This is a genomic window from Sphingobacterium faecale, from assembly GCF_016746095.1.
In the GTDB taxonomy this organism is placed as follows: domain Bacteria; phylum Bacteroidota; class Bacteroidia; order Sphingobacteriales; family Sphingobacteriaceae; genus Sphingobacterium; species Sphingobacterium faecale.
The window spans coordinates 1-115,343 of record NZ_JAERTY010000008.1; the positions used below are offsets into that span (position 1 = coordinate 1).

Below are 115,343 nucleotides of genomic sequence, written 5' to 3' on the forward strand. Positions count from 1 at the left end.
ACGTTGATAGGCTATAGGTGTAAAGGTTGAGAGACCAAAGCCGAGTAGTACTAATAGCCCGAAGCTTTCCAGGCAGATAGACCTGTTGTCTTCTCTGACTGTTCTTTTTCTTTCAATAACATGTCAATATAATTGCTGATGATTAACTGTTGGTTATTCAGCATCAGCGATTAAAAAGATATTCAGGTGCCTATATCGGCGGTGTCTACCTCTTCCCATTCCGAACAGAGAAGTCAAGCCCGCCAGAGCCGATGGTATTGCCGTAACAGGTGGGAGAGTAGGTCGGTGCCTTTTTTAATACGAAGCCCCTTCAGGAAACTGGAGGGGCTTTTCTGTTTATTTGAAAATAACTAACCGGTAAATTGCAATTTAAGTCGTTTTTATTCCATCTTTACAGTATAAAAATAATATATGAATGTATACGAACTAATATCTATTGGATTATATATGGCGCTGATGGTAGGAATAGGTATCTATTCTTGGAGAAAATCGACAAGTAATTCGGATGAATTTCTGATAGGTGGACGAAAAATGGGCGCCGCCGTAACGGCTTTGTCTGCTGGTGCTGCTGATATGAGTGGCTGGTTATTGATGGGACTGCCTGGTGCGATGTACCTTTCCGGGCTTTCCAGCGCATGGATAGCTATTGGACTAACTACCGGTGCTTTTTTAAACTATGTGATAGTAGCCCCTCGATTACGCGTGTATACGGAGGTAGCCAAGAATGCGATTACACTACCTGTTTATTTTGAGAACCGTTTTCGTGATAAGACACAGTTATTGAAAATTGTATCTTCTATTCTTATCTTGGTATTTTTCACCTTATATACTTCTGCAGGAATGGTCTCTGGGGGACGACTTTTCGAATCTGCTTTTGGAATAGATTATTATACAGGTTTGTTTGTTACAACCTCAGTGGTGGTTCTATATACTTTTTTAGGTGGTTTTCTAGCGGTGAGCTTAACGGATTTTGTGCAAGGAACAATTATGGTTACCGCATTAGTTATTATTCCTATTGTTGTGGTTTCTCAGATAGGCGGACTAGGAACAACATTAGAGGTTATTGAAACAAAAGGAAGCCATTACCTGGATCTTTTGGAGGGAACTACGGCTGTTTCTGTAGCTTCTTTGTTAGCTTGGGGATTAGGCTATTGTGGTCAGCCGCATATTCTTGTCCGTTTTATGGCGATTGATAATATTAAGGATCTTACTAAGGCAAGACGTATAGGAATCAGCTGGATGATATTCACGGTAGGAGGAGCAATGTTGGTAGGTTTATTTGGTATTGCTTACCTCTATCAGTTTGATCAGAATCGTATGCTTGCATTTGACGGTTCGAAGGAAATGGCCGAGACTATTTTTATACATTTATCTCGGACTCTCTTCCACCCATTGATCGGAGGGTTTTTGTTATCAGCTATTCTAGCAGCCGTGATGAGTACGATCTCTTCCCAACTTTTAGTTACGTCGAGTTCAATGACAGAAGATATCTATAAAGCTTTTTTTAATAAGAATGCTTCAACGAAGAGTATGTTGTTTATGAGCAGACTGTCGGTGCTCATTGTCGCGATAGTAGCTCTGCTATTGTCTTTAAATCCGCAGGATAGTATTTTGAATCTTGTTGGTAACGCTTGGGCTGGTTTTGGAGCAGCATTTGGACCATTGATCGTCTTGTCTTTGGTATGGAAGAGCACTACTGCATTAGGTGGCTTACTAGGTATGTTGGTGGGCGGAGTAGTTGTATTGTTATGGGTGTATGTACCGCATAATTATAAAGAAGTTTATGAAATTATTCCCGGCTTTATTCTTAGCTTTTTGACGATAGTCGCTGTGTCTTTATTAAGTAAGCCAGTATCGAAAGAGGTTCAGGATGAGTTTGATGAAGTGAAGAGAATTGTTCAGTCTTAAAAAAGGGAGCTTATTTCAAGCTCCCTTTTTTTATAAAGTCGAGAATTTAATACGACTTGGTTTTGATTGATCGAAATACAGGCGATGTGTATTCTTGATATAATCCTCTGCTTTGGCCTTGTAGATATCCATGAATTGATTTGGATTGCGATCGGTTAAAGGGAACCAACTATGTTGTATCTGTACCATGATCTTGTGACCTTTTTTAAATGTATGGGCGACATCAGGGAGGTTGACTTTTACATTGGTCACTTGTCCTGGAATGAAGGGTTCAGGAGTACTAAAGCTATTTCTGAACTTACCTCTGAGAATTTCTCCGCGGACAAGCATTTGATAGTTTTGCATCACAGTCTCTTTATTGATGGCAGATATAGCGGTCGAGCTATCGGGGTAAACATCGATTACTTTTACAATAAAATCTGCATCAGTACCTGTCATTGATACATGTAGATCCGCTTGTATTGGACCAGCCATGGTGATATCCGTCGATAGAACTTCGGTCTCAAAAACGATGACATCCGGTCTATTTGCTGCAAAACGTTGATCAGCAATCATATATTCTCGCGTACGATTTGTGATTATGCCCTCTTGTGAAGGAATCGGCTTTAACGGATCGCTTACGTATTCAATGTAGTTATCTTGTCCCTGGTTTGGTTTCGGAGTTAACCTATTGTTTTCGTTTAGATAGAGGAACTGTTCTTTACTTTCCTGTGGTGGCCATTGCGTAAATGTTTTCCACTGGTTGCTTCCGGTGACAAAGATATTAGCTTCCGCAGGATTGAAGGCTCCTTTTCCCTTTAAGTAGTATTCAAAAAACGGTAGTTCGAATGTCTCTTGGTAGTGTGTGCTTGTGTTCTGATCGAATTTAATATCTCCAAATGAATCACCTTTGCTACGGACCCATCCTCCATGAAACCAAGGTCCCATTACTAGAATGCTATTGTTCTTTGGATTTCGTCTTTCAATCTGTTTATAGGTTTCAAAAGCACCATAGGTATCTTCGGCATCAAAGAGGCCGCCGACGACCATGACAGCTGGTTTGACGGTATTTAGATGATGTGTAATGGTACGGTTAGTCCAGAATGTATCTAAGGTACTGTGTTTCGCTAGATTGTCCCAAAACTTGACCGTGTGACTTAGATAGTTTGTCTTTAACTCTCCTAGAGTAGGGTTATCAAGAAAGAACTTATACCAATCTTTGGACTCTAAGTTGAATCCTTTAGGTCCATTTTCATTTGTGATGGGGCGTGGGCGTGGAGCGTCAAACGTGTACATGAAACGGAAAGCGTCAATAAGAAATAAAGCACCTCCATGGTGAAAATCATCCCCAATAAACCAGTCGGTCACAGGAGCCTGTGGTGATACGGCCTTAAGCGCCGGGTGAGAGCCGACTAGTGAAGTAGTAGCGTAAAACCCAGGATAAGAAATACCATACATACCTACTTTTCCATTGTTGTTCTTGATGTTTTTAATCAACCAGTCTATAGTATCATAGGTATCTGTACTCTCATCGATTTGCAGTTTATTTTCCTTTGTTCTGGTAGGTCTAATATCTTCAAATGTACCTTCACTCATCCATTTACCACGTACATCTTGGTATACAAAAATGTAGGAAGCAGTAGCCATTTTTTCGAAGTTACCCAAGCTACTTTTATATTTATCCTGTCCATAAGGAGCTACGGTATAAGGGGTCCTATTCAGTAATATAGGATGTTTTACTGTTTTGTCTTTGGGAATGTAGATTGCTGTGAAGAGTTTGGTTCCATCTCGCATGGGGATGTATTCTTCGATCTTGTCGTAATGTGCTCTGATATAGGCTTCGTTTACTTCTTGGGCACAGAGATGGCCAAGAAGTGGAAATAGTAATAGCAGAAGTAGGATTTTTTTCATGGTAACTTGGTTCAAATGAGAATTCAATATAAGTATTTATACTATTTTTTCTAAATTAGAGAAAACAAAATTTGAAATATTATGAGTTTGAAACAAGGCTTTTTGATTGAATTAGAAAGAGAAACAGAAAATACAAGACGTATTGTTAGCAGACTAAAGGATGAGCATCTTGATTGGAGACCGCATGTCAAATCGATGACCGCGGGAGAGTTGGCTGCCCATGTCGTAGAGCTGCATAACTGGGTACACAAGGCTTTGGGGCAAAGTGTGTTTGACTTTAAGAAACATTATACCCCATTCAAACCAACGAATATGAATGAAATTAGCGAAGTGTTGGATCAAGGCTACGCTAATAATGTAGAGATGATTAATTCATTGACAGACGAAGATTGGTCGTCGATGTGGACGCTATGTGCTGGTGATCACGTTATCGCGGAAATGCCAAAAGTTGGGGCGATGCGTTTTATCATACAGAATCACCTCATCCATCATAGAGGACAATTGTCTCTTTATCTACGGTTATTAGATATTCCTGTACCGGGAATATATGGTCCTTCAGCGGATGATTTGAGCAACGGATAATAAAAAAGGCCTCTTGTATAAAGAGGCCTTTTTCTATATAAAATTACGGGAGCTTATTTTGCTAATTCTTCCGCAATAGCTTTTCCGATTTCTGCTGGAGATTCTACAACACGAATACCACACTCACGCATGATTTTCATTTTAGCTTCTGCAGTATCATCTGCACCACCAACGATAGCACCAGCGTGTCCCATACGGCGTCCCGGAGGCGCTGTTTGACCTGCTATAAAGCCAACAACTGGCTTAGTACCATTTTCTTTGATCCAATGTGCTGCTTCAGCTTCCATTCCACCACCGATTTCACCAATCATAATGATTGCCTCAGTCTCAGGGTCATTCATTAACAACTCAACAGCTTCTTTTGTAGTTGTTCCAATGATTGGGTCACCACCGATTCCGATAGCTGTAGTGATACCTAAACCTGCTTTTACAGTTTGGTCTACCGCTTCATATGTTAAAGTTCCTGATTTAGAAACTACACCCACTTTACCTTTTTTGAAGATAAATCCTGGCATGATACCGATTTTAGCTTCTTCTGCTGTGATGATACCAGGACAGTTAGGTCCGATCAAACGAGAGTTTTTGTCGCTCAAGTATGATTTTACTTGGATCATATCTTTCGTAGGAATACCTTCAGTAATACAAACGATTAAAGCAATTCCTGCCGCCGCTGCTTCCATAATAGCATCTGCTGCAAATGCAGGAGGTACAAAAATGATGGATACATTAGCACCAGTAGCATCTACTGCATCTTGTACGGTATTGAATACAGGACGGTCCAAGTGTGATTGACCACCTTTACCTGGTGTAACACCACCTACTAACTGAGTACCGTACTCAATCATTTGAGAAGCATGGTAAGTACCTTCTGTTCCAGTAAATCCTTGAACGATAACTTTTGAATCTTTATTTACTAATACACTCATTGTTCTATTTTTTTGCAGAGCAAATCTACTATTTTGTAATGACTTCCCGAAATAAAGGGCGTGCTAATCCAATTTTTTATAAGAATATTTCATCTTGGTGAGCAAATCCCAGGATACTACACCAACAGTAACCGATACGTTGAAGGAATGCTTTGTGCCAAACTGGGGAACTTCGATGCATCCATCGACATGGGGCAAGAGCTGTTCGTCCACGCCATGGACTTCGTTTCCAAAAATTAAAGCGTATTTTTCATCTTCAGATACGGTGAAATCTGGAAGTGATATCGAACTGGAAACCTGCTCTATGGCATAAATTTTATAGCCTTCCTCTTTAAGGGATTTTATAGCTTCTAGATTACTATGAAAATGTTTCCACTCTACAGACTGGGTTGCACCAAGTGCTGTTTTTTCAATTTCCCGGTGGGGAGGACAGGCCGTAATACCACAAAGTATGATTTTTTCTAATGCGAAACCGTCTGCTGTTCTGAAGGTTGAACCTACATTATGCATACTGCGCACATTGTCTAGAACCAAGACAATAGGTGTTTTCTCTTGCGCTTTGAAGGCCGTTATATCAGTACGGTTCAATTGATCCATTGATAGTTTTTGCATGGCCAAAATTAAGCAGTAAAATATGAAAAATGAAGTGTTTTGCTATTAATGTCTTACTAGCTGGTGGACAGGTGGAAATAAAACTTTAAAATAGATTTTGAATATTGAATAATACTGGTTATTTTTGCAATCCGAATTTAGTATAAAAAATATAATAAAATATAGCTAAGAGAAATGGCAAATCATAAATCAGCGATTAAAAGAATTAGAGCTAACGCTGCGAAGCGTCTAAGAAACCGTTACCAAGCAAAAACTACACGTAACGCAATTAAAAAATTACGTAATACAACTTCTGCTGAGGAAGCTAAAGCGTTATTACCACGCGTAGTTTCTATGCTAGATCGTTTGGCTAAGAAAAATGTTATTCACAAGAAAAAAGCTTCAAATAACAAATCTAAGTTGACAAAATTTGTTAACAAGCTAGCGTAATTTTTCTTACTAAGAATATAAAAAAAGGATGCTATAAGCATCCTTTTTTATTGTCATAAACCTAGGTTTATTTGCTATCCTTCATTTTAAGGATAGTGTTTGTTATAGTTTCTAGTGCCTTTGGATTGTCTTTGTAGTTTTCCAAGTCATATAGCTCTACTTTTCGAAAATCGATTGGGTGGCTTTCTGATTGCAGATAGATATATCCCGATCTAAGCAATTGTCCATCTTTTTTCAGTGCCTCATCATACGCGCTTACATTTCCGCCTCCGATTTGAGGTTTAGCGTATTCTAGAACAGTTGTTCCTTCCAGCACATGTCTTATTAACGAATCTCCGAGTACAACAAAATCGGCTGTAACCCATTGGTCTCCATGGTAAGTCTTAGATGTCGAACCCACACAGTGTGGAGTATATAACTCATTGTGGTAGAAAACATTTGTTCCAGGAGTACAGAGGTTGGAAGTGGTACGCTCTGAAGTCGGGGTCGTGTCTCCGCCTAAAAGCTGACCTTCGATAGATATTGGGAAATCCTGATTTCTGAGCATGCTCTCAGGGGATTGCCCGTGTAGCATAGCGCCACTATTACGCCAGGCCCATCCTTCCCCCCCTTTCGCTTGGTCTCCTACAAAACGATATTCAACGCGTAATATGTAATAACCAAATGGCTTATTATAGGCCAGATGTCCATATTGTTTGTTGAAGTCTTCGTAGCCATCGTACCGTACTTTCAACAGGCCATCTTCAACACGGAATGTGTTTTTATAGTTTTCACCGACTTCATGAAAGCGGATCTTTGCCGTCCAGTCATTGATGTCTTTCCCATTGAATAATTGTATAGGAGCAGGCACTTTTACAGTCTTATCTGTTTGTTTGTTTTGGGCATTGCAGGAAAGGAGCGCAGCCGAAGCAAATGCTATAGTCACGAAATGTTTTAGGTTCATTTGATTAGGGTTATTTAGAGTAGTGTGTTTTGATGTTTAACATAATCGCTAGGCCTTATCCCAATTACCTTATTGAAGGTATTGCTAAAAGTCGGTAGGCTACTGTAGCCCACTCGGAGTGCTACTTCGTTGACGCTTATCTTTTCATCCAATAATAACCGTAGTGCTGTTAACATTCGCAATATGGTATAGTATTGAATGAAGGACATATTGAGCTCTTTTTGGAAAAGGCGAGCCAATGTTCGTTCACTGATATCGAATCGTTGTGAAAGTTCTTTGAAGCTTATATTTTCAGAGATATTCTTTTCGAGAAAAGAAACGATGTTCTTCAGCTTTTCGTGTTGTGGATAAGGCAATGCTAAAGGTAGTTCTGATTGCGATAATTCCGGTAGAATTAATTTAAACGCTTTGGCTATGGAGTATTTGGGTTCTTCAACGGGAAAAATGTTGCCATTCCAGCGATTGGTAAACATGATTAATTCTATCAAAAGATCGTTGACCGGGTATATATTGATTTTGTCGAAAAAGTCCGTGTCTGTTTCGTATTTAGGGAAATATAGATTTCTCATAACCACATGTGAGGAACTCGGATGTATGCTATGTTTCATTCCAGAAGGAATCCAAATGTAATGACGCGCCGGTAGAAAGTAAGATTTGTCAGAGGTCTTGAGAAATACAACTCCGCCCTCCGTATATAAAAATTGCCCCTTTTTATGCAGGTGTTCTTCGATATGATTATCGCCCATCAATGCGTGATGGCAATAGATACTATCGTCAAATGCGTCCACATCGGTCATGTAATATTTGTTTACATATTCCTTTTCCATAGCTTGTTGATTGAGGTATAAATTTCCAGTTTTTTGCTTACAAAACCAAAAAGTAAGTGTTAGCTTACTCTAGAAATGAAGCTAAAGACTGAAATATGAAATCATAGGTTAATCTTGTTTCTTGTTAATGCTTTGTCAATTAGATTCTTAGGCATTGCGTTTGTTGCTTTTGTAAGTTTTGTATGATCTTTTCTTTATTGATTATTAGTGTTTTATGTGGTTTTGGATAGGAATCAATAATTTACTGGCAGAATGTAATAATTTAGATCGATTTTTAATTTATAATATTGTAAATTGTTTGATTGAGAGAAAGATATAAAAAAATCATATTATTATTATAAATAATGAGTGTTGAAAGAATACGTTTAGAAACTTTACGTCATAAAGTGATGACAGCGGAACAAGCTGCTTCTTTTATCCAAAATGGAATGGTCGTAGGGTCTAGCGGCTTTACAAAAGCAGGGGATAGTAAGGTCGTTTTACCTGCATTTGCTGAGCGTGCGAAGAAGGAAAGTATAAAAATAACCCTAATGACAGGGGCTTCACTAGGGCATGATACCGATGGTAAACTAGCCGAGGCTGGGGCTTTGAGTAAACGTATGCCTTTTCAAGTAGATCGGACATTAAGAAATAAAATAAATGCCGGAGAGGTGTTGTTTATCGATCAACATTTAAGTGAAAGTGCAGAGCTATTACATAACGAAAACCTTCCTCCGGTGGATATTGCTATTATAGAAGTAGCGTACATCGATAGGGATGGAAGTATTGTTCCTACTACTTCAGTGGGTAACTCGGTGACGTTTGCAGGATTGGCAAAGCAGGTCATCTTGGAAATTAATACTGCGGTTCCAGAAGAGGTATATGGGATCCATGATATCTATCAAGCAGAGAATTATCCTCATCGTAACGTCATCCCTATTGTTGCTCCTTGGAACAAAATCGGACGTAAAACAATTCCGTTGGATCCGAGTAAAGTAATCGGTATCGTATTTACTGATATCACAGACAGTCCGGCGGATATTGCAGCTCCGGATGCCAAGACATCCTCAATAGCCCGGCATATTCTTGAGTTTTTTGAAAACGAGGTCAAACTCGGTCACTTAACAGATCGTTTGCTCCCTATTCAAGCTGGAATAGGAAAGGTAGCTAATGCGGTATTGATGGGATTTAAGGATAGCAATTTCTACGATTTGACAATGTTTTCGGAGGTATTGCAGGATAGTACATTCGACCTTATTGATTCCGGAAAGTTGAGTTTTGCTTCAGCTTCTTCTATCACGGTATCGAAAGATTGCTATCATCGTGTTTTTGACAATCTTCAGCGTTATCGGGATAAATTTGTTCTTCGTCCGCAAAATATATCTAATACGCCGGGACTTATCCGAAGACTGGGAGTTATCGCTATAAATACGGCTATTGAGTTTGATATTTATGGAAATGTTAATTCAACGCATGTCTCGGGTACAAAGATAATGAATGGAATAGGAGGTTCGGGAGATTTCGCCCGTAATGCCTACCTGAGTATATTTGTAACGCAAGCAGCTTCCAAGGAGAATGCGATATCACATGTATTGCCAATGGTATCACATGTAGATCATACGGAGCACGATGTTGATATTCTAGTGACCGACATTGGTCTTGCTGATTTGCGCGGACTGGCGCCTCGAGAGCGTGCGCAACAAATCATTAATAACTGTGTGCACCCCGATTATAGGGAAGAACTGCAATCGTACTTTGATAGAGCCTGTGCTCGTGGAGGTCATACACCACACTTGCTCGAAGAAGCGTTTAGTTGGCATTTGAGACTAGGCGAGACTGGAACAATGAAAAAATAAACAAAAAGAGTTAAGAGAGCCAATCTCTTAACTCTTTTTTCTTGTATATCGGCGTTTGCGTAAATAGCCTTGTGATAGACCTATCAGCATCAGAATAATTATTGGTAGGGCAACGTTGATAAACTGCCATTTTAGCTTCTCACTTTTAACCATCGCTTGATCCAAGAGACGAAGCTTGATTTCTCTGTTCCTAAGAGAAATCAGTCGTTCATCATTCATCAAATAGTCCACCGTATTTTCTAAAAATATTTTATTAGCATATTGTTGCTCCGTATAGCGATCCCAACCAAGTGGATAAGGCGATTGGTCTTTACTATTCACCTGGTTGATCAACCAGTCACCATCTGCAATGACCATCATTCGTGCTTCCTCTGATATATTTGATAGGTCAACTGCTTCAGTTACACCTGCTGGAGTAGGGCGATTTTGGTAGATATAAGGAAAATGACCGCTCAGAAGAGCTGCTACTGGCTTCGGTGTTGTTCTGAACTTAGCAGGATCAGGTTGTTCTTCTACCATCTGTAAAGAAATCGGACCAGGCGTATTGATTAGCCGGCTGAAAGGTGAGGAATGTAGCAAAATTTCTTTTTTGATACCTGCGGCAGCGATGGTATCTACCGTTCCTACAAATTCAGCCCGTATTCCGTCTAGGTTTTTTAAAATAGCATTATTCCCCGTAGGCATTAAAATAGGAAAGAAGTACCATGGCACCATTTCTATTTGTGTCTGCCTACCGATGCCACCTATGGAGAGTGGTATTTGTGCACAATTTAGATCCGCCAGTATGTTGTAGTTTAGACGTGCGCCGTACAAAAATAGTTGGTCATCTAGGTTCAGTTCTCGGCCTATTAGGGGCTGTGTGCCGTTTTTCTTAAGGTGGTCCAAACTGGCATCGATTTGGTCTATAGCCCAGATAATTGAGCCCCCATAACGCACAAAATAGTCTAATTTATACTTTTCACTTTCAGAGAATGGCGTTTGGGGTTTAGCTATGATCAGTAAGGAAATCTCTTTTAAATTTTTCAGTGGAATTGAATCGAGATGGAGTCTCCCTACCTGTCCTGACGCACCCAATGTCTGCATGGCATCGTAAAGTTCCAGATCGGAAGGTTCGCCGTGACCTTCGGTAAAGGCGATGTAGGGTATTTTATCAATGTTCAATTTTGAAATAGCAGAAGTGAAGGCATATTCTAGATTTTGAACAGAGTTGTTAAGCACCTGTTCGGGAGTCTGCCCCGTTTTATTTTGTAGCAAGCTGACATTGATTTCATGGTCTCCCCGGCTGATAATGGCGGATGGGAATATTAGTTTTTGCGTAAATCCACTTTCCGTTTTTACACTCAGGTTGGTCGGATAGAGACCTCGAGCGATCAATGCTTCGGTATATTCTTTTTGTTCCTCTTGGCTCCCAGCGCTAGGGTCAATGACATTGACCTTTAATCTGCCCTTTGAATAGGATCTTAAGTCGTACGCCATGTCGATAGCCGCCTGTCTTAATCTTTTAAAGCCAGCAGGTAGTTGTCCATCTAAAAAGATAGTAATGTAGGTATCTTCTTTTAGATTCGATACAATATCTTTTGAGGTTTCTGTAAGGGTAAAACGTCGATCTTCAGTAAGATCTATCCTTCCAAATAGTTGAAGGACCAGAGTTTGGTTCAATAGTGTGATTAGAATCAGGAAGCTGAAGTAGACGGTGAGTGTTTTTTTACGGGGTCTAAACTGACGACCTAGATGTCCAATGGACAAGAGTAGGAATAGCGCTTGTACGCTGAGAAAATAGACTAAATCCGTAGCGGTGACAACACCCCGGCTAATAGAGTCGTAATGCGCTAAGATTCCGATATGCTTAACCAAATCCTCGATAAAAAGGAAAGGGTTTAGTTGACTTAGGGCGTCGAATCCATAAAAGAATAAAAAACAAAGGGAGATAGCCAATAGAAAGGCTATGATAGGGTTACGCGTCAGTGCAGAGCAGAAGATCGATATCGCTACAAAAGTGGTCGCTAAGAACAGTAATCCAATGTAAGATCCTACAGTAGCACCTAAATCCATATTTCCTGTGGGATATGCTAAGTAGTAGATGGTTACAGCGTAGACTACGGTCGGGAGTATAGCCAATGATACGATAGTCAGTCCACCTAAGAATTTGCCTATTACAATCTGAGGTAAGGTAATGGGGCGGCTTTGTAAAAGCTCGAAAGTACCATCTGCCTTTTCGCCTGCTATGCTACGCATGCAAACAGCAGGTGCTAAAAAAAGGAGAAGATAGGGGGTTAAAGCGAAAAAGCTGTCTAACGAAGCATAGCCAGCGTCCAATATAGAGGTTTCGGGGAAAACCCATACTAATAATCCCGTGATCAACAAAAATAGCCCTATCGCTAGGTAGCCAATCAATGAGTTAAAATAGCTCGCTATTTCTTTTATATATATACTTAACAACTTGCTCTCGATTAATTTGTTCCGAAATTAGGAAAATGTATGTTAGAAAGCAAGACAGCACGAGTCAGAGACCCATGCTGTTCATATGTGATAAATACCTTTAAAATTATCTGCTTTTACCGGGCAGATAAATCTGGAATCCTAGACTGACTCCCAAGCCGGTCGCTTTATCTCCGACGTTGACATTCGCTTTGGAATAGTTATAGCCTGCCATAGCTTCTAAAGCTACAGTTTGTGTGATAAAGTGTGCATATCCTGCATTGATGCCAAAAGCAAATGATGTACCTTTACCTCTTGAGCTCCCAGCTAACCCAACATCACCTTGACCGAAGAAACGACCAGTAGCGCTTGCACCACGCGGGAAATAATAACGAACAAAAGGGGCGATACCATAATTCCAGTCCGTTTTTTCATCTTTAGCTGTACCTACACCTAAAGTCGCTTGTGCTCCCAAAGCGAGACCGTCCGCAATAAAATAACCAGCTCTAGGATTCAATTGTATATTGAATGCTTCGGATTCGAAGCTATAGCCTAGATTTCCGACAGATCCACCGACCATCCAATTACCTTCTTTTATTGGGGTAAGACCAACATTTGCCGAATGTTGAGGTACTGTTTTAATTTCTTGCGCGTTGGTATACCCAAAAACGCCAAGCATTAAGGCCGCTGTAAGTAGTTTTTTCTTCATATCCATTAGTTTTTAATTATAACAAATTCCATATATCTACAACAATCAAACAGTAATCTTGTTTTATGGGTTTGTGAGTTTCACAAAAATATCTTCCATATGGAGGCCAGGATATTTATCCTCTCTATCTACAGACAAGAAGTGATCTTTTATTTGTCCTTTATGGATAATGATAATTTCTTGGCACAAGACTTCTACTTCTTGCATAATATGTGTCGATAAGAACACCGTCTTGTTTGTTGACAATTGTTGGATTAAAGTACGAATCTCGATAATCTGATTGGGGTCGAGTCCAGTCGTTGGTTCATCAAGAATCAAGACCTCTGGATCATGTATTATTGCTAGAGCTAGTCCGACGCGCTGCTTGAAGCCTTTGGACAGTTGCGCTATTCTCTTGTGCTGTTCAGCCTGTAAACCTGTCATTGCAATTACTTCCTGCACTCTTTGTGTGCTATTTGGAAGGTTATGGAGGCGAGCTTCAAAGTGTAATATCTCTTGCACATACATGTCACTATAGAGTGGATTACTCTCTGGTAGATAGCCAATCGATCTTTTGGTAGACAAAGGGTTTTCTTGGATATCCAGACCATTGATACTGCAGGATCCCTGTTCGATCGGAATGATGCCCGTAAGGATTTTCATCGTGGTCGATTTCCCAGCTCCATTGGGACCTAAAAATCCGATAATGTGATTACTCCCCGTGGTAAACGAGATGGCATCTAAAGCTTTTTGTTGATTATAGCTTTTTGTGAGTTCCCTGACTTCAATCGACATGATTTAATGACGTATATAAGGCGAAGTGATATTTCGCTTTCGGATATAATAATCTAATGCTTTATGCGCTTCAAAGGGACGGTCAGTACTTAACACATCTGCTCCTTTTTCAATATATTCTGCATAGGTTTGGTAGCCTCGCTGTTCTGCTTGTCGATCAAGGTTACCCAATGTGCCCAATATTGTTTTGATGCCATGTTGGTGTAAGGTCGTTACCAGCTCTTCTTTAGGTTGTTGTATCCCTATAAAAGCGATAATTCTATTGTCGGGAATTCCCTGAGCAGCTAGTCGAGTTAAGTCATCTACCGACTTAATACTGGCAGAAATCATCAGATCGGGGTTGATACGATACAATGCTTTAGCTTGTTTGCTGCTATAGGTAATTACCACGCTGTAAGATTGTGCATCGGTCTTGGTAATTACATCGGAGAGCAGTTGGTAGGGGATGTCATTTTTAGCATCTAGGGTAAAGATAACCTTTCCTCTGCCCCATATCAAAGCTTCTTCTAGAGTCGGGATACGATAGGAGGTGACCTTTCCTTCTGGGTCTTTAAGTTTCAGTTCTTTAAGGTCTGTCAGGTTCAACTTATTGACACGGCCTTTACCTGTTGTCGTTCTTTCTAAAGTCTCATCATGCATGAGTACCAAAATAGAGTCTTTCGAAAGGCGGATATCACATTCAATAATAGCAGGCATCTTGTTGGCGAGGCGGCTGAATGTTTCTATAGCGTTCTCGGGATATCCGGCGCTAGGTCCACCGCGGTGTGCACTGACCAACGGATAGGCCGATTCAGTATACGTCAGAAATTGGTAGAGATCCTCTACTGTATTCAGCTCAAAGGTGCTCTTGCTGAATAAGCTGTTTTCCTGTTCCCTAATCTTCGTCTCTGTTGTGCTGCTATTACGAAAACAACCCGTCGCGAAAATCACGAATGAGAGGGACAAAAGATATAGGGAGTTGAATTTCATCAGTCGGTATAAATTTGGTAATGTTTTAGCTGTTGCACAACCTCCTCTAAGGAGGTTTGTATCTGATCCACGCTGACTTGCGCTTGACTATAGAACGGAATCCGTTCTTCCAACTTCGTCTCTATAAATGTGAGCAGCTCATCTCCATTCAGCCCCTTTAGAACAGGTCTTTTGTTGACATCGGATTTGCTGAGCCGAGACCAGAGCGATTTCGGACTGTGTTGTAAATACAAGGCTATCCCATTTTCGACAATCCATTGCATATTGTCAAAAAAACAAGGTGTCCCTCCTCCAGTAGAAATAATAGCGTTTTTTCCTTTTTGCTTCTTCAGAAATTCACTTTCCAGTACTCTAAAGTGAATTTCACCGTGCATGTTAAAGTACTCGGGGATACTCATGCCTATATGAGCTACAATTTCGTGGTCGAGATCAACAAATGGTCTCCCCATGGCGGCAGCAATCTTTTTTCCTAATGTGGTTTTTCCACTTCCCATGAATCCAACGATGAAAATCGGTCTAACCATTACTGCGTTTTTAAATAGGTTTCTATTAACTTTTCTTTGCTAGGGAAAGCATGCTTAGACCATTTCTTTATAACGGTGCCGTTTTGCAGTAACATAATGCCCGGGTTAGAGCGGACCATACTTTTCAGTGGCACTGCGTCTGCATAGAATGTTTCTAACACCAGGTCGAGTTGATCATCGAGGTAGCTGACGTCATTGGCGGAACTAGCTGTTAATAAGATCGCTCGGATGTTAAAATCAGTAGACAGCGCACGGATAGTCTGATTGATTCTATCTAATGCCACTAGATCCGAGGGCGAAAGCTTGGTAACGTCGACACTTGTTACCACAAAGTTGTAATAGGGGTTGTTGATGACTTCCTGCGTTAAGTCATTTCCTTCAGCATCTGAGATGATCAGATCCGGAATAGGTACTTGGTAACCTTTTTTGATAAGTTTTGATTCGGGTTCACCAATGACTTCCCAATTCTCATCTTCCCAAATTTTTTGATCCATATACTCCTTGTCTGTCATCTTTTTCTCTTCATTCGTCGTCTTGTTCTTAAGTGCGTAGATGTGTTCATATTCATCTTGTTCTGCACCTTCAGGTATTTCCATGAGCTTAGGAATATTATTTCCCTCTTTATAGGGTAAAAAATCAACAAAAGGTAAGTAGCTGATAGTGTATATACCGATGCCAAAAGATAGGATAATAACAAAAAAGCTTAAGAGGTTATTGGTGAAAGAGCTGGCAACCAATGGTTCTATTTTTTTTCGTTTGGCAAAGATTACCAAGATGAAAATAAGTAAGATAAGATCCTTGATAAAGGATTGCCATGGGGTCAGTGGAATAGCATCTCCAAAACAACCACACGAGCTTACCACCTCGAAGAAGGCAGAGTAAAACGTAAGAAAAGTGAAAAATATTATTAATAGGAGTAATCCCCAAGCGACTTTTCTACCGGCAATACCTAATACCAGTAAAGCCCCTAGAATGATTTCAAAAGCACAGATAGCTACGGCAATCCATGTGGCATAATCGTTTAGAAAGTTAAGATAGAGCACATGGAAATACTCTTGTAATTTATAGCCAAATCCCATGGGATCATTGGCTTTTATTAATCCAGAAAATATAAATAGGAACCCAACAAACAACCGCGATATCCATAATAGGAAGTCTGGTGAATATTTGTTGTTTTTTAACGGAGCATAGTAGGATGTATTAGACATTTTATTTGTTTTTATCGGCAAAACCCGTTTTAAAAATAACGTAAATAGCATAATGAGCGCACTTTTATTGTCGCTCTCATGAGCATAATTTTATCATATAATTCTAAGAGCCAATGGTTATGATATATAAATCATGGGCAGTGAAATTATAACTCTTTTTGTTTCTAAAAAGGTCTTTATAGCGTCGCATTAAGATGTTTTTTTCTGTATTTATATTCATTTTCTCTAATTCGTATTATTTTTCGATAAAAAACAAATATAGCTAGAAATCTGCTTGTTTGTTAGTCACAAAACTGTATGTTTTGTTTTTTTCTATCGATAAGTCAAGATTTTTGGATTAGATTAGAGCTATGAATTTTTGTTTTACAAGAGATATACAGCAATGCAAATGGGGACTAATAAAATAGAAATACGTGATGTTAATATCACCCGGTATATACAACCCTTTAGGGAAGGGGGATCATTACCTGGGTTGGTTGATGCAGACGATGGATTTAGTTACGTTATTAAGTTTAGAGGAGCCGGACAAGGTAAGAAAGCGCTAGTGGCCGAGTTTATAGGAGGGGAGCTGGCACGTCTATTGGGACTTCGTATGCCCGAGATGGTATTTGCAGAGTTGGACGAATCATTTGCGCGGATGGAACCGGATGAAGAGATTCAGGACTTGTTACGTTTCTCTGTCGGGAAGAATCTAGGTGTACACTTTCTTAACGGTGCCATTACGTTTGATGCTAATGTTGATGTTGTCAATGAAGAGGAGGCTTCTAAAATTGTTTGGTTGGATGCCTTATTGATGAATGTGGATCGCACTGCGCGTAATACAAACATGTTGATCTGGCATAAGGAACTTTGGTTGATTGATCACGGTGCTTCGCTCTATTTTCACCATTCTTGGGACAATTGGGAAGAGCAGATGACCAGGCCCTTTATACAGATCAAAGATCACGTGCTGTTGAATAGAGCGACACAGGTTAGGGAGGTTGATAGCAAGTATAGGGCGAGTTTTGATGTTGATACAATCACTGCTGTCTTGGATGCTATCCCTGACGAATGGTTGGCAGAAGAAGGAAGAATGCTTGGTCCAGATGAAGTACGTGAGGTCTACAGAAAGTTTTTATTGGGAAGACTAGCACAGTCTGATGTATTTCTTAATCAAATAGAAAATGAGCGAAAGAACAGTATATGAGTATGCCGTAGTACGGGTCGTTCCTCGTGTCGAACGGGAGGAGTTTGTGAATGTGGGAGTAGCGCTCTATTGTAGAAAGCAACGCTATGCTGATGTCAAGATATATGTAGATGAAACGAAAATAAAAGCACTATATGCTGATATAGATATCTCGATGATTAAGGAACATTTAAACTCTTTTCGCCGCATTTGTATTGGGGATAGAGATGCTGGAAGTATCGCCCGGCTAGATCAGCCCGAACGGTTTAGATGGCTTACGGCAAATAGGAGTACACTGATACAATGTTCAGTGACACATCCTGGGATGTGCGTTTCTGCCGAACAGACTCATCAAGAGTTGTTTGATAAATTAATTCTATAATGTTGGTAGTATTAATAGTATATTTGAATGATGAAGGGAAATGAGGTTATAGCGTTTTATCAACAATTGTTTTTAAAGCAACTCGAGGTGCAGGATATGCCTTCGAACGGGCGTATTGCCGCTTGGGCAAGGAATCTATTAGATCTATTGTTTCCTGAACGTAACTCTAGGAGTTTCGGAAGTATAGATGAAATGATGTTGGCATTTGATCAGGCTGAATCTGAACTTTTTGAACTTCTATTAAAAACCAAAGCTTGCTCACATTGTGACAATCAAGCTATAGCCAAACGCTTTTTTACGTTGCTCCCTAGCATTTATGAGGTAATGAATACCGACGCACAGGCCATTATGGATGGAGATCCAGCGGCGCAGAGCCTGCGGGAAGTAATTCGTACCTATCCTGGATTTATGGCTATTAGTATCTATCGATTAGCTCATCAGCTACTTCAATTGGGAATACCCTTGATTCCAAGGATATTGACCGAATATGCGCATTCAAAAACAGGGATTGATATTCACCCTGGCGCACAGATAGGTCCCTACTTGTACATAGACCATGGGACAGGCTTAGTCATAGGCGAGACTTCTATCATAGGGAGTCATGTCAAGCTGTATCAAGGGGTCACTTTGGGAGCGCTTAGTGTGGAGAAATCCTTTGCCAACGTACAGCGACATCCCATCATAGGGAATCATGTTATCATTTATGCTGGAGCTACTATTCTTGGAGGAGAAACCAAGATTGGCGATTACTCCATCATTGGTGGGAATGTGTGGTTAACGAACAGTGTAGAACCCTACACGACGGTATACCATCAGCCCAACTCAAAATTTATAGAAACCAAACCGACTGTATAATGGGAAATATTATCGATACAATAGGAAATACCCCTTTGGTAGAAATTACACAATTCCATACCAATCCAAACGTGAAGATTTATGCCAAGTTGGAGGGGAATAACCCTGCAGGTTCTGTTAAAGACCGACCTGCGTTGAACATGATTCGTTCTGCGATGGAGCGTGGCGATATAAAAAAGGGAGATCGGCTGATTGAAGCTACGAGTGGCAATACAGGTATTGCTTTGGCTATGATTGCCAGTATGTATGGCTTAGACCTCGAATTGGTCATGCCTGCTACCTCTACTAGGGAACGTACGCTTACGATGGAAGCTTTCGGGGCTAGAGTCACCCTGTTGGAGTCTATGGAGATATGTCGAGATTACGCGGAGGAAAAAGCGGCCAAAGAGGGCGTGTTTATTTTGAATCAATTTGCTAACCCTGATAATTATCTCGCTCACGTGAAGACTACGGGCCCCGAGATCTGGCAGGATACAAAGGGAGAGATTACCCATTTTGTGAGTGCTATGGGGACTACAGGTACCATTATGGGCTGTTCGATGTTTCTCAAAGACAAAAATCCAGCTATTCAGATTGTAGGCTGTCAACCTACAGAAGAATCCTCCATTCCCGGTATTCGACGATGGCCAAAGGCCTATCTACCTAAGATTTTCGACCCCTCGCGTGTCAATCGTGTCATTGATGTAGACGAAAAAGATGCCGTTAAGCGCTCTAGAGAGCTGGCACGTCTCGAAGGTGTTTTTGCGGGTATGAGTACCGGTGGTGCGATGCAGGCGGCCTTACAGGTGGCGAGTGAATTGGAGCATGGCGTAATCGTATTTATTGCTTGTGACCGTGGAGATCGCTATTTGAGTTCCAATTTATTTGGATAGGGATGATATTATAACTAAAAGAGCCTGTACCAATACAGGCTCTTTTAGTTATAATAGTTTTATTTCTTTCTGAAACGCATTACGACGATATCATCACTGATAAAGGTCAATATGCCTGCCGATACCGAATAGCGGGTTACCTTTTCTAGATTCTTCACAAAAACAGACTCTCCGTTTCCAGGGCAGAACATACGAGTCATACCTAGAGCACCAAATTTAATACGGTTACCTTCACTCGTTTTGTATTCTCCAAAGAAGTTATTACAGCTGCTGTTGCCATTCACTTTGTTCTCTGCTGTGGTGAATGTGATTGTCGGTTTTTGCTCCGGGTATAGGGCCTGAAAGGTTTCACTAGTGTATAGGACATAATCCATCACCCAGGTTCCTTCTAGGGCTGCGCTTGTAGAGGCCACTGTAGAAGCTTTCATTTTTGCTACTGGGGTAGCACCTTGTTTTAGAGTCAATAAACCTCCGGCTAACTCAAAGTTATCGACTTTACCCAACATCTGGTTGATTCCTTGCTCAACACTCATATCTGGACAAGCCATCATAGTTGACATACCTTGCGAAAATTTTATCTTTTTCGTCGATTTTAATTCGAATGTACCACCAATACCATTACACCCTCCACTTGCGGAGTAGCGATTTTCATTTTTTTCAAAAGACATAAAAGGCTGTTTTCCATTTACCTCATTTGGAACAGGCTTACCATTTAGTTCTGTCAATTGCCATTTCGTGTCGAATAGTGCCGCATTCATATTCTTATCTGCTCCTGATTTTTTTATTGCACAGCTACTTATACCTAAACTGATCACTGTAGCGAGAACGATAAAGCTCCTGTTTATTTTAATAAATGATAATTTCATATGTTTTTAATTTGATTTTCAGCAGCCATATGGAATATCCAAACCGCGTGTAACGAGCTCACGAAATAATTACACTCTTTCGTGTTTGTGCGGTAACTGCTACATGGATATTTCATATGTTTTTAATTATTGTATACTCTTTGTTATCACAACGAACAGAATCCTTTATTTGCTACAGCCCGTCATCGATGTTTTAAGAGAAAAACATAATTTTAGCGAAAATGTTTTGTTGGACAGTACTTTAACAAAAAAAACCTGCTAATATTTATTAGCAGGCTTTTCCTTCTATGAGGTTTAGATTCCCAATTTCGACTTGATTTCTTTTTGAATCCCATCTTTATGTAGTAAGATAGAGATGGTTTTGTAGCGTACATATTCCTTTGTTACATAAAGGTATCCTTTATAGTCATTGGATTCCCCCCAAGAGTTTTTAACAATGTAGTACTCTTTTCCATTTTGGTCTTTTACCATACCTACGATATGCATGCCGTGGTCATCTGTTGTAGAATAATCATCGTATGCGGCTTGGCGTTGGTCTTCCGTAATTTTTGCTTCTGCTTTTGGACCATTGAATAGATCGCCAAGTTCTTCTTTGCTCATCATATCCATGTCTTTTTCAGGAACAAATGCGACACCATTTTTCCAGCTGAAGTATTTTTCAGAAACATCACTTGCCCATGCTACGGTATACCCGTTTTGTAATGCGTTATCAATGATGCTTGTTAGATCATTCATTTTCACATTATAGAAGCTCTCGAACGACCAGTTATCTTGGATCAATAGTACGAATGGCTTGTAATAAGTATGCTCTTTGAATGAACTGATGCCAACATAGTCGTCAGGGTTGATACCGACAACTTGATCAGCCCAAGTGCGTGGTGTGTAAGTCTTACCTTTGTACGGGAATGATTGAGGCGGAACACCCAAATAGGAATCCATTACTCCAGTAATTGCTTTTTGCCAAGTAGGAGTCAGTTTCTTGCTCTTAACGATGTTTTCATTCATGCCCTGGATCAGTGTAGACATTTCAGAGAAATTATTGCGTGTCTGTCCTTCACGTAGGCCAGTGTATACCTCGCGAGGTACCGCGCCATATTTACGGAAAATAGTCAATACATCATGTAGCTGACCTCCTTCACCTTGAGCTTGGTCACCATGCAGTCTTACATAGGTTTTTGCTTTTTCCAAATAGGTATAATACGCTGTGTATATCTGGGAAATCTCTACCGGTTGTTTTCCTTGACGAATCATTTCGGACTCTAAGAATGAGTTACCTGAGTAAGACCAGCACGTGCCTGAAGAACCTTGATCTTTGATAGACGTATTTCCTAAGTTGATTAACTGTGTAAAGACAAATCCATCTTTGCTTTTGTCACTTACATTATTTTTAAGGGCATTGATTAAATTATCTTGAGCAAATGTATGCGTTGTAGCAAACATCGCTGCGGCGATAAATAGAGATTTTCTCCAATTCATATTACGAGTATATTAATTTAATGCTAATATAGATGTTTATTATAAGTGTTGAGAACCCTGTTGTGTAAAAATATTATGATGCTATTGCGGGACTTTGTATAATGGAATTTCGATAAAAAAAGAAGTACCGATATTGATTTCAGTTTGGAAAGTTATTTTCCCTCCCATGCCATCGATGGTTTGCTTTACAAATGCAAGACCTAACCCTGTCCCCGAACTTTTAGTTGTAAAGTTAGGGCTGAATATATTAGGGACAACATCTTGAGATATACCGTCGCCATTATCATGTACAATAATCTGAACCCGATCATCGTCCAATAAATAAGCTTGTATGTTTATTTTGTGTTTCCTGCGACGTGAGGTCGCTTCTATTGCATTTTTTAATAGATTATTGAAAGAGCGCAAGAGTTGATCCCTATCGCCAAGTACAATTATCTTTTGTAACTTAGTGTGATTTTCAAAAACAATCGCGGTATTCTGGTTATTATTGTAGACGTTCAGTGATTTGTTGATTTTGGCAATCAAATCTATTGGTACAAGATTTGTGTCTGGTAGTTTTGCGAAAGCAGAGAACTCCGATGCGATATGTGATAATGCATCGATTTGCTGAATAAAAGAGGTAGATATTTTTTGGAACCGTTCGGTGAGGCGCGGGTCATTTTCATAAAACGACCGGCTCAGCTGCTGGATGCCAAGCTTCATTGGTGTCAATGGGTTTTTAATTTCATGTGCAACCTGTTTAGCCATTTCTCGCCAAGCACTTTCCCGTTCGGCATTACGTAACTGCTTCGCATTTTCTTCCAGTTTTACCAACATGAAGTTATATTCTTTGACCAACACGCCGATCTCATCATTTTTTTCCCAATATAGAGGCTCATTCTGCTTACCACCAAGATTTGTCTGCGATAATTTCTTTCGGATAATCTGTAGAGGTTCCGTAATCTTATTGGAGATGTAAACTGACAGAAAGACAAAAACGATGATGATGATAGTATATACGTTCAATATTGTATTTAGCAGAATGCTCCTGCTTTCGGAATCATTAGCACTAGAGTCGAAGTAAGGAATCCCTAGATAAGCGACAGTATGGTAATTGGAATTACGGATAGTTGCATAAGAAGAAACGTAACTAAAGTCACCGATAGATTCGTTGTTTTGCGTCTCTGTCTTTTTCAATACATTGAGTGTGATGAATGCTTCAGGGTTGATGTATTCGGAAACCAATTTTTGATCATATATCTTGGGCTGTGTTGTGAAGAACAGCTTTCCATTTTTGTCGTAAAGATTAAAATCACTGATTACGACATCTGACATAGAAGTCATCAATGCTTTTAAGTCTGCTGTGGCATCACCCACTGTATCTATCAGCGCCTTGGTTTCCAGTTTCGTGACAAGCTCCGAGATATAATTGAGCCGTTGACTTTCTATATTTTTTTGTGATTGGTAACTGATACTGAAAAAAGTAATCAGACCAGAGATAACAATAGCAATCAAAACCGAAGAAATCACTAGCGTCTGAATCCGTGTACTATACCTTATTCTGGAAAAGATAACCCGTAATTGATAGCTGATATTACGTAATTTAAAATCTTGACGGATATATTTAGGGGCAATTACCAGTAGAAACTTAGAAACAGCCAGAGCTAAATACAGTGTTAGAAAAGCTAATGAAGCTACCGCAATATATTGCCAGTACGAGTGATATGGCTTGCTGACCATTATAGTCGTTTCTCTGTTTGGCTTATAGATAATATGGTAATAACCATTATTGTCATCGAGATAGATAAATTCATGAACGGTTTGCGGATAGTTGCTGTCTGAATTTGGATATGTGTATTTTCCGTTTTGTGTGACTAGAGTGCCATTTTTATAGAGAGCAAAGCTGTCTTTAATCACCCGTTGTGGGCTGAAACCTTCTGCTGATTGAGAGTCTGTCAGTACAGGAAATGGAAAATTAGGGTTGAACGCTTTACTTTTGAAATCTAGAATCAATGAAATACTTTGTTCATAGCCGATAGGAAAGCTAATCACACAGAAGTATTCATACGTTCCAATTTCAGTTTTTACCTTGTAAAATAGATCCGTCTCGTTTACTTTGATCGATTTGTTGATAACCTTTTCTCTATACTCTTCTATTTTATTGCTGTTATATATGCCTAGAGGCACCTCGTTATAATAATAATAACCACGGAATTCATATTTGGAAAGGTAACCTCCGAGATATTTTTGCTTGATGTATTCATTGATCATCTTCGTGTTTGGATTAGGAAGAGATATTTCAATAAGGTGTCTTAGCTGTTGATCATTAGAAAGGTTGTATTCCATGTCAGAAAAACGCGATATCGCTTCCACATCATCATCGGATTCGAGTGTTGTCAGTGTGAATTTCATGTGTTCCTGCTGTGTTTCCTTGACGGCTTCGGCATACTTGATTGTAGATATCAAAGCCAAGGAAACCAGAGATACCACATGTGTTGACAGATTATTGCCCTTGAGCATCGAGTAATCGAATGACCGTACCATAATAAGAATCCCGACCAATACATTAAATAGGCTGAAATCTTGATTTATTGCTCCTAGGATTAAAAACTGTACGATCGTGATGAGTTGAATATTGATATTCAATGTTGCTTTGCCACAGACAGATTTACCAAATGAAAGTACTAGATCTGTCAGATAGATAAGTGAAAGGATACTGAGGCAGTAGATTACAACATGGGTAAATGTTTGAGGATCTAGATAGAAAATCTGCACAAAATCCTTATGTGTAATCGGTGAATGTGTTATCAGTGTGGTCACTTGATTGAACCCCCAATGAAAACATAGGTATAAAGCAGATAACAGTAGGTAGTAAACCAATACTCCTATGTTTTTTTCTTTCAGCTTGGAAGGAGTGCGCCAGTGATCTTTAATATTTTTTGCGAAACAGAGTACCCAGAATATAGCGATATTATTGATTAGGAAAGACCAAAGATTGGGCGAAAGATAACTATATGCATAGTACCTCGGATCAAAAATGTCTAAGCTAGAGTATTGCGTGAACCAATTAGTCTCTATATCTACAATGCGGACTAAAAAAAAAGTAAAAACTAAAATAACGATGGATAGAGAAGGGTATCCTTTTCGTGCCATCTGCAGACAAGTGCCATTTACCCAAATCACAAAACATAGGGTGCCTAGAATCCAGCAGATCAATTGTATTTTAAGAAAGATACTATTGTGTTTTCCTTCCTTGAGTTTGACAGAAAACAAAAAAGTATTATCCTGCGCATATATATTCCGGATATTTTCGGAATCACCAAAGTTGGCCAAGCGGAGATTATCTGTCTTAAGGAAGCTGAAAAATTGGGTAGTCTTTAAATAGCCACTAGAAGCATTAAAGCTTCGCTCTATAGGAATTAGTGCTAACACACTAATATCCTCGCTTATTACCTTTTTTTTGACGACAAAAGAAAAATTTTCTGTCTTAATGAAAGTGATGTTGTTTTTCAGACCGGCCTCAGTTTCTGGTACATACATGTTCGATGACCAGAATACTGGTTTTTTATTCTTGTATAGGTACAGGTAAACATTGTCTTCTTCGTACCGCTTTGATATTTCCTTCAACTGTAGCGGATACCGGTCACTGTTGACAAATGTCTTGAGGTATAAAGAGTCTGCGAAAATTCTATCTATTAGCTTCTCTCGTGACCTTAGGTTTTCGGTAAGGTACTTGGTGTCTAGATCTAAAATGTCGGTTTCAGTTATAGACTTCCGGATCGAAAATGCTGTTGCAATAAACAATAGCGTCAATACCAATAAAAGAATGCGAAGGTTATTCTTCATTACAACGGACAATTTGCAGATTAGCACAAAGCGGGTCTGCCTTTAAATTACTGAGGTTAAAAATAATGTATTAAAGGCTAGTATACAAATGTGGATAGAAGATAAAGATATTACAGTTCGTTAGAATAAAAAAAAGGCCCCTTTTGGGGCCTTTTTATAATCTAATGGATTTTATTTCGATTTTTTTTCATCACCTTCCATTTGCTCTTTTAATTGAGCTAATACATCAAGGTCACCTAAAGTAGATTTCTCGACAGAATCTTTTACTTTTTTAACCGCAGTTGACGCTGCTTTAGCATCTTTTTTACGGCTGTTAGACTCTTCTTTACGAACTTCTTCTTTAGCATCTTCCCAGATACGAGAGTGCGAAATAACTAGACGTTTGTTCTCTTTATTGAATTCAATAATTTTAAACTCTGTTGCGTCATCAACTTTCAAAGCGCTACCGTCCTCTTTTATAGAGTGTTTAGATGGACAGAACCCTTCTACACCGTACTGTAAAGCTACGATATCTCCTTTTTCACCTACTTTGATAACAGTTCCTTCGTGAATTGAACCTTCCGTAAAGATTGTTTCAAAAGTATCCCAAGGATTTTCTTCTAATTGTTTGTGACCTAAAGATAACTTACGGTTTTCTTCGTCCAGTTCTAAAACAACTACGTCTAATGTCTCACCAACTTTAGTGAATTCGTTAGGGTGGTTGATCTTTTTAGACCAAGAAAGATCAGAGATGTGGATTAAACCATCGATACCGTCTTCTAGTTCAACAAACACACCGAAGTTGGTCATGTTTTTAACAACAGCTGATTGTTTAGAACCTACAGGGTAACGCTCTGTAATGTTTTGCCATGGATCTGGAGTCAATTGTTTGATACCTAGGCTCATCTTGCGGTCTTCACGATCTAACGTTAAGATTTGAGCTTCGATTTCATCACCTACTTTTAAGAACTCTTGAGGAGAACGTAGGTTTTGAGACCATGACATTTCAGATACGTGGATCAATCCTTCTACTCCTGGGATGATTTCTAAGAAAGCACCATAGTCAGCAACAGTAACGATTTTACCTTTTACTTTAGAACCGATTTCTAAAGCTGTATCTAAAGATTCCCAAGGGTGTTGAGAAAGTTGTTTCAAACCTAATGCGATACGTTTTTTCTCGTCATCAAAGTCTAATACAACCACGTTGATAGTTTGGTCTAAAGCTAATACCTCTTTTGGATGTTCGATACGACCCCAAGAGATATCAGTAATGTGAAGTAAACCGTCTACACCACCTAAGTCGATGAACACACCGAAATCAGTGATATTTTTAACAGTACCTTCTAATACTTGACCTTTTTCTAATTTAGCAACGATTTCTGATTTTTGGTTCTCTAAATCGTCTTCGATTAATACTTTGTGAGAAACTACTACGTTTTTAAATTCGTGGTTGATTTTTACAACTTTGAACTCCATAGTTTTTCCAACGTATACATCGTAGTCACGGATAGGTTTGATATCGATCTGAGATCCAGGTAAGAAAGCTTCTACACCTTTGATGTCTACGATCAAACCACCTTTTGTACGTGATTTTACGAAACCATCGATGATAGCATCATTTTCCAATGCTTCGTTGATAGCTTCCCATGATTTTTGAGTTTTTGCACGCTTACGTGACAATACTAATTGACCATTTGCATCCTCTTGTGATTCAACAAATACATCAACAGTATCCCCGATTTTTAAATCAGGTAGATCACGAAACTCAGTTTTTGCTACAAGACCATCTGACTTGAAACCGACGTTCAAAACAACATCTTTGTTATTGATAGATACCACGATACCTTCAATGATTTCGCCTTGGTTGATTTGATTGAAAGTGCCAGCGTATTGCTCTTCCAATTTAGCACGTTCAGCTTCGCTGTAATTACCGAAAGCTTTATCGTCTGCATCCCAATCAAAATCTCCAGCTGGAGTAATCCAAGTGTTGGATTTGATTTCGTCGATCAAGTTTGAATCTGCTTCAGACTCGATCTTTTCAGTGTCTTTCACTACTTTAGTGTCAGCACCTTGTAGCTCTGCGTTTTTCGCCGCTAACTCTTTTTCTGCTTCTTGTTTTTTTGCCATTAATTAATTATCTCCTTTTCCCTACTTTGTAGGAAGTGCAAAGATACGAAAAACTTTTATTTACAATATTTTATGTGAAAAAAAATGTTTTTGCATCACCAATGAATTACAGGAAGGGATTTAAGCTTGATTGGACGAGGGTTTAAAGGAATTATAAACTTTAGGCTTCACTGTTTTAATGCTTTGTTTGGACAAGGTGATGCTCGCATTGAGCTCAAAGCCTATCAGTAGAATCAGCGAATTAAGGTACATCCATATCATGATCACGATAATAGTACCGATAGAGCCGTACAGTTTGTTGTAGGCATTGAAATTGTTAATGTAGAATACAAAACCAGAGAACGTAAGGATCGCCAGTATCGTTGCCAAGGTCGCCCCAGGGCTGAAAAGCTTCCACCGTCTTGAAGCTGATGGACCGAATTTATATAACATGCTGACCGTGCTAAAGTAGATGGCAAAAAGTATGATCCATCGTGCAGCTTTAATCACGAATGTCCAGAGCCAAGACATGTCATAGTTGATATGGTTTTTCAGGTAACTGATGATCATGCCTGCACCGGTAAATACAGCAATACCAATGGTAAGCGCTGTAATGATGGCAAATGATAGCCCCAATGCAATAAGCCGCCGGTGCCCCCAGCTTCTCTTTTCCCGGGTCAGAGATGATTTATTGAATGCCATCATCAGATTGGTGACGCCATTGGTAGAAAAAAAAGTAGCCAATAAGAAACCGAAAGAGAGTAAACCTCCATTTTGGTTTTTGATAATATCTTCCAGTGTTGACTCTATGGCTGCAAATGCCTCTAGAGGGATCACAATGGCTAAGAACTCCATCAGACCTTCTTGAAAATTATTGATAGGAATATAAGGAATCAATGTAAATAGGAAAATGATCCCCGGAAATATCGCTAACATAAAATTGTAGGCAAGAGAAGACGCTTTGTTAAGGATTGCTTCCCGTTTTATTTCCTGAAAGAAGAAAACAGCTACAGTATACAGCGGCAGATTGCTAAAACCTGGTAGGACAGCTGTTTTGCTCCATTCGACAAATCGGTCATAAGGTTTTATATGCAGTAAGCTGTCATGTAGTTTTTTCATATCTCCCTGTCTAACTAAAGTAGGGCGCCATTTTCTCCATAAATACCTGAGGCGCCCGGCACGGCCTATTTCTTTTCATGTCTACAAATACCAATTGGGTACCACCTGTATGCAGTAGGGTGCCCTGCTGGTTATATATTTCGTATTCAAAATTGATGCGTACGTTGGGTTTTTCACGGATGATGGTCTTTATAGTAATAAGTTCATCGTATTTCGCCGGCTGTAGATACTTGCTGTGCATCTCCAGAACAGGCATCATAACTCCCATGTCCTCTAATTCTTTATAGGAAATTCCGGTCTGGCGTAACATTTCCGTACGTGCCACCTCATAAAAAGCAGCATAGTTGCCATAATAGACATACCCCATCTGGTCAGTTTCGGCGTAGCGTACACGTAATCGATGTTCGTATATAAACATTTTTAATCTTTCTAACTCCTTTAACCCTTTTTAATCTTATTTTTTAATATTTCTATCGTCCAATGCTTTTTGGAATTTACGAGCATTTACTAGATGTTCAGTTACCGTTGTTGCAAAGGCATGGTAACCCGAAAAATCTTCTTTAGCACACATATAGATATAATCATGTTGCGCAGGATTTAAAACAGCATCTATGGCGACAATAGGGGCCATTGTAATAGGGCCTGGAGGTAGACCTTTATACCGATAGGTATTGTACGGATTGTCGATAGTGAGGTGCTTATTTAGTACACGACGTATAGTGAAATCATTATTGGCAAAGATCACAGTCGGATCCGCTTGTAATAACATTCCTTTTTTTAGCCTATTTAAATATAGCTCGGCAATCTGTGGCATTTCGTCATTGTGTAGTGCCTCACCTCGTACAATAGAAGCTAAGATAGATACTTCTACAGGACTGAGGTTTTGTTGTTTCGCCTTTTCCTTCCTTTCTGCCGTCCAGAATTTTTGATACTCTTCGTGTAATCGTTCGATAACTTTATCCGGAGAGGTGTTCCAATAAATGTTGTAGGTGTTAGGAATGAACATGGCAAAGAAATTATCTTTTGTGAATCCATATTGTTCCGCTACAGCTTCATTGTTTAAGATAGCGTTAAATTGTGCTGAGTCTGCCTCAAAACTCCTGCCAAGCAAACCTGCTAGGTTTTCCTTTAATCTTATGTTGGCAAAACGTAATTTTACTGGATCCTGCAAACCTGCCCTTAGGTTACCGATCAATTTGCGATTGCTCATTCCAGGCGTAAGCTTATAACGGCCAGCCTTTACGCTCCCAGGATAGTCCATAGCCTTAGCCGCAAGATGAAAATATTCAGGGTCTTGGACTATGCTTTCTTGCCTGATGCGGCGGAGCACACTCTCGTAGCTGTCATTGGTATGCACATATAAATATTGTTGCGCATCCGATACAGAGGGACCCCAAAAAACTTGATAGGCTTTCCAACCTATGAAAGATCCAACCAGTAGAATGATGATTAAAATTCCCTTTAACCAATTCGGAAAAGATTTCTTTGCTGTCATATTTAATCGTTCGATAGAGTCAGATTGATAGGTGTACCTATACTGATAAATCGGGAGGTCGAATCTGGGGATTGCCCGATGACGCGAGCTGTCGTTGAATCCGTTATCGTTCCAGAAATAGCGCCAAGGTGAAGACCAAGTCCCTGTAGAGCAAATTTGGCTTCTGAAAGTGTAAGGTTTAATAGCATCGGAACCTCGACTTCGTTAGCGCCTTTACCATTTCCGAGTACGACTGTGATCGAAGAACCTTTTGAAATCATTCTTCCAGGTTTTATTTTCTGGCCAGCAAACTGAATGTCCAGTACCACATCGCGGGCGATGTCATTCACGTAGATCGTATCTCCGATTTTCAAGTTGTGGTTTTGTAGTATAGCTTTTGCTTCAATAAGATTTTTTTCGATCACATCCGGTAATGCGATCTCCGGTGCTACCTGTGTGATGATTGTTAAGTATATGGTTCGACCGCCTTTCACTAGAGCTGAAGCCTCAGGGTCCTGCTCGATTACCAAACCCGGTTTGGCATCCATCTGGTAGACCGAGTCAATCTTATATTCCAGTCCCGCTTTATCCAAAATCTTTTTCGCTTCGGATATCGTCAATCCCTTTAAAACTGGTACTTCTTGGGCATCACCATGCTTCGTGTAAACTTTAAGACCGAAGTATACTACGAGGAATAGAACAACAAGTGTGATCAAAGCATAAATTAAATTTTTTCTGAACACATCAGTTCGTAGATAGAGCAATAGTTTGGACATGAAATAAAATTTTTATAAATCTTTTTAATCTACTATAACGTAGAATCTTTTTTAACATTGTAGTTTTAACTAAGCAAAAATATTCGTTTTTCCCCGTATCACAAATTATTATTTCTGCTAATCGGTTAACTCTACAAGCGAGTGGGCTATGATCATTATATACAAGAGCGAATTCAGACGTCTTCTTACAAGAATCATTCCGATGTTTTAATTCAAATAAGTATTCGTGAATGATGCACTTTTTTTTTAGGTTTGTGGGAGTTAAAACTAACTCATGACAGTCGCGTGACGGATATACATTAAGTGAATACAGATCTGATCAAACCAGTTCTTAAATATTTTCGTTTACATACGTAATACTCATGTTGAGCCAAGCACTCATGAGTATTCCAACCCGACAAGTCGGGGAAAGTTAATGACAGATAAAAAATACATTGATACGCATATGAAAACAAAAGTAGCGTTAATTACCGGTGGATTTACCGGTGAGGCTGAAGTGTCCTATAAGAGTTCAGCTTTTGTCTATAGTCAATTGGATAAAAGCAAATACGATGTATATATCATCGATATAACCAACGACGGCTGGTATGGCAGTTTTGGTGAAGGGGACAAGACTACCGTTGAAAAAGCTGATTTTTCTATTCATATTAATGGTGAAAAGATCTGTTTCGATGTAGCCCTGATCATTTTGCATGGTACCCCTGGAGAGGATGGGCGTCTGCAAGGTTATTTTGATATGATCGGGCTACCCTACACCTCCTGTGGCGCATTGACATCAGCGCTGACGATGAACAAAGGTTACACCAAATCAATTGTTGCCGATATACCAGAGATTAATGTTGCCCGGTCTGTACTGTTGTTTGAAAACCACCGCAAAGACGGTATTCAACTCGTGGAAGAAAAATTGCAGCTGCCTTACTTTGTAAAGCCGAATGCTGGAGGGTCAAGCATTGGGATGACCAAGGTAAAAGAGTCTGCACAGCTGCAAGAAGCACTGGACAAAGCCTTTGATGCCGAAAATACGGGACAACAAGTATTGGTTGAAGAGTTTGTGCAAGGTAGGGAGTTCTCACAGGGGATTTTTAGAAATGCAAAAGGCGAGCTGATCGTTTTGCCTGCTACCGAAGTACGGACGACGCGTGAGTTTTTTGACTTTGAAGCCAAATATGTACCAGGATTGACGGAAGAAATCACACCTGCGGATCTTAATGCCGAACAGCGCGATCGTGCAGCCCGCATTATTAAAGAGATATATGTTCGGTTGGATTGTAAAGGAATGGTGCGTGTCGACTTTTTCATAGAAAACGCTACAGAAAAATTTTATTTTATAGAAATTAATACCATTCCGGGACAAACAGCACAAAGTTTTATACCGCAACAAGTACGTGCTTATGGAATGAAAGAAAGTGATTTCTATTCTGAATTGATAGAGACTGCACTAAAAATAATACCAAAAGGAGCCTAACAGGACTCCTTTTGGTATGGATAAATTATATTTTAAAATCAGCGATATTTTGTGTTAAAACGAAAACCGCTTTAAGTTAGGGCGGGTAGCTTTTGGCCTTTTTAGTTCTTCTTGATAGAGAACTTCTCCCAAATTCTTTAAGAAAGGATAAGTGATCGTTTCATACTCATAGATTCCATCATTGTAGATCCCATTCCGGTTGGATTGGACAACCACAGAAACTAAAAATTCAACGCCTTTGTCAAAATCCACAATATAAGCGTTGTCGATATTATAGCCATAAGAGTCTCCATATTTATTAAAGCTTCGGATATTTTGAAAGGAGCTTAACGATCTGTCTCGTCCAAAGTACACGAATTTACTATAAGTAGGCCAGAATTCCGTGACGTCATATTTGGGGTAGGAGACCTCCTGGGGACCTCTTGACATATAGAAGTATAGAAAACGATAATCGTCTTCCGTAAGGTTGAAGCGTTGTTTCACGGGAAAAGCTTCTGGAAAAAGCAGTTTTCTTAAGATTAATTGCTGATCCTCCTAAGCATAGACATTGAGTCCCTCAAAAGACCAAGGTTCGTGCACTAGCTCGTCCGCAGCATTTATATAGCCAATGCCTTGTACCGTATTTTTGAGCCAGGGCATCTCATAATCCTTAGGGTCATATTGAGCGGACTGTCTGTAGATGACCTGACCATCTCTATAAAAAGTAAAAGGATTGGTGTGTTTCGCCCAGATGCCCTTGTCACCGATAGCCAACCTGTTGACAATACGGCTGTATTGGCTGCCATGCTTTTTGAGCTTGCTGTTGATTTCTGCTCTACCCACAAACTCAAAAAGCCGATTATGTCCATCGTTGTCTGAAGTCAGTAGGACCTTTTTGATATAATGTGCAATGCTTGGAAGAGTATTTTCTGAAGAAGAGTCTCTGTATACTGAAGTCTGTCTGTCATAGGTCGAATCTATTTGCAAAGGAGTATCCCGCCCAAGTCCTCTGATCTTTAGTTCGTTTATCTTTTCCAAGGCAAAGATAGCCGTAGGTAACTTGACCGTACTGGCAGGATAAAAATACCAGGTCGGATCAAGTCGGTAACCGAAAGAGGTAAAGTGAGGGATGTTGTCTTTGTCTCTATCAATTTGAGTGTAAAGTATCTGGACTTCGTTGTATGTTGGGTGATTGAGAATTTGGTCAAATAGATCCGGATTTTTTTGCAGTAATGACGAGAGGTAGGTGCTGTCAATCTGTTGTGCCATACCGATTGAAATACTCATAACCGTAAAGTAGAAAAAAATAAAGATGCGCATTGTAGAAATGTTAACGCATGGAAGTTACGAAAATTTAAAGCATTCACCTTTCTATAGTTCTAAAAGTTAGATTAATCCGCGGTTCGTGTGTTTTTTTTGTTGGGGGCAGGCGGTGCATCCAATGCGTCTGTGTAGTGCCCTTCATCATTAATAAGGAGCCATGCTCCAGTACCAGGTCTACTTTTTCTTTACTCTCCTTATGCTTAAAACAGAACTTTCGTTCCGCTCCAAAAGTCAAAGAGGCTATTGCACCATCTTTCTTTAAATCTTTTTCGCCGTCACTGTGCCAGGCCATGCCCTCTGAACCGTCGTTATACAGGTTCAATAAACAGGAGTTGAATGTCTCATTAGACTGCTTTTCTACCATTTCTTTCAGTTCTAGCAGACAGTCAACCCAAGGGAGAGCTGTTTTTTGAATCCCTGAATAGGTATATTCAAACGGTAGATCGCCATACCAGGCTACCATCCGTTTTGTAAAGATGTGTTTTCCGAAAATTACCGCCTCATCGTGACGCCATGCGATATCGTTGTGCAACACGCGGAAATAATGCTCTGGATTGGAAAGGATAACGCCATAGTAGTTGACCGTACCATCGTAAGGCAACCAGTTTTTGTCCGGTTCATCGAGCGGAAATAATTTCATAGGCAAGGGTTAAGGAATTATTTGTGCATTTTCCCAGCCTATTATAGCTGTTTTTCGGGTAGGTCCCCACATGTATCCTCCTACTATCCCTGAGGCCTGTATTACACGATGGCAGGGAATGAGGTAAGCAATCGGATTGCTGCCAATGGCAGTCCCTACAGCTCTGGAAGCTTTTGGGTTGCCGATATGTTCTGCGATTCTTCCATAGGTCTCTAGCTCACCCAAAGGAATCTGAAGTAGAGCTTCCCAGACTTTTAGCTGAAATGCCGTCCCTTTCACGTGTAGTTTTATCGGTTCCTTGGAATCTTTTTCGCCATTCATAAAGTTGCGGACCTGATGATGAAAAGGAGAGGAGGACTCTTTAAACGAAGCATTAGGAAATCGTCCTTCTAAATTTTTTACCCCATTGTCCCGATCGGTTATGAATGCGATATGGCAAATTCCTTTTTCTGTTGCAGCAATAATGATCTCTCCAAAAGAAGTGTCTGCATAGTCGTATGTTATCACCAAACCTTCGCCTCCATTACGATATTCATGGGGAGTCATGCCCTCTAGTTTGACGAAAAGCTCATGGAGACGACTGCTGCTGCTGAGTCCCGTCTTAAACGTTGTTTCAGAAATTGATTCCGATTTCTGAAGCAACGATTTTGCGTGGCTCAGACTGATGTATTGCAAGAATTTTTTAGGCGTAGTGCCTGCCCATTCGTGAAATAACCGCTGGCAGTGAAATGGGCTTAGATGGATATGTGCTGCGATATCTTGCAAGCTGGGTTGCCTATCGAAATTGTCTTTGATAAAAGCTATTGCTTGCGCTATACGCTCGTAGTTCCAATGTCTCTCTTTCTCATTCATACACAAATTTGACTTTAAAAAATCGGGTGTGCAATCCGAAAATTGCTCAAATGCAATTCACTTTTCTATTTTCTCCGTTCCATTCGAACCAAATATTGATCGTTGTCATCTTCATAGAGGACCTGTACAATCCAATTTTCTTCGTGAGCGATACGTATCAATGTAGTTTGATCCATATAGAGCCATTTGAATGGTGCCCCTTTCTGGCCTTGAAACTCGTATTGATAGCCTATCTCGCCAAAGTAGTATTCCGGTCTTGTGATACGGTATTCTTCATAGAGGTAGGAGATATCCGAACTGTCAAATAAGAGCTGTCCTCGGTCCGTTAATAGTGTTTTTGCATGATGCAGCAAGCGACGAAAGCCATCGAGGTCGCCCGCTAGTCCGATGCCATTCATCAGAAACAGTAGGGTGTCATATTTTCCTTCGGAATAATCCCAAAAGCTATGTTGGGCAATATGCAATACACCCCGCTCACGCATAATGTTGCAGGCTGAAGCGGATATTTCTAAAGCAGTGGTTTCAAAACCTTTTTCCTGTAAGTACAATGCATGCGATCCCACTCCAGCACCAACATCCAATACTGTACCATCACATAGGGACAGTGCGATCAGTTCGAGCTCGGGGAAATCCTCTTCTGTACGGAAGAAGACTTCAACAGGCATTTCTTCAATATCGCCGTAGGTGCTGTGTAACAATAAAGGGTGGCTTAGCTCCCCATTCCGATGGAACTGGTTTAGCGCTTCGCCATAAATATCTCTATGCATGTTCGTCAAGTTGTAGGTACCGTATGGCCATTTCTATTTCGGCTTGGTCTCCGGTGTGTTTTAAAGGTTCGTCAGAAAGTTTTATTACAGGTGTCCATTCGCCATCTTCGGGAAGGCTTTCGGTCATTTTTAATACAATATTCATGCGTTCTAGGCCGACATCGTTGGTGAAGTCTGTGCCTATACCAAAGGAATAGCCTATTCTGCCATTACAGTAATTGGTGATTTTCTCAACCTTATCATAGTCGAGACCATCTGAAAAGATAATGGTTTTTGATAAGGGGTCAATTCCTTTGGATTCGTAATGTTTAATAGTTTTTTTTGCAAATTCAATTGCATCCCCACTGTCATGACGTACCCCGTCAAATAGCTTGGTGAGTTTTTTGTCAAATTGCCTAAAAAATGCTTCAGTCGTATAAGTGTCTGAAAGGGCGATTCCCAAGTCACCCCGATATACGTCCGACCAGTTTTCTAACCCCAAAAGATTGGCCATTTTATAACCGTATTTTGCAGCGTGAAACATAAACCATTCATGGGCATGTGTGCCAATTGGTTTGGTCTTGTATTTCATGGCCAGATGTACATTGCTAGTTCCTATAAAAGTTTTTGAAGGGTGCGCTTTTAGCGTTTTGATGACCAGGTCATGTACCGCATAGGAGTGTCTTCGGCGTGTGCCAAAGTCTGCAATGGTGATTTTTAATTTATCGTACTTGTCCATCTTACGGTCTACGATGTCCATCACCTTTTGATCATCGACCCGTTTTGCATCACTCATTTCATAATACAGTTCACAGATTAGAGACATGATAGGTACCTCCCATAGGATGGTGCGGTACCAGAATCCTTCTATTTTGACAGACAGTTCTCCAGCATGTTGTGTAATGCTGACTTCTTCCGGGTTGTAGCGGTACCCTTGTAGAAAATCAAAGTAGGTGGGGTCGATATAAGGACAGGTGTCCGCAAAGAATTGCTTTTCGGCATTGCTGAGCTTAAGTGTTGCCATCGCTCCGATTGCTTCGGTAAGCCTTTCAGCGAAGCCTTCCGGAAAAACGTGCTTACCCCTATTGATGAATTGATACTTTGCTTTTGCTTTTGGGAAGAGTTTGACAACAGCGTACTGCATTGTGAACTTGTAAAAGTCGTTGTCTAGAAGAGATTCAAGTCTTGCCATATCAGAGTCTGTCTTTTTTTTGATTGCTGCATTGTCTATTGCTGTGTTATGAACCGACGCGGATCATGCTAAGCGTGAACGAAAATACCAAAAATAATTTAGCGTTGGACTGTATTTCAACAGTCATCGAATCCTTTTTGCAAAAAAAGCGAGCAGAATCTCTTCTGCTCGCTCCATATTTATTTCAATTTAATAGCTGCTTTTTTGATTACGATGGACTAGCGTCTACTGCTGCTGCCACGTGTACTGGAAGCGCCTTGTTCCGAACGACTGCTGGACGAACGGGAGGTAGTAGTACCTGCGGAGCTTTCTCTGTTTGAAGCCTGAAATACAGGTTGCGAATCTCTACGTTGTTGTGTGCGACTTTCCGGTTGACGGTTCCTTTGCTCCGTTTGGGGCTGTGCAGGAGACTGTCTGCGGCTTTCTGACGATCCGCGATTTGTTTCGGCTCCACGTTGCGTGCGTGATGTTCCTTCATTACTGCGTTGGACCTCCCTAGAGCGATTGTTTTGTTCCTGTTGTGGTTGACGTTGTGTGTTATTCTCCGTTCCCCTTACAGGTTGTTGATCTCGGGATGTTGCTCTGCGCGAACTATTTTGGCTTTCAGATTGCGACTGGCGTTCTGTGCCCCTTTCTGTACCCCTTGAAGATTGCTGCTCTCTTGATGTTGTAGCACCACCGCGTATGCTGGAATTCCCACTTCTGTCGATACTTGTTCCTCTACTGCTTTCGGTTCTTGATGAGCCGGTTTCTGAACGGCGGCTTCCAGTAGAGCTCGTCGCATTACGGTCGGTTCTGCTGGAAGTACTTTCTCCTCTTGAGTTGCTGCGGTCTGTACGTGCAGATTCGGCCTCCCTGCGAGAGCTAGTCGCTCTACCATCTGGACGGTACATGGATACCGAGTTGCGGTCTGTCTGCGCGGTGCCAGGTCGTGATGACTCTCTGAATTCACGGACTTGTACCCGTCTTCCACTACTGCGTTCCATATCCCGGTGGGATGGTCCACCATAGTAGTGATTATTGTTTACAATATATGTGTTATTAATGATAGTAGTATTGTTATAGATGTTAGGACGGCCATAGTAACTATATCTAGATACATTTCTAGAGTGTATATGTCCCACTGGGGCAAATATCCAAATATCCATAGGCAGGCCGATTGAGACATGTAAGTTTACACGAGGAGACATTGGTGCCCATCCGTAATAACCGTTGCCCGAACGTCACTCCACCCAAGCTGGTCCCCATTCGTAGCCGGGGATCCATCCCCATCCTCTATAGCTGTTATGTACCCATCTCCCATAGTGAAAAGGAGCCCAGCCCCAAGGGTAACCCGAAACCCATGTATTGCCATATTCCGTCATCGCCCAATAGCCATTACTGCCATAAGGTCTGAAATTTCTACCTTGATTAGGATACCAAATGTCACCATAGGAAGGGTCACGGTCCCAATAACCATAGGGAGATAGCTCATCGTAGAATACGTCAAAGGATATTCCTCCATAAAACTGTGCCTGTGCCGTAGATGGCTGTAGAAGGTTTGTGAAGATACAAACCAATGTTACGATCAATACTGTTATACCCCTTTTCATATGTGTTTAATTATTTCATGAGCTCGCAAGCTCGGTTTCTTTTTTAATGGCCATATGGAATATCCAAATTATATTATGCACGTTTTTATTACTGTCGGTGTGCATACTGCTTTGCAGTCATTTGTTTTTTTGCAGTCTGTACTACAATGGATATTTCATATGCTTTCTTTCTTAAAACTTTATTGTTCTGTTCTTTTGATGGTAGGACGCTCGAACGGTGAAGAAGGTTTAATCGGTATATTCTGACTAGATTTAAAATAAAAAAATGGTAGATTTATAACTACATTTTAAGGATCACTATTTTGTGACCGCAATAAAAGTTAAAAAATTGTACCTTTGGCCAGTTTTTTGATAAATACATAGTTGTTTTTTATTTACTTCTAAAAAGATAAATGGGAAGGAAATTTAATAATATACTCCTCGAGTTCGCACGACTACATCGGTTTTTGATGCGCGTGTTGCGTGAGGCAGTAAGCCCACCGTATGAGTTTAAAGAAATTGTTCGACAATGTTACGAAATAGGTTGGAAGTCTTTTCCGCTTATTGGGTTGACAGGGTTTATCGTGGGATTTGTCTTTACCAAACAATCTAGACCTTCATTGGAGGATTTTGGGGCTACTTCGTGGCTGCCTGCATTGATTTCTATCGCCATAGTCCGCGCATTAGCACCCTTAGTTACTGCACTCATTGCATCAGGAAAGGTGGGATCACAGATTGGGGCAGAGTTGAGTTCTATGAATGTTACCGAACAGATTGATGCAATGGAAGTTTCGGGAACGAATCCCTTCAAGTTTTTAGTAGTGAGCCGTATTATTGCAACTACATTTATGATTCCTATTCTGTGTTTTTATATTGCCGGAATCGGTCTTTTTGGAGGCTATTTAAGTATTATCGGTAGCGATCAGTTAAGTCTATTGAGTTTCTTTACACAGGTGTTTGATAAAATCGGTTTCGTAGACGTATTCGCCATGACATTACGTGCTGTTGTATTTGGGTTTACCATCGGATTTGCAAGCTGTTATGTTGGATATTATTCATCTAAGGGTACCGAAGGGGTGGGAAAGGCGGCCAATAGCGCGGTAGTAGCTTCTATGTTTACGGTCTTCATAGAAGAATTGCTCATAGTTCAGGTATTATCCTTAATTTCTTAAAAGATGGCAAAGACAGGAAACGTAATTAACTACGAAGACTGCGTGATCCACGTGGATAATGTCAGTAAGTCTTTTGGGGATCTACATGTCTTACGGAATGTCGATCTCAAGCTATTTAATGGAGAGAATCTCGTTGTTTTGGGGAGATCCGGTACGGGGAAATCAGTACTCATTAAGCTGATATCAGGATTGTTAAAGCCAGATACGGGAGATATAACTGTCCTAGGGCAACGTGTAAACGATTTGACGGAAAAGGAACTGATGCAGCTACGGTTACGTATTGGCTTTTCTTTTCAGAACTCCGCATTGTATGATAGTATGACTGTAAGAGAAAACCTTGAATTCCCCTTGGTGCGTAATAAAAGAAATTTGACTAGAGCAGAGATCAATCGTGAAGTGGAGGATGTGCTGGATGGTGTGGGATTGCTTCAGGCATTGAATCAAATGCCATCAGAATTATCCGGTGGACAAAAAAAGCGTATCGGTATAGCACGGACATTGATTTTACGCCCTGATATTATGTTGTACGATGAACCAACAGCGGGCCTAGATCCCATCACGTGTTTAGATATCAATGGGCTGATTAATGAGGTGCAGGAACGGTATAAAACGTCATCTATCATTATTACACATGATCTTGCTTGTGCAAAAATGGTGGGAGATAGGATGGTCATGTTGTTGGACGGTAGGTTTGAAAGACAGGGGACTTTTGAGGAGATCTTTGATACAGATGATATTCGGGTAAAACCATTTTATGATTATAATTTTATAGTATAATAGATTAATAATGAGCGCAGCAGAAAATAAACGATCGTTAATTGTAGGGCTTTTTGCATTAATAGGTCTGGTGATCTTGATCGCAGGTATCTTGGTGTTAGGTACCCAACAAAATAAGTTTAGTAAAAATCTTGTCGTGAAAACCTATTTTCATGATGTAAAAGGATTGAAAGTAGGTAATAATGTTTGGTTTTCTGGGGTGAAAGTCGGTATCATCAAAGAAATAGCCTTTGAAAATGTAGAGAATGTGCGCGTGGTGATGAGTATACAGGAGAAGGATAGTCAGTTTATCCGTAAAGACGTTGTAGCTACCTTGGGTTCAGATGGTCTGATTGGTAACGCTATTATCAGTTTGGTAGGAGGTACAGCTGCTAATCCGCAGATAGCAGATGGCGACGTTATTAAGTCCGGACCTAGCGCTGGAATGGATCAGATGGTAGGCCTTTTACAGGAAAATGGTGCGAATTTGACTGTTATTACCGATAACTTTGCAAAGCTTTCGCAACAGTTGGTAGAAGGAAAAGGGACCGTCGGAGCCTTGCTCGCTGACGACGGCATTGCGACTAATCTGAAAACTTCGGTCGTTGCATTAAATAAAGTGATGTTAAGTGCTGATAAGGCAGTGCATAATCTCGTTGGACTGACTGAAAAGTTGAATGGAAATCAAGGGTTGATTCATGATCTCACTACAGATACAGAGGTGTTTGCTAGCCTCAGAGAGTCTGCAGCACAGCTTCAGGGCGTGACTCAGACGGCGAATGCATTGATGGAAAACCTGAACAAGACTTCTGCGCGTCTTAATGATAAGGATAATGCCTTGGGTGTACTGACAAATGACCCTGTGGCTGCGGAAGAAATCCGCCAAATACTCAAAAACTTAAATACGAGTACAGAAAAGCTGGATGTGAACATGGAGGCATTACAAAGTAATTTTTTGTTGCGCGGATATTTTAAGAAGAAAGCTAAAGAAGCTGCAGACTCTGCATCGAAATAGGACCGAGTTTAAGGAAATGTAAAATATGGGAGAGATAACAGACAGTGACGTCATTTTTGAAGATAATCACCTGATAGCGGTTAATAAAAGAGGGGGAGATATTGTACAGGTAGACCCTTCGGGAGACAAATCTCTGGAAGAAATGTTGTCTGATTATCTTGCTGAGAAATACAACAAGCCTAATCGTGCATTTGTAGGGGTGATACATCGCTTGGATAGGCCCGTCAGCGGTATGATTCTAATGGCCAAAACCAGTAAAGGATTGGATCGTATGAATAGACTGTTCCACGATAGAGCCGTAGAAAAAACTTATTTGGCTGTAGTCAAGGAGCGTCCCGCTGAGATTAAAGGTAAATTGACTAATTGGTTGCTGAGAGATCGTAAAAAAATGGTTACCAAGGCCTATGATAGAGAGGTCAAGAATGGGAGTTATGCCGAGCTGGATTATGAGGTTGTCGGGCATTTGGATGGATTCTACCTTTTAAAGGTTACCCCTTTGACCGGACGGACCCATCAAATCCGCTGTCAGTTAGCTTATATGGGCTGCCCTATTGTGGGCGATAATAAATACGGTTATCCGAGAGGATCTATACGTCGGACCATCTGTTTGCATTCTCGTTCTTTGGCCTTCAAACACCCCGTAACCGAAGAGGATATGTGTATTGAAGCACCATTGCCGGAAGATGGGTTCTGGGAAAAATTTAATAGACTCCTCCGGAAGTAGAATATTACCTAGGTTTCTGTTTTTAATTCTGTAACTTTGTGACATGAAAGCAGTTCGCTATACATTTGTTTTTGGAATCTTGTTGGGTTTTTCTTTATTTACACCCAAGACAACGTTGTCACAATGTGCTATGTGTTCGTTAAATGCTGAAAATAGTACGCAACATGGAAACTCTCAAGGTAAAGGGTTAAATAACGGAATCTTTTTTCTGTTAGGCGCACCTTTCTTAATAGGGGCCGGGATAGGAATTCTTTGGTATAAAAAATATCGGGTAAAAACTCCTAAACCTGCAGCTTTTTCCCAGCATTAATCGAGACTTGCTCTTATTGTTTCACCGCTTTTTAGAGATATTGCATCACACTATCGAAAATAAATGCTTTTTCGTTATGATGTTTTGCTATATGGGCTTGCAATGATACGATGTGTTCGGACTGAAATTGTTGGATCTGTTCTTCATCGTTTACGATTAGCTGTACACAATACGTATGTCCTTCATGTGGAGTGTTGAGCATTTTTAGAAACTTAATGTCGTTGGGTAAAGTGGGAGTCCAAGACTGTTGGAGCCATGAAAGAAGAGTCTCATGTTGACTTTCTTCGATGATGATAGAAACGTTGTATAGATACATACCGCAAAGGTAAGCAATCTAAATTCCTAACCTGTAAAAAAAAAGTTGCAATATAGGTTTAGTCTAGGAAAATTATAATATTTGATAGAACGAGAAATAGTTGGATGAGATTTTTAACAATAGCTTTTAGCTTTCTATTGGTTATATCTATTCTGGGCGGTTGTAACGGTCAACGAAAGGTCGAGTACATTCCGGTACAGGATTTTTTCAGTAAGCCGGATCGTTTCAATTTCAGGGTGTCACCCAATGGACGATATATCGCCTATCTGGGATTAGAAGACCATTGCCGTAATATTTTTGTGCTGGATATCGAAGAACCGGATTCTTCGAAGCAACTGACTTATCAGGACAATATGAATGTCCAGTATTTTTTTTGGATAAGTCCGGATAGTATTGTTTTTTCTAATACGCAATCCCCAGGAGATAGTTTACGGATCTTCACTATTGATATACATCAGGAAAATCCTCGCCCTTTGTTGATACCCGCTAAACATGAATTAGGTTGGTTGAGCCCTTTACGTTCTAAAGAAGGGAGCCTCCTTGCGGAGATGAACATAAGAGACTCTTCGGTATTCGATTTATACCGTGTGCCTTTGGACGGATCCGGTCCTCAGTTAGTGGAGGTTAACCCAGGGAATATTAGTTCGTGGTACGCTTCTTCGGATGGCAAGGTGAGATTAGCCTTGACAAGTGACAGTGTCGAAGACCAACTTTTGTATCGTAGGCAGGAAGGAGAGCCTTATCAAAAGATAGTGGAGACAGATTTTGCGACGACAGTGTTGCCGCTTGGTCCAGTCAAAGGAGATAATGCTGCGATCTTTGCTCTATCTAATGTTGGCAGAGATAAGCTTGCTATCGTCAAATTGGATCTTAACTCCGGTAAAGAAGAAGTTGTAGCTGAAAATGAAGATGTCGACATGAACCGGGAAGGATATTCTTTCTCAAGGCAGGAGCTGATCTATACTGCAAGAATATCGGATAAAAAAGAAATAAAGTTACTTAATAAAGATTTTAAGAAAATATATTCCAAGATAACCAACAAGTTCAATGGCTATAATGTCGATATACTTGATATGGATAGCGCTTTAAATACGGTGTTATTTAAGACCTATACAGATATTAACCCAGGAGGTGTATATTACTATTCGAAGACAAAAGACAAAATAGTAGAATTATCTCTTATCAACCCAGCACTTGCAGATAAGAGCTTAGCGCCGATGAAAGAAGTTTCTTTCAATTCGAGGGATGGTAAAACAATCAAAGGCTATCTGACTCGTCCGTTAGTAAAAAAAGATGTATATCCAGTCGTTGTACTGATTCATGATGGCCCGAATAGGAGAGATGTTTGGGGTTTCAATTCTGAAGTACAGTTTTTAGCAAATCGGGGATATGCTGTGTTTCAAATCAATTATAGAGGTTCTGTGGGCTATGGTAAAGATTTTTATACGGCAGGATTTAAACAATGGGGAGGAGAGATTCAGAACGACATCAGTGATGGTGTTGCTTGGTTGATCCATCAAGGTATCGCAGATAAAAATCGCATAGCCATAATGGGAACCGGTTTCGGAGGGTATTCCGCTCTATATGCGGCTTGTTTTAACCCAACTTTATATAAATGTGCTATTTCAGCTTCAGGATATACCAATCTATTTACCTATCTCAAGGAAATACCACCATATTACCAACCTTATCTACAGCTTTATTACAATATTATAGGAGACCCTACCAGAGAATATGAACTGTTTAAAGCGATATCACCGTTATTCCATGCGGAAAAGGTAAGAATGCCTATTTTGATGTTTCATGGAGGGAGGGATCGGTTTAATAGTCTGACTGATGTCAATCAATTCGTACAGAAAGTTAAAAACAATAAAGTTGCCGTAAAATATGTTTTTAAAGAAGATGAGGGACGTCGATTCAAGAAGGATGAAAATGTAATTGAATATTACCAGATGATAGAACAATTCCTTAAAGAACAATTATAGTTGATGGGAAACTTTGGTTTACAATATCGCAAGAATTTTGGCCTTTTAATAATATTCTTGGTTCTGGTGACGGTTTTGTTCGTAACATCTGCTTTTTTTGCGCGTACGATGACGACTAATTTCGTGGAGACCGAGTTTAATAATAAAAAAGTAGAGGTTTTTGACGAATTCATTAAACCATTTAATGAGTTTTTTTCGACAAAGGTTCCTGAAATATCGTATTACCAAGGGTACATTGACTCAGCACAGGGAGCAGAGTTTTCGAATACGGTACTGCGCCGATACCCATTTGTCGATAATGTAAATTTTTTTGACGTCGTATTTACCAATAGAGACGAATTGGGAAAGGGATTGCGTTTTAATAATTTAGGAATATCATCACGTAACTCCTATAACTTCAAACTGGATAAAGACAATCGTTTTATCGCCGTGCATCAAAGGTCAGATGATTATAAGAACCACGCCGAGGACTTCAATAATGTGATGATCAAGCTAGCTGGTTTTCTGGATAGGGTATCTGATTCTACACGCTTGACTGATAATGATATCTATAAAGTGTTTTATACGTTACAACCGGGGAAGATATCATACCTGAATATTCCACGGATGTCTGATATCATGGCTTACAAATCGATGATGCGTTTTGAAGATCTGCCAAAGAGTGATTACGAGCAGGATTTGTTTGTCTTTGCTATAGAGCCACGGAAAATGGCTATTACCAACAAGTACCCTAATTTGTATGAAGAGATTACGATCAGGCCGGTCGTAGACCAATATGTGGTGGAGAACACGGCTTATCTAAATACAGAACTTGCTCTTCCTGGTGCTCTATCCGATTATAAGCTACAGTTTGAAGCCTCTAGAGAATTTATTCAGACCGATATTAACCGACGTTTTTTTCCGGTCATGATAGCACTATCTATTATTTATCTGATTTTACTGACAGTAGGTTATCTAATTTACCGTAATGTGATGATCAATAGCCGGCTGTATCAGTTGCAATATGATTTTATCAATAATCTGACTCACGAGTTTAAGACTCCGGTAAGCGTTATTAAAATTGCAGGGAATAACATTAAAAGTGCTGAAAAGATATCTGATGCCGAAAGGAATATGTATGGCCGGATTCTTGATCAGGAAGCCGATAAGTTGAATGCCTTAATGAACAAACTATTGTCCTTTGCACAGATTGAGAATAAATCTATTAAGTTTAATGGAGAGTATATCGAACTTCAGGAATTTTGCCAACATATATTCGATGCGAGTCACCTTAAGTATCCGGATCTACAGCTGAATTATGAAATCGATGTGAAAAATGAGATGTATGCAGATCCTGTTCTTTTGACGAGTGTATTTCAGAATTTGATCGATAATGCCTACAAATATTCGGCGCCGGATCGAAAAGTTTTAGATATCCGTGTCCAACAAAATAAGAAGAATTTTGTTATTTTGTTCAAAGATCAAGGAATAGGTATAGATAAGAAAGAATATAATAGTATTTTTAAAAAATTTTACCGAGTTAAGAACCAATTTAATCAACAAGGAAGCATTGGATTGGGCTTAGCCTTCTGTAAAGAGATTACTGAATTTATGGGGGGAGAGATTAAAGTGGACAGTCAAATAAATGTTGGTACGGTTTTTACACTAAGTTTCCCTGTAGAAGTTAAAAAAGCATAAATTATGGAAAAAGATATTACTGTTGCGGTCGTAGAAGATGATGAAAACCTACGTTTTTTAGTCAGTCATCGTTTGCAGACCGAAAATTATAAAGTTCTTCAGGTCGGGAATGGTTTGGAGGCGGAGAAATTGATTTTGGAGGCTCAACCTGATATCGTTCTGTTGGACTGGATGCTTCCAGGAAAAGAGGGAATAGAGGTTTGCGAGGCAGTTCGTAAAGGGGGCTTTGAAAATACCATCATTATGATGACGGCGAAGTCTCAGGATGTTGATAAAATAGATGCCTATAGCTACGGGATAACAGACTATATCACCAAGCCGTTCAATATGGACGTATTAGTCGCTATGATCGAAAATAAAGTGCGTTTCTTTGTTCCTAAAAATAGCAATAAGGATGTGCATATTTTTGGAAATACGGAGCACCACCCTCAGATTCACTCGTTGGTGAGAGATGGCAAAAAAATAGAACTGACTATTTTAGAAAACCGGATTCTTTTACATTTCTTGCAGAATATGGGGCGCGAAATAACGAGAGAAGAACTGATGGAAGTTGTCTGGGGCTACAGTTCCAATGTAAATACCAGAACTTTGGATATGCATGTTGTCCGACTGCGTAAAAAAATCGAGAACAATCCCGATAAGCCAACCTATCTCCAAACAGTCAGAGGTTTAGGATATAAGTTTGTGGATGAAGAATAAATTGATGGATTTGGATAATTAAATCGTTTTAATTATCTTCGTGAATATCGAGCAAGACCACTCTTTCAAATGGAGAAAGAGTGGTCTTGTTTCTTTTTTATTAAGAATTTAGTGTTTACTATTTAAGTTAATTGAAATAATTATGGCGGAAGTAACTTATTACACAGAAGAAGGGTTAGCGAAGTTAAAAGAAGAACTACAGTACCTAAAAACAGAAGGAAGAACCAAAATAGCAAATGCTATTGCAGAAGCTAGAGATAAAGGGGACTTGTCTGAAAATGCAGAATACGATGCGGCTAAAGAAGCGCAAGGCTTACACGAATCGAAAATAGCTAAGTTGGAAGACGTATTGGCAAGTGCACGATTGATCGATGAATCGAAATTGGATCTATCTAAAGTATTAGCGCTTTCTATCGTAAAGATAAAAAACAAGAAAAATGGTGCAGAAATGACCTACCAATTGGTTTCCGAGACTGAAGCGGATTTAAAAGCAGGCAAAATATCAGTTAAATCTCCGATTGCGCAGGGATTATTAGGTAAGTCTGTTGGTGATATTGCTAAAGTTAGTGTTCCAGCAGGCGAAATTGAGCTTGAAATCTTGGATATTTCTAGATAGTATTTATATAGGTTATGAGCGGATTGCCATAACCGCTCACATAACTTTAATCCCATAAAGAGGGCCATCCAAAGCGGTGACCCTCTTTCTTTTTTATAAAGCAAGCCAACTTTCATGATACTTTATGCAGGTACTTCTCGAAGGTTTTGTTATATTTCCTCTATAAAAAAGATAAAATGGATGAGGAGAACTACAAAATTCACCTGAATATTACAACGCAATTATATTGCGTATAAGGGAGAATTTATGTAGGTTTGTTCATTGATCAACTTGAAGGATAAATGTCTACAATATTTTCAAAGATTATTTCGGGAGAAATACCTGCTTATAAAGTTGCTGAGAGCAATGATTATTTAGCTTTTTTAGATATTTCACCGCTTACTCCAGGACATGTGTTGGTAATCCCAAAAAAGGAAACAGATTATATATTTAACATTCATGATGATGAATATATGGGGATGTGGGTTTTTGCAAAAATCGTAGCGCAGGGTATAAAAAAGGTATTCCCTTGCCGTAAAGTTGGTGTCGCAGTAGTGGGGTTGGAAGTTGAGCACGCTCATATACACCTTATGCCGCTTAATGAAGTAGGCGATATGAACTTTGAAAAAGAAAAACTGTCTTTACCTGCCGAGGAAATGACGAAAATAGCGGATGAAATCCGTCACGCAGTGGTCTCTATCACCAATGGCGAGTAGTCATCGTCTTATACTCGTATTGTAAAAAAGAAATATGCAAGATTTTTTAGTGTCATTTCAACAATTATTAGACGCTGAGTACTTATTAAGTCATGGCGGGTTTTATATTGTTTGTTTAATTGTCTTTGCAGAGACGGGGCTTTTCTTTGGCTTTTTTCTGCCTGGAGACTACCTACTGTTTTTAGCAGGATTGTTCTGCGCACTCAATAAGATTGATGTGGGAATTACCACAATGTATTTTGGAATACTGGGAGCCGGCATACTAGGCAATTTTGCTGGGTACTGGTTTGGACATCGAACCGGACCTATGCTCTTTAAGCGAAAGGACTCGCTGATTTTCAAAAGGAAATATGTCGTCATGGCCGAGGAGTTTTATCAGAAATATGGTGGTACTGCATTAGTCATTGGGCGCTTTGTGCCAATTATTCGTACCTTTGCGCCAATATTTGCCGGTGTGGTCAAATTGGACTTCAAGAAGTTTGTGCTTTATAATGTTTTAGGTGCATTTATCTGGGTGTCTGTCTTGACTCTTTCGGGCTATTATTTGGGAGAGCTTTTCCCTTCTATCATTAATTATGTAGAGTATATTATTGTTGGTATGATTGTTATTGCTTTCTTACCTATAATCATTGCTTTAATAAAACGGTGGATAAAAGGCCAAAAAGAAAAAAAGAAACAAAATAAACAGTAAATATATTAATGAGTACACAACACCCTTGGCACCAAGTTTCTCCTGGTGAGGACCTGCCAAACTCCGTAAATGCTATTATAGAAATACCTAAAGGTTCGAAAGCCAAATACGAAATCGATAAAGATAGCGGTCTACTAAAACTGGATAGAGTTTTATTCTCTTCTGTAATGTATCCGGCTAACTACGGTTTTATTCCCCAAACTTACTGTGATGATAAAGATCCGTTAGATATTTTGGTTCTTTGTTCTGTTGATGTAGTGCCGATGAGCCTTATCGAAGCAAAGGTTATCGGTGTGATGCATATGATAGACGGTGGTGAGCAAGATGACAAGATTATTGCTGTAGCAAAAAATGATATGTCTGTCAATCACATCAACGACCTTTCTGAATTACCTCCGCATACGATGAAAGAGATTGTACGTTTCTTCCAGGACTACAAAGCTCTAGAAGGTAAAAATGTAACCATTGAAAATTTATATGGACGTACTTACGCTCAGAATGTTATATTAGAGAGTATTGAGCTGTATAACAAAGATATAAGAAACAAATAACCCCTGATGGCCCTCGATATTTTTTGGACAATTTTTTTAGTTTTTGCAAACGGTTTTTTTGTTGCTGCTGAGTTTGCTATAGTAAAAGTGAGAGCATCTCAGATAGAGTTGCAGGCAAAGTCGGGTAGTAATGTCGCTAAAATTGCAAAAAATATTACAGAGCATTTGGATAAATATCTAGCTGCTACACAGCTAGGTATTACTTTAGCTTCTTTAGGCTTAGGATGGAAGGGAGAGGCTGTGATGACACAGCTTGTATCCCAACTGTTTGCTTACCTACAAGTGGATGTGTCTCAAGGTTGGGCAAAATGGGCTGGATTTGCAATAGCATTCGGTACTATCACTTTTCTGCATGTTGTATTGGGGGAGCTTGCTCCAAAGTCTATTGCTATACAAAAGCCCGTAGCTACAACCATGAAAGTTGCTATTCCTTTACGTATTTTTTCTTGGGCATTAATGCCTTTAATTTACGTTTTTAATGGATTTGCGAACTTTTTATTGAGGTTGGTTGGTATACAGCCTAACCCTAATGATTCCACGCACTCTTCTGAAGAACTCCAGTATCTATTGGAAAAAGGAAAAGAATCAGGAGCCTTAAATACTTCGGAACATGAGCTCATCAAGAATGTCTTCGATTTTAACGAGCGTATCGTGAAAAATATCATGGTACCGCGTACCAAGATTGTGGCGGTAGAAATCGACGATTCAGCCGAAGAGTTTATTAATACAGTGACCGAAGAAGGCTACTCCCGTATCCCGATCTATGATGATAATATCGATCAGATTGTAGGTGTAGTCCATACCAAAGATATTCTCCCGTTACTGGTAAAAGGTAAAGATGTGGTGTTGAAAAATATCATGCGCAAACCCTACTTTATTCCTGAAACAAAAAAGATCAATGATTTGATGACGGAGTTTCAGCAGAAGCGTATACAGATCGCATTTGTTCTAGATGAGTTTGGCGGTACTTCTGGTATGGTTACGTTGGAAGATATTGTTGAAGAACTGGTTGGCGAGATACAGGACGAGTATGACGAGGAAACACCCGTTGTCGAACGTATTTCCGAGACGGAGTATATGGTAGATGCAGGAGCATCTGTACACGATTCAAACGGTTATTTACCGTTGGAGCTTCCAGAAAGCTCGGATTATGATACTATAGCTGGATTGGTAAGCCACGTGTTTGAGAAAATCCCTGATGTCGGCGAATCTACAGAAGAGTTTGGGTACGTGTTTACCATTATGAAAAAAACACAGCAGAACATTGAATTTGTGAAGTTGGATTTAGTGGAGACCGCTAATGACGATGATGACGAATAATCCTAATGCAGCTTTTTTACACCCCAGAGATAGAAGCCCATCATGCCGCTTTTCTACTGAATGAAGAAGAGAGCAAGCATGCTATTCGGGTATTACGGCTACAGGTCGGAGATACCATACACCTAGTCGATGGAAGGGGAGGGCTGTATGAAACTGAAATATTGGATGCACACCCCAAGCGTACAAGCCTAAAGATATTAAATGTTCAGACCGATTTCGGTGGATTGCCCTATCGTTTGCATATGGTCGTGGCTCCTACAAAGAACATGGATAGGCTGGAGTGGTTTTTAGAAAAAGCCACCGAGGTTGGATTGTATGAGTTTACACCCATTATCTGTGAGCATTCCGAACGAAAAGAAGTGAAGGTCGAACGGTTAGAGAAGGTTGCAATAGCTGCGATGAAGCAATCTCTAAAAGCTTATCTGCCACGCGTAAACCCCGCTATTTCATTTAGTAAATTTCTACAACAAGTTGCCGGAACAGAATCTTATAAAGGTCTCGCCCATTGTGTGGAGTCGGAAAAGAAATATATCTCTACGGCTTTTGCATCTAAAGGCGATTACTTATTACTGATCGGTCCTGAAGGCGATTTCTCTGAAAAAGAAATAAGCCAGGCATTAGATGCTGGCTTTATTCCTATTTCTTTGGGTGATGCTAGGTTGCGTACTGAAACAGCCGCATTAGCTTCCGTGATTGAAGTATCTTTATTGAACCGCTAGCGGATCAGCTCTGCATCCAATATCTGTATCTCCGCATTTCCTTTGAGCGGTTCTGGGTTGAATTTCATTTTCCCCTTGATCTTAATAGGCTCCTCGGTATACTTGATACTTCCTTTTTTCATAAATACCTCGACCATAGGAGGAATACCATTGGTTCCACAAAACTGACATTGTGCAATCGGAAGTACAGATAGCATAAAAGTACTGTGGTTTCTGCCACTCGTGAGCGGCACGATATATCCTGGCAAGTCTACAATTTTGTTTTCCAGTTTTTTAAGCTCTGGTGGGTAATGCGGTGTATAGACCTTTTTATTGCCTTCAGTGCTGACTTTGTACATCATTTTATCAATGGCTTCCCAGGTATTGTTCATCATTGGAGTGTGGTCCGGCACATTGAGGTTTGGATAATCTTTTATCTGGGCATTTGAAACCAATGTGCTCAGCAAAAGAAAGTTTAGTATTAAAAATAATTTGTTCATTCTCTGGATTGTCTATGATTATACCCTGTTGTTATTTGGATGATAATGTTTTTGAAATAGTTGTATTATATGCTTTGAATGCTGGGATCAAAGCGGCTATTACGCCTAATGCTATCGCTGCCGCTAGAATAAGCAATTCATTCGGGTATAGCTTAAACGCTTCAATAAAATCCGCACTTTCACTCGTCTGTGTACTTATATAGTACAGTATCGTATGTCCCATCAGTAGACCGACCAAACCACCGATAAGTGTAATGACAAGCCCTTCGGCTACAACCAATGCAAATAGCTTGTTTTTGGTGGCTCCCATGGTACGCATGATTGCCATATCATACCGTCTGTCTTTCAATGCATTGTATAAGCTTATAAATACACTCAATGCTGCAATCAGCATAATAACATAAGCCAGTATAGCAAGTGAATCTAGGCCTACACCCAATAGTGAAAAGATCCTAGAACTCTCTATGGCTGGGGAAGCAGCCTGCATATGGGTGCTTTGGTTAATCAGTCGAGGTAGCACGCCTATGGCCGCTGGAGAGCTGTATTTGACTAAAAGAGCGGTGATTTCGACGCCATGGTCTTCTATCATGTCCTGTCCTATACTTTTGACCATGCCAGGTACTTCCATTCTTGGTTTTTCTTTAACCAATTCTTCTTCTTCTGCGTCCGCATGGTCATGCTTATGCTCCTCTGCTGTTGCATGTTCATGGTTGTGATCCCCATCACCGTGCTCATGTTTATGGTCATCTGCTTTATGTTCATGTGTCGAACCGCTATGATGTGCATGGTCGTGATCGTGGTCATGATCACAGTTTGGTCCATGTATATGTTCTCCATCATGCGCTATGCCATGTACCTCCCAAACACTAGCTAGGTTGGATAGTATAAGATTGTCTACGACAGATCGAGCTGGCGCCAGTATACCAACCACTTTGAACGGGTGGTCATCATGGACGTGTGCATCAGCCGAAAGACCATGCGCACTATGTATTTCATCTCCAATTTTTAAGTGGTGCTTTCGGGCTACTTCAGCACCGAGTACAATCTCAAAGCTTTTGGACCATAATGCCCCCTCCGAAAGCTTCAGTTCATATAGTCCCATAAACGAAGTGTCTGTGCCGATAATCCGGTGCCCTTTGAAATTGTCGCCCAAAGAAATCGGAACAGCCAATTGTACAAAGGGATTTTCAGCTATCTTGTTTGCTTCCGCAAGCGAAATATTTCCAGTAGGATTATCCACATGGTATAGGCTGCTCAGTATGAGCTGCATTGGACTGCCTTTGGCACCGATTACCAAGTCAACATTCTTACTGTTGTTTTCTAGTTGTTTTTCAAAGGTATCTCCCGATATATATATAACCAATAATATAGCAACCCCGAATGCGGTCAAGACTATACTCAATAGGGTTGCCCCCCACTGTTGGGTAATATTCTTCCAAACTAATGCAAAATTGTTCATATTATAACTGATAGGTATTGGAGAAATTATCTTTTATTCTTTTGTCATGGGTGGCTATTAGCAACGTAGCTCCATAGGTTGTGGCTGTATCCAGTAAAAGCTCCAAGACATGTTGCGTATTCGTGTCATCCAATGCAGCTGTAGGCTCATCAGCGACCAATAGCTTTGGTCTGTTGATCACAGCACGAGCGATGGCAGCGCGTTGTAGTTGACCTCTGCTCAGTTGAGAAGGGTAGTTGTTGATCTTTTCGGACAACTGTAATTTGTCCAGTATAGCCGCGATGGCTGTCTTATCCACGGTTTTCTTAGCTAGGGTTTGAGCCAGTGCTATGTTTTCACCGATAGTCAGGTTCTTCAAAAGGTGGGCCTCCTGAAAGATAAAACCAATATTATCCGCCCGAAACCGATCGAGCTGACTTTCGCCAAGTTGGTAGATATCTTGGTTGTCTATGAATACTTTCCCATTAGTGGGGCGGGAAAGTCCACTCAATAAATGTAGTAAAGTCGTTTTGCCAGTGCCTGAGTCTCCTAATAGAAGGGTATGTTGATGCTTTTCTATTTTGAAATCAGCAAACTGCAGTTCGTGCGACGGTAAATAGTTGAACTTAAGGTTTTCTGAACGTATCATGGATAATGTATTCCTACGGTGTGAATTTTCAACCTTAAAGGTATCGGAAATTGATTACAATAGAAAATCTTAATAAAATTATTACAGGATTAAGTCCATTTCGTCTTAAAGAAAAATTAATGTATCTGAAATAAAACGCATGCTATCGAGGGGTATGGGCGGTATTTTTTTGTCTAATGGAGCCTGGTTAATGATTTGTTAACAATAGGTTGAGCTAAAAGTAATCTGTCGGTAATATTGAGTTAATATGCTCCTTATACTTTTGTGTTAAATTAAAATTAATTCAAGTTGAAACTAAATTTAAACATTAAAAAGGCAAGTTTACTGTTATTAGGTATAATAATAAACGTGGTTGTTTTTGCACAAGGGACAGGGATAGTTGCCGGATCTATCAAAAATGAAGACAGCGGAGAGCCTCTGGTCGGAGTGTCGATTTCTATTCTAGAGACAGTTAAGAAAACAAGCTCTGATGTAAGTGGTAATTATACACTTGCTGGGGTCGCACCAGGAACTTACGTCATGGAGTTTAGCTATATGGGGTATGCTAAAAAGCAAATTGCGGAGGTAGAAGTTCAAAATGGGAAAATTACAACTTTGAACATTGTGTTGGCTAAAGCAGCTTCTCAAGAGTTAGATGAAGTCGTGATCAAAGGTTCTTATAGAAAAGAATCTATCAATGCACTCTATGCACAACAGAAAAATAGTGTTTCTATTTCTGATGGTATTTCGGCAGAAGTTATAAAAAAATCCCCGGATAAAAATACAGGAGAAGTTTTGAAACGGATTAGTGGAGCTTCAGTGCAGGATGATAAGTTTATTATAGTACGTGGATTGAATGATCGGTATAATACAGCATTGTTGAATAACAGTCCGCTGCCTAGTACTGAACCAGATCGTAAAGCTTTTTCTTTCGACATCATCCCATCATCCTTGATAGATAATGTTGTGATTAGTAAAACCGCTACCGCTGATCTTCCTGGTGATTTTAGTGGAGGGGCTATTCAGGTAAAGACAAAGGATTTTCCTAATGGTAAGACATTAGAACTTAATCTAGGTGCAGGATACAATTCTATATCCACATTTAAACCTTTTTATGGGAGTAATAAAGTAGCAGGAAATTATGTTGGATTTATTAATTCTGACAACAAATTACCAGCCGGATTCCCTTCAACTTCAGCAAAGTATTCAGAGCTGTCAGCAGCAGAGAAAGTTGGAGTGACGAAAGGTTTTAAAAATACCTGGGGTGTTAATGATTTGGGACGGGCTATACCTTCACAAAATCTAGGGCTAGTATATGGTAATTCTTATGGTTTAAAAAATGGTGGTAAAATTGGTTTTATAACGTCGCTCAATTATAGAAGTGCGCAGACGATTAAGGAAGAAATTCGTAATGATGTGGATGCAGCTGTGACGGAAGGTGAGAAAGCTAGACAGTATTTCTCTTACGTGGATAATTACTATGAATTCACGTCCAACTTGGGTCTGCTTGCAAATATTTCTTACATCAAAGAAAATTTTAAACTATCATTTAAGAATATTTTTAATCAAATTCTTGATGATGACTATATGCAACGCCAAGGAGACTATGATGGTGTTTATTTTCGTAAAGCATCGATGCAGGAAGTAAATCAAAAGCGAATGTTGAATTCTGTGTTAGATGGGGAGTATGCTTTTACCAATTTTCACAATTCCCGTTTGGACTGGAACCTGTCTTTTAGCCGTATCGCCAATGATCAGCCTGATTTGAGAAGGTTAACTTACCAAAAACTGATAGAGGATAAGGATGATGAATCTGTTCCTTTTAAAGCCAATATTCCCTTGGTTGCAACAGCCTCTACGTCAGGACGGTTTTATAGTAATCTAGGGGAGAACATTTACAATGCAGCAGTTAATTATTCATTGCCTGTAGGTTTGATGAATGAGGAACAGACTGTTAAGTTAGGTGTCGGTAAACAATATAAAGATCGCAAATTCAATTCTCGAGTATTGGGGTATGTTGATAGAGGAGCACCTGAAGACTTATTCTTGTTGGATCAAGGGGCATTGTTTGCTCCAGAAAATATCGCAGTCAATAAATTCTATATTGAAGACATAACCAATCCGACGAACAGCTATAATGGAACAGGAGACCTGACTTTAGGATATGCCATGATCTCCGGAAAAGTGGTGGATAGATTTAAAGCAAATCTTGGCCTTCGATTAGAAAACTACGTTGAGAAATTGTCTTCTGGATCTGTTAAAAATGTGGACAATACATATTTGGATTTTTTACCTTCCGTAAATCTAACATATGAATTAAATCCAAAAACAAATTTGCGATTCAGTTACTCCAATACCGTTGCAAGAGCTCAGTTTAGAGAATTGGCACCTTTCAGTTTCTATAATTTTGTTACGACGACTATGGAAATCGGTAATCCAGAACTCCAACGTACGAAAATTTCTAACTTTGACTTACGTTATGAATACTATCCTGCTGCCGGGATGTTGTTGACAGGATCTGCCTTTTATAAAAAGCTCAATGGAGCTATTGAGAAAACGATTCAATCCGGATCTACTCCGGCAAGTAAAACGATCACTTATATTAACGCACCTGATGCCTATATAGCAGGTCTAGAGTTGGAAGTTAGACATAACTTAAGCTTTATAAACACAGCTTCTGAGGAATTAAAAAACCTTTTTTTCTATGCTAATCTTGCGTATATCAAATCAGAAGTGGATTTAAACAATGCAAGTGCAGAAATCCAGGCTGTAAACCAGAAAAAGAGAAATCTACAGGGACAATCTCCTTACTTGATTAATTTAGGACTACAACAATCATTTACCTCAGGATGGGGTGCGAATGTGATGTACAATAGAATTGGACGTCGTATTGATGTTGTAGGATTTGGTCACTATAAAGAGAATTCTTACTTCGCGGAGTATCCGGATATCTATGAAGCTCCAAGAAATTTATTAGACGCACAAGTGAGTAAATCATTCTTGAAAAGCAAAGCTGAGGTTAAACTAAATGCCTCGAATATTTTAAATGCTTCATCGATATTCTATCAAGATCTTGATAAAAGTAAGAACTACAATGCTGACAAAGATCAGCTGATAAACTCCGTTAGATATGGGCAAAGTTTCTCACTTTCTTTTAGTTATAAGTTTTAAGTAAAATAATGATTAGTTAAAGCAGGCTTAAAATTAAGTTAATATAAGACTGTTAATATTGAATGTTACAAAAATATAAAAAGATGAAATTTAGATTATCCACGATTTTAGCTGTATCTGCATTGGTGTCTACAGCCGCATTGAATTACTCCTGTTCTAAAAATGATAACACGGACATTGTAGTGCCGGAAAAGAAACAGGAAATCATCGAAGGTGAGATTAAAACAACGGTTAAGCTTGATGCATCCAAAACCTATCTATTGCGCGGTTATGTCCGTGTACTTCCAGGTGGTTCTCTTGAGATTCCGGCAGGAACAGTAATTATGGGTGAAAAGTCATCTAAAGCAGCGCTGATCGTTGAAATGGGCGGTAAAATTAAAGCGAATGGTACAGCTTCTAATCCAATTGTGTTTACTTCAGACCAAAGTGTCGGAAACAAAAATATTGGAGATTGGTCTGGGGTGATCATTTGTGGTAAATCTTTGGTTAATACTGCTGATGGTACTGCACAGTACGAAGGTGGAGTATTAGGAAAGGATGTAGCTAAATACGGTGGTGGAACTAATCCTGATTTGAATGATAATTCAGGTGAGTTGACTTATGCACGTATCGAGTACGCTGGTATTGCTATTGAGCAGGATAAAGAGATTAATGGACTTACACTTTGTGGCGTTGGTAAAGGAACTAAGCTTCACCACATTATGGTGTCTTATGGAGGCGACGACTCTTTCGAGTTCTTCGGAGGTTCCGTAGATGCAACTCATCTTATTGCTTATAGAGGAGTAGACGATGACTTTGACTTTGATCAAGGTTTTAATGGGAAATTACAATACGGTATATCTATTAAAGATCCTGTGGTAGCAGATGCTGCAGGTACTTCTAGGGGAATAGAATTAGAAAATAAAGGTGGAGTAGTAGGAAATGTTTACTCTCGTCCGGTATTGAGTAACTTTACATTTATCGGTCCGGGTAACGGAGCAAATGTTAAAACGCAGCATGGTGCTAGCGTACACTTTGGACAAAACAGCCGTATGGTGTTGGCAAACTCTATCATTGTTGGAGCAGCGACTTCAGCTGTAGAATTTAATACCGATTTTCCGGCAAAAGAATTGAAAGAAGGACGCTCGGTATTGGCTAACAACATTGTATTTGGCAATAAAGCTAATTACAGCATGAAAGATGTAACTTCATTTGCAACTGTAGCGGATTTAGAGACCTTTGTGAGTAATGTGGGTAATACGATGGTCGCGAATGTCGATGCAGCAGGTATTACAAGCACAAGCCTTAATACACCAAATTTAGTATTGAAGACTGGCTCACCAGCACTAGGAAAAGCAAAATTTGATTTAGCAGATTTACAGGCTGGATTTGATAAAGTTACTTTTGCTGGAGCTATGGGAACAGAAGACTGGACTAAAGGCTGGGCTAATTGGGATCCACAAAATACCAATTACGGAAAGAAATAGTACTTTAACTTTTCTATGATATCAATCGCCAATGACTTTTATAGTTGTTGGCGATTTTGTTATGGTATAGGTAATCATATTTTAAGCTATTTAGATTTATAAAAATATAGGAAACATGATTCCGCCAATACATGACGTACAAGTTGATCATATAGCTAGTCATTTAGATTCTTCTCCTTCTTGAATATCATAACCTTTTGGGTGAAGCTTTTCTATCCGCTTGAGTCGATGTTTGGGTGAAAAGATGAAATAGCTCGTTCATCAGTCAGGTATATAATCCCATTTATTAATATTTGGTTAACATATAAATAATATTGAAATATTTAAATCGCTGTAGCAGAGCAGTGATAGATAACGTTTTGTTGTTAAATATTAATCAAATCCAATGAGTCTGATAGCTTGCTAGATGGTCATTGAAAGACAAAAGCTTACAATTAATTATATACATATGAAAAGATGTGCCCTAGTATTTACTGTTATTATTACAGTATTATTCTACTCTTGTAAGAAGTCAGATGAGACTTCAACAGCTCCTTTTGAGCTTGCTGGTAAATGGAAATTGACAGAGGTGTATGCAGACCCTGGAAATGGAGCAGGCAAGTTTAGAAAAATTGAAGGAAAAAAAACATTAGAGTTCACCAAAGGCGGCCAGGTAAAATCAACGAATGGTGATTTATGTTTTATAAATCTGTACAGTAGTGCTAATGAAAGTTCTAATTTTGAAGTCAAAGAAATGTATGATGGACTGAATAAAATTGTTCTTGAAAAATGTGAAACTGAAATATCTTTTGAAATAAAAGCGGATGAGCTAACGCTTTATTATAACTGTATCGAAGGTTGTGGAGAAAAATTTAAACGTGTAGAGTAAAAGAGCATTTCTTGTCATCTGAATGCGTCGGACAATTGTATCAGAAATAGATTTAAAAGGCTAACTCCTCGAGTTAGTCTTTTTTGTGGTATAATAGGGGGATGTAGTTAACACATTGTAGGGACAAATGTATATGTTAAACTATTAATTAGATAACCTTAACATAGGGTTTACGTAGCCTTAACATAGCTATTAGCTATGTTAAGGCTGTGTTAAAACTAAGTTAAAAACATTTTAACAGATAATTTGTTGTTAATGAAGTAGTAACTTGTTTTAAATCAGTAAACTCTAAATTTGAAGCTATGGCAATTCTAAATGATGGGCCGAATGGGCCGATTCGAGGTAAGTTTGGAAGCGTGTTCGCTTATGTGTTGAACGGACAGAATATAGTACGTGGTGCCCGTAAACCACGGACGACTCCACCGAGTCAGGCGGAATTACTGAATAGAAAGAAAACTAAGGTCACCAATGATTTCCTGACTTATCTGTTTCCGATTGTGAAGTATGGATATAAGAATTTGTTGATAGATCACCCCACACAAAATGCAGCCAATCTAGCGCAATCTCATGTGAGGAGAGAATGCATAGCTATTGGTGACAACAATGAACCTTTTGTAAGAGTAGAATTGTTCAAACCGTTTAGAGGGACTTTATTTACACCAGAGAACGCACAAATGCAACTGATGGATGATCATCTGCATATCACATGGACACCGCCCGATGTGAAGAATCTACAGGACTGGGTCAAACTGAATGTGGTAATAGTGAATGTGGAAGTGTTGGCCGACATGAGAGTAGCTATCGCACCCGCCCGTTTAGGAGAGTATCGCTTACAGTCAGGATTACTTAATTGTCGCGGTAAGGGACTGCATGTGTATATAGGCTTCGAAGATAGTTATACCGGGCAGATGTCCGACTCGGTATATCTTGGGAAGTTAGATTAAGAGTAAAGAAATCATTGACAAAGAAAACTTACTTTGGCCTGTAGTGATACACAATCTCGTACTTTTCGTGCTTATACTTCTCGGCTAGTTCGCCAATATTTAAATTTTGTCCTTGCGGAGTAGGTTCACAGATGGAAAAATACTGACCTTCATATTTGATAGCACTGCCAATTTTTTTTTCAAACTGTACGGCCATGGTGATGTGTGTCGGATATAGTATAGCAATCATCGGAAGGTTATAGATCTCCTTGACCAAGAAGAAAAATAGTCCTGCGCGGTCATCGCAATCACTATAGTTGTTCAGCAGGGTTTGTTCAGGGGATAACCGCTTTTCTTTTCCAAAGTTAATATCATCGTCTTCGTAAAGAAAGGCATAGCGGGTAAAGCGCATAAGGTAATCGACACCGTCTCTGGTCGTCATTTTTTTTGTATTTTCTTTCAATACGGGAATCAGCGATTGGTAGGCCTCTTTGGTAAGTGGGATATTGAAATAGGTTTCAAAGTCTACCCCCGGATAATTTTTGAATATATCCGCGACATGGTCGTTGACTTTAATGTCAAATTCATATACTTTATCTTTGTATTGAAAGTGGACATTCTTAACGGCGTAGGATTCTTCTTTAAAGTCGGGCATCTGCGCGATCTTATAGCTAAAGTCACGGTCAGCGCCCGGAATTTTAAGGTTTACAGGATGGTATGTATCGACGCGTTTAAACAGTTTGCCATAATCGTGATAATTAAGACAGGTAAACTGTTGGCCGTCAATGTCAAAGAAAGGAATGTCTGAAATGTCCTCTTTGTTCTTGATATAGAAAATTACTTGGTCATCGCCAACCGCTAGGCGGGCATCGTACCCCGATTTGTTCATCAGGTACCATTTATAGAGTGTATAACGGTGGTAGTTCTCGGCTTTAGGGCTTATTGCCTCCGATACCTGGCGGATAAGTTGGTAGTAAAGCCAATCATTAAGATTATTCTCCACTTTAAACGCTGTTAATTGTTGTATAAGCAGTGTATATTCCCTTGATTCAATGTCCTTGTAAAAGAGTAAAATAGACTGCTCGTCGGTTTTTCCCTGGATTTGAATCTGAGGAGTATAAGATCTGTCGAAAACAAACGGTTTTTTAAAAAAGTCGATGGTATCCAATTGCTGTCCCCACAACGGAGCTGTACAGGTCAGACCTATAAAGAGTATGAGGATATATCGGATACAAATTCTCATTTTATTAACATTCACTTAATATAAAGTTAATAAAAAAAATAACGATATTTTTCACTGAATTAGTTTAAAAAATGCTTTGCCTTGACTTGAGAGCTAGAATCTATATCATGGTAGTTAGAAAGAAGGATAAGACAGCAAAATCTAAGTAGTTAGATCTCTCCGCTGGGGTCGAGATGACGGCAAAATGATCAAACAGGTGAAAGCTGGATTTTGTCTTTCAGCTGTTAGAAACATAAAGTCGAAAAAGTATCTTATATTGCGGTGATAGCTATTTTAAACGAATGGTAAAGGCCATGTTATTTTTTATGAAGAAGGGAATCTTATTTCTGCTGATAAGCATTACGATAAGCTGGGCTAGTGCGCAGACTTCAAATTCCAAAGCTTTCATGCAAGCTTTCAAGCCACATTTGGGCAATTATTATGAGGGTACTATCGTAGCAGGAGGAAAGGAAGGGGATGGCTTTACCGGAGAACGCTTGCTGATGGAGGTCATGAGCTGGGAGGAGCGCGAGGTAAAGGTTCCTTTTTATGTTGGTGAAGACAAGTCCCGCACCTGGATTTTTAGTTGGAGTAATAATCGGGTAGAACTAAAGCACGATCATAGAAAGCCAGACGGTACAGCAGATAAGGTGACTTTTTATGGAGGTACCGCCCCTAATGAGGGCTCACCGAATGTGCAGATGTTTCCAGCCGACGAAGAGACAGAGCAACTTATCGATTACGCAGCCTATAATGTATGGTGGGTGACTATTGATGGACATAAATTTACCTACAATTTGCGACGAATTGGATCGGATCGGTTATTTTCGGTGGAGTTTGATCTAACTAAACCTATTGTGTCGAATTTCAAACCTTGGAGATAGGTTTTTGATTCTAATTCCATATCTTTGCAGGGATGGATAATTTCATTGTTTCAGCCCGTAAATATCGCCCAGCGACCTTCGACTCCGTTGTAGGACAGTTGCATATTACAAATACGCTAAAGAATGCGATTCATAGTAATCAGCTGGCGCAAGCGTTTTTGTTCTGTGGACCTAGAGGAGTAGGGAAGACCACCTGTGCCCGGATATTGGCTAAGACGATAAATTGCGAGGATATCTCTTCAAGTACCGAAGCCTGCGGCGAATGTGAAAGCTGTAAATCTTTTACAGGAGGGGCTTCATTTAGTATTCATGAGTTGGATGCGGCGTCGAACAACTCTGTAGACGATATTCGTAGCCTGATCGACCAGGTACGTATACCACCTCAGACGGGAAAATATAAGATTTATATTATTGATGAGGTGCATATGTTGTCTCAAGCGGCGTTCAATGCCTTTTTGAAGACGTTGGAAGAACCGCCTTCCTATGCGATATTCATATTAGCGACCACAGAAAAGCATAAGATTCTACCTACGATTTTATCGCGTTGTCAGATTTTTGACTTTAACCGTATCCGGGTAGAAGATATGTCCAATCATCTAGCATCAATAGCGAAAAAAGAAGACATAGCGTTTGAGATAGATGGCCTTCACGTCATCGCTCAGAAAGCGGATGGTGGCCTCCGGGATGCATTGTCTATGTTTGACCAGATTGTGAGTTTTTCGAATAGAAACCTGACCTATCAGGCCGTTATTGAAAATCTGAATATTCTTGACTATGATTATTACTTCAATCTGGTCGAAGCGCTAAAAAAAGAGGATGCTGCAGAGTCATTATTAATTTTAGACAACGTACTAAATAGAGGGTTTGATGGGGGGCACTTTATTGCAGGTCTGTCAGGGCACTTGAGAAACCTGTTGATCACGAAAGAACCTAAAACATTAAAGCTGTTGGAGGTTAGTGAGAATGTTAAAAAGCGATACCTTGAGCAATCTTCATCCTTGAGTTCAGGCCTTCTGCTGTCGGCCTTGAATATTGCCAATCAATGTGAGATAAGCTATAAAACCAGTAAGAATCAAAGGCTTCAGGTCGAATTGGCATTATTGAAGATGTGCCACATAGCTGCAGCAATACAGCTTGGAATAAATGGTGTATCAACTCAGGTTGATCAAAAAAAAAAACTACCTGAGTCCGCAGTAAAAGCTCCTGCTCAGACGGCAGCACCTGTCGCCCAGCCAGTGGATAATAAGACGGTTGTGCCTAAAGAAGAAGTTCCTAAGCAGAGTGTTCCTGCTCCAAAACCTCCTGTCGAGGAAAAGAAAAGCTTCTCTTCTGGAAAAGGTTGGGGAAGTTTTAAATCAACCGTAGCTGTCCCCAATTTGAATACGGTATTCGAGGAAAAGAATGAGGAGGAGGAAGAAGAGAATGATCTCATACAGGGAAGTGAATTCAGGGAAGTGACATTCAATTCTTTTATCGCTAAATGGAATGATCTGGCGGAGAAAATGAAAGCGAATAATCGGATCACCATTTATACCATAATGACTGCCAATCCACCAAGACTGAAAGGCAATGTTATTGAGATCGATGTAGAGAATGCTATTCAGAGTGATCAGTTGAGAGAAGGCAAGATCGATATGTTGAACTACCTGCGTCCAGAACTTAAAAACTTCTCCTTGGATATAGAAACGGTACAATTAGAGCAGGTGGTCATTCGTAAGGCCTATACCTCTCAGGAAAAATATCAGGTCATGGCTTCCAAAAATCCAGCACTAGAAGTACTGCGGAAGACTTTTAATCTAGGACTTAGTTGAGTAATATTCTTGCCGTTAGAATTGAATGGCTTTTTAATTTTTGTTTTTAACCGAGCTTTTGCGAGCTCATCTTCAGATAATTTAATACATGCAACATAATTTCCAACGTCACGATAGAGGCGAAAAAAGAGAAAGTAATCAAATGGTTTTCGGTATCCGTGCCGTAATTGAAGCTATTGACAGTGGGAAAGAAATAGAGTCGCTTTTTATACAGCGTGGTATCAGTGGGAGTCTTTTCTTGGAACTCAAGTCGTTGCTGAAAGAGCATGGCCTAAGTTATCAACAGGTGCCTATTGAAAAACTGAATAGGATTACCAGAAAAAATCATCAGGGAGTTATCGCGGTTATTTCGCCTATCATCTATCAACATATTGAAGATTTATTACCAACTATTTATGAAAGGGGAGAAACTCCTTTACTGTTAATGTTAGATGGTGTTACCGATGTCCGTAATATGGGGGCGATAGCACGTACCGCAGAATGTGCAGGTGTACATGCGATCATTGTTCCTAAAAAGGGATCGGCCGAAATCAATCCAGATGCAATAAAGACTTCGGCAGGAGCATTGTACAAAATTCCGGTATGTAGAGAGGATTCCTTGGGTAAGACGGGACGTTTTCTGATAGAATCGGGAATACAGTTGGTGGTGAGTACCGAAAAGACAAAAGAGTCGGTATATGACGTGGATTACAGTGGGCCAACCTGTATCATTATGGGGGCTGAAGATGTGGGCGTGTCGGATGAGCTGATCCGTATCTCCGATAAACTGGCAAAAATCCCTATGTTCGGTGAGATTGGTTCGTTAAATGTATCGGTGTCTGCAGCTGTAGTGATTTATGAAGCTATACGCCAACGAGGTTTAGAGAGTTAGGGAAAGGAGAGGTAAAAGTAGGAAAATGTTAAAGAGAAAGCTGGAGCGGCAGTTCAGAAAATACCGTTATGTCATGTATCGGGAGACATTGATCGATCATCGTGAGCATTTCTGGTCTTTTATAGGTGCGTTTGTTGGTATTGGGATTATAGCTTTTATCCAATCACTTCATTTACCTTCTCTGGAGAATGTCTTTTTGATTGGGTCTTTTGGAGCATCTAGTGTTCTGGTTTACGGCGCAATACAAAGCCCATTGGCACAACCACGAAATTTGATCGGGGGACATGTGGTATCTGCATTGGTTGGTGTGACTGTAGCCATGCTGATGCCTGATGTTATATGGATCACTGCTCCGTTGGCTGTCGCTTTTTCCATCGTTTTTATGCAGATTACGAGGACGTTACATCCGCCAGGAGGAGCTACTGCTTTGATTGCGGTATCTGGAGGTACCAAGATCGCTTCTTTGGGCTATTGGTATGTGTTGAGTCCAGTATTTACCGGAGCCTTTATTCTCTTTCTCGTTGCCTTGTTTTTTAATAACATTACTAAAAACAGACATTATCCCGTGAAAGGGTCTCGCCTGAGGAGATCCCGGAGAGAGTCCTTGAAAAAGCGATTTAATAGCTAATAAAAAAGCGCTTCATCAATGATGAAGCGCTTTTTTATTAGCTCGAATCTTACGATTAGTATTTACTTTTCGATTCGCGACGTTTGCCAGAGAAGTCTCGGAAACCGCCACCGCTGTTTCCACCGCGATCGCCTCTTCCGCCACCGTAACCGCCACTACTACGACGATCACCACCACGGTCTCTTCTTTCGCCACCACTGTAGCCACCGCCATTACGACGCTCACCACCGCGATCTCCGCCTCTTGAACGACCTCCTCTATCGGAACGACCACTATCTCCAGAGACTTCAATACGTACCTGACGTCCGTTGAAATCAACAGCTTTAAATCCTTCGAAGACTTTGTTTACTTCCTCATCCTGAACTTCGAAGAAGGTAAATACACCCTTCATATCAATTTTACCAATTGATTTTCCAGATATTTTAGCGTTGTTGCAGATAAATCCTAACATGTCTCCACGAGAAAATTCGTCTACTGCTCCAAGGTTCATGAATAGACGTGTATATCCTTTTGATCCTGTACGTGATCCACGTTCGCCACGATCTCTACCGTCTCTACTCTCTCTACCATCACCACGGGCATCAATGTTCAAATCAGGAGCATTATTGTAATACTCTAAGAATCTATTGAACTCTAGAGATGCAAATCTTTTTACAATCTCTTCTTTTGATAACGATTCAAAACCTTCCATGATCTGAGGTAAGAAAGGATTGATTTGATCCTCATTGACTTCTACATTCTGAACCTTATTAATGATCGTTAAAAGTTGTTTTTCGACAACTTCTGGACCTTGAGGTACCTGTTTGCGTTCAAATGTTTTACCGATTACTTTTTCAAGTTGACGGATTTTACTTTGCTCTTTGATGTTGATCAAGGAAATTGAAATTCCTGTTTTACCAGCACGAGCGGTACGACCAGAACGGTGCGTATAGTTTTCGATTTCGTCCGGTAACGAGAAATTGATAACGTGCGTAATGTTGTTCACATCTATACCACGTGCCGCCACGTCTGTAGCAATCAATAACTGCAGGCTACGGTCACGGTAACGCTTCATTACTTTGTCACGTTGTTGCTGAGACAAGTCTCCATGGAGCGCATCTGCGTTGTAACCGTCTTTGATTAAAGCTTCAGCAATTTCTTGTGTCTCGATTTTAGTACGACAGAATACGATGCCGAAGATTTCAGGATTGGAATCCACGATACGCTTGAATGCCGCGTATTTATCTTTAGCTCTAATCAGATAGTACTGATGATCAATGTTTGCATTACCTGTGTTTTTCGTTCCGACAGTCATTTCTACCGGATCTGTCATATAGTTTTGAGCTATACGACGTACTTCTTTTGGCATGGTTGCTGAAAACAACCATGTTTTTTTGTCATCTGGAGTTTCCGATAAGATGTCGTTGATGTCTTCTTTGAAGCCCATGTTTAACATTTCGTCGGCTTCGTCCAATACAACATATTTTACCTGTGAAAAATCAATCGCATTTCTGCCGATGATATCCAACATACGACCTGGGGTCGCTACTACAATCTGCACACCACGTCTAATCTGACGTAATTGGTCCGAGATGTTTGCACCTCCGTATACAGCAACAATATGTACGTTGTCAATGTATTTGGCAAATTTTTCTAAATCCTTAGAGATTTGTAAACACAGCTCACGGGTTGGGCAAAGAATCAAAGCTTGAGGCTGTTTTTGAGAAAAGTCTAATTGCTCTAATAATGGAAGACCGAATGCTGCTGTCTTACCTGTGCCGGTTTGGGCTAATCCGACAAAATCGTCGTTGCCAGTCAATAATACAGGAATGGCTTTTTCCTGAATTTCAGAGGGCTTTTCGAAACCTAACTCTGAGATGGCATTAACAACTTCCTCACGGATTCCCAGTTCTAAAAATGGGTTCATGAAATAAATTATACAATAGGCACTATTGCCTAAGGCGATGCAAAGGTACAACTATTATTTTACATATCCTAGACTATAAGGAGTTGATAGTGAATATTATGATGTTTTTTTGTTCAAATGGCTTGGATGATAATAATTTGTAAGAAAAGCATATTCTTTTATTAGATGTAGTCATTTTTTTTTAGGTTTGGATAACATTTAACTAATTATACTAAATTATGTGGTACAAAAAATCAATAGCCAAGCTTGTATCCGAAGCAGAGCAGAGTGGAGAGGGGACGTTAAAGCGGACGCTGTCTAGCTCGGGGCTGGTGGCCCTGGGCATAGGTGCTATTATTGGAGCTGGATTATTTTCTTTGACAGGAATAGCCGCTGCTGAAAATGCAGGACCCGCCGTCATGCTTTCTTTTATTATTGCAGCTGTTGGTTGTGCATTTGCAGGACTTTGCTATGCAGAATTTGCTTCGATGATACCAGTCGCAGGTAGTGCTTATACCTATTCTTATGCTACTATGGGGGAGTTTATGGCTTGGATTATCGGTTGGGATCTGGTATTGGAATACGCTTTAGCAGGCGCTACTGTTGCAGCGAGCTGGTCGCAGTATTTTAATGAATTGCTTAAGATATTTGGTATGGCGCTGCCAAACGAGTTGCTGTATTCGCCATGGGTAGAACATCATTTGGCAGATGGGACTGTTTTCACGGGAGGTATTGTTAATTTGCCGGCTATTATTATTGTGTGTCTCCTGTCATTGTTATTGATTCGTGGTACGCAGGAATCATCGTTTGTTAATAATATTTTGGTGGTATTGAAAGTGGCCGTAGTGATTCTTTTTATTGCATTGGGATGGCAGTTTATCGATCCGGCAAACCATACACCTTTTATTCCTGTCAATGAAGGGGAGGAGCTATTAAAGAGCGGACAGATTGGCTTTTTTGATTTTTTTAAAGAGGGGTATTTTGGACATTTTGGAATATCAGGTGTACTGCGGGCAGCAGGGGTTTTGTTTTTTGCATTTGTGGGGTTTGATGCGGTCAGCACAGCGGCACAGGAAGCTATCAATCCGAAAAAAGGAATGCCTATTGGTATCATAGGGTCGTTGTTGCTGTGTACTTTGTTATATGTCCTATTCTCGTATGTGATGACTGGTCTGGCCCATTATTCGGAGTTTAAAGGAGATGCTAAGCCGGTTGCTACCGCTTTTGCAAAAACAGGGTATACGTTCTTAAATACAGCTATGATAGTGACTATTATTGCTGGATACACATCCGTCATCTTAGTGATGTTGCTGGGGCAGAGCCGTGTTTTCTACTCCATGAGCAAAGATGGGTTATTGCCTAAGGTATTTTCTGACCTTTCTAAAAGACAGACACCATGGAAGACTAATGTTATTTTTATGGTGTTTGTTAGTTTATTTGCGGGCTTTGTGCCTGTAGCCGAACTAGGGCATATGGTGAGTATTGGTACTCTATTTGCATTTACACTGGTCTGTATTGGAGTTATTGTATTGCGTAAGCGTAGCCCAAATGTAGATCGACCGTTTAAAACTCCCTTAGTGCCACTGATCCCTATTTTAGGAATTATAGTTTGTGTGCTGATGATGGCCTCTTTGCCGCTGGAAAGCTGGGAACGTTTGGGGATTTGGATGTTGATCGGTGTGGTGGTTTATTTTCTGTATGGAAAGAAACATTCTGTCTTGCGGAAAGAAATCGAATCTGAAAAGAAATAAAAAAGAGGGCATATGCCCTCTTTTTTATTTAATGTGGCTTGTTATTAAAATAAGGTGAATTCTACCCGGCGGTTTTGTTGGCGGCCTTTTTCAGTGTTGTTGGTCGTTAGTGGTCTTTTAAATCCGTATCCGGTGGTTTCAATACGTGATGGAGATATTCCTTTTGAAACCAAGTAATCTTTTACAGCTTCTGCGCGTTGTTTTGAAATTCTGCTATTGATTTCCTGACTTCCGACATTGTCTGTGTGACCGTCTAGTTTTAGGTTATAGCTCTTTTCTTGTAGTAGCGCAGCTACCTGATCAAGATAAGGATATGAAGAAGACCTGATGGTGGATGTTGAAAAGTCGAACTCTAAATTGCGTACGGCTTCAATAACCGTTTTTTGTTCGTTTTGATTGAGCTTCACTTCTGGTAAAGGGCAGCCCGAACCGTCCACTTTGACACCGGCCGGTGTGTTAGGACATTTGTCATAAAGGTTGGCTACTCCGTCATTGTCATCGTCTTTTAAGCTTTTTTCCAAATTTTCAACTTTCTCTATGGCTGCGTGGTTGGAACGTATTAGTACATCGCGTTCTGTTTTTAATTCATCATATTTTTGCGTGTAATCATGGATTAGTGTTGCTATTGGATTACTGTTTGACATAGCTGGCTTTGACTTGTTTCCGATGGCGAATTCTAGTCCCGCATGTAAATAGGAAAATACATCATATTTAAAGCTAGGCGTTTTTTTACCGTCGAAATATTCGTTTGTCCAGTTAATTTGATAACCTAGATCCAAATTAATTCCTTTTGCAATGGCGAACTTAAAGCCGGCATCGACAGGGACAAATATTTTGTTTTGTGTCTCTTCGCTATTGGTTAATGAATATTCAAAATGTGCTGTTCCTATTCCTGCAGCGGCATAAGGTTTTACTTTTGCGTTGAAAATTCGCCAGTTTACATTTGCTATGGTAAACTCACCCGATAATGCGGCAGACCAAGGGATTTTTGTTTTGATGTCCCCCCCCATTTTACCTCCTAGGTACTGAGCTTTGATTCCAAAGGAAGGTGTGAACTGTTTCTTGATATAGGCGCTATATCCGAGGTCTAAATTGCCATCGTCAAAACCGAATTTGTTGGAATTGCTCAATACCCCAGCATTTAAGCCGAACGACCAGGTTCTGTATTGTGAGCTTGGCCCAAGAGGCGTCGTGCCACTTATGGTTGAATGGTTCTCCTGTGCGAATGCAGAAGTGGCTAAGAGCGATAGAAATACGGCTCCCAAATGAACATTAAGTTTTTTTTTCATAATAACTTCGAAATTAAAAACAACCGATTTGTCAATATTTTTTGTCAAAAATACAATTAAATATTGTAAATATGGAAAATATTTGCCAATGAAAAATTGTTTTTATAGGCATGAAATTGGTGTTCAAAACTTAAGAAGGAAGGAGATATAAGAAGGGGATATAATATCCTGTATAAGCTTTTTAATGTCAAATGGGCGCAAATTTTGTATTTCTATAAAATAAAAAAAGTCGGAAGAGAAGCTCTTCCGACCACGAATAGTTATATACTGTTTTATATTAAAATAAGGTGAATTCTACCCGGCGGTTTTGTTGGCGTCCTTCTGCTGTTGCATTGGTCGCAATAGGTTGGTTAGGACCGTAACCTACAGCTTCTATACGGGAAGCATTAGCGCCTTTAGATACTAAGTAAGCTTTTACCGACTCGGCACGCTCTTTAGAAAGACGTAGGTTAGTTTGTAAAGAACCTGTGTTGTCGGTGTGGCCAGCCAATTTTAAGCTGAAATTCTTTTCGATCAATAAAGATGCAACACGGTTTAATGATTCAAATGAGGTCGAACGGATTGTTGCTTTGCCTAGATCAAACTCTAGATTTTTGATTGCTTCTGCCACAACCTTTTTATCTTCCTCCGTAACGATGATTTTCTCGATTACTTTGGTTTCATTCTTCATTTCTGGAAGAGGACAGCCAGAACCGTCAACTTTTACGCCAGAAGGTGTATTAGGGCATTTGTCAAATTTGTTAGGGACTCCATCGCCATCGTCATCTCTTAGGTCAGCTGCAATTTCGTCCAACTGAAGCTGTAGTTTGTTATTGGAAGCTACTAATGCATCGCGTTCTGCTTTTATAGCATCGTATTTTTTGTTTACATCATTTACCAGTGTTGCTACAGGATTACTGTTGTTCAAGAACGGTTTTTCCCTGCCGCCGATAGCAAACTCAACTCCAGCATGCGCGTAAGAGAATAAGTCATTTTTGTATTGTCCGCCATTGAAACCATCGAAGCGTTGGTTGGCCCAATTTAACTGATAGCCCAAGTCGAGATTTACGCCTTTAGCAATAGCGAATTTTAAACCAGCATCAACAGGTACATAAAGTTTTGTGGTGGCTTCGTTTTTTTGGCTGCTTCCGTCGGCATTTATTGTTTTCGTTTCAAAATTTAACGCTCCTAAACCTACTGCAAAATAAGGTTTAACAATACTGTTTACAAAACGCCAGTTTGTGTTGGCCAACGTCCATTCTGCTGATAAGGCTGCAGACCAAGGTGTTTTTGTTTCAAACTCGTTGACCCCTGTCGTTACATCTTTATTAACGCCCCCTACTTTACCACCTAGGTACTGAGCTTTCAGTCCGAACGAGGGAGAAATGTGTTTTTTAATATACGCACTGTAGCCCACATTGTGGTTGAGCTTATCAAAGCCGTTCCGGTTAAAACCGAAAATATTGGATTGATTTAATACGCCTGCATTTACTCCGATAGACCAGGTTCTATAATCCGCAGAGGAACCTAGAGGAGTAGTGCCATCGATTGTCGCTGTGTTTGCGATTTGGGCAAATGTCGCTGTGGATGTCATGCCTAAAGCAACAACCAAAGATAGATTTCGTAGATTTTTAATTTTCATATTACTTTTTTTGATTTGAGTTCCAGTTAGATTATCAGAATACCCCTCTACGTAACCTAATATGGAATATACAAGGTCGGATGCAAAAGTGTTGCCAAATTAATAAAGTGGATAAGGAAAAGTGAAAAAAGCTTGGTTCTGTAGAGGGAATATGACAGAACCAAGCATCTTTAAATATTATATATTCGATTTTGCAAAGAATTTGGGGATCTGGATCTGGTAAGCCATTCTCTTTACAATATTCTCTTCAATAATCTTGCGTAGAAAGCCTTTCTTGCTTTTGGTTACCAATAGCACATCCAGTAGCTCATCAGCAATAACTGAATCAATGGCAGAAGAGATGTCTTCTTTGTATTGAATCAAAAATGCTTGGGTTTTGATGGTGTAAGAGATGTTGTCGATACCTGTCTCGTCAATGATACGTTCGATAAAAGCTGCAAATTTGCTGTCTAGTGCTTGAATACTTTCGTCTGCTGTATTAATATGAATAAGTAAAAGTTCAAAGTCTTGGTTGTAAAGTGCGGTGGCTTGTTTGAGGACATCAATCTCGCCATCTTTGAAGTTACATAATAACCCAATCTTTTCGGCTCTGTAAGCCTTTTCACTATACGGAACAGCCAATACGGGCGTCTGTGTGTTCTGGAAAACATCAAACATATTGGAGCCAATCAATAGGGAATCTAGCCCAGAAGAGCCTTTAGTGCCCATGATTATGGCGTCATAGTTGTCTTTGCTGGCGATTTTTTCTATTTCCTCAAACAGATTGCCGTTACTGAACACACTACTGATTCGAATTTCGGGGTTTTCTTCTTTGATATCTGAGATTAGTTTCTCCATGCTGTTCTTCGCTTCGGCCACGCGAGGATCGAGGAGATCGGTATTTTCGATAGAATTGCGATATACGTTAATATGATCTGTAAATACGTGAATGAGTACAAGGCTATGTTTAGCCGTTCGAGAAAGCAGACAGGCATATTCGATCGCCTTTTGGGAATATTGTGAAAAATCAACGGGAATAAGTAATTTATTTGCCATGATGTCTATATCTTTAATTGTTGTCAAAAAAAGTTGGTCGTTCTAGGTCAAGTACGATTTCCTTGGAAACAGATGTAGAGAACAGTCTTTCAAAAAAAGACTTTCTTGTTTTTGTAACTACCAGCATGTCGTAGTCATTTTCTTTAATAATGTGATTGATGACTTCAGGAATACTGTCTAGGTTTTCATTTTCGGTATGTATGGATTCTGCGATGTTGCGTATATTTTCAACACCATTCAGGTTTTTAATATTGAAGGACCAGCTCTCTAAGTGTTCGGTTATTTCCGCTGTGTCTTTGGAGTCTCTGTACACATGGATTGTATCCAGGGAAGGGATGGACGATACTAGGCTTAGGTATTCTTTAAGCGTATCCAGTTCTTCGGCTTTGAAGTTGGTCAACATGCCTACTTTTTCTAGCGAAAAGTCAGTCGTAGTGCCAGGTATGGCAATGACTGGGATGCGGGCTTTTGTAGTGATGGTGCTGGTATTGCTGCCCCATACAACAGACTTACCTTTTCCAGTTCCCGTTGTCCCCATGATGATTAGGGCATAAGTTGGGGAGACCGCTATAGAAGGGAGAATTTCTGATAAGAGTCCACTGGTACAGGTGGTTTCAAACGATACAGAAGGATAATCATTCTGGAGGTTCTCTTTGAGATCCAGTATAAGCATGTCAGCCTTTAGTAAAGGGATATTGGTGTCTTTATTTGCTTTTTCCTCCTCAAAAAGTGCTGAATTAGAGGTGTAGCAGTGAAATAAGTGTACTGTATACCCGTTCTTTTTTGCTAGTTCGCAGGCGTATCTGGTTGCCGTCAGTGCATTGTCTGAAAAGTCAGTCGGTACTATTATTTTTTTTGTCATATTTCTTCTAACTATCTACATCGAAAGATGGAATAAATCTACTAATATTAATTGACTTTTAAATGATTTAGGTTAGTTTTGAGCGTGATTCTAGTCACTTTTGATAAGTGTTATTGCAATCTGAAACGATTCGTCTCCTCGATATTTGTCTGAATGTATAAACAACCAAGAGATAGAAGCTGTATAGCGGCTTGTGTCTAAAAAAATCAATTGTAATAGCGCGCTATTTTGAGTAAATTTGGCACTTTATAAAATATAAGTTACTTCACTTTTATAACTTTAAAGGAAATTTCATGACCAGTAGAGAAATACGCGAAGCGTTTTTAGATTTTTTCAAGAGTAAATCTCATCATATCGTACCATCGGCACCTGTAGTGGTAAAAAATGACCCTACATTAATGTTTACCAATGCGGGAATGAACCAATTTAAAGATTTGTTTTTAGGTGAGGCTGTTGTTAAATATTCGCGGATTGCAGATACGCAGCGCTGTTTGCGCGTCTCGGGTAAACATAACGATCTGGAGGAGGTCGGTATTGATACCTATCACCACACCTTGTTCGAGATGTTGGGAAACTGGTCCTTCGGAGATTATTTTAAGAAGGAGGCAATATCTTGGGCTTGGGAACTTTTGACGGAGGTTTATAAGCTGGATAAAGATAGATTGTATGTTACTATTTTCGAAGGAGACGATACGGAAGGCTTGATTAGAGATCAAGAAGCTTATGGGTTCTGGAAGGAGTTTATAGGAGAGGATCGTATCTTGCTTGGAAATAAAAAAGATAATTTCTGGGAAATGGGGGATATGGGACCTTGTGGTCCGTGTTCAGAAATCCACTATGATATGCGTACGGATGATGAACGTACACGGCAAAAGGGGCAAGAGCTAGTCAATGCAGATCACCCTCAAGTGATAGAGGTTTGGAATCTCGTATTTATGCAATTTAACCGTTTGAAGAACGGTACATTGGAACCTCTTCCTGCTAAACATGTGGATACGGGAATGGGCTTTGAACGTTTGGTACGTGCTATACAGGTAAAGACATCAAACTACGATACGGATGTGTTCCAGCCGTTGATCAGTTATATTTCTCAGAAATCAGGACTTCAATATGGCATAGCAGAGCAGACCGATATTGCTATGCGTGTATTGTCGGATCATATCCGTGCGGTAGCATTCGCCATTGCTGACGGACAATTGCCATCAAATAATAAGGCTGGTTACGTAATTCGTCGTATTCTGAGACGTGCTGTCCGCTACGCCTATACATTCCTTAACTTTAAACAACCCTTTTTTCATGAATTGGTACCCGTTTTGGCGGAGCAGTTTAAAGGGGTATTCGATGAGCTTTATCAACAACGTGATTTTGTAGAAAAAGTTGTATTGGAAGAAGAAGTTTCTTTCTTAAGAACATTGACAACTGGGATACAACGTTTTGAAAACTATGTGGAGGGCAGTCAGCTTATTGATGGAGAGTTTGCTTTTGAGTTATTTGATACTTATGGTTTCCCGATAGATCTCACTGAATTATTGGCTAGAGAAAAGGGAGTGACTGTCGATATGGATGCTTTTAATAAAGCACTTCAAGCCCAGAAAGAACGTTCAAGAGCTGCTACGACGATAGATACAGGTGATTGGGTCACTGTTAATGAGGGAGACGAGGTGGATTTTGTAGGGTATGATATATTACAGGTGAAAACGGAAATATTAAAGTATCGTAAGGTAAGTGCCAAAGGAAAAGAACAATTCCAATTAGTATTGACTGTAACACCGTTTTATGCAGAAGGAGGAGGGCAGATCGGTGATTCGGGATGGTTGACTTCCGACCGAGGTGAGAAGATAATCGTAACAGATACTAAGAAAGAGAATGGGCTTATCGTGCATTTTGTAGATCAGTTGCCTGAGGAGATCGGTGCGACGTTTGAAGCTGCGGTCGATTTTACAAAACGTATCGATACTGAAAGTAATCACTCGGCAACACATTTACTGCATGCTGCTTTGAAAGAAGTATTAGGAGAGCATGTCAATCAGAAAGGTTCTTTGGTATCACCGGATATACTGCGTTTTGATATTTCTCATTTTGCCAAAATGACCTATGACGAAATCAAAGCGGTGGAAGATATTGTCAATGCAAAAATCAGAGCCAATATTCCATTGAAGGAGGAAAGGCAGGTGCCTTTTCAACAGGCCATCGATTCGGGAGTTACTGCTCTTTTCGGAGAAAAGTATGGCGATTACGTTCGAGTGATCACGTTTGATGACCAATATTCAAAAGAGCTTTGTGGTGGTACGCACGTAAGAGCGACAGGGCAAATAGGATTTTTTAAGATTGTGTCCGAATCGGCAGTAGCAGCAGGTGTGCGGCGTATTGAAGCGATTACAGGAACAAAAGCTGCTGCTGTAATCAGAGAGCATTTTGAGTTGTTTCAGCATATGAAGGAAATCTTGAATAATCCTAAGGATTTCGTTTCTGCTGTGACCAAGATTATGGATGAAAATGGAACGTTGAAGAAAGAAATCGATAACTTTCTGAAGGAACGTTCTATGGCGCTGAAAAATGAGTTGAACGAGAAGATGGAAGTGGTGAATGGTGTTAACTTTTTGTCTACTGTAGTAGATTTACCGAGCACAGATGCGGTCAAGACTTTAGCGTACGCACTAAAGGGCGCTATGGAGAATCTGTTTTTAGTGCTGGGGGCTAATATAGATGGAAAGCCGAGTTTGACAGTCTTAGTTTCGGAAGACCTGGTGAAGAGCCACGGACTCAATGCTGGTACTATCGTGCGCGATCTCGCTAAAGATATACAAGGGGGAGGGGGCGGGCAGCCGTTCTTTGCTACAGCAGGGGGGAAAGACGTTGCAGGCTTGGCGAATGCAATAATACGTTCTAAGAATTTTTTAATGTAATACTACTTCGGTTATAAGTGATATGAACAGGTTTAACGTTTTTCTTTTTTCAATTTTAGGGATTGGACTTTGGGGCTGCTCCAACAATAATACGATAAGTATCTCTGGTGAGGTGTCAAATCCAGGGAATGTAAAGGTCGTAGCCTTTTATGAAGGAGACCGCAAACTTGATTCTGTTTTTTTGAGTGACCAGAATAAGTTTAAATTTGAACGTGAGGCGACCCAACCTCGACTATTAACTCTCGAGGTAGGCAAGAATCGGTATCCTGTTATTGTTTCACCTGGGGAAAAATTACAGTTTAGTTCCGATCTAAAACATAACCCCGAAGACTATAAGGTTGATGGCTCTGGGCTTTCTTCGGTATTGAAGGGGTTTGCACCAATCAAACAGCGGAAGGAATTTCTAGAAGACTCCCTGCAAGGAGATTTCGTGAAACGTATGGGCGGTAAAAGTGAAAATGAGATCGAGAGTCTTCGCGCTGATTACATGGCGCAGTATAGAAAGGAAATGGCGAGCTTTACGACACAAGCCGTGGCCTTTGCCAAAGCAAATCATGATAATCTAGCAGGCTTCTACGCGATGAGTGTATTGGATCCCGATATCTCAGAGAACGAACTGATAGCATATGTTGATACTCTTGGTGAATTATTTGTGGACAATAGGACTGTCAGTCAGTTTAAGGAAGAAGTCGCTAAATTAAGAAAATTAGCAATAGGGCAACCTGCTCCTGAAATTATTGCGTATACGCCTAACAATAAAACGGTGAAGCTTTCGGACTTTCGCGGCCAGTATGTATTGGTTGATTTTTGGGCATCTTGGTGTGTACCCTGTAGGAAGGAAAATCCTAATATTGTGCGGCTCTATAACAGCTATAAAGATAAAAACTTCACGGTTCTAGGAGTGTCATTGGATAATAATCCGGGGTCTTGGATGCGTGCAGTTGAAGAGGATAAATTGGAATGGACAAATATCTCGGACCTGAAGGCGTGGAGTTCAGATCTAGTATTGGACTATCGTATTAAGGCTATACCAGCTTCGGTTATTGTGGATCCTTCTGGAATAATCATTGGTAAGAATTTGAGAGGAAAGGATTTAGAAGTTTTCTTGAAGCAGAAGCTGATGTCAAATTAGATGAAGTTTATTAATTTATTAAGTTATTTTTAATAGTTAACAATTTCATAACATTTGATTAACTTTATGTTACCATAAAGTACATACTTTAGCAAAAAAACTAATATGAGCGCCAAGCAAAAAATACTTGTGGTAGATGATGAGCAGGATATCTTAGATCTCATTTCCTACAATCTGAACAAAGAGGGGTATCAGGTCTATACAGCGTCAAATGGAAAACTGGCAATTGACAAAGCCAAAGAGGTGAGTCCCGATTTAATAATCCTAGATGTTATGATGCCTGTGATGGATGGTATAGAAGCCTGTAGGATTATGCGCTCGCTACCTGAGTTTAAGCATACCTTTATGGTGTTTTTGACAGCAAGAAGTGAGGAGTATTCGGAGATAGCAGGTTTTCACGTTGGTGCGGATGACTATATTGCTAAGCCAATCAAACCACGGGCGTTAATGTCTAGAATAAATGCTATCCTGAGAAGAAATTCGCAGGAATCAGTAGATGAACCTGCGGATAAGTTGGAAATTGTAGATTTGGTAATTGATAGAGACTCTTTCTTAGTCTATAGAGGAGAAGAGAAAATCGTATTAGCGAAAAAGGAATTCGAACTATTATATCTTCTAGCCTCCAAACCGAATAAGGTATACACACGTGAACAAATATTGAAAGCAATCTGGGAAGATTCTGTCGTTGTGACAAACAGAACCATCGACGTTCACATCAGAAAACTACGGGAGAAAATTGGAGACAATTATGTTGCGACTGTAAAAGGAGTCGGTTACAAATTTGAACTGAATTAGGCTATAGTATATAAAATAAGAAGGGGTGAAGTTGAATTTCACTCCTTCTTACTTTGTGTTTAATTCGCTTTCGAGGATAAAGGATCTCAACTCTTCCAGCATCAGTTCAAAATGAGTTTTAATCTCTTTGAACTTGGTATGGATTGTTTCTATCTCTACTTCATCACGCCCCATATCTTCCAGCTCCTGAAAAGCTATTCGAAGTGGGGTCGCACCGATATACTCCATGGTAGGTTTGATATGATGGGCACTGTCTCTGATTGCTGCCTTGTTTGCGTTAGCTAGGCTGTCTGTTAGCGCCTGGAAGTCAATTGGGCTTTGATCAAGATACATCTCTACAAATTGTTTGACTAATTTGGGATTTCCCATCATTGATTTTTTGATTATATCTGGATTGATGATTTTGTATGACATCTAAAGCGTTGTTTAATTGTACTTTTTAACAATAAGTTCATCCGTAGAGCGGGAAAGTAGTTCCTTATTCGATACGTGCAGTACTGGATGTATATACCCATCAGCTACCTCACATAGTGGTACGAGCACGAAGTTACGGAGCTGTAGTAAAGGATGAGGAATAATCAAGTTTTTTGATTCATAGACTTCGTCATTAAAGTAGATGATATCTATGTCTATGAGCCGGGCTCCCCATTTGACAAGTCTAACCCGTCCCAGTTCAAGTTCTATTTCCTGACAGATTGTTAGGCATTCCTGCTTTTCTAGTGGAGTTTCAATGATCAATACCTGATTGTAGAATAAAGGTTGGTCTTTGACTCCCCATCCTTCGGAAGTGTAGATGGCGGAAGATTCGACTATTTCCCCGATCCTATCCTGTAACAGGTCAAATGCCCGGCCGATTTGCACTATAGGGGCACCTAGATTAGCTCCTAATAGGATATAGATTTTGTTCATTTGTTTCAAAAATACAATATTGAACTTTTAAATTCGACAAAACCAATTAAATACGCTAAATTTAATTTGTAAAAAGATAATTTATGAGCTTTATTAAACAAGTGCTAGCCACTATCACAGGAATACTTATTACGAGTATTATTCTGTTTTTCCTTTTTTTGGTATTTATTGGGGTGCTGGTTCAACAGTCATCGCAACCGACCACAGTGGTCGCACCTGCTAAATCGGTACTGTACCTTTCTCTGGACTATAAGATCGTAGAAAAAACCGAAAGTAATCCGCTTGGGGATTTGAATCTACCTCTTTATAATGTGGAAAAATCTATAGGATTGAATGATGTTCTGGCACGTATAAAAGCGGCCAAAACGGATGAGAATATAAAAGGTATTTATCTTAACCCTTCCACAGTTGGTATGGGCTTTGCCAGTTTGAAGGCCATACGTGACGCGCTATTAGATTTTAAGGAGTCCAAAAAGTTTATCATTGCCTATAGTGAAGGTTATTCTCAAAAAGCCTATTACTTGTCTACCGTAGCAGATAGTGTATATCTGAATCCTCAGGGATCGCTGGATTTTAGAGGGTTGAGTTCTTCCGTCGTATTTATGAAAGAAGCGATGGATAAATTGGGCGTTGAGATGCAGGTTATCAAAGTGGGGACTTATAAGTCGGCAGTAGAGCCATTTATACTTAATGAGATGAGTGATGCTAATAGGGAGCAGGTTACGTCTTATCTGGGGAGCATTTATAACTCTTTTTTAGCCGATATTTCGCAAGCTAGAAAACAATCGGTAGATTCCTTGAAAAGCATTGCAAATGAATACCTGATCCGAAATGCAGATGACGCTCTTCGTTATAAATTTATCGATGGGAAAATATATAAAGATGAGCTGCTATCCAAACTGAAAAAGCGATTAGATCTTGCAGAAGATAAAGATATCTCATCTGTCTCCATTTTGAATTATGGTGGTAGTCCCGCAAGTACATCAGGGGGTAAAATTGCCGTGTTATATGCCTATGGTGATATCGTAGATGGTGAAGGCTCTATGGGGCAGATCGGAGGAGATAAAATTTCGAGAGAACTCCGTAAGTTACGTAGAGATAAAGACATCAAAGCGGTAGTTTTACGAGTTAATTCGGGTGGAGGATCTGCGTTAGCTTCGGATATCATTTGGAGAGAGGTAGAGCTGATCAAAAAAGAAAAGCCGATCGTAGTATCTATGGGAGATTATGCTGCTTCGGGAGGATATTATATTGCCGCCGCCGCTGATTCTATTTTCGCAGAATCTACAACACTTACAGGATCTATCGGTGTTTTTGGATTAATACCAAATTTTAAGGGGTTATTAAATAACAAACTAGGGATTCATATTGATGAAGTCAGCACCGGTAAGTTTTCGAGTCTGATGGGAAATCCTGATAAACCATTGACCGCTGAAGAACGGTCTATTATACAGATGGAGGTAAATAGGACTTATTCGACATTTATGGAACGTGTTGCTAATGGACGTAAGATGAATGTGCAAGCTGTAGACAGTATCGGACAAGGTAGAGTTTGGACCGGGCAGCAGGCATTGGAATTAGGATTAGTAGATGCAATAGGTAATCTACAACGGGCAGTTGCATCAGCTGCCACGAAGGCTGATCTTAAAGATTATCAGATTGTAGAACTACCGGAAAAAACTGATCCATTTGCGAGTATATTATCTTCTTCAAAGGATAGAGTAAAGATGTGGTTATTCGGTGAAGAGCTGGGAGATTACCAGAAGTATTTGTTGGATGTTACCAAGGTTTTAAAGCATACTGGTATACAAGCTCGATTACCTTATCAGATAGAAATATATTAGATGAGTTTTTTTGTAATATTTTTTTACAGTATGGTGGGAATGCAAAGCAATTTATATAAGTTTACGCCTCAAATCAACTTAAATACTTTTAGATACAGTGTATGAAAACAATTGACGATTTAAATTTTTCTGGTGAAAAGGCCTTAATCCGGGTTGACTTTAATGTGCCTCTTGATGCGGATTTTAATATTACGGATGATAACAGGATTCAAGGAGCTGCTCCAACAATAAAGAAGATTCTCGCTGATGGTGGTGCTGTGGTATTGATGTCTCACCTGGGACGGCCAAAAGAAGGTCCGACAGATAAGTTTTCGTTGCGACATATTGTTTCACATCTTTCGAAGGTATTAGGAGTGGATGTACAGTTTGCTGACGACTGCATTGGTGAGCAGGCCCTTGAAAAGGCAGCAAATCTTAAATCTGGAGAGGTTTTGTTGTTGGAAAACCTTCGTTTTTATAAGGAAGAAGAAAAAGGAGACATCGCGTTCGCTGAAAAGTTATCTAAGTTGGGGGATGTCTATGTTAATGATGCTTTTGGAACAGCGCACCGCGCTCACGCTTCTACTGCTATTGTGGCACAGTTCTTCCCGACAGCCAAGTATTTTGGCTACCTGATGGCTGCAGAACTGAACAATGCCGAAAAGGTACTGAATCACCCCAATAGACCGTTTACAGCAATTATGGGTGGGGCTAAGGTCTCGGATAAGATACAGCTGATCGAAGCATTGTTGGATAAGGTGGATAACCTGATCATTGGTGGAGGAATGGCATACACCTTTGTTAAAGCTCGTGGTGGTGAAATCGGGAAATCATTGGTGGAAATGGATAAGTTAGATCTGGCTAATGAGCTGGTGCAAAAAGCAGAAGAGAAAGGCGTCAATCTAGTATTGCCTACGGATGCACAGATAGCGGATAGTTTTTCGAATGATGCTAAAACATACGATGGACCTAATGATCAGATTCCTACTGATCTTCAAGGATTGGATATTGGAAGTAAGTCATCCCGACATTTTGCAGAAGTGATATCCGCATCCAATACCCTGTTGTGGAACGGGCCTATGGGAGTCTTCGAATTTGATACGTTTGCTACGGGTACTAAAGCTGTAGCTGATGCGATTGTAGCAGCTACAGAGCGAGGAGCATTTTCTTTGATCGGTGGAGGAGATTCGGCAGCGGCGATTGCTAAATTTGGAATGACAGAACATGTGAGTTATGTGAGTACAGGTGGAGGCGCTTTGCTGGAATATATGGAGGGGAAAGAGTTGCCAGGTGTTGCTGCAATAAATGCTTAGTTCGTAGCTATAAAGAATCATAAAAGCCGCATATTATGCGGCTTTTGTTTTTATAAGTTGGTCTACATAAGGAGTGTAAATAAAAAAAGGGATTTGTTAAAAAACAAATCCCTTTCCTATATTATAAGCATGCTTATTTAGCTTCTGCTTCTAATTTGTTTAAAATCTCATCGTTTTTAGTGATTTGACTATGCTTAGGCATTGCTGAGCGTGATCCTAACTCGATGTTACGGCCCAAGCTTAGAAACTGAACTTCCATACGTGAAGTAGTTTTGTTTCTTCTATCTTTTCTTTTTAAACGTGTAACTCCCATTTTATTATAATATTTTTTTGTACGTTATAAAACGAGGTCGGAAGCGGATTCGAACCGCTGTAGGAGGTTTTGCAGACCTCAGCCTAGCCACTCGGCCATCCGACCCTTTACCCTTACTGGGCATGCAAAAGTAAACTTAAAAATTGAAAAAGCAAAATTTATTGTAAAAACCTTTGTCTTGGAATGATAGTTAGATTGCGAAGCCGGCTATATGTAAACGCGATAGATATTTTCTTGTAGAAATATATTTACCTTTTTCTATCATAAAGGCTTTTGAAAGAGATAGAAGGGGCATGCTCTGAGTAGTATAATTATTCTTTAGGACAGGAATTAAGTTTGGTATCAAATTTGAATATACCTTAATCGAAGGGATTGTCTGTTCAGTCCCAGAGACAAAAAAAGAGTATTAAAATAAATGTTATGAAAAAAGTTTTACTATCATTAGGTGTTGCATTATTAACAGCTGTTGGAGCGCAGGCTCAGGTTGGTTATGGAGTGAAGGCAGGTCTAAACTTTCCTAAGTTGAATTATTCTGGAGGAAATGTAAGTTATACTACGAGTGCAGCTACTAATTTTTATCTTTCCGGTTATGCAAGTATTCCTGCTGCGACTAATTTTGCTATTCAACCAGGAGTCTCTTTGCAAGGTAAAGGAGGAAAAGTTGAAGTAGGTAGTCTAACCACTACTAGAAATCTAATGTCTATTGAAATTCCTGTTAATGCGGTATACTATATTCCTACTGGAGCTACTGGATCTGTTTTTGTTGCTGCTGGACCATATGTTGGTTTTAACGTGTCGGGTAAAGATAAGGCGGGTGATGTAAAAACAGATATTAAATTTGGTTCAAAAGATGACCAATTAAAGGTTGTTGATTATGGGGTGAATTTCCAATTGGGCTATAAATTGTCAAATGGTTTGTTAATTAATGGAGGTTATGGCCTAGGCTTAGGAAATATGTCTAATGTCGATGCCTTAAAAATTAAGAACAACGTATTCTCTGTGGGTATTGGTTTTGAGATCTAAGTATTTGTTCTTTAATCATAAAATTGCCCCTTGGAGAAATTTCTCCAAGGGGTTTTTTGTTTTAAACGGATTTGGTACAAGACAAACAAATATAGTTTGTTGGATTCAGTGAATAATATTTATCTTCGTTGTTTATTAATCTAATAGCCTAATGAATTTTAAAGTTTTAATTTTTGTTATCTTCTGCTCTATGAGTACTTTAGCATTTTCTCAGGTACGCTACGGAGTCGTTGGAGGCGGCAACTTATCAAGATTAGCAGTTCCTGACAGTGAGCCTAATTCAAAATCTGGTATAGGTTTTTTTGTTGGAGGTTATGTAGATGTCCCATTGAATTCTGCCCTATCTATTAGGTCTGGACTGAATTTTCAGCGTATAGGTGTTAGAAATGATTTTAGGGAAATAGTGTCGATAGAGCGTAGGATGAATTCTTTAGAGCTTCCGGTTCATGTAACCTATGCTATACCTATTCGTGAGGCGGGGAATTTGCTTATTGGAGTTGGTCCTTTTGTAGGTTTGCAATTAAGTGGCAAGATAAAGGAGACATGGGAGGAAATTGATGTAACTAATGAGGGTATTTCATTTCCTTCAGGGGATTTTGAATCGGATATAGTATATTCAGGAGATCATGCTTTAATGAATCGGTTTGATTATGGAATCAGCTCTCTATTAGGCTATAAATTTGGGAATGGACTGTTTATTCGGGTGGGATATAATATCGGGCTCGCACAGTTGAACAAACGACAAGAGGAATTTCAGTTTAATACGGGCCAAAAAGAATATAAAGAAAACAGCCGTGTCGTTTCTTTGGGAATAGGGTTTGAGTTTTAAGCATGATATTGATCCGGTCTTGAATATGATACAAGACAAACAAATCTTGTCTGTTGGATTCAGCGAATAATATTTATCTTTGTAGCATGATTGAATTGCCTGTTATACCTGTAAATCAGACACAGCGTAAACCGGATTGGTTACGCGTGAAACTTCCTGTAGGGAAAGAATATCGCCATGTACGTAGTTTGGTCGATGAGCATAAGCTTCATACCATTTGTGAGAGTGGTAATTGTCCAAATATGGGAGAGTGCTGGGGAGCTGGTACGGCTACTTTTATGATTTTAGGTAATATCTGTACACGTTCTTGTTCTTTCTGCGCGGTAGCCACTGGGAGACCTCTGCCAGTAGATGTAGATGAACCAAATAGAGTAGCAATTTCTGTTAAGTTAATGGGAGTAAAGCACTGTGTGATAACGTCGGTCGATCGTGATGATTTGAAAGATGGGGGATCGACTATCTGGGCGGAAACTATTCAGGCTATCCGTCGTGAAAGCCCGGAAACAACTTTAGAAACACTTCTTCCCGACTTTAAAGGACAGTGGGATAATCTTGACCGCGTCATTGCGGTAAGGCCGGAGGTGGTGTCGCATAATTTAGAGACTGTACGCCGGTTGACAAGAGAAGTGCGTATACAGGCTAAATATGACCGCTCTTTGGAATGTTTGCGTCGTATTTCGGAAGCAGGGTTGCGGACCAAATCGGGTATCATGTTAGGTCTGGGAGAAACTGAAGAGGATGTGATCGAAGCCATGCAGGATCTGTATAACGTGGGGGTGCATATTCTAACTTTGGGACAATATTTGCAACCTACCAAAGCACATCATCCGGTAGTGGATTGGGTTACGCCTGCGCAATTCGATAAATACAAAGAGATAGGATTGAAAATGGGATTCAAATATGTGGAGTCGGGACCATTGGTACGTTCTTCCTACCATGCTGAGAAACATCTATTCGATATGCAATAATAAGAATAGTATAAAAAAGGGGATAGCTTCGGCTATCCCCTTTTTATTTTAATGAATCACGTTCGCAGATCTATTGAGAACTCCGTTGGAATACTGTTTCTCCTCCAATGACAGTACGTAAGGTTTTTACGTTACGGATTTCCTCATAAGGAACTTCCATAATATCTTTTGCTAGGATTACAAAGTCTGCATCTTTGCCTTTTTCGATCGATCCCCTCTTCTTTTCCTCAAAGCAGGAGAAAGCTGCCCATATTGTCATCCCTTTTAATGCTTCCTCACGACTGAGCGCATTTTCCATCTGGAATCCACCTGCTGGGTATCCCGAATGGTCTACACGGGCAATAGCGGCATGAAATCCATATAAAGGATTAAAATGTTCTATGGGGAAATCTGATCCAATAGCTACTTTGCCATACTGCTCCAGTAGATCTTTGTAGGCGTAAGCTCCTTTGATCCGATCGTCTCCTAACCGCTGTGGTGCCCAGTACATATCCGAGGTAGCATGGGTCGGCTGTATTGATGGAATGATATGAAACTGGTTGAATTTTGCAAAGTCATTTGGAGCAATGATCTGTGCATGTTCGATACGCCATCTTCTCGCCTTATTGTCGGTAAGATATTTGCCGTATACATCTAATATCAACCGGTTTGCTGAGTCGCCGATGGCGTGTGTATTGACCTGATATTCGCTGTTTGCTAATTTTTTGATAGTTTCATCAAATTGTTCAGGCGTGTGTAATAAGAAACCCTTTGTTGGGGAATCATGATAGTGTTCTAAGAGACATGCTCCTCGGGATCCTAAGGCTCCATCTGCTAATAACTTGATGGACCGTATCGTTAATCTGTCGGTCTCGAATAGATCTTCTTTGATATAACGGTCAATCTGTGAAGGATCGGCTAGTATCATGGCATAATCCCGTATTTTAAGCTGTCCTTTGGCGTAGAAGGTCTTTAGGTAATCGATCTCCTCATCGTTTAGACCTGCATCGACTATACTCGTTAAACCTACGGAGACAAGTGAGTCCTGTGCTTGTTGAAGAAATCTTAGTGTGCTCTGCTCATCGTGTTTTGGTAGGTGTTTACTGACTAAGGGCATAGCATTGTCGATTAATAAACCATCAGGTTTACCTAATGCATCCGGAGAGATAAGCCCACCCTGTACTTCGAAGACAGAGTCCAGCCGTGCAATCTTTAATGCTGCTGTATTAACGAGAGCAGCATGGTAATCTACACGGGAAAGATAAATCGGGATATCGGGAAAGTACTTGTCTAAGCTGTCTTTTGTCGGAAAAGCTTTTCCTGGCCATAGGTTTTGATCCCATCCACCGCCGATAATCCATTTTTTATCTGGGTTTTTCTGTTGGTATTTCTGAAGTCGATCAATGAGTTCCTCCATCGATTTTGTCCCATTTAAATCTACCTCTTGAAAAAGATTTGCCAATTCGAAATAGTGAGCATGCGCATCATAAAATCCGGGATAGACCGGAGTTTGTTGGGCATCAATTATTTCTTTGGCTTTATAGCGCTTTAGAATATCTTTTGAAGTACCAATGTCTATAAAAATACCATTCTTTACAGCAAAAGCTTCGTGAACGGCAAATGACGAGTCTACGCTGTATATTTTAGCGTTATGTACAATAAGATCCACTTCAGTATTACTGGTGCAGCGAATAAACAGAAGTGCTGTTAAAAAAAATAAAAATAGGTTTTTCATATTTGTGTAATCTGCTTATATTTTTGGTTTCAATTGTTCTTAAATGTACCGTTTTTTAGCAAGAAATAAAAAATAAAGCATATTGGTCTAAAAAAGCGGAGAGCCCAATATTATAATATTGGGCTCTCCGCTTTATCTATAGTTGTTGAAATTACAGGGCTTCTGCAACAACTTCTTCTACTTCAGGAACCATACGCTTTAATAGTCCTTCGATACCAGCCTTTAGGGTAATAGTTGAAGAAGGGCAGCCGCTACAAGATCCTCTGAGCTCTACCGTAACAATCCCTTCCTCAAAGGATTTATAGGCGATGGCACCACCATCTTGTTCTACAGCGGGGCGGACGTAGTCATGAAGAACCTGTTGTATTTTGATTTCAGTCTCCGTTCCTTCAAAAGATACGTCTTGGTCGCTTATAATCTCCTGTACTTTTAGCTCAGATTCAACAGCTCCTTTCACAAAATCTTTTAATATAGCCTCTATATCGCTCCATTCGGCGTCTTCAGATTTTGTAATCGTGACAAAATTGCTTGCAAAGAAGACGCCGTTTACAAAGTTGAATTTAAATAGTTCTTTGGCAAAAGGGGATTCTTGAGCCTTTTCTCTGTCAGGGTAATCCACACTCCCATTGATAAGAAGCTTGTTGACCAAGAACTTCATGGTAGCAGGATTGGGAGTACTTTCTGTATATACGTTTATTGTAGCCATTTTTTTATTTTAAAAGTATGGAAGTTATAAATAGTAACTTCGTTTTATCCGTTCAAAGATAGGATATAAGTGTTTGATACACGTCATTGTTTCGTAAAACCTTACGTTTCAGGACATGTGTTTTACAGCATAACACCTGTATAATTAGAAGGACTGATGTTTTTTATTTCTTGTTTGACATCTTCAGATATATTGAGGTTATCTACAAAACTCGCAATCGTTTCTTGGGTGACCTGTGTATTGGTACGGGTTAAGTCCTTCAGGGCCTCGTACGGTTTAGGGTATCCTTCACGGCGCAAGATCGTTTGTATCGCTTCGGCAACAACGGCCCAATTGTTTTCTAAATCTTTCTGAAGCGCAGATTCATTAAGAATCAACTTGTTTAGTCCTCTTAAGGTCGACTTGATCGCAATCATAGTATGTGCAAAAGGAACTCCCACATTCCTTAATACGGTGGAATCTGTAAGATCCCGTTGTAGTCTGGAAATAGGTAGTTTGGCGGATAGGTGTTCAAACAATGCATTGGCCAAGCCTAAGTTTCCTTCAGCATTTTCAAAATCGATAGGGTTTACCTTATGAGGCATCGCTGATGAACCGATCTGTCCTGCAGTGATCTTTTGTTTGAAATAATCCATAGAAATATAGGTCCAGACATCTCGGCATAAATCGATAAGAATATTATTTATGCGTTTTAAGGTGTCACAGCTAGCTGCAAAATTATCGTAATGTTCGATTTGTGTTGTTGTCTGTGAACGATCCAGTCCCAGTTGTCCGTTGACGAACGAGTTTCCGAAAGCAACCCAGTCTTGACTTGGATAAGCAATGAAATGTGCGTTAAAGTTACCTGTAGCGCCACCAAATTTTGCAGAATGGGGCACTGTCAGTAATAAAGAAAGCTGTTTTTCGAGACGTTCTACGAATACCTTGATCTCCTTACCTAACCGGGTAGGAGAGGCGGGTTGTCCATGCGTACGAGCCAACATAGCGATATCACCCCACTCGTCCGATAGCTTTTTTAGTTCACTGACGAGGCCTTGTACCCCCGGTAAGTAGACTGTATTCAGTGCTTCTTTCCAGGCGTAAGGGATCGCTGTATTATTGATATCCTGGGAGGTGAGTCCAAAGTGTATAAACTCCAGAGAGTCGTGAAGCCCCAATTTTTCGAACTCATTCTTTAGAAAATATTCAACTGCTTTGACGTCATGGTTTGTTACTTTCTCCGTGTCTTTAATCCATTGTGCATCTTCCAGACTGAAATCTTCGTATATCTTACGCAGCTTCGCATTTAAAGAACCATCAAAATGTGCTAACTGGGGGATACCGGATTGTGCTAACGCAATGAAATATTCTACCTCCACTAATACCCGGTGTTTGATTAAAGAGAATTCCGAAAAATATGCAGATAATTCCTGGGTGGCATTGTGATATCGTCCGTCAATAGGAGTAACAGCCGTTAATGCTGATAATGTCATTTTCTGTGAAAATTAATAAGTCAAAAGTAATAACTAAAAGATAGGCTGTTCATTTATTATATATAGAATAAGTGAGGGGATGCCTTTCTTTATCTTACAAAAGTACAAAAAGCAGGGACTTTTTGGTAATTTAAGCCTATAAAAAAAGCCTGTGTCATTAAGAACACAGGCTTTTGTAGGAGTATTTTAACTCTTTTCGGATTACTGAGCGTTTTTAGTAGAATCGATAACTTGTGCAGTTGAATCGATAGCTTTGTTAGCTGAATCAGCAACGTTGTTGATAGAATCAGTAAGAGCACCAGCAGTTGAATCAACGATTCCTTTTAAAGAATCAGCAGTTTCTTCAGTTTTAGAAGTATTGTTACCACATGAAGCTACAGTTAAAGCTAACGCTAAAAATCCGAATGCGAATAAATTTTTCATCTTTTAATTTTCTATTTAATTGAAACAAATATTGTTTTATACCTTTTAATACCGGTAACCTGAAAAGGTAACCCAAAAAATAAAAATTTTTGTTTATGAATAATAACGTTCTGATTTACAGATGTTAAAAAACAAATCGTTTTTATTTCGGATGCAAATATAGTATTGTTTTGTTGAAATGCAACAATAAAAAACTATTTTAAGTAAAAAATGTTGTTAAACTATAAAAACGACTTATGTTAGGAAAGATTAAGAATATTATCAAGCTGTTAAAAACAGTCGATTTTGAGCAGCTTGAGAAGGTATCTAAGAAAGTAGACCTGGCTGAGGTGATGGGAACGGTCAGTAAAATGGATGAAAAGCAGCTGCAAATGGCGATGAAGTTGTTGACAGGAACTAAGAAAAAGAAAGACCCTCCGCCTATTGATGCTGATTTCTATAATATTGACGGAAAGCTTTCTGCTGAAGACAGAGCGTTACAGCTTCGTGTACGTTCTTTTTTAGAAGCAGAGGTAAAGCCATTAGTCAATAATTATTGGTTGCATGATGAATTTCCTTTTGAGATTATTCCTAAACTGGCGGAACTGAATGTATGCGGTTATGTCTATCAAGGTTACGGCTGTGCAGGAGGAACTTCGCTCATGGATGGTATTATTGCAAGCGAATTTGGGCGTATTGATCCTTCTATTGCCACATTCTTGGGGGTACAGAGCGGCTTGGCCATGGGTTCGATATATATGTGTGGTTCTGATATCCAGAAAGAAGAGTGGTTGCCCAAGATGCAACAGTTAAAGGTAATAGGAGCTTTTGGTTTGACAGAACCCGAGGTCGGATCAGCTACGGCTGGAGGATTAACAACGACTTGTAGGCGTACCGATAAAGGATGGGTACTGAATGGTCAGAAGAAGTGGATTGGGAACTCTACTTTTTCGGATATTACGATTATTTGGGCTAGAGACTTGGATGATAACCAAGTAAAGGGCTTTATCGTGCGTAAAGACAACCCAGGTTTTTCGGTAGAGAAGATAAAAGGCAAAATGGCGCTGCGTATTGTGCAGAATGGTCTTATTACATTGACTAACTGTCTCGTGCCCGAATCGGATAGACTTCCCCATGCGCAGTCTTTTAAGGATACAGCGAAGGTTCTTCAGATGACACGCGCTGGTGTAGCGTGGATGGCTGTCGGCTGTGCCCGTGGTGCTTACGAAAATGCATTAGCATATACCCTGCAACGCGAGCAGTTCGGAAAACCTATTGCGTCTTTTCAATTGATTCAGAATCATCTTGTAGAGATGCTTTCTAATCTGACTGCTATGCAGACATTGGTGTTTCGTCTTTCGGAACTACAGGATGAAGGAAAATTGAAAGATGAACATGCATCCTTGGCCAAAGTATTCTGTACGCTGCGGACGCGGGATATTGTATCGCGCGCAAGAGAAGTCATGGGGGGCAATGGTATTCTCTTGGAGTATAATGTAGCTCGCTTCTTAGCAGATGCAGAGGCTATTTATTCTTATGAGGGCACCAAGGAAATAAATTCTTTAATCGTAGGGAGGAGCATAACAGGCTTCAGTGCATTTGTTTAGTCCTATTGTGTTCAAAAATGGAATGGCCTGTTTCCGGTTTTTTATTGCTTTGGTATATTTATTGTAACAAAAATGTGAATAATAAATTTTATATGAAAGTAACAAAAACCTTATTGGCCGCAGCCCTTATCGGATTGGGGACCTATGGTGCGCAGGCCCAGATTAAGATTAATACGAAGTCAATCGGTTCTGCTACCAAAGCCGTGAAAGCTGCAAGCCTTTCAAACGAAGACGTGATCGCTTATACAAAAGAGTATATTGATTGGATGGATAAAAATAATCCGGTAGCACCCGCAGATCACGAATTGGCACAACGTTTAGTGAAGATGACGGATGGTCTAAGTAACTATGATGGGCAAAAGCTCAATTTCAAAGTATATCTGGTGCGTGATGTCAATGCGTTTGCTTGTGCTGACGGTAGCGTGCGTGTCTGTGCAGGGCTGATGGAAGCTATGACTGACAACGAGGTGTTGGGGGTTGTGGGGCATGAAATAGGACACGTCAAGAATCAAGATTCTAAAGATGCTTTCCGTACTGCATTACTTACATCAGCTTTGAAAGAAGGTGTCTCCTCCCAAGGTGGGACAGCAGGAGCATTGTCGGACTCGCAATTGGGCGAAGTCGGGGAGCAGGTTGCAAATATGAGCTTCTCACGCAAACAAGAGAGTATGGCAGATGAATATGGTTATCAGTTCTTAAAAGCCAATAATGTCAATCCTTGGTATATGGCCATGGCATTTGAGCGTTTGTTGGAACTCTCGGGAGGTGGTAAAGATAGTTTTACGCAGAAGTTGTTCTCTTCGCATCCTGATACACAGAAACGTGTAGAGGAAATGGCTAAGCGTGCAGAGAAAGATGGTTTTAAGAAACCTGAGAACTAATAAAAAAGGCATCTGATTCAGATGCCTTTTTTATTTATTGCTTATTTTTTCTTGTTCTGCTGAGCAGCCTGTTGCTGTCTCATCATCTCTTCCATTTTAGACTGGAAAGAAGATTTCTTAGCAGCTTTAGGGTTTTTCTTGTTTTCCTCCAATTTGGCTAAAATCTTTTCGTCATCGATAGACTGACGAATGATAAACTGAGTTAAGAAGGTGAAAACCGCACCTAAGAAGTAATAGTAGTTTAATCCTGAAGGGAAGCTGTTCAGCATGAAGAAGAATAGCAACGGCATGATGTAACCGATGTATTTCATTTGACTGCCCATTCCTGAAGTGGCTCCCGAAGTGGCATTATTGTACCAAGTGGTCAATAAAGTAACTGCTGTCATCAAGACACACATCAGTGAAATGTGGTTGATCCCGAATATAGGGCTGAAGGTGATAAATGTATCGTAGGTCGATAGATCTTTCATCCAAAGGAAGCTCTGTCCTCTCAATTCAAATAGATTAGGGAAGAAGAAGAAGAAAGCAAGTGTAAACGGCATTTGTAATAACATCGGAAGACACCCTCCCAATGGGTTGACGCCGGCCTGCTTATATAGCTTCATTTGTTCCTGCTGCAATAGCATGGCATTGTCTTCGCCTACTTTTTCTTTGATCTGGTCAAGCTGTGGTTTCAGCACGCGCATCTTGGCCATAGAAAGGTAAGACTTGCGGGTCAATGGAAACATCGCTCCCTTCAACAGCAAGGTTAAGATCAAGATAACAATACCGTAGCTCATGTGGTAGCCATCCAAAAAGTCAAACAAAGGAACGGTAATGAATCTGTTGATCCAGCCCATTGGACCCCATCCCATATTGATGATTTTTTCGTAATTGTGCCCCTCTGCTTTTAAGGTCTTATACTGATTCGGACCAAAGAAGAAATTGAACTCAAAGTGGTTGTTCGATTGTGCGTTGAATGCCAACTCTGCCGTTGTCTTGTAGTTTTTTACAATTTCATCCTGTGTGGTATAAGTCACTTTGAGATTGGTGTTCTCAAAGGCTTGTTTTGACGAAAGGATAGACGAGAAGAAATGCTGTTTGAAGGCGATCCATTCTACTTTGTTTTTCTCTATTTTTTCTTCTGCATCACTTGTTTCGGAAAGGTGGTCGATAGAACCTTCCGAATCTTTGTAGAAAATAGAAGATTTGTCCCGCTCTGATTTGATGTTCTGTTCTTTGCGCAGAAGATTGGCTTCCCAATCCAGAACGATTGTTTTTTGATTTACACCGATAAGATTCTGGATACCGACTGCGTTGACCTGTAAGCCCAGGTTGTAGCCGTTCTGTAAGGTGTAATTATATTCAAGATACTGATCTTCGCTGTACTTTAAACGTAAGGATGCCGCATTGGCAGAAGAATTGCCCACTGTAAAGAAAAGATCATTGGTATTGATGTTCTGTCCTGCTGCGTTGAAATGGAAACCAAAGTTGTTGTTGTCACCTTCTAAAAGATAAAGCGGCGAACCATCAAAATTCTTTTCGCCTTTCAGCTGAACAGATTTGACTTTACCTCCTTTTGAAGATAGTTGGACGATCAACTGTTCGTTTTCTAACGTGATCAATTGTTCTTCGCCCACTTTCGTAGCGCCAAAAGGTTTGCTCAATGAGGCCGAGTCGAGTACTTCGTTTGGTTTAGAAGAAGCTAGCGTATCGTTGAATACCTTTCCTTCTTTGACAGTCTTTAATGAATCTTGTAGTCTCTGTTCATTTTTGATTTCCTGTTCAGAAGGTTTCATCAGGTAAAATGAACCTGCGAAAATCGCAAAAATGAGCACTAGCCCTATAATGTTATTTCTATCCATCTATTGTAAATTAATCCTTTTAATTTTCTCCTCTCGATTTTTAGCCCGAATAGAGTGTGTTATTTTGTTCCTCCTTTTTTATTCGCTAAAGAAGCGGCTACAAAGCTAACAAAAAGTGGATGAGGATTCGCAACGGTTGACTTTAATTCTGGGTGAAATTGCCCAGCGACAAAGAAAGGATGGTCTTTGAGTTCAACAATTTCCACTAATCCCGTTTCAGGATTGAAGCCCGAAGCGATCATTCCAGCTTTTTCGTAATCTTTTAAATAGGCGTTATTGAATTCGTAACGGTGGCGGTGGCGTTCTGAAATTTTTGCCTTGCCATATATCGCAAAAGCCTTAGTGCCTTTTTTGATATCGCAATCATATGCTCCTAGACGCATTGTGCCCCCCATATTGGTGATGTTCTTTTGTTCCTCCATCAGATTGATTACTGGGTGAGGAGTGTTCTCGTCCATCTCAAAACTGTTGGCGCCTTTTAACCCAAGGACATTGCGGCCAAATTCAATCACAGCACATTGCATACCGAGGCAGATGCCGAAGAAAGGAATTTTGTTCTCGCGAACATGCTTAATGGTATTTAATTTGCCTTCAAGTCCGCGCTCACCGAAGCCTGGTGCTACCAAGACTCCATCTAAACCTTTTAACTTGTCGGCAACATTTTCTGGTGTAATGCTTTCCGCAGCGATGAAATTTACTTTGACCTTCGTCTCATTCGCAGATCCGGCATGAATAAAACCCTCTACGATGGATTTGTAAGCATCGGGGAGCTCTACGTACTTGCCGACCAAGCCAATGTTGACTTCTGTCGTCGGATTTTTCAGACGACCTAAAAATGTTTTCCAGCTTTCTAAATCAGGATCGTTCTTGGTCGATAGTTTTAGTTTGGTCAAAACCGTTTTGTCCAATTGCTCCTTCAGCATTAACAAGGGGACATCATAGATTGTGGGTGCGTCAATGGATTCTACTACGGCATTGATATTTACGTTGCAGAACAACGCTAGTTTTTTACGGATCTCCTGTGTTAGCTTATGCTCTGTACGGCATACTAAGATGTCGGGTTGTACGCCATATTCCAATAATGTCTTTACAGAATGCTGTGTTGGTTTCGTTTTAAGCTCACCGGCGGCAGCAAGGTACGGTACAAGGGTCAGGTGGATAACCAAGGAATCGTTGTTGCCCAATTCCCACCTTAATTGACGTACCGCTTCGATAAAAGGAAGGGATTCGATATCACCTACCGTTCCGCCGAGTTCTGTAATGATGATGTCGTATTCACCACTTTCGCCCAAAAGCTGCATACGACGTTTTATCTCGTCGGTGATATGGGGGATGACCTGTACGGTTTTGCCGAGGTATGCACCTTCTCGCTCTTTTTCTATTACATGTTTGTAAATGCGTCCGGTAGTGACGTTATTGGCCTGTGAAGTGGGTACATTTAAGAAACGCTCATAATGACCTAAATCCAAGTCTGTCTCAGCTCCGTCTTCTGTCACATAGCATTCGCCATGTTCGTAAGGATTGAGGGTTCCTGGATCGATGTTGATGTAGGGGTCAAACTTTTGAATGGTCACTTTAAAGCCACGTGCCTGTAAAAGCTTGGCAAGGGAAGCAGCAATAATACCTTTCCCTAACGACGAGGTTACGCCGCCCGTAACAAAGATGTATTTAGTCATAGCAATTAATGGAATTTTCTACTAAAGATGATGGGATTCAATACCCAAATATCTGCCTTATGTACGGGGTACAAAGATACTATATTTTTCGGGATTGGGATGGCCTGTGAAAAAATAAAATTGAAAATTATTTTAGGCTTTTGAGGATAAATAAGTAGGAGGGGGGCTTGTCGAATAAAAAAAAGGTTACAAACTGATTTGTAACCTTTTCGAAATTTTCTATCTCGTCGTACTAAACTATTTGATACGTTTAGATCTGATACGAGCAGCTTTACCTGTAAGTCCGCGTAAGTAGAATAACTTAGCGCGACGTACTTTACCGTAGCTGTTTATTTCAATTTTGTCAATGTTAGGAGAGTTTACAGGGAAAATACGTTCTACCCCAACGCCGTTTGAGATTTTACGAACGGTAAAAGTAGCGTTAGTACCTTCGCTGTTTAATTGAATAACTGCACCTTGGTATACCTGAACACGCTCTTTGTTTCCTTCGCGAATTTTATAGTGTACACTTATGGTGTCTCCTGCTTTGAAAGCGGGAATCTCATTCTTTACTACCGCTTGTTCTTCTACAAATTTTACTAAATCCATGATTTTGAGTAATTATAAACGATTTATATCCTGTAAAAATCGGAATGCAATATTACAGCTTTTATTTCGATTTTAAAAATGTTATTTAAAAATATTTCACTCCGATTCTCAGAGCGAGTGCAAAGGTATAAAAAAAATATAAACTAGACTATAGTGTGGGTTGATAATTTTCCACATAATGGTGCTTTTGTTTATAAAAATATCTTGCATTAAATCAATGTGTTAGTTGGTTGTTGTTAAAAAGTGCTTGGTTTTATTGAAAAACGCTGTATATTTGCATCACTTTAAAAAGGTGATACCTTTTCGGGGTGTAGCGTAGCCCGGTATCGCGCCACATTTGGGATGTGGAGGTCGTAGGTTCGAATCCTGCCACCCCGACAAAAAAGCTCTAACGAAAGTTAGGGCTTTTTTTCGTTCAGGGGTTGGCTGATGAGAACCGTGGTTCGATCCGGAGGAGATTCATGGATGTGTTTGGGGCTGTGGGGCTGAAGCAATCCTGCTGCCCCGACAAAACCCACTTCATTTTTGATGTGGCTTTTTTATATATCAGTAACAATACTTTCTTCCGTAAGTTACTACAAAGCTGACCTGTTGTAATTGTATTGGACCTGTTATTAAAAAGAGATGGAAACCAATCAAAATTAACAACTCTAAAAATGAATCTATATATTTGTATAATTGGGTATATTAAAGTAAACACAATTTGAAAAGTATAGGCCAACTAGAAACTGAATTTTGCAAATCTAACTACTTCCGGTTGACAAATTAGGGAAAAGCAAAATATAAAATTTATTAGCTGAAGATGAATAGAAATTTAAAAATAGGACTTTTTAGTGCTTTGGTAATAGTTATCATTGGCTTTGCATCGAAAGGAAGAATCACCCATGAAAAGTTCAGTTCTGTCAAATGGAAACATTGGAAAGAATCGGAAGCAGAAGGATCTTTGCGTTGGGATATGATGAACAGTCTTCGGAACAACTACGAATTAATAGGAATGACCAAGGACGAAATGATCGAATTACTTGGAGCCCCCGAATGCTAACCCCCACACCATTAGTGGTCAGATGCTGACGAGATAATAAATAAGATAAATATGAAACTTATGAAACCTTTTATTATAATTTCTGCTTTAATTCTGACATATTGCTCAGGCAATAATTCGCAAGTAAAAGCCGATGACAAAGAGATATTTGTGTCTGTAGCAGACACAACAAAACACGATAGTACTTATCTTTATACGGGTTGGTATTACGTTGTGGACAACGACAGCAATTTCAAACGACAATTAGATAAAACTACCGAGAGCTTTTCCCTTGACCCCAAACCAATCGTTACCGCAAAAAATTTTATGACTTTTGAAGTTTATACAAGCAACTATGGCGAGATAGGACTCGCAATGCGACTTGACGAAAATGGAACTGAAAGCTGGAGTATTGCGACGGGAAAAGCAATTGGAAATTATCTTGCGTTTATTCTTGACAACAAGCTTTTGCACCTGGCACGTGTAAATTCTCAAATTACGGCAGGTGTAACGGCAATAAATCGAGGCGACTATTCAAAAGAAGAATTTGAAAAAATCAAAATGATAATAGAAAGTGAAAAATAACACAAACTATCCGAACCGTAAAGAATGGGTAGGCGTCAGGCGGACCAAAAGTTACTTTTCCATTGTTTTTGAAGTAGTTTGCCTTCGGAATCATAATGCAAAAAACTGTTCTGATAGCACGGCCGTCGGAACAGTTCTTACATCGATATGAAAGTGTAAATAATAATAACTTTTGTTAAGTCTTTTTTCTTTATTTTAAACTAAATAAATCACTTTACCAATGAAGTTTAGGCTTTTTTCCGGTACGAAATATTTATGGCTAGTAATAGTTCTGCTCTCCATCATAGCCATTCTATTTAAATCTATTTACAGGGAGTATATTTATTCCAATGAAATTAATGATTTTGGGGTTGCAGACTCTTCTCCCAATTTTTTTGCAGGACTTATTATCGTGCTTTTTTATTATGTTCAGTATCAGAAAGTATCCTTAAAGGTGCATGCTTTATTTGCGGCAATTGGTCTTATTGGATATGAGTTGATTCAAAGAAGTGTATTTAAAAGCAATGTCTTCGACTATAAAGATATCTTGGCTTCGATAATAGGAGTTACGATGGGATATCTCATTTGTTCCGGATTTAAAATAGGAGCGCTATTTAATAGTCCTATCCGGTAGGCTATGGCTGACAACCAAAAATAGGTACCGCACATCAGAGATGATGGCGATACCTTAACATATATATACGGAAATGTTGAACTTGCGTCAGGACAATGCTTTGATCCGCACCAATAGCTCTTCAAAATGAAAAGGCTTGGTCAGATAATCGTCGGCTCCGCAATTGAAGCCTTCGATTTTATCTTGGATGGTACTAAGGGCTGTCAGCATCAAAATGGGAACATCTGTTTTGAGCCTCCGTACATGCTTGCATATTTCTGTTCCGTTTAGATGGGGGAGTACGCCGTCTAGAATAAGCATGTCAAAATCTTGTTCCATAGCTAGATTTAGGCCAGTAGCCCCGTCATAGGCGACCTGTACTTGGTGTCCGGCTTCGTGCAGTCCCTTTTTTATAAATTCGGCAACCCGAACTTCATCTTCTACTAAAAGTATATTCATAGCGATGTATCTGCTGTTTTCGTTAGCGAATTTGCTTTTTATTTGTCGAAAAAATCTCAACATTAGAAAAATCTAATGGGATTGTACAACTTTTGCTGACTTTTTTGTTTCTTACGATGTTTTTATGGTACTCTATTTTTACGTTTCTATGCTACAAGATTATTTACACCTTTTCCCGAATCATAATGAAAAAACTGTTCCGACAGTACGACTGTCGGAACAGTTTTTAGGGCGATATCCCAAGTTGCCAAGAGAGTATGCTGATTTTGTGGAATCCTTTTCGTTGCTCTCTAATAAATCGGATACGACTTGGTTTAATAGTGCTGGGGATTTCAACGGTAAAGAAGAAGGCGGGTTTCGTTGGGACGAATTCGAGCAGCAATCCTTAGTAGCTTTTGACGGGGATACGGTTGGTCAGGAGCAAGTGCGCGATTTTTGGAACCATCATATTCCGATAGTGCTTTCTGTCAAAAATGGATATAGTCATTTCTCGATGGGAGTGGGAGATCACAATCTTGGAAAAATCTATTTTGGAGAAGAACCCGATTATGAAGAGGTAGAATGGGTTGCGGATAGCTTTTTGGCGTTTATGGAAGCTTTGAAAACAGGGCAGCTGGCTGAAAAATATCAATACCTCTTCGCTTAATAAGGAAAATTTCGATAAAACCACTGGTTTCGGGGATTCTTTTCCTTCGCTTGTCTCCTTAGTTTTGCTTTTGTAATTCAATAATAGAATTCATCAAAGCGTTTAAAACTAAAAAATATAAAAAATGAAAAAACAACTATTGACAATCGCAGTGCTTTCTTCGTTGCTTTTTGCAGCCTGTGGAGAGAACAACAAAAAGACGGAGAATAATGCGCAGACTACAGAAGAGGCTGGAAAGAGCGGGGCCGCATCCGACAAAGGCGAATCAGAGCAGGGAGGTAATTTTCTGACCAATCGGGATGCATTGAAAAAAGCAGAAGCGGAATTGAAGGATATGCCTAAGTTCAAGGGTAAAGATGTTAAGGTGTTCCAGAATATTCACTTTTATGAGGATGGTCGTGTACAATTGGCTCTTCAGGATCCCGATAAACCTGAAAATATCGATGATTATCTATTCCAAGGTGGCAAGTGGCAAGAGCCTCAGGCTGTACAGATTTCGGGAGATGGCGATATGTCTGCCAATGTATTTCCATTGGGTACGCTCAAATTTGAGACGGTAGCTGATATTTATAAGCAGGTGGAGGAACAATCCAAGGAGGTGGAAGGTGCTAAAATCGATGGTCACATCTACTATAATCTAAATGTGATGCACCAAAGTGGGCAATGGATAACCGGAGTACAAGGGGCGCGTGGTCAGTACTCGGGGTATTTTAACGCAGATGGAAGCTTGAAAGAATTTAAGAAGAACTAAGGTTGCTTTGTTTTAATACTGTTCGTTAAAGAGGGGGCCATAACGGCTCCTTCTTTCGTATTTTCAGTCTCCTTGTTCCAGTATGTCATAAATACGTTGTGTAGGGCGTGCAATTACCCCTTTATTCCCCTTAATGATAATGGGGCGTTCCATCAATATAGGATATGAGAGTAATACATCTATCCATTCTTCATCGGATAATACTTTGCCTGCAAATTTCTCCTGGAACAACGGCTCTTTTGTTCGGATTAATTCTAGAGGTTTTAATTGTAGAATTTGTAATATGCCCGTTAGTTCTTCTTTATTCAGTGGATGATCGAGGTAATGAACGATATCTACGTTCGCCTGCTCTTTTGTGAGTAATTCCAATACCGAGCGGCTCTTGCTGCAGCTGTTGTTGTGGTATATGCTAATGGGGAGAGCTTTGCTCATTTGACTTTATGTGATGTTAATAATGTATTAAAAAGAGTAAGCAGTCTCACTTTTCGTTTCAGACAATACAAAATAAGTCTGGACCGTATTTACATGAGGGAGAACAGCTAGTTTATGCCTCAAAAATAAGTGGTAAGCATCCATATCTTTGGTCGCAATGCGGAGCATAAAGTCATAAGATCCTGCCATTTGGTAGCACTCCATAACTTCTGGGAATTTAGCTACTTCACGTTCGAATTCATTGAGGACTTCATAGGTGTGTGCTTTTAGAAATACCTGAGAAAACGAAATCAATCCGATGCCTATTTTATGACGGTCTAAAATAGCAACCGTTTTACGGATATATCCTGCGGCTTTAAGCTTTTTAACGCGTTCGTGCACAGCTGCTATGGATTTGTGTAGTTTTAAAGACAGCTCTTTGTTGCTGTAAGTTGCATCCTCTTGTAATAGTTTTAGTAACTTTCTGTCTGTTTGGTCTAATTCCATAACGTATTTTTTTTGGTGACGCTGCTAAATTACTATTTTAATCTGTATTTTTTATTGCTTTCCTTTTGTTGTTCGATAAAAATTATTGAATTATCAGTGTTGTGTTGAATATTATTTTGTTTTGTTAGATTTTTGCATAGTTTGATATGAAGACCATATTATAAACGGATAATAACTGTAAAAATAATTTATTAAAATAAATAATGATAGAGGAAACTACTTTTAGCAAATGTTTGTCTCCAGAGTTGGATAGTCGCTTTAAGCATTTGTGGTGTTTGGTTGGAAATACGCCTATGCTAGAATTGCAGTATGTGTATAAAGGTAAGCCTGGTAAGATTTATGTGAAATGTGAAAACTATAATCTTACCGGTAGTATCAAAGACCGTATGGCATTGTATATCCTTTATAAAGCCTATACAAATTGTCAGATCAGACCTGAAGATATGATTGTGGAAGCGACCAGTGGAAATACAGGGATCGCATTTTCAGCTATCGGTAAAGCACTGGGGCATGAGGTGAAAATCATTATGCCAAACTGGTTGAGTAAAGAACGTATCGATATTATCAAAAGTATGGGTGCTGAAATCCAATTGATCAGTAAGGAAGAAGGTGGCTTCTTAGGTAGTATCCGTCTTAGTGAAGAACTCGCTGCTCAGGGCGGTGTGTTTTTGCCAAGACAATTTGAGAACGAATACAATGCAGAGGCTCATGAGCTGACTACAGGTAAAGAGATTGCCTTACAGTTAGCTAGCAAAGGCTTGGTAGCAGATGCTTTCGTAGCTGGTGTGGGTACTGGCGGTACAGTAATGGGCGTGGGCAAACAGTTGAAAAACTATAACCCTGCGGTCAAAATTCATCCACTAGAGCCACAGGAAAGCCCTACCCTTACAACAGGTTACAAGGTTGGGGCACACCGTATTCAAGGTATCTCTGACGAGTTTATCCCTGCGATCGTTAAGTTGGACGAACTTGACTCAGTTGTTTGTGCTTCGGACGGCGATTCTATTATTATGGCGCAAAAATTAGCAGGTCAATTGGGTTTGGCAGTTGGCATTTCTTCCGGAGCCAATGTAATTGGAGCGATCAAGTTGAAAGAAGAGTTAGGTGATGATGCGGTTGTGGTTACCTTATTATGTGATGATAATAAGAAATATCTGAGTACAGACCTTGTTAAAGAACAGCCTGTAAAAGAAGGATATATTTCTACAGATTTAGATTTTTCTGGTTTTCAGCCAATTGCAAGATTGGAAAAGCCTTTGTTCGGTTCGAACATATTATAAAGATTTGTTTCAGCCTAAATTTATTTAGGTGTTGTTTGTGTTTGTGTGGTAAGCCGGGATTTTCGAGTCCCGGTGAGCCTCACTTAAATTGGTTTATTAAAAACTAATCCCTTTAAACTAAAATTATGAAAGCATTATTATATGTTTTTGCCGTTTCATTGCTACTGTTCTCTGCTATAGCTTTTGGCCAAGAGGTTGATAGTCTGGTCGATTTTAGCGATGTGTCATTCACTGATGGTGCGGCTTCTTCGGACAGCACGCAGCTTACAGCTGTTCCTGATGATCTTGTTTTTTCGGACGGACTGGACAGCAGCCAGAGTCAGGTCGATAGTACATCGATATCCAATGATACAGCGGGCGCAGTTGCTCCGACAGGTGCCGAAGGCGAGGACAAGTCCATGTGGGGTATCTTTATTGCTGGTCTTTTGGGTGGATTTGCGGCGTTCTTTATGCCTTGTATCTTCCCGATGGTACCTCTTACGGTGAGTTTCTTTACCAAGAAATCTGGAAGCCGTTCCCAGGCGATATCGCAGGCCTTTCTTTATGGCGTCTTTATCATCGTGATCTATGTTGCCTTAGGTATGTTGATTACGATTGCATTTGGTCCTGAAGCCCTGAACGAGCTGTCTACAAACGGTATCTTCAACTTCTTCTTCTTCCTGTTATTGGTTGTTTTTGCCGCATCTTTCTTAGGTGCTTTCGAGATAACACTTCCGAGTTCATTTGTCAACAAGATCGATGCGCAGTCGGACAAGGGTGGATTGATCGGTCTGTTCTTTATGTCGGCGAGTCTGGCAGTGGTATCCTTCTCTTGTACAGGTCCGATTATAGGTACTTTATTGGTAGAAGCAGCTACACGCGGTGAGCGCCTTGGTCCTGCGATCGGTATGTTGGGATTCTCCATTGCTTTGGCAGTTCCTTTCGTCCTTTTCGCAATGTTCCCTTCGATGTTGAAATCTATGCCTAAATCGGGCGGTTGGTTGAACAGTGTGAAGGTCGTTCTGGGATTCCTGGAATTGGCGTTGGCACTTAAATTCCTTTCCAACGTGGATCTGGCCTACAACTGGAACTTCTTGGACCGTGAGGTCTACCTAGCTCTGTGGATCGTTATATTCGGACTTTTGGGACTCTACCTGATCGGCAAGATCCAGTTCTCACACGACAGTGCATTACAGTTTCTGTCTATTCCGCGCACGATGATCGCCATCTTGGTCTTCTCTTTTGTGGTGTACATGGTTCCTGGATTATGGGGAGCGCCATTGAAAGCGATTTCGGCCTTCCTTCCTCCGATCGGAACACAGGATTTTGACCTGAATAATCTGACATTGAACGCAGCTGGTCCGGCACATACAGGCGGAGCGGAAGCCAATAGCCGTAAGCATTATACCTATTTCCACAGCAAGTCGACGATCAAAGGGTTGGATCCGTACTACGATTACGACGAAGCTCTGGCAGCAGCCAAGGAACAGAAGAAACCGTTATTGGTGGACTTTACGGGCTGGAACTGTGTCAACTGTCGTAAGATGGAGGCCGAGGTATGGAGCAGTCCGAAGATCAGGGCAATGCTCAATAACGAGTTTATTTTGGTCGAGCTGTATGTGGATGACAAGGTGTTGACGCTTCCAGAAAGCGAGCACTATGTGTCTGATAAAACAGGCAAGACCATCAATACCGTGAGCAAACGCAATGCTGATTTTCAGATTACCAAATTTGAAAGTAACTCACAACCGCTGTATGCTCTTTTGGACAATGAGGGTGAGCTGTTGGTTCCGACAAGCGGAGCCATCTACGATATCGAGAAGTATGGCGCTTTCCTACAATCGGGTATCGACGCTTTCAAAGCAAAATAGTACTTTACTAATTGTTTAATATATAGCCCCTTTTTCATGGAAATGTTAGAGGGGTTTTCTTATTTTAAGCGGCAGGACTATGGAGTCTATGCAACTTGGTTGCTGTCGGGATGCGCATAAATGAGTATTGTAATTAAACGCAAATTTCCCTAAGTTTGTTTATTATAATCCTTAAACCTTATAAATAATTCACTATGATTAAGAAATACGTTGCCTACTCGTTACTTTCTGGTTTTATTATCGCCGGATTCAGTGCTTGTGATGGAGCGGGAAAGAAAGCCGATAAAGAAGAGATCCATAATGCGGCTACGCAAACTATCCCTAAAGAAGCAGAGGGGCTGATCGGGCGATGGGATATTACGGTTGATAAAGAAGGAAAGCAAGTGCCTTCATGGCTTGAAGTCAAGCTTTCGGGGTTTAATGTACTCGTCGGTGCTTTCGTGGCAGATGCAGGAAGCAGTCGTCCCGTTTCGCATATCAAATTGGACAATGGTAAGTTTTCGTTTGATATTCCCCCACAATGGGAGGGCGGTGAAGGTGTATTCACTATCCAAGGTGAGTTGGTCGGCGAAGAGATAAAAGGAACTATAACCAGTAATAAAGGGAATGTTTTCAATTTCTCCGGAGTAAAGGCACCTTATCTGGTTCGTGAAGGCGAAGTTCAATGGGGTGAGCCTATTGAATTATTCAACGGTAAAGATTTGGCCGGATGGAAAATGTCCAGTGAAGATAATCAATGGGTGGTTAAAGATGGAATCCTTATTAACCAAAAGGCAGGTGCAAATTTAATAACCGAACAAAAGTTTGAAGACTTTAAGTTAACAGCTGAATTCCGTTATGCAGAAAAAGGTAATTCTGGAATTTATCTCCGTGGACGTTATGAGGTGCAGATTGAAGATTCTCCAAAGGACCGCCATCCCGGCGCACTGTATTACGGAGGCGTATATGGGTTTCTGGCACCTAATGAAATGGTTACGAATGGGCCTAACGAATGGAATACCTATGAGATTACGCTTCGCGGAAGGATGGTGACCATTGTGTCTAATGGTAAGACTATCATCAATAACCAAGAGATACCGGGGATAACGGGGGGAGCGTTGGATAGTAAAGAAGGAGAACCTGGGCCTATTTATCTGCAAGGAGACCATACTGGTGTTGAATTTAGAAAGATCAGTATCACGCCGGCAAAATAAACTGTTTAATCGTTTACAATGGTCTGTTGGGAGTATTCTTTATTGCTGGCAGACCATTTTTATTGTATTGCCATGCTACATATAAAACTTAGCTTGTGTGTTGTGTTTGTATTCATATTCGGAAGTTTTTCTGCTTTTGCTACGAAGGACTCTCTGATGATAGCGAAGATCTATGAGCATTCGTTCTATAGAGGCGAAGCTTATGAAAACCTTAGGTATCTGACCAAAAATATTGGGCATCGGATTGCAGGATCAGAACGGGTAGCTGAAGCCGTTGATTGGTCGAAAGGATTATTGGAGCAGTTGCCATTCGATAAAGTCTATTTGCAGGAGGTAAAAGTGCCTTATTGGGACCGCGGAGCTAAAGAGGAAGCTTATATCGTAGCAGATGGTCAAAAGTTAAATGTACTGGCGTTAGGTGGTTCAGTGGCTACACCTGGGGAAGGTATAGCAGCCGAGGTGATAGAAGTGGAGCTGCTGTCAGATTTACGTAAATACGGTGAAAACGTAAGCGGGAAGATTGTGTTTGTGAACAAACCTTGGGAGGAGTCCCTCGTGGAGACTGGGGTGGCTTATGGGTTAAATAGTGCACAGCGTAGCCGTGGTCCGGCTGAGGCTGCCAAGCTAGGGGCTATAGCTTATCTGTTTCGTTCGCTAGGCTCTGGAATAGATGATTACCCTCATACAGGTGGAACCCGATACGTAAAGGGAATTGATAGTATTCCAGCGATGGCCATATCAGCAGTCGGTGCAAATACGTTACATACAGCATTAGAGAAAGACCCCCGTCTTAAAGTCTTTCTACGGCAACATAGTGCCTGGAAGGGGGAGGTGCTTTCACATAATGTTATCGGCGAATGGAAAGGAACCGATCATCCCGAGAAGATTATTACTATTGGAGGACACTTGGATTCCTGGGATGTAGGAGAAGGTGCGCATGATAATGGTACAGGAACGATGGGGACATTAGATGCCTTGCGTACCTTAATGGCGTTAGGCTACAAGCCCAAGCATACCATACGCTTGGTTTTTTATATGAACGAGGAAAATGGGGTACATGGTGCTTTGCAATACGGTTTACAATCTCAACAGAACGGTGAACAATTGATTGCTGCAATTGAAAGTGATGCTGGAGGATTTGCTCCTCGAGGTTTTGATATCAAAGGCGGACCCGAAACCGTGGCTTGGATTCAGCGTAGTTGGAAGCCGTTGTTTGAAGAACCTTATTGGGTTTCTAGGTTTTTACCGGGGAGTCCGGGTGTAGACTCTGGTGTGTGGGGTAAGCATTATCCCAGTGCATTGATGTTTAACTTTAGACCTGATCCTCATCGCTATTTTGATTTACATCATACCGCCAAGGATGTTTTTGAGGCCGTGGATAAGCGCGAACTACAATCAGGGGTTGCCGCATTGGCATCATTACTGTATTTGGTGGATACGCATTACGAGGCTTTACCGAAATAAGCTGTTTCCACTATAGTCCGATATGTACAACTACAATATCTGAATTACGATAAGAAGGGTGGTAGGATGAAATACTGCCACTTTCCTTATAGTATCGTAGCTCTTCGTATACGGTGTCTCTAAGAATGCCTTTTCCCCTCCCATGAATAAATTCGATCTGCGTATACTCCCAGTATATCGCTGCATCTAGGTTGTCCCGTAGTTTTTCAAGAGAAAGGCCAAGGAGCTCGTCGTTATCATAGTCTTCAAAATTTGCAATAGAATCGGCATGCAGATCTACGACTTTGGGTGGGCGGGGCAGCGTACGGGACATTCTGGTTAAGAGATTAAAAGATAATCGATTTGTCCGGATTATTCTGTATATAATCCAGTTTGCTTTGAAACATTACTGCCATTTTCTGTGCTCGCCATTTTGCTTCCTCGGCCTTTTCTCCGATGAATAAGCTATCTACCGTGCTGTTAAATAATACCAGCCATTGTGCAAAGTGTTGTTTGCCGATTGGCAGGTGAGCATGGGGGGGGAATGGGCGTCCATCGTAAGTGTATTCACCCAGTAGTAATGTCTGCCAAAATTTATACATCTTGGCAAGATGTTCAGGCCATCTGTCCTGTATATTTTGGTTGAAAATAATACCGAGCATTTCATCCTCACGGATATGACCGTAAAACGTGTCTACAAGTAGTTTGACGTCATCCAAGGTTGTGATATCTTTCTTTTCCATTGCACATCTATTTTAGCACAGGATAAAGTTCTTCATTTTTTCTCATATTGTCGTCAGAATAACGTCTGTATTTGTCTAATCCATAACTGTTGTAAAATTATTTGTCAAAAAATCAGCGTATTGGCTATTATTTTGACTTTTAGACTTTGAATATTCGAAACTGCTTCCTATATTTGCATCACTTTAAAGGTGATACCTTTTCGGGGTGTAGCGTAGCCCGGTATCGCGCCACATTTGGGATGTGGAGGTCGTAGGTTCGAATCCTGCCACCCCGACAAAAAAGCTCTAACGAAAGTTGGAGTTTTTTTCGTTTAGGGGTTGGCTGATGAGAACCGTGGTTCGATCCGAAGGAAATTCATGGATGTGTTTGGGGCTGTGGGTCTGAAGCAATCCTGCTGCTCCCCACTCACTGTAGGTTAGTTTTACCTCATTCAGCGGCCAAATAATGCGTGTGGAAGAGTGCTTAGAAGGAAACCCAAATACCAAAATAGCTATATATCAAGTTCCTGTAGGAAAAGATGGGAAAATCTCACTTTGATATTTTTTGAACTTCATATAAATAAGTGTTTCATAATTCTCTCCATATTTAAAATAATCCTGAAAACGACCATATTCCACAAAACCGATTTTCGTATACATATATAGCGCAGCTTTATTCCGCTCTACCACAGCTATTTTTATTTGCTCCAATATTTCGATGTTATCAAACGCTAGTTTAATAGTGTTTAGTAATAGGGTCTGTCCAATTTTCATACCGCTGTATCTAGGTGAGACATACATACTGCTAACTTCACCAAGATGACTGTTTTTTGTTCTTTTTTCATGGATGAAACCACAGATACCAATCAGTTTTTCTTTTTTAAAAGCTCCCATTAAAAAATCAGTATTGTTGTTCTGTAGAATAACTTTGTCAAACTTAAAGTTCGATGATTCGAGTTGATCTTCATAAAGTGTACCAAAATTTTGTGGAAAATCTTTCAAGCAGCACAGCCGTAACTTATGATATTGTTCGATCTCATTACGATGTACTATTCGATAAGTAATATCTTCTTTCATTGATTTAATTTTTTTATTTTAACAATCTCTTAACGAAGCTCGTTTAGCATCTAGATATTCCAAGTGGCATGCTCCGAATTTACGTTATTTATTCTTTAACAGAATTATATGGATTCAATTTAAAAGTGACTTTTTGGGGATGGAATAATTCTTAATTCTTTCCAGAATTAAGAATTTAAAAAAATTGTCGCATTAAAAAATGAACTTTTGAATGCCTACAAAAAGTAAGTCATATTAGAATCTCTTTAAACTCCGTATCGTTATAAAATGATGTTTTCATTCCTGTTGATAGCTAGTTGGGTTACTTTTTCTGCATAGGTATCTCCCCACGATTCCATTGCCTCAATAACAGTTAATAGCGTCTTTCCGAAAGTGGTTAGCTTATATTCCACATGCAAGGGGTACCCATCGAAAACCTCTTTCTCAATAATCTCAAAATCCATGAGTTCGGAAAGTTGCTGATTTATTACTCTTAAACTAACCTGCTTAATAGCTTTGTGTATATGGGCAGGCCTATTGACACCATTGGCTATGGAATCGATTATGCAAGGCTTCCATTTTCCACCAATAACCTTCATCGTTACTGAAACACCATAGTCAAGTGTTTGGGGAATTTTATTTATATACATCTGTTTGATTTTTAACCTAGGGTTCTCTTTCAAAGATAAGGAATAAACTCAACGCCTTTTTGTTTTAATATAGTGATAATATTGTCTATAGGATTCTTTTAGCCCTTATTTTACATCATTTTTAGTTGAGATACCTTTGCTTAAAACTAATAATATATGAAATATCTATTTCTACTTGGGGCAATCATATCCGAATTAATTGGCGCAATTGCTACACGGCAATCTAATGGCTTTACAAAATTGATTCCATCCTGTATTGCAGTATTCGGTGTGGTAGGAGCATATTATTTACTGTCACTTTCCTTAAAAGGAGGATTGTCTATAGGGGTTGCATACGGAATCTGGGCAGCATTGGGAATTTCTATTCTTGCTATCATTGGTGTTTTTTTCTTCAAAGAGAATTTAACTTTTTTACAGATCGTGGGTATAGGATTTATTATTATTGGAGTACTGGCGTTAGAGCTTGGAAAAATTTCGTAAAGCGTTTCAATTGGGCTTTAATAGAAGAACAACGCTGAACCAAAAGGAACAGCGTTGACCTTTTTTAAATGTGATTAGGATGATAATCAATTGGAACAAATCTTAGCATTTCTATAAAGCACCTTAGGAACTGTGCAGGAGACAATGAGGATACTGGTTTATCCAATTCCAGATCGTAACTACTTGCAAGATATCTAACCTGCTGCTTTCTGAAAAGTTTTTTTAAAACAGTTTTTAAGGGTAAATCTGGAAATTTCATCATAAAATGAAGAAAGCTAAGGTATTTTTCCTTCATTTCTACACTAATATTATTTATACATTTCTTTTTGCTAATTTTGACTAAAGCCGATGTTACAGTTGGTGGTGGTAAGAAGCTTTTCGGGTTGATTTCATATATAATCCCTACATCAAAAAATGTATGATAGAAGACTGTGTAGGGATTGAAATACTTTTTACTAACGAGTTTTTGAGCTGTTTCTAATTGCATTATCAAGCAACCTTTTTTGAAAAATTCAATATTGCTGTACATCAGGGATTTAAGGATTTCGGAAGTTAAAGCAAAAGGTATATTGGAAACTACTTTAAAACTTTTCTGTGGACTTAAAAACTTTCTATAGTCCATCCCGACAATGACAATATTATCAGTAGTTCTAAATTTTGATTGTAATTCAGAAACTAAACGTCTATCGTTCTCAATGGCTATGACACTTTTAGAGTGTTTAACCAAATGTATCGTCAAAAATCCAGAGCCTGCACCAATGTCTAAAACAATATCTTCTTTTTGCACATCTGCCAACCGAATGGCGTCTTTTATTAGTATGGTATCAATTGTAAAGTGTTGACCTGTAAACCTAACGGGTAAGCTACGCTTTTTCATTATATAATTCTTTGAATAATTACTGAATAGAAGAGATAATCGCAAAGAGCGACAGACAGCATTATCCAACAGAATCAAATAACCAGACTTCTCCGATAAGGAATAGCCAACCATCAGTTGATGATCCAATAAATATTAAGGAAATTTTAGATAACTTTTAGACCGTCTATCGCTTAGATAGCAGTCCATAGTTTTGTAAAGCAAGCGCAACAATTCACACCCATATCAATTATTAATATGTTCAAAAATATATGATACGAGTCTAAAAAACAATGTATTTTAACTTTTTTATCGATAATGGAGCTTCTTAACAGCACTGAGTTAAAACTAACGTGTTATGGTAACCCTATCATTTTGGCACTAGTTCAAGACTTTTATCAGTTATGGATATTCAAAAAAAATAAATAAAGAGTCTATGGCTCTCGGTATCAGTGAAAAATAAAAAAAAAATGATGTCGCTTTAATTCTTTTTGAAAATTTAACTTGATATTTTCGGGGTACATAAAAATAGAAACGCTCATCCTAAATATTAAAGCTCTTAAAATAAATTGATGTGAAATTGTTTCTGATAAATTCATTTTGTTCATGATACTTATTGGTGCGTTGTACCACAATGTGTGATCTACGATCATTATGGCTTCAGCATATTTTTTAGGAAAAAAAGATGGAGTGAAATCTATAATACAAGTTGAGCCATTTTCGTTTATAAGAATATTTCCGGCTAAATCAGTATGGATTAATTGTTTGGGGACATATATAGTCTTTCTGAGGTTAAGTAGAAGTTTTAATTCTTTAGGTAAATTTACATACGACTCTTTAGCCTAAGCCAAATGATGCACTTTTTTCTATGGATTATTTAGTTTTTCAAATATGAAAGCAGGGGCAGTTATATCTTTTAAACTTTCATTAAGTTTTCTACATAAGTTAAGACCTCGATCAATATCGTATGTGTGTCCGATATTATTAAAAAATAAAGTCCTTCCTACATCATCTTAATAGTAATTCCCCTTAATAATTTCATGTTTTCAGTATACTGCAAGTTATGCAGATATTTTTGTTTATTATAATTAGAGGTGACTGTTTAATATCTCAAAACCAAATCTTACTTCCAAAAAACAAGCAGTATCTACAAGTTCTGTATATGCATCTTATACATTTGAGGCCTAAGTTGATTAGAATATGAAAATAACTGTTTGTACATTAGATTTCTAAAAGTACTGCACTGGAAACTAAGTTCATTCTGTTTTTTCTTTTCTACTTTTTTCAATATCAGCTGTCTTATAAAGAGCTTCCGGAATGTTGGATAATTTAGAATAATTTATTTCTTTTCCAAAACCATAGAACTTTTGGAAACTCATAATTAATGGCCTCCATTTATCTGGATCTACTCGATTTTCATCCCCTTCCATTAATATCGATTCTTCCAAGTGGATACGTACAATGCGGAGTTCTATGATCAAAATTCTCCCTTTCATTTCTGGGTCTTCCTCTGCCAATGGATGAATGTTTGATACAATAGCTTCAAGCTGGACAGGACATTCGCTTACCATTGGTGAAGAAACAATATCGCCCGGTACCGGGGTGAGTCCTGCTTTTTCAAATTTACTTGGTTCAAAATAATATCCGCGCTTTCTCTTGCCTTCAGGGACTGGGTTCCTACCTGTTGTAAACACGAGATTGTTGATATTCTCACTTTGAGCTGCGGAAGGAAGGTTGATTACGCATTCTTTGTTACGGATGATGTTTTTGGTAGTCTGGGATTCCGCAGATATACCTATGACACAACGCCACCCCAGCCAGAAAACGGAAGATATTGGTGCTAGATTATAGGTGTTATTTTCATTTAATGAGCCTATTAAAATGACTGGTGTACCAAAGTATAAAATGGACGGCTCTGATATTTTGTGCATTCTATTGTTAATTAAGTTTAAACGAATATCTCCATAAGTTTATAGTAAACAAATCCGTTTCTTGCGGACTTTTCTCATTATCCCAATCCACCTGATCGATAGCTTTAATTCTGCTTCCATTTTACGCCTAAAATAAGGAATAGTGTGCCGATCAATAGCACTGCGTAAGCAGTCCCCAGCATCGGCTGACTCTCTATCTTTAGGGTGTTTACAAAGACGGAACTGACTATCGCGGTTATGATGGAAAAACCTCCACCTAATAGTCCCGCAGATTTTCCTGCATATTTGGGAAATCGCGTTAAACCATAGGACATAAAATTGTTAAAAATAAAACCACTGCAAACGTGTAGGCATATAACATATAACAAAAGCGTAAAAATATTGGCATAATACCAGCTTAGAGGAATCAGAACAACCAGAAAAGCAATCGCCATACCATTGACCCGCAGAACTTTTTTATAGAGTGGTTTTTGAATAAATATCCGTGATAATAATCCCCCACTGAATACGCATACACCTGAAAGCAGTGCACAGTACCCGGTAAAAGTAGCAGAATATCCCAGCTGGCGCTCAATTAGAAATGGACTGGCCATACCGTATACTATTAGTATGGCATACAAAAGTCCTATTATCAATAAACTTGCCGTAAAATCCGGTGTACCGATCATCTTTTTGTAGCTATGGAACGTATCTGATAAGCGAAAAGCCTGAGCT

At 39.8% G+C, this 115,343-nt stretch carries 108 protein-coding genes, 3 tRNA genes and 1 rRNA gene (1 of these 112 running past the window's edge); 54 read left to right on the plus strand and 58 right to left on the minus strand.

From position 1 onward, the window contains the following. Nucleotides 1–182: 182 nt before the first annotated feature. Both rrf and putP read left to right on the plus strand, forming a co-directional pair. A 5S ribosomal RNA gene (rrf, locus tag JKG61_RS13740) occupies nt 183–294 on the plus strand. A gap of 117 nt (nt 295–411) precedes the next feature. Then, the gene (gene putP / locus JKG61_RS13745; RefSeq protein WP_202103539.1) at nt 412–1,908 is read left to right on the plus strand and encodes a sodium/proline symporter PutP; all 1,497 of its coding nucleotides are present in this window, start codon (nt 412–414) and stop codon (nt 1,906–1,908) included. Nucleotides 1,909–1,938: 30 nt separating this feature from the next. Here the strand turns inward: putP and JKG61_RS13750 are convergent, their stop codons facing one another. Then, a complete protein-coding gene (locus tag JKG61_RS13750; RefSeq protein WP_202103540.1) occupies nt 1,939–3,798 on the minus strand; it encodes a CocE/NonD family hydrolase in 1,860 nt (619 codons plus the stop codon). Nucleotides 3,799–3,879: 81 nt separating this feature from the next. Here JKG61_RS13750 and JKG61_RS13755 point away from each other — a divergent pair, with 81 nt between their 5' ends. Beyond that, nucleotides 3,880–4,380, plus strand: coding sequence for a DinB family protein (locus JKG61_RS13755; RefSeq protein WP_202103541.1), 501 nt, complete (start codon nt 3,880–3,882; stop codon nt 4,378–4,380). 53 nt (nt 4,381–4,433) lie between these two features. On the opposite strand, the gene sucD is transcribed toward JKG61_RS13755, so the two are convergent. Further along, the gene (sucD, locus tag JKG61_RS13760) at nt 4,434–5,306 is read right to left on the minus strand and encodes a succinate--CoA ligase subunit alpha (RefSeq protein ID WP_021069224.1); all 873 of its coding nucleotides are present in this window, start codon (nt 5,304–5,306) and stop codon (nt 4,434–4,436) included. A gap of 63 nt (nt 5,307–5,369) precedes the next feature. Continuing rightward, nucleotides 5,370–5,918 (minus strand): RNA methyltransferase, encoded by a 549-nt coding sequence (locus JKG61_RS13765; RefSeq protein ID WP_202103542.1) that lies wholly within the window; start codon nt 5,916–5,918, stop codon nt 5,370–5,372. 174 nt (nt 5,919–6,092) lie between these two features. Between JKG61_RS13765 and rpsT the strand changes: the two genes are divergently transcribed. Next, nucleotides 6,093–6,347: a 30S ribosomal protein S20 gene (gene rpsT / locus JKG61_RS13770; protein ID WP_021069222.1), complete on the plus strand. Its 255-nt coding sequence runs from the start codon at nt 6,093–6,095 to the stop codon at nt 6,345–6,347. Between the two features lie 67 nt (nt 6,348–6,414). Here the strand turns inward: rpsT and JKG61_RS13775 are convergent, their stop codons facing one another. Both JKG61_RS13775 and JKG61_RS13780 read right to left on the minus strand, forming a co-directional pair. Beyond that, nucleotides 6,415–7,290 carry a 3-keto-disaccharide hydrolase gene (locus tag JKG61_RS13775; RefSeq protein ID WP_202103543.1) on the minus strand — a complete coding sequence of 292 codons (876 nt, stop codon included), beginning with the start codon at nt 7,288–7,290 and terminating at the stop codon, nt 6,415–6,417. A 14-nt stretch (nt 7,291–7,304) separates the two neighbouring features. Continuing rightward, the gene (locus JKG61_RS13780) at nt 7,305–8,117 is read right to left on the minus strand and encodes an AraC family transcriptional regulator (RefSeq protein ID WP_202103544.1); all 813 of its coding nucleotides are present in this window, start codon (nt 8,115–8,117) and stop codon (nt 7,305–7,307) included. A 344-nt stretch (nt 8,118–8,461) separates the two neighbouring features. On the opposite strand from JKG61_RS13780, the gene JKG61_RS13785 reads away from it, so the two are divergent. Further along, on the plus strand, nt 8,462–9,952 hold the full coding sequence (locus JKG61_RS13785) for a succinate CoA transferase (RefSeq protein ID WP_202103545.1): 1,491 nt from the start codon (nt 8,462–8,464) through the stop codon (nt 9,950–9,952). A gap of 27 nt (nt 9,953–9,979) precedes the next feature. Here JKG61_RS13785 and gldG read toward each other — a convergent pair whose 3' ends face one another. The 6 genes from gldG to JKG61_RS13815 form a co-directional block, all read right to left on the minus strand. After that, nucleotides 9,980–12,391 carry a gliding motility-associated ABC transporter substrate-binding protein GldG gene (gene gldG / locus JKG61_RS13790; protein ID WP_202103546.1) on the minus strand — a complete coding sequence of 804 codons (2,412 nt, stop codon included), beginning with the start codon at nt 12,389–12,391 and terminating at the stop codon, nt 9,980–9,982. Nucleotides 12,392–12,497: 106 nt separating this feature from the next. After that, nucleotides 12,498–13,079 (minus strand): porin family protein, encoded by a 582-nt coding sequence (locus JKG61_RS13795; RefSeq protein WP_202103547.1) that lies wholly within the window; start codon nt 13,077–13,079, stop codon nt 12,498–12,500. Nucleotides 13,080–13,142: 63 nt separating this feature from the next. Further along, a complete protein-coding gene (locus tag JKG61_RS13800) occupies nt 13,143–13,853 on the minus strand; it encodes an ATP-binding cassette domain-containing protein (RefSeq protein ID WP_202103548.1) in 711 nt (236 codons plus the stop codon). Nucleotides 13,854–13,856: 3 nt separating this feature from the next. Further along, nucleotides 13,857–14,822 (minus strand): glycerophosphodiester phosphodiesterase family protein, encoded by a 966-nt coding sequence (locus JKG61_RS13805; protein WP_202103549.1) that lies wholly within the window; start codon nt 14,820–14,822, stop codon nt 13,857–13,859. Continuing rightward, nucleotides 14,822–15,346 (minus strand): shikimate kinase, encoded by a 525-nt coding sequence (locus tag JKG61_RS13810; RefSeq protein ID WP_202103550.1) that lies wholly within the window; start codon nt 15,344–15,346, stop codon nt 14,822–14,824. The genes JKG61_RS13805 and JKG61_RS13810 overlap by 1 nt, the downstream gene beginning before the upstream one ends. Further along, nucleotides 15,346–16,554: a BT_3928 family protein gene (locus JKG61_RS13815; RefSeq protein WP_202103551.1), complete on the minus strand. Its 1,209-nt coding sequence runs from the start codon at nt 16,552–16,554 to the stop codon at nt 15,346–15,348. Before JKG61_RS13815 ends, JKG61_RS13810 begins: the two co-directional genes overlap by 1 nt. Nucleotides 16,555–16,942: 388 nt before the next feature. Here JKG61_RS13815 and JKG61_RS13820 point away from each other — a divergent pair, with 388 nt between their 5' ends. From JKG61_RS13820 to cysM, 4 genes are read left to right on the plus strand one after another with little or no spacing between them, the layout of a single operon-like run. Further along, nucleotides 16,943–17,740, plus strand: a complete 798-nt coding sequence (locus JKG61_RS13820; RefSeq protein ID WP_202103552.1) for a HipA family kinase — start codon at nt 16,943–16,945, stop codon at nt 17,738–17,740. Continuing rightward, nucleotides 17,718–18,101, plus strand: a complete 384-nt coding sequence (locus JKG61_RS13825) for a DUF3037 domain-containing protein (RefSeq protein WP_202103553.1) — start codon at nt 17,718–17,720, stop codon at nt 18,099–18,101. Before JKG61_RS13820 ends, JKG61_RS13825 begins: the two co-directional genes overlap by 23 nt. 27 nt (nt 18,102–18,128) lie before the next feature. Further along, nucleotides 18,129–18,956, plus strand: a complete 828-nt coding sequence (locus JKG61_RS13830) for a serine O-acetyltransferase (protein ID WP_202103554.1) — start codon at nt 18,129–18,131, stop codon at nt 18,954–18,956. Next, a complete protein-coding gene (cysM, locus tag JKG61_RS13835; RefSeq protein WP_202103555.1) occupies nt 18,956–19,828 on the plus strand; it encodes a cysteine synthase CysM in 873 nt (290 codons plus the stop codon). The genes JKG61_RS13830 and cysM overlap by 1 nt, the downstream gene beginning before the upstream one ends. A 59-nt stretch (nt 19,829–19,887) precedes the next feature. Here the strand turns inward: cysM and JKG61_RS13840 are convergent, their stop codons facing one another. The 8 genes from JKG61_RS13840 to JKG61_RS13875 all read right to left on the minus strand — a co-directional run bounded on the left by JKG61_RS13840 (nt 19,888) and on the right by JKG61_RS13875 (nt 31,449). Continuing rightward, a complete protein-coding gene (locus JKG61_RS13840; protein ID WP_202103556.1) occupies nt 19,888–20,694 on the minus strand; it encodes an META domain-containing protein in 807 nt (268 codons plus the stop codon). A 294-nt stretch (nt 20,695–20,988) separates the two neighbouring features. Next, the gene (locus tag JKG61_RS13845; RefSeq protein ID WP_202103557.1) at nt 20,989–22,170 is read right to left on the minus strand and encodes a C1 family peptidase; all 1,182 of its coding nucleotides are present in this window, start codon (nt 22,168–22,170) and stop codon (nt 20,989–20,991) included. An 81-nt stretch (nt 22,171–22,251) separates the two neighbouring features. Next, on the minus strand, nt 22,252–25,995 hold the full coding sequence (locus JKG61_RS13850) for an ATP-binding protein (protein WP_202103558.1): 3,744 nt from the start codon (nt 25,993–25,995) through the stop codon (nt 22,252–22,254). Nucleotides 25,996–26,166: 171 nt separating this feature from the next. After that, the gene (gene rpsA, locus JKG61_RS13855; RefSeq protein WP_202103559.1) at nt 26,167–28,101 is read right to left on the minus strand and encodes a 30S ribosomal protein S1; all 1,935 of its coding nucleotides are present in this window, start codon (nt 28,099–28,101) and stop codon (nt 26,167–26,169) included. Between the two features lie 120 nt (nt 28,102–28,221). Continuing rightward, nucleotides 28,222–29,199 carry a YihY/virulence factor BrkB family protein gene (locus JKG61_RS13860; RefSeq protein WP_202103560.1) on the minus strand — a complete coding sequence of 326 codons (978 nt, stop codon included), beginning with the start codon at nt 29,197–29,199 and terminating at the stop codon, nt 28,222–28,224. A 10-nt stretch (nt 29,200–29,209) separates the two neighbouring features. Beyond that, a complete protein-coding gene (locus JKG61_RS13865) occupies nt 29,210–29,617 on the minus strand; it encodes an acyl-CoA thioesterase (RefSeq protein WP_202103561.1) in 408 nt (135 codons plus the stop codon). Nucleotides 29,618–29,653: 36 nt separating this feature from the next. Then, nucleotides 29,654–30,694 (minus strand): endolytic transglycosylase MltG, encoded by a 1,041-nt coding sequence (gene mltG / locus JKG61_RS13870; protein ID WP_202103562.1) that lies wholly within the window; start codon nt 30,692–30,694, stop codon nt 29,654–29,656. A 2-nt stretch (nt 30,695–30,696) separates the two neighbouring features. Further along, entirely contained in the window at nt 30,697–31,449 is a 753-nt protein-coding gene (locus tag JKG61_RS13875) for a PASTA domain-containing protein (protein WP_202103563.1), read from the minus strand. A gap of 445 nt (nt 31,450–31,894) precedes the next feature. Between JKG61_RS13875 and JKG61_RS13880 the strand changes: the two genes are divergently transcribed. Beyond that, nucleotides 31,895–32,914 carry a D-alanine--D-alanine ligase gene (locus tag JKG61_RS13880; protein ID WP_202103564.1) on the plus strand — a complete coding sequence of 340 codons (1,020 nt, stop codon included), beginning with the start codon at nt 31,895–31,897 and terminating at the stop codon, nt 32,912–32,914. A gap of 54 nt (nt 32,915–32,968) precedes the next feature. Here JKG61_RS13880 and JKG61_RS22930 read toward each other — a convergent pair whose 3' ends face one another. The 8 genes from JKG61_RS22930 to JKG61_RS13915 form a co-directional block, all read right to left on the minus strand. Then, nucleotides 32,969–33,397: a hypothetical protein gene (locus JKG61_RS22930; RefSeq protein ID WP_237249482.1), complete on the minus strand. Its 429-nt coding sequence runs from the start codon at nt 33,395–33,397 to the stop codon at nt 32,969–32,971. 51 nt (nt 33,398–33,448) lie between these two features. Then, nucleotides 33,449–34,180, minus strand: a complete 732-nt coding sequence (locus JKG61_RS22935; RefSeq protein ID WP_237249483.1) for a serine hydrolase — start codon at nt 34,178–34,180, stop codon at nt 33,449–33,451. Nucleotides 34,181–34,256: 76 nt separating this feature from the next. Beyond that, entirely contained in the window at nt 34,257–34,856 is a 600-nt protein-coding gene (locus tag JKG61_RS13890; RefSeq protein ID WP_202103565.1) for an alpha-ketoglutarate-dependent dioxygenase AlkB family protein, read from the minus strand. Between the two features lie 9 nt (nt 34,857–34,865). After that, nucleotides 34,866–35,708: a bifunctional transcriptional activator/DNA repair enzyme AdaA gene (locus JKG61_RS13895; RefSeq protein ID WP_202103566.1), complete on the minus strand. Its 843-nt coding sequence runs from the start codon at nt 35,706–35,708 to the stop codon at nt 34,866–34,868. A 65-nt stretch (nt 35,709–35,773) separates the two neighbouring features. Beyond that, nucleotides 35,774–36,475 carry a class I SAM-dependent methyltransferase gene (locus JKG61_RS13900; protein ID WP_202103567.1) on the minus strand — a complete coding sequence of 234 codons (702 nt, stop codon included), beginning with the start codon at nt 36,473–36,475 and terminating at the stop codon, nt 35,774–35,776. Continuing rightward, nucleotides 36,468–37,646, minus strand: coding sequence for a nicotinate phosphoribosyltransferase (pncB, locus tag JKG61_RS13905; protein WP_202103568.1), 1,179 nt, complete (start codon nt 37,644–37,646; stop codon nt 36,468–36,470). Before pncB ends, JKG61_RS13900 begins: the two co-directional genes overlap by 8 nt. A gap of 218 nt (nt 37,647–37,864) precedes the next feature. Continuing rightward, the gene (locus tag JKG61_RS13910) at nt 37,865–38,794 is read right to left on the minus strand and encodes a hypothetical protein (RefSeq protein ID WP_202103569.1); all 930 of its coding nucleotides are present in this window, start codon (nt 38,792–38,794) and stop codon (nt 37,865–37,867) included. 75 nt (nt 38,795–38,869) lie between these two features. Next, nucleotides 38,870–39,238, minus strand: coding sequence for a DUF6600 domain-containing protein (locus JKG61_RS13915; RefSeq protein ID WP_202103570.1), 369 nt, complete (start codon nt 39,236–39,238; stop codon nt 38,870–38,872). A gap of 392 nt (nt 39,239–39,630) precedes the next feature. Here JKG61_RS13915 and JKG61_RS13920 point away from each other — a divergent pair, with 392 nt between their 5' ends. The 4 genes from JKG61_RS13920 to JKG61_RS13935 are packed head-to-tail and all read left to right on the plus strand — an operon-like array spanning nt 39,631 to nt 42,884. After that, on the plus strand, nt 39,631–40,389 hold the full coding sequence (locus JKG61_RS13920) for an MlaE family ABC transporter permease (RefSeq protein WP_237249484.1): 759 nt from the start codon (nt 39,631–39,633) through the stop codon (nt 40,387–40,389). Between the two features lie 3 nt (nt 40,390–40,392). Then, the gene (locus JKG61_RS13925; protein WP_202103571.1) at nt 40,393–41,166 is read left to right on the plus strand and encodes an ABC transporter ATP-binding protein; all 774 of its coding nucleotides are present in this window, start codon (nt 40,393–40,395) and stop codon (nt 41,164–41,166) included. Nucleotides 41,167–41,176: 10 nt separating this feature from the next. Next, on the plus strand, nt 41,177–42,160 hold the full coding sequence (locus JKG61_RS13930; RefSeq protein ID WP_202103572.1) for an MlaD family protein: 984 nt from the start codon (nt 41,177–41,179) through the stop codon (nt 42,158–42,160). A 25-nt stretch (nt 42,161–42,185) separates the two neighbouring features. Beyond that, nucleotides 42,186–42,884 carry an RluA family pseudouridine synthase gene (locus JKG61_RS13935; RefSeq protein ID WP_202103573.1) on the plus strand — a complete coding sequence of 233 codons (699 nt, stop codon included), beginning with the start codon at nt 42,186–42,188 and terminating at the stop codon, nt 42,882–42,884. A 341-nt stretch (nt 42,885–43,225) separates the two neighbouring features. Here the strand turns inward: JKG61_RS13935 and JKG61_RS13940 are convergent, their stop codons facing one another. Beyond that, nucleotides 43,226–43,510 (minus strand): DUF4286 family protein, encoded by a 285-nt coding sequence (locus JKG61_RS13940; protein WP_202103574.1) that lies wholly within the window; start codon nt 43,508–43,510, stop codon nt 43,226–43,228. A 104-nt stretch (nt 43,511–43,614) separates the two neighbouring features. Between JKG61_RS13940 and JKG61_RS13945 the strand changes: the two genes are divergently transcribed. The 9 genes from JKG61_RS13945 (at nt 43,615) to JKG61_RS13985 (ending at nt 52,463) form a co-directional block, all read left to right on the plus strand. After that, nucleotides 43,615–45,495 carry a S9 family peptidase gene (locus JKG61_RS13945; protein ID WP_202103575.1) on the plus strand — a complete coding sequence of 627 codons (1,881 nt, stop codon included), beginning with the start codon at nt 43,615–43,617 and terminating at the stop codon, nt 45,493–45,495. Nucleotides 45,496–45,498: 3 nt separating this feature from the next. Continuing rightward, nucleotides 45,499–47,172, plus strand: coding sequence for a sensor histidine kinase (locus JKG61_RS13950; RefSeq protein ID WP_202103576.1), 1,674 nt, complete (start codon nt 45,499–45,501; stop codon nt 47,170–47,172). 3 nt (nt 47,173–47,175) lie between these two features. Beyond that, a complete protein-coding gene (locus JKG61_RS13955; protein ID WP_202103577.1) occupies nt 47,176–47,871 on the plus strand; it encodes a response regulator transcription factor in 696 nt (231 codons plus the stop codon). 142 nt (nt 47,872–48,013) lie between these two features. After that, nucleotides 48,014–48,487: a transcription elongation factor GreA gene (gene greA / locus JKG61_RS13960; RefSeq protein ID WP_202103578.1), complete on the plus strand. Its 474-nt coding sequence runs from the start codon at nt 48,014–48,016 to the stop codon at nt 48,485–48,487. 281 nt (nt 48,488–48,768) lie between these two features. Continuing rightward, nucleotides 48,769–49,182, plus strand: a complete 414-nt coding sequence (locus tag JKG61_RS13965) for an HIT family protein (RefSeq protein ID WP_202103579.1) — start codon at nt 48,769–48,771, stop codon at nt 49,180–49,182. Between the two features lie 34 nt (nt 49,183–49,216). Continuing rightward, nucleotides 49,217–49,873 carry a DedA family protein gene (locus tag JKG61_RS13970; protein ID WP_202103580.1) on the plus strand — a complete coding sequence of 219 codons (657 nt, stop codon included), beginning with the start codon at nt 49,217–49,219 and terminating at the stop codon, nt 49,871–49,873. An 8-nt stretch (nt 49,874–49,881) separates the two neighbouring features. After that, nucleotides 49,882–50,424 (plus strand): inorganic diphosphatase, encoded by a 543-nt coding sequence (locus tag JKG61_RS13975; protein WP_133582789.1) that lies wholly within the window; start codon nt 49,882–49,884, stop codon nt 50,422–50,424. A gap of 6 nt (nt 50,425–50,430) precedes the next feature. After that, nucleotides 50,431–51,744, plus strand: coding sequence for a hemolysin family protein (locus tag JKG61_RS13980; protein ID WP_202103581.1), 1,314 nt, complete (start codon nt 50,431–50,433; stop codon nt 51,742–51,744). 5 nt (nt 51,745–51,749) lie between these two features. After that, on the plus strand, nt 51,750–52,463 hold the full coding sequence (locus JKG61_RS13985) for a 16S rRNA (uracil(1498)-N(3))-methyltransferase (RefSeq protein ID WP_202103582.1): 714 nt from the start codon (nt 51,750–51,752) through the stop codon (nt 52,461–52,463). Here the strand turns inward: JKG61_RS13985 and JKG61_RS13990 are convergent. The 3 genes from JKG61_RS13990 to JKG61_RS14000 are packed head-to-tail and all read right to left on the minus strand — an operon-like array spanning nt 52,460 to nt 55,029. After that, entirely contained in the window at nt 52,460–52,942 is a 483-nt protein-coding gene (locus JKG61_RS13990; RefSeq protein ID WP_202103583.1) for a hypothetical protein, read from the minus strand. The two genes, JKG61_RS13985 and JKG61_RS13990, sit on opposite strands and share 4 nt — an antisense overlap. Before the next feature lie 31 nt (nt 52,943–52,973). Next, complete coding sequence (locus JKG61_RS13995; RefSeq protein ID WP_202103584.1) at nt 52,974–54,401, minus strand: FtsX-like permease family protein; 1,428 nt, start codon at nt 54,399–54,401, stop codon at nt 52,974–52,976. A 1-nt stretch (nt 54,402) separates the two neighbouring features. Next, the gene (locus tag JKG61_RS14000; RefSeq protein WP_202103585.1) at nt 54,403–55,029 is read right to left on the minus strand and encodes an ABC transporter ATP-binding protein; all 627 of its coding nucleotides are present in this window, start codon (nt 55,027–55,029) and stop codon (nt 54,403–54,405) included. A 288-nt stretch (nt 55,030–55,317) separates the two neighbouring features. Here JKG61_RS14000 and JKG61_RS14005 point away from each other — a divergent pair, with 288 nt between their 5' ends. The 4 genes from JKG61_RS14005 (at nt 55,318) to JKG61_RS14020 (ending at nt 61,457) form a co-directional block, all read left to right on the plus strand. After that, on the plus strand, nt 55,318–58,179 hold the full coding sequence (locus JKG61_RS14005; RefSeq protein WP_202103586.1) for a TonB-dependent receptor: 2,862 nt from the start codon (nt 55,318–55,320) through the stop codon (nt 58,177–58,179). Between the two features lie 83 nt (nt 58,180–58,262). Continuing rightward, nucleotides 58,263–59,645 (plus strand): hypothetical protein, encoded by a 1,383-nt coding sequence (locus JKG61_RS14010; RefSeq protein WP_202103587.1) that lies wholly within the window; start codon nt 58,263–58,265, stop codon nt 59,643–59,645. A 448-nt stretch (nt 59,646–60,093) separates the two neighbouring features. Beyond that, complete coding sequence (locus JKG61_RS14015; protein WP_202103588.1) at nt 60,094–60,513, plus strand: hypothetical protein; 420 nt, start codon at nt 60,094–60,096, stop codon at nt 60,511–60,513. 302 nt (nt 60,514–60,815) lie between these two features. Further along, a complete protein-coding gene (locus tag JKG61_RS14020) occupies nt 60,816–61,457 on the plus strand; it encodes a hypothetical protein (protein ID WP_202103589.1) in 642 nt (213 codons plus the stop codon). Between the two features lie 28 nt (nt 61,458–61,485). Here JKG61_RS14020 and JKG61_RS14025 read toward each other — a convergent pair whose 3' ends face one another. Continuing rightward, entirely contained in the window at nt 61,486–62,679 is a 1,194-nt protein-coding gene (locus JKG61_RS14025) for a hypothetical protein (RefSeq protein WP_202103590.1), read from the minus strand. Between the two features lie 305 nt (nt 62,680–62,984). Here JKG61_RS14025 and JKG61_RS14030 point away from each other — a divergent pair, with 305 nt between their 5' ends. The 4 genes from JKG61_RS14030 (at nt 62,985) to JKG61_RS14045 (ending at nt 66,852) form a co-directional block, all read left to right on the plus strand. Beyond that, complete coding sequence (locus tag JKG61_RS14030) at nt 62,985–63,542, plus strand: hypothetical protein (RefSeq protein ID WP_202103591.1); 558 nt, start codon at nt 62,985–62,987, stop codon at nt 63,540–63,542. Between the two features lie 32 nt (nt 63,543–63,574). Then, entirely contained in the window at nt 63,575–65,353 is a 1,779-nt protein-coding gene (locus JKG61_RS14035) for a DNA polymerase III subunit gamma/tau (protein ID WP_202103592.1), read from the plus strand. Nucleotides 65,354–65,441: 88 nt separating this feature from the next. Further along, nucleotides 65,442–66,224: a 23S rRNA (guanosine(2251)-2'-O)-methyltransferase RlmB gene (gene rlmB, locus JKG61_RS14040; protein WP_237249485.1), complete on the plus strand. Its 783-nt coding sequence runs from the start codon at nt 65,442–65,444 to the stop codon at nt 66,222–66,224. A gap of 25 nt (nt 66,225–66,249) precedes the next feature. Next, nucleotides 66,250–66,852, plus strand: a complete 603-nt coding sequence (locus JKG61_RS14045; RefSeq protein WP_202103593.1) for an HPP family protein — start codon at nt 66,250–66,252, stop codon at nt 66,850–66,852. A gap of 55 nt (nt 66,853–66,907) precedes the next feature. On the opposite strand, the gene JKG61_RS14050 is transcribed toward JKG61_RS14045, so the two are convergent. Beyond that, nucleotides 66,908–68,758 (minus strand): DEAD/DEAH box helicase, encoded by a 1,851-nt coding sequence (locus tag JKG61_RS14050; RefSeq protein ID WP_202103594.1) that lies wholly within the window; start codon nt 68,756–68,758, stop codon nt 66,908–66,910. 218 nt (nt 68,759–68,976) lie between these two features. Here JKG61_RS14050 and JKG61_RS14055 point away from each other — a divergent pair, with 218 nt between their 5' ends. After that, nucleotides 68,977–70,488: an amino acid permease gene (locus JKG61_RS14055; RefSeq protein WP_202103595.1), complete on the plus strand. Its 1,512-nt coding sequence runs from the start codon at nt 68,977–68,979 to the stop codon at nt 70,486–70,488. Nucleotides 70,489–70,532: 44 nt separating this feature from the next. Here JKG61_RS14055 and JKG61_RS14060 read toward each other — a convergent pair whose 3' ends face one another. From JKG61_RS14060 to JKG61_RS14075, 4 genes are all read right to left on the minus strand, one after another. Then, a complete protein-coding gene (locus tag JKG61_RS14060) occupies nt 70,533–71,777 on the minus strand; it encodes an OmpA family protein (RefSeq protein ID WP_202103596.1) in 1,245 nt (414 codons plus the stop codon). 277 nt (nt 71,778–72,054) lie between these two features. Next, entirely contained in the window at nt 72,055–73,398 is a 1,344-nt protein-coding gene (locus JKG61_RS14065) for an OmpA family protein (protein ID WP_202103597.1), read from the minus strand. A gap of 177 nt (nt 73,399–73,575) precedes the next feature. Further along, nucleotides 73,576–74,433 (minus strand): universal stress protein, encoded by an 858-nt coding sequence (locus tag JKG61_RS14070; protein WP_202103598.1) that lies wholly within the window; start codon nt 74,431–74,433, stop codon nt 73,576–73,578. 13 nt (nt 74,434–74,446) lie between these two features. Then, nucleotides 74,447–75,295: a universal stress protein gene (locus tag JKG61_RS14075; protein WP_202103599.1), complete on the minus strand. Its 849-nt coding sequence runs from the start codon at nt 75,293–75,295 to the stop codon at nt 74,447–74,449. 293 nt (nt 75,296–75,588) lie between these two features. On the opposite strand from JKG61_RS14075, the gene alaS reads away from it, so the two are divergent. From alaS to JKG61_RS14090, 3 genes are all read left to right on the plus strand, one after another. After that, nucleotides 75,589–78,201 (plus strand): alanine--tRNA ligase, encoded by a 2,613-nt coding sequence (alaS, locus tag JKG61_RS14080; protein WP_202103600.1) that lies wholly within the window; start codon nt 75,589–75,591, stop codon nt 78,199–78,201. 22 nt (nt 78,202–78,223) lie between these two features. Next, entirely contained in the window at nt 78,224–79,333 is a 1,110-nt protein-coding gene (locus JKG61_RS14085) for a TlpA disulfide reductase family protein (RefSeq protein ID WP_202103601.1), read from the plus strand. Between the two features lie 105 nt (nt 79,334–79,438). Next, complete coding sequence (locus JKG61_RS14090) at nt 79,439–80,128, plus strand: response regulator transcription factor (protein ID WP_202103602.1); 690 nt, start codon at nt 79,439–79,441, stop codon at nt 80,126–80,128. Nucleotides 80,129–80,176: 48 nt separating this feature from the next. Here JKG61_RS14090 and JKG61_RS14095 read toward each other — a convergent pair whose 3' ends face one another. After that, nucleotides 80,177–80,542 (minus strand): Hpt domain-containing protein, encoded by a 366-nt coding sequence (locus JKG61_RS14095; protein ID WP_202103603.1) that lies wholly within the window; start codon nt 80,540–80,542, stop codon nt 80,177–80,179. Nucleotides 80,543–80,554: 12 nt separating this feature from the next. After that, nucleotides 80,555–81,037 (minus strand): 2-amino-4-hydroxy-6-hydroxymethyldihydropteridine diphosphokinase, encoded by a 483-nt coding sequence (gene folK, locus JKG61_RS14100; RefSeq protein ID WP_202103604.1) that lies wholly within the window; start codon nt 81,035–81,037, stop codon nt 80,555–80,557. 83 nt (nt 81,038–81,120) lie between these two features. Here folK and sppA point away from each other — a divergent pair, with 83 nt between their 5' ends. Both sppA and JKG61_RS14110 read left to right on the plus strand, forming a co-directional pair. Then, the gene (gene sppA / locus JKG61_RS14105) at nt 81,121–82,881 is read left to right on the plus strand and encodes a signal peptide peptidase SppA (protein WP_202103605.1); all 1,761 of its coding nucleotides are present in this window, start codon (nt 81,121–81,123) and stop codon (nt 82,879–82,881) included. A 101-nt stretch (nt 82,882–82,982) separates the two neighbouring features. Next, entirely contained in the window at nt 82,983–84,173 is a 1,191-nt protein-coding gene (locus JKG61_RS14110) for a phosphoglycerate kinase (protein ID WP_202103606.1), read from the plus strand. A 133-nt stretch (nt 84,174–84,306) separates the two neighbouring features. Here JKG61_RS14110 and JKG61_RS14115 read toward each other — a convergent pair whose 3' ends face one another. Continuing rightward, the gene (locus JKG61_RS14115) at nt 84,307–84,486 is read right to left on the minus strand and encodes a spore protein (protein WP_202103607.1); all 180 of its coding nucleotides are present in this window, start codon (nt 84,484–84,486) and stop codon (nt 84,307–84,309) included. 34 nt (nt 84,487–84,520) lie between these two features. Then, nucleotides 84,521–84,591: transfer RNA gene (locus JKG61_RS14120), tRNA-Cys, on the minus strand. A 315-nt stretch (nt 84,592–84,906) separates the two neighbouring features. Between JKG61_RS14120 and JKG61_RS14125 the strand changes: the two genes are divergently transcribed. From JKG61_RS14125 to lipA, 3 genes are all read left to right on the plus strand, one after another. Continuing rightward, nucleotides 84,907–85,509: an outer membrane beta-barrel protein gene (locus JKG61_RS14125; protein ID WP_202103608.1), complete on the plus strand. Its 603-nt coding sequence runs from the start codon at nt 84,907–84,909 to the stop codon at nt 85,507–85,509. Nucleotides 85,510–85,660: 151 nt separating this feature from the next. Beyond that, nucleotides 85,661–86,338 carry a porin family protein gene (locus tag JKG61_RS14130; protein ID WP_262896204.1) on the plus strand — a complete coding sequence of 226 codons (678 nt, stop codon included), beginning with the start codon at nt 85,661–85,663 and terminating at the stop codon, nt 86,336–86,338. Between the two features lie 86 nt (nt 86,339–86,424). Next, nucleotides 86,425–87,306, plus strand: coding sequence for a lipoyl synthase (lipA, locus tag JKG61_RS14135; RefSeq protein WP_202103610.1), 882 nt, complete (start codon nt 86,425–86,427; stop codon nt 87,304–87,306). Nucleotides 87,307–87,376: 70 nt separating this feature from the next. On the opposite strand, the gene JKG61_RS14140 is transcribed toward lipA, so the two are convergent. The 4 genes from JKG61_RS14140 to JKG61_RS14155 all read right to left on the minus strand — a co-directional run bounded on the left by JKG61_RS14140 (nt 87,377) and on the right by JKG61_RS14155 (nt 91,621). Next, nucleotides 87,377–89,020: an amidohydrolase gene (locus JKG61_RS14140; protein ID WP_202103611.1), complete on the minus strand. Its 1,644-nt coding sequence runs from the start codon at nt 89,018–89,020 to the stop codon at nt 87,377–87,379. 151 nt (nt 89,021–89,171) lie between these two features. Then, entirely contained in the window at nt 89,172–89,726 is a 555-nt protein-coding gene (locus JKG61_RS14145; protein WP_202103612.1) for a NifU family protein, read from the minus strand. 122 nt (nt 89,727–89,848) lie between these two features. Next, nucleotides 89,849–91,198: an adenylosuccinate lyase gene (gene purB, locus JKG61_RS14150; protein WP_202103613.1), complete on the minus strand. Its 1,350-nt coding sequence runs from the start codon at nt 91,196–91,198 to the stop codon at nt 89,849–89,851. Nucleotides 91,199–91,399: 201 nt separating this feature from the next. Beyond that, nucleotides 91,400–91,621, minus strand: a complete 222-nt coding sequence (locus JKG61_RS14155) for a hypothetical protein (RefSeq protein WP_021069149.1) — start codon at nt 91,619–91,621, stop codon at nt 91,400–91,402. Nucleotides 91,622–91,857: 236 nt separating this feature from the next. Here JKG61_RS14155 and JKG61_RS14160 point away from each other — a divergent pair, with 236 nt between their 5' ends. Continuing rightward, on the plus strand, nt 91,858–93,207 hold the full coding sequence (locus tag JKG61_RS14160; protein WP_202103614.1) for an acyl-CoA dehydrogenase family protein: 1,350 nt from the start codon (nt 91,858–91,860) through the stop codon (nt 93,205–93,207). Between the two features lie 92 nt (nt 93,208–93,299). Continuing rightward, nucleotides 93,300–94,088 carry a M48 family metallopeptidase gene (locus JKG61_RS14165; RefSeq protein ID WP_202103615.1) on the plus strand — a complete coding sequence of 263 codons (789 nt, stop codon included), beginning with the start codon at nt 93,300–93,302 and terminating at the stop codon, nt 94,086–94,088. A gap of 41 nt (nt 94,089–94,129) precedes the next feature. On the opposite strand, the gene yidC is transcribed toward JKG61_RS14165, so the two are convergent. The 3 genes from yidC to rplS form a co-directional block, all read right to left on the minus strand. Continuing rightward, the gene (gene yidC, locus JKG61_RS14170; RefSeq protein ID WP_202103616.1) at nt 94,130–95,932 is read right to left on the minus strand and encodes a membrane protein insertase YidC; all 1,803 of its coding nucleotides are present in this window, start codon (nt 95,930–95,932) and stop codon (nt 94,130–94,132) included. A 59-nt stretch (nt 95,933–95,991) separates the two neighbouring features. Then, nucleotides 95,992–97,608 carry a CTP synthase gene (locus JKG61_RS14175; protein ID WP_202103617.1) on the minus strand — a complete coding sequence of 539 codons (1,617 nt, stop codon included), beginning with the start codon at nt 97,606–97,608 and terminating at the stop codon, nt 95,992–95,994. A 237-nt stretch (nt 97,609–97,845) separates the two neighbouring features. Continuing rightward, a complete protein-coding gene (rplS, locus tag JKG61_RS14180; protein ID WP_021069144.1) occupies nt 97,846–98,196 on the minus strand; it encodes a 50S ribosomal protein L19 in 351 nt (116 codons plus the stop codon). Between the two features lie 304 nt (nt 98,197–98,500). Here rplS and JKG61_RS14185 point away from each other — a divergent pair. From JKG61_RS14185 to JKG61_RS14200, 4 genes are all read left to right on the plus strand, one after another. Further along, nucleotides 98,501–98,574, plus strand: a tRNA-Pro gene (locus tag JKG61_RS14185). Nucleotides 98,575–98,998: 424 nt separating this feature from the next. Further along, nucleotides 98,999–99,238, plus strand: coding sequence for a hypothetical protein (locus JKG61_RS14190; RefSeq protein WP_202103618.1), 240 nt, complete (start codon nt 98,999–99,001; stop codon nt 99,236–99,238). A 60-nt stretch (nt 99,239–99,298) separates the two neighbouring features. Further along, complete coding sequence (locus tag JKG61_RS14195) at nt 99,299–99,802, plus strand: SecDF P1 head subdomain-containing protein (RefSeq protein ID WP_202103619.1); 504 nt, start codon at nt 99,299–99,301, stop codon at nt 99,800–99,802. 220 nt (nt 99,803–100,022) lie between these two features. After that, entirely contained in the window at nt 100,023–100,415 is a 393-nt protein-coding gene (locus JKG61_RS14200; RefSeq protein ID WP_202103620.1) for a hypothetical protein, read from the plus strand. Between the two features lie 87 nt (nt 100,416–100,502). Here JKG61_RS14200 and JKG61_RS14205 read toward each other — a convergent pair whose 3' ends face one another. Then, a complete protein-coding gene (locus tag JKG61_RS14205) occupies nt 100,503–100,853 on the minus strand; it encodes a response regulator transcription factor (protein WP_202103621.1) in 351 nt (116 codons plus the stop codon). Nucleotides 100,854–101,001: 148 nt separating this feature from the next. On the opposite strand from JKG61_RS14205, the gene JKG61_RS14210 reads away from it, so the two are divergent. Further along, on the plus strand, nt 101,002–101,499 hold the full coding sequence (locus tag JKG61_RS14210) for a hypothetical protein (RefSeq protein WP_202103622.1): 498 nt from the start codon (nt 101,002–101,004) through the stop codon (nt 101,497–101,499). Nucleotides 101,500–101,623: 124 nt separating this feature from the next. Continuing rightward, on the plus strand, nt 101,624–102,250 hold the full coding sequence (locus JKG61_RS14215; RefSeq protein WP_202103623.1) for a hypothetical protein: 627 nt from the start codon (nt 101,624–101,626) through the stop codon (nt 102,248–102,250). 63 nt (nt 102,251–102,313) lie between these two features. On the opposite strand, the gene JKG61_RS14220 is transcribed toward JKG61_RS14215, so the two are convergent. After that, complete coding sequence (locus tag JKG61_RS14220; protein ID WP_202103624.1) at nt 102,314–102,682, minus strand: ArsC/Spx/MgsR family protein; 369 nt, start codon at nt 102,680–102,682, stop codon at nt 102,314–102,316. A 27-nt stretch (nt 102,683–102,709) separates the two neighbouring features. Further along, nucleotides 102,710–103,168: an Lrp/AsnC family transcriptional regulator gene (locus JKG61_RS14225; protein WP_202103625.1), complete on the minus strand. Its 459-nt coding sequence runs from the start codon at nt 103,166–103,168 to the stop codon at nt 102,710–102,712. A gap of 203 nt (nt 103,169–103,371) precedes the next feature. Here JKG61_RS14225 and JKG61_RS14230 point away from each other — a divergent pair, with 203 nt between their 5' ends. The 4 genes from JKG61_RS14230 to JKG61_RS14245 all read left to right on the plus strand — a co-directional run bounded on the left by JKG61_RS14230 (nt 103,372) and on the right by JKG61_RS14245 (nt 108,955). Then, nucleotides 103,372–104,448, plus strand: a complete 1,077-nt coding sequence (locus JKG61_RS14230; RefSeq protein ID WP_202103626.1) for a PLP-dependent cysteine synthase family protein — start codon at nt 103,372–103,374, stop codon at nt 104,446–104,448. Between the two features lie 125 nt (nt 104,449–104,573). After that, nucleotides 104,574–106,298: a protein-disulfide reductase DsbD family protein gene (locus JKG61_RS14235; protein ID WP_202103627.1), complete on the plus strand. Its 1,725-nt coding sequence runs from the start codon at nt 104,574–104,576 to the stop codon at nt 106,296–106,298. Nucleotides 106,299–106,492: 194 nt separating this feature from the next. After that, nucleotides 106,493–107,491: a 3-keto-disaccharide hydrolase gene (locus JKG61_RS14240; RefSeq protein WP_202103628.1), complete on the plus strand. Its 999-nt coding sequence runs from the start codon at nt 106,493–106,495 to the stop codon at nt 107,489–107,491. 72 nt (nt 107,492–107,563) lie between these two features. Beyond that, nucleotides 107,564–108,955, plus strand: a complete 1,392-nt coding sequence (locus tag JKG61_RS14245) for a M20/M25/M40 family metallo-hydrolase (protein WP_202103629.1) — start codon at nt 107,564–107,566, stop codon at nt 108,953–108,955. A 10-nt stretch (nt 108,956–108,965) separates the two neighbouring features. Here the strand turns inward: JKG61_RS14245 and JKG61_RS14250 are convergent, their stop codons facing one another. Next, nucleotides 108,966–109,268, minus strand: coding sequence for a Smr/MutS family protein (locus JKG61_RS14250; RefSeq protein ID WP_202103630.1), 303 nt, complete (start codon nt 109,266–109,268; stop codon nt 108,966–108,968). A 13-nt stretch (nt 109,269–109,281) separates the two neighbouring features. Beyond that, nucleotides 109,282–109,677, minus strand: coding sequence for a group III truncated hemoglobin (locus JKG61_RS14255; protein ID WP_202103631.1), 396 nt, complete (start codon nt 109,675–109,677; stop codon nt 109,282–109,284). Nucleotides 109,678–109,878: 201 nt separating this feature from the next. On the opposite strand from JKG61_RS14255, the gene JKG61_RS14260 reads away from it, so the two are divergent. Continuing rightward, nucleotides 109,879–109,952 (plus strand) — tRNA-Pro (locus JKG61_RS14260). 223 nt (nt 109,953–110,175) lie between these two features. Here the strand turns inward: JKG61_RS14260 and JKG61_RS14265 are convergent. Continuing rightward, on the minus strand, nt 110,176–110,733 hold the full coding sequence (locus JKG61_RS14265) for a GNAT family N-acetyltransferase (RefSeq protein ID WP_202103632.1): 558 nt from the start codon (nt 110,731–110,733) through the stop codon (nt 110,176–110,178). 260 nt (nt 110,734–110,993) lie between these two features. Further along, nucleotides 110,994–111,362: a winged helix-turn-helix transcriptional regulator gene (locus tag JKG61_RS14270; RefSeq protein ID WP_202103633.1), complete on the minus strand. Its 369-nt coding sequence runs from the start codon at nt 111,360–111,362 to the stop codon at nt 110,994–110,996. Nucleotides 111,363–111,518: 156 nt separating this feature from the next. Between JKG61_RS14270 and JKG61_RS14275 the strand changes: the two genes are divergently transcribed. Beyond that, complete coding sequence (locus JKG61_RS14275; RefSeq protein ID WP_202103634.1) at nt 111,519–111,842, plus strand: DMT family transporter; 324 nt, start codon at nt 111,519–111,521, stop codon at nt 111,840–111,842. Nucleotides 111,843–111,906: 64 nt separating this feature from the next. On the opposite strand, the gene erm is transcribed toward JKG61_RS14275, so the two are convergent. The 3 genes from erm to JKG61_RS14290 form a co-directional block, all read right to left on the minus strand. Continuing rightward, the gene (gene erm / locus JKG61_RS14280; protein ID WP_202103635.1) at nt 111,907–112,719 is read right to left on the minus strand and encodes a 23S ribosomal RNA methyltransferase Erm; all 813 of its coding nucleotides are present in this window, start codon (nt 112,717–112,719) and stop codon (nt 111,907–111,909) included. Between the two features lie 1,235 nt (nt 112,720–113,954). Beyond that, complete coding sequence (locus JKG61_RS14285; protein ID WP_202103636.1) at nt 113,955–114,629, minus strand: flavin reductase family protein; 675 nt, start codon at nt 114,627–114,629, stop codon at nt 113,955–113,957. Between the two features lie 104 nt (nt 114,630–114,733). Further along, on the minus strand, nt 114,734–115,343 hold the 3' portion of the coding sequence (locus tag JKG61_RS14290; RefSeq protein ID WP_202103637.1) for an MFS transporter. The gene runs 593 nt beyond the window's last position; only the last 610 of its 1,203 coding nucleotides appear in the window; its start codon lies beyond the right edge, outside the window — the gene reads right to left on this strand; the stop codon is at nt 114,734–114,736.

Bases quoted from the DNA above. Each gene is read 5' to 3' on its own strand.
- pncB (WP_202103568.1), bottom strand. From the start codon at position 37,646: ATGGCAAGACTTGAATCTCTTCTAGACAACGACTTTTACAAGTTCACA.
- JKG61_RS13965 (WP_202103579.1), top strand. From the start codon at position 48,769: ATGTCTACAATATTTTCAAAGATTATTTCGGGAGAAATACCTGCTTAT.
- JKG61_RS13940 (WP_202103574.1), bottom strand. From the start codon at position 43,510: ATGTATCTATACAACGTTTCTATCATCATCGAAGAAAGTCAACATGAG.
- JKG61_RS14070 (WP_202103598.1), bottom strand. From the start codon at position 74,433: ATGGCAAATAAATTACTTATTCCCGTTGATTTTTCACAATATTCCCAA.
- alaS (WP_202103600.1), top strand. From the start codon at position 75,589: ATGACCAGTAGAGAAATACGCGAAGCGTTTTTAGATTTTTTCAAGAGT.
- JKG61_RS14155 (WP_021069149.1), bottom strand. From the start codon at position 91,621: ATGAAAAATTTATTCGCATTCGGATTTTTAGCGTTAGCTTTAACTGTA.
- JKG61_RS13900 (WP_202103567.1), bottom strand. From the start codon at position 36,475: ATGCATAGAGATATTTATGGCGAAGCGCTAAACCAGTTCCATCGGAAT.
- JKG61_RS14190 (WP_202103618.1), top strand. From the start codon at position 98,999: ATGAATAGAAATTTAAAAATAGGACTTTTTAGTGCTTTGGTAATAGTT.
- rlmB (WP_237249485.1), top strand. From the start codon at position 65,442: ATGCAACATAATTTCCAACGTCACGATAGAGGCGAAAAAAGAGAAAGT.
- JKG61_RS14075 (WP_202103599.1), bottom strand. From the start codon at position 75,295: ATGACAAAAAAAATAATAGTACCGACTGACTTTTCAGACAATGCACTG.
- JKG61_RS13930 (WP_202103572.1), top strand. From the start codon at position 41,177: ATGAGCGCAGCAGAAAATAAACGATCGTTAATTGTAGGGCTTTTTGCA.
- JKG61_RS13945 (WP_202103575.1), top strand. From the start codon at position 43,615: ATGAGATTTTTAACAATAGCTTTTAGCTTTCTATTGGTTATATCTATT.
- JKG61_RS14240 (WP_202103628.1), top strand. From the start codon at position 106,493: ATGATTAAGAAATACGTTGCCTACTCGTTACTTTCTGGTTTTATTATC.
- greA (WP_202103578.1), top strand. From the start codon at position 48,014: ATGGCGGAAGTAACTTATTACACAGAAGAAGGGTTAGCGAAGTTAAAA.
- JKG61_RS13820 (WP_202103552.1), top strand. From the start codon at position 16,943: ATGGGGACTAATAAAATAGAAATACGTGATGTTAATATCACCCGGTAT.
- JKG61_RS14275 (WP_202103634.1), top strand. From the start codon at position 111,519: ATGAAATATCTATTTCTACTTGGGGCAATCATATCCGAATTAATTGGC.
- sucD (WP_021069224.1), bottom strand. From the start codon at position 5,306: ATGAGTGTATTAGTAAATAAAGATTCAAAAGTTATCGTTCAAGGATTT.
- rpsT (WP_021069222.1), top strand. From the start codon at position 6,093: ATGGCAAATCATAAATCAGCGATTAAAAGAATTAGAGCTAACGCTGCG.
- JKG61_RS14210 (WP_202103622.1), top strand. From the start codon at position 101,002: ATGCTACAAGATTATTTACACCTTTTCCCGAATCATAATGAAAAAACT.
- JKG61_RS13880 (WP_202103564.1), top strand. From the start codon at position 31,895: ATGAAAACAAAAGTAGCGTTAATTACCGGTGGATTTACCGGTGAGGCT.
- JKG61_RS13985 (WP_202103582.1), top strand. From the start codon at position 51,750: ATGCAGCTTTTTTACACCCCAGAGATAGAAGCCCATCATGCCGCTTTT.
- erm (WP_202103635.1), bottom strand. From the start codon at position 112,719: ATGAAAAAGCGTAGCTTACCCGTTAGGTTTACAGGTCAACACTTTACA.
- JKG61_RS14270 (WP_202103633.1), bottom strand. From the start codon at position 111,362: ATGTATATAAATAAAATTCCCCAAACACTTGACTATGGTGTTTCAGTA.
- JKG61_RS13795 (WP_202103547.1), bottom strand. From the start codon at position 13,079: ATGAAGAAAAAACTACTTACAGCGGCCTTAATGCTTGGCGTTTTTGGG.
- lipA (WP_202103610.1), top strand. From the start codon at position 86,425: ATGATTGAATTGCCTGTTATACCTGTAAATCAGACACAGCGTAAACCG.
- JKG61_RS14030 (WP_202103591.1), top strand. From the start codon at position 62,985: ATGAAGAAGGGAATCTTATTTCTGCTGATAAGCATTACGATAAGCTGG.
- JKG61_RS14175 (WP_202103617.1), bottom strand. From the start codon at position 97,608: ATGACTAAATACATCTTTGTTACGGGCGGCGTAACCTCGTCGTTAGGG.
- JKG61_RS13980 (WP_202103581.1), top strand. From the start codon at position 50,431: ATGGCCCTCGATATTTTTTGGACAATTTTTTTAGTTTTTGCAAACGGT.
- JKG61_RS13895 (WP_202103566.1), bottom strand. From the start codon at position 35,708: ATGAATGAGAAAGAGAGACATTGGAACTACGAGCGTATAGCGCAAGCA.
- JKG61_RS14065 (WP_202103597.1), bottom strand. From the start codon at position 73,398: ATGAAAATTAAAAATCTACGAAATCTATCTTTGGTTGTTGCTTTAGGC.
- JKG61_RS13920 (WP_237249484.1), top strand. From the start codon at position 39,631: ATGGGAAGGAAATTTAATAATATACTCCTCGAGTTCGCACGACTACAT.
- JKG61_RS14250 (WP_202103630.1), bottom strand. From the start codon at position 109,268: ATGTCCCGTACGCTGCCCCGCCCACCCAAAGTCGTAGATCTGCATGCC.
- JKG61_RS13910 (WP_202103569.1), bottom strand. From the start codon at position 38,794: ATGGATATTTGGATATTTGCCCCAGTGGGACATATACACTCTAGAAAT.
- JKG61_RS14095 (WP_202103603.1), bottom strand. From the start codon at position 80,542: ATGTCATACAAAATCATCAATCCAGATATAATCAAAAAATCAATGATG.
- JKG61_RS13830 (WP_202103554.1), top strand. From the start codon at position 18,129: ATGATGAAGGGAAATGAGGTTATAGCGTTTTATCAACAATTGTTTTTA.
- JKG61_RS14125 (WP_202103608.1), top strand. From the start codon at position 84,907: ATGAAAAAAGTTTTACTATCATTAGGTGTTGCATTATTAACAGCTGTT.
- cysM (WP_202103555.1), top strand. From the start codon at position 18,956: ATGGGAAATATTATCGATACAATAGGAAATACCCCTTTGGTAGAAATT.
- yidC (WP_202103616.1), bottom strand. From the start codon at position 95,932: ATGGATAGAAATAACATTATAGGGCTAGTGCTCATTTTTGCGATTTTC.
- JKG61_RS14255 (WP_202103631.1), bottom strand. From the start codon at position 109,677: ATGGAAAAGAAAGATATCACAACCTTGGATGACGTCAAACTACTTGTA.
- JKG61_RS14010 (WP_202103587.1), top strand. From the start codon at position 58,263: ATGAAATTTAGATTATCCACGATTTTAGCTGTATCTGCATTGGTGTCT.
- JKG61_RS13925 (WP_202103571.1), top strand. From the start codon at position 40,393: ATGGCAAAGACAGGAAACGTAATTAACTACGAAGACTGCGTGATCCAC.
- JKG61_RS14200 (WP_202103620.1), top strand. From the start codon at position 100,023: ATGAAGTTTAGGCTTTTTTCCGGTACGAAATATTTATGGCTAGTAATA.
- JKG61_RS14205 (WP_202103621.1), bottom strand. From the start codon at position 100,853: ATGAATATACTTTTAGTAGAAGATGAAGTTCGGGTTGCCGAATTTATA.
- JKG61_RS14160 (WP_202103614.1), top strand. From the start codon at position 91,858: ATGTTAGGAAAGATTAAGAATATTATCAAGCTGTTAAAAACAGTCGAT.
- JKG61_RS14090 (WP_202103602.1), top strand. From the start codon at position 79,439: ATGAGCGCCAAGCAAAAAATACTTGTGGTAGATGATGAGCAGGATATC.
- JKG61_RS13775 (WP_202103543.1), bottom strand. From the start codon at position 7,290: ATGAACCTAAAACATTTCGTGACTATAGCATTTGCTTCGGCTGCGCTC.
- JKG61_RS13780 (WP_202103544.1), bottom strand. From the start codon at position 8,117: ATGGAAAAGGAATATGTAAACAAATATTACATGACCGATGTGGACGCA.
- JKG61_RS14035 (WP_202103592.1), top strand. From the start codon at position 63,575: ATGGATAATTTCATTGTTTCAGCCCGTAAATATCGCCCAGCGACCTTC.
- JKG61_RS14020 (WP_202103589.1), top strand. From the start codon at position 60,816: ATGGCAATTCTAAATGATGGGCCGAATGGGCCGATTCGAGGTAAGTTT.
- sppA (WP_202103605.1), top strand. From the start codon at position 81,121: ATGAGCTTTATTAAACAAGTGCTAGCCACTATCACAGGAATACTTATT.
- JKG61_RS13995 (WP_202103584.1), bottom strand. From the start codon at position 54,401: ATGAACAATTTTGCATTAGTTTGGAAGAATATTACCCAACAGTGGGGG.
- JKG61_RS14195 (WP_202103619.1), top strand. From the start codon at position 99,299: ATGAAACCTTTTATTATAATTTCTGCTTTAATTCTGACATATTGCTCA.
- rpsA (WP_202103559.1), bottom strand. From the start codon at position 28,101: ATGGCAAAAAAACAAGAAGCAGAAAAAGAGTTAGCGGCGAAAAACGCA.
- JKG61_RS14225 (WP_202103625.1), bottom strand. From the start codon at position 103,168: ATGGAATTAGACCAAACAGACAGAAAGTTACTAAAACTATTACAAGAG.
- folK (WP_202103604.1), bottom strand. From the start codon at position 81,037: ATGAACAAAATCTATATCCTATTAGGAGCTAATCTAGGTGCCCCTATA.
- JKG61_RS13765 (WP_202103542.1), bottom strand. From the start codon at position 5,918: ATGCAAAAACTATCAATGGATCAATTGAACCGTACTGATATAACGGCC.
- JKG61_RS14215 (WP_202103623.1), top strand. From the start codon at position 101,624: ATGAAAAAACAACTATTGACAATCGCAGTGCTTTCTTCGTTGCTTTTT.
- JKG61_RS13915 (WP_202103570.1), bottom strand. From the start codon at position 39,238: ATGAAAAGGGGTATAACAGTATTGATCGTAACATTGGTTTGTATCTTC.
- JKG61_RS14025 (WP_202103590.1), bottom strand. From the start codon at position 62,679: ATGAGAATTTGTATCCGATATATCCTCATACTCTTTATAGGTCTGACC.
- JKG61_RS13805 (WP_202103549.1), bottom strand. From the start codon at position 14,822: ATGAAATTCAACTCCCTATATCTTTTGTCCCTCTCATTCGTGATTTTC.
- JKG61_RS14045 (WP_202103593.1), top strand. From the start codon at position 66,250: ATGTTAAAGAGAAAGCTGGAGCGGCAGTTCAGAAAATACCGTTATGTC.
- JKG61_RS13785 (WP_202103545.1), top strand. From the start codon at position 8,462: ATGAGTGTTGAAAGAATACGTTTAGAAACTTTACGTCATAAAGTGATG.
- JKG61_RS13840 (WP_202103556.1), bottom strand. From the start codon at position 20,694: ATGAAATTATCATTTATTAAAATAAACAGGAGCTTTATCGTTCTCGCT.
- JKG61_RS14060 (WP_202103596.1), bottom strand. From the start codon at position 71,777: ATGAAAAAAAAACTTAATGTTCATTTGGGAGCCGTATTTCTATCGCTC.
- JKG61_RS13810 (WP_202103550.1), bottom strand. From the start codon at position 15,346: ATGGTTAGACCGATTTTCATCGTTGGATTCATGGGAAGTGGAAAAACC.
- JKG61_RS13955 (WP_202103577.1), top strand. From the start codon at position 47,176: ATGGAAAAAGATATTACTGTTGCGGTCGTAGAAGATGATGAAAACCTA.
- JKG61_RS14285 (WP_202103636.1), bottom strand. From the start codon at position 114,629: ATGCACAAAATATCAGAGCCGTCCATTTTATACTTTGGTACACCAGTC.
- JKG61_RS14110 (WP_202103606.1), top strand. From the start codon at position 82,983: ATGAAAACAATTGACGATTTAAATTTTTCTGGTGAAAAGGCCTTAATC.
- JKG61_RS13825 (WP_202103553.1), top strand. From the start codon at position 17,718: ATGAGCGAAAGAACAGTATATGAGTATGCCGTAGTACGGGTCGTTCCT.
- JKG61_RS14000 (WP_202103585.1), bottom strand. From the start codon at position 55,029: ATGATACGTTCAGAAAACCTTAAGTTCAACTATTTACCGTCGCACGAA.
- JKG61_RS14050 (WP_202103594.1), bottom strand. From the start codon at position 68,758: ATGAACCCATTTTTAGAACTGGGAATCCGTGAGGAAGTTGTTAATGCC.
- JKG61_RS14085 (WP_202103601.1), top strand. From the start codon at position 78,224: ATGAACAGGTTTAACGTTTTTCTTTTTTCAATTTTAGGGATTGGACTT.
- JKG61_RS13750 (WP_202103540.1), bottom strand. From the start codon at position 3,798: ATGAAAAAAATCCTACTTCTGCTATTACTATTTCCACTTCTTGGCCAT.
- rplS (WP_021069144.1), bottom strand. From the start codon at position 98,196: ATGGATTTAGTAAAATTTGTAGAAGAACAAGCGGTAGTAAAGAATGAG.
- JKG61_RS14165 (WP_202103615.1), top strand. From the start codon at position 93,300: ATGAAAGTAACAAAAACCTTATTGGCCGCAGCCCTTATCGGATTGGGG.
- JKG61_RS13970 (WP_202103580.1), top strand. From the start codon at position 49,217: ATGCAAGATTTTTTAGTGTCATTTCAACAATTATTAGACGCTGAGTAC.
- JKG61_RS13815 (WP_202103551.1), bottom strand. From the start codon at position 16,554: ATGTCTAATACATCCTACTATGCTCCGTTAAAAAACAACAAATATTCA.
- JKG61_RS14130 (WP_262896204.1), top strand. From the start codon at position 85,661: ATGAATTTTAAAGTTTTAATTTTTGTTATCTTCTGCTCTATGAGTACT.
- JKG61_RS13975 (WP_133582789.1), top strand. From the start codon at position 49,882: ATGAGTACACAACACCCTTGGCACCAAGTTTCTCCTGGTGAGGACCTG.
- purB (WP_202103613.1), bottom strand. From the start codon at position 91,198: ATGACATTATCAGCATTAACGGCTGTTACTCCTATTGACGGACGATAT.
- JKG61_RS13845 (WP_202103557.1), bottom strand. From the start codon at position 22,170: ATGAATTGGAGAAAATCTCTATTTATCGCCGCAGCGATGTTTGCTACA.
- JKG61_RS13935 (WP_202103573.1), top strand. From the start codon at position 42,186: ATGGGAGAGATAACAGACAGTGACGTCATTTTTGAAGATAATCACCTG.
- JKG61_RS14115 (WP_202103607.1), bottom strand. From the start codon at position 84,486: ATGGGAGTTACACGTTTAAAAAGAAAAGATAGAAGAAACAAAACTACT.
- JKG61_RS13865 (WP_202103561.1), bottom strand. From the start codon at position 29,617: ATGTTTATATACGAACATCGATTACGTGTACGCTACGCCGAAACTGAC.
- JKG61_RS13755 (WP_202103541.1), top strand. From the start codon at position 3,880: ATGAGTTTGAAACAAGGCTTTTTGATTGAATTAGAAAGAGAAACAGAA.
- JKG61_RS13990 (WP_202103583.1), bottom strand. From the start codon at position 52,942: ATGAACAAATTATTTTTAATACTAAACTTTCTTTTGCTGAGCACATTG.
- JKG61_RS14140 (WP_202103611.1), bottom strand. From the start codon at position 89,020: ATGAAAAACCTATTTTTATTTTTTTTAACAGCACTTCTGTTTATTCGC.
- JKG61_RS13890 (WP_202103565.1), bottom strand. From the start codon at position 34,856: ATGAAATTATTTCCGCTCGATGAACCGGACAAAAACTGGTTGCCTTAC.
- JKG61_RS14235 (WP_202103627.1), top strand. From the start codon at position 104,574: ATGAAAGCATTATTATATGTTTTTGCCGTTTCATTGCTACTGTTCTCT.
- JKG61_RS13950 (WP_202103576.1), top strand. From the start codon at position 45,499: ATGGGAAACTTTGGTTTACAATATCGCAAGAATTTTGGCCTTTTAATA.
- JKG61_RS13875 (WP_202103563.1), bottom strand. From the start codon at position 31,449: ATGTCCAAACTATTGCTCTATCTACGAACTGATGTGTTCAGAAAAAAT.
- JKG61_RS14230 (WP_202103626.1), top strand. From the start codon at position 103,372: ATGATAGAGGAAACTACTTTTAGCAAATGTTTGTCTCCAGAGTTGGAT.
- JKG61_RS14055 (WP_202103595.1), top strand. From the start codon at position 68,977: ATGTGGTACAAAAAATCAATAGCCAAGCTTGTATCCGAAGCAGAGCAG.
- JKG61_RS13800 (WP_202103548.1), bottom strand. From the start codon at position 13,853: ATGTCGATTGAAGTCAGGGAACTCACAAAAAGCTATAATCAACAAAAA.
- JKG61_RS13850 (WP_202103558.1), bottom strand. From the start codon at position 25,995: ATGAAGAATAACCTTCGCATTCTTTTATTGGTATTGACGCTATTGTTT.
- JKG61_RS14015 (WP_202103588.1), top strand. From the start codon at position 60,094: ATGAAAAGATGTGCCCTAGTATTTACTGTTATTATTACAGTATTATTC.
- JKG61_RS14220 (WP_202103624.1), bottom strand. From the start codon at position 102,682: ATGAGCAAAGCTCTCCCCATTAGCATATACCACAACAACAGCTGCAGC.
- JKG61_RS22935 (WP_237249483.1), bottom strand. From the start codon at position 34,180: ATGAGTATTTCAATCGGTATGGCACAACAGATTGACAGCACCTACCTC.
- JKG61_RS14245 (WP_202103629.1), top strand. From the start codon at position 107,564: ATGCTACATATAAAACTTAGCTTGTGTGTTGTGTTTGTATTCATATTC.
- JKG61_RS14265 (WP_202103632.1), bottom strand. From the start codon at position 110,733: ATGAAAGAAGATATTACTTATCGAATAGTACATCGTAATGAGATCGAA.
- JKG61_RS14145 (WP_202103612.1), bottom strand. From the start codon at position 89,726: ATGGCTACAATAAACGTATATACAGAAAGTACTCCCAATCCTGCTACC.
- mltG (WP_202103562.1), bottom strand. From the start codon at position 30,694: ATGACAGCAAAGAAATCTTTTCCGAATTGGTTAAAGGGAATTTTAATC.
- JKG61_RS13860 (WP_202103560.1), bottom strand. From the start codon at position 29,199: ATGAAAAAACTACATGACAGCTTACTGCATATAAAACCTTATGACCGA.
- putP (WP_202103539.1), top strand. From the start codon at position 412: ATGAATGTATACGAACTAATATCTATTGGATTATATATGGCGCTGATG.